Source organism: Bacillus cereus group sp. BfR-BA-01347 (assembly GCF_022663835.1).
Taxonomy (GTDB): Bacteria; Bacillota; Bacilli; order Bacillales; family Bacillaceae_G; genus Bacillus_A; species Bacillus_A thuringiensis_K.
Genome location: NZ_JAKUGG010000025.1, coordinates 1 through 85191 on the forward strand (window position 1 = coordinate 1; position 85191 = coordinate 85191).

An 85191-nucleotide genomic window follows, 5' to 3' on the forward strand; every position below is an offset into this window, starting at 1 on the left:
GTATCATGGTCGCAATTTCGATCCATGTTAGAATACAAAGCAAAATGGTATGGCAAACAAGTCATTGTCGTATCGAAAACATTTGCTTCCAGCCAATTATGTTCTTGTTGTAGGTATCAAAATAAAGACGTTAAAAACCTAAACCTACGTGGATGGGACTGTCCTTCTTGTCGTACACACCATGATAGGGATATTAACGCAAGTATCAATCTAAAGAATGAAGCAATAAGGCTTCTAACCGCAAGGACTGCGGAGATAGCCTAATCAATTAGAGTTCGATAGAACTCTTTACTTAGGAATCCTCCACTTCTAAACGAAGTGAAAGTGGGGGTAGTTCAATACTATAAGTGTATTGTAGAAACAGTTGATATCTTAACATGCTGGGGGATATAGTTGAAGTAACAGCACATGTTTTGCAGCATCTCAAATTCCTCCTCCTTCTAATTAGCAAATACAGTAATTCAAATTGCGGATGACACCTTAAGATGTCTATTCTTTTTTAAAGGGACCTGCTCAATTACTTTATAAAAACATAAGGTAAAATGAACCCGTTAAGACACATGAGTGAACCCCTGTTTTATTCTCTTACCAAAAGGAGGAAAAATTATGAGTTACGGTGGTAGTTATGGTGGCGGATTTGCTGGTGGCTTTGCTTTATTAGTTGTATTATTTATTTTATTAATCATAGTTGGAGCTGCTTGTTTCTGCTAAAAAACTATCTGAAAAGACACTCTTATATGAGTGTTTTTTCTTTATTTCTAAACAGACTTGCCCATTCATTCCATAAAACATACAGTACTATAAAACCATTAAAACAACAACCTATCCGATTGTTAGGTCTTCTAATTAAAGGGGGAAAAATTATGAGTTACGGTGGTTCTTGCGGTGGTTTTAGTAGCGACTTTTCTTTACTGATCATTCTCTTCAGCTTATTAATTATTATCAGATGTAGATGTTGTGGCGGCGGATTCGAGAATTAGGAAAAGGCACTATTATGAGAGTACATACTACTTAAATAATGCAATTATGTATAACCTCAATATATATATAGTTAATAATAAATATAATAAACCAATGAATGTGAATACCCTCTATAAAGCAGATTCTTTTGAAAAGTATAGTATATCGTTCGTTTTAAAAGATATGACTTCACTCTGATACTGATCTCAATTCTTTTGTATGTTGTGTACTAACACTCTAATATATAATTATTTCACCTCTACTTCTAATACATGTTAGTTAGCTTATTTGCAAACTTGCTTGCACTTTTTTTGTTTTTTTCTATTACATACTCTTGAAAAAAATTCAGCTGATTGATGGAAATATGATCATTTATGTAATCTGCACACGAACTTCCTGTTCTTGCAATAATTGGATAGTCAACTCCAATACGATATTTTGCATTAACTGGTAGTGTTTATCATGAGATTTACTTTGTTCTGATATAAGTTCTATACATTGAAATATATAGCCTTCTACACGTAAGCTTCCTTTTTCAATTATAGATGGATTATGTCCTTTTTTTATTATTTTTGGCAATAAGAATTCTTTTTTTGTCAAAATAATTTCCTGTGATACCTCTTTTATTCCTATAACTTTTTCTTTAAAAACCACCTTTTCTATTAAACTAATTTCACCTTTATACCTCCCTATTTCTATTGGTAGTTTCACCTTTATATAATTATTTACATCAGCTTCAACTTCCTTCTCTAATATTATGCCGTGGATAGGAATCCACGAAGATGTACCTAGCCAACTCTCTTCCATATCTCCTTTTACTTTTTGATTAAAAAGTTCTAAAAGTACTCTCTTCTCATGAAGGGTTGAAGAAACTAAATTACAATTAATTTCTCCATGATAATGTTGCATTGTAGTTAATAACTTAGAATCCAGTTCACGACCTGTTGCATCTTTTTCATTACGAAATACAAATGCTTCTTGATTTTTCACACTAATATTAGGAGATTTTATAAAACTAGTAACATCCGAAATAATAGAAAATGGAGTTTTCACTTCTATTGAACGTACTGAAGTCTCTATTTTCGATCCTGAATCTATACTTTTTTTCTTTGAATCTGTTTCTTCACTTTTTTTCTCTAATTCATTTGTTTTATTTTCTTTTTCTGATTCAATTTTCACCTCTACTCCCTCTAATCCATTCGCTTTCGCTTCTTTTTCTGACTCTGGTTTTTTACTTTCTTTCTCTGCTTGTATTGCTTTCGTTTCTTTTTTTGACTCTGGTTTTTTACTTTCTTTCTCTGCTTGTATTGCTTTCGTTTCTTTCTTTGGTTTTACTTCTTCACTTTTCTTATTTTTTCTTATTTTGCGTGAATCATCTTGATCATTTAATATTTCCCCTTTGTCAACTTTGTTCCATATTCCCTTACCAACCAATGGACTATCCATCACTATCCCCCCCTCACTTATGAAACTCATAAAAAATATGTTTTGACACGCGACCATTCATCATTATATATGTTTTATAATAATAAAAAAGACATTGTCTTTTCATATAAATTTCTTTACGATATTTGGGATCGCCAGCACTAAAAAGTATCTAGTTGTGCACTTCTCGAAAAAGAAACAAATCCATCGGTACCCATATGCTCCGTAAAACCTTCGGATGTTAATTCTATAAACAAACAAAAGATGTGACCATGGTAAAAGAAATACTTATTCATCGAACACCACAAATCAAACTGGAACATATTAAGTAGATTAAGAAAAAAATGATGTTATTATTAAACAATTTTCATATTTACATAAAAAATCCACACTTAACTAGACTCCTATACTCACACCATCTTTTCTAGACGAGCATAAGATGTACTAACGAACGAAAGGGGGTAATTTTATGGGTTTTGGTTTTGGTGGAGGTTGTGATTTTAATAGATGTGATGATCGGAGAGATCATCATAGAGATCATCACCGAAAAGACGAAAACAATAGACAGGTGAATAATAGTCCAGAGTTATTACAATTCTTAAGAACATTAACTCCTGGTACTTGTATTGTTCTTCAATATGATTGCCAACCACCTACAAGTGCAACATTCCAAGGTTTTCAAGGAAACAACGTAATCATTTTATCTGACTTCGATTGTTTCCCAGGATTGGCACGTATTGCAATTAATAAAATTAATGTAATCTCTATAAATTCACCTGATTGTAATCGTTTCTGTTGCAAGCGTAAGCATTGTAAAGAACATGATGAGCATGATCATAGAGATGATTATTAAAAATGAATGAATAGAAATACCTTTCCTTTAATTTTATAAGCCAATTTGCAGAAAAAACACCTATTACAAAAATAGGTGTTTTTTCTTTCCTAAATTTACTGAACTGAACGTAAATAACAAACCATTCCATATATCGGACATATACTATAGTAAGGTCGGCATCCAAATGACCCAAATAAATACCCACGCCAAGAAATAAAACTACAAAGTATTTCTTGGCACCTTTTACATAAAACAAATAAACTTATTAAAAGTGTACAAGTTAATTACCAAGTTTTTTATACTATATAATTAAGGATTAGAAGATCCTATACCACCAATCCATAAAGTTACCTATATATATTTAACTTTCTAAATGTGCAAACCTAATTGAAAATGCTTCGTTTTGAAACAACCAATTCATGTGCTAATCCTTCCACAGTAAATTTTTTCATTTGATTAACCATCATAATCATTTCATTTAATCTTTTAGCCCTAGGCATCGATTCTCCTACATAACTATGGCATAATCTAGAGCCGTTATAATATATATTCATGGATAGAAATTTATCTGTGTTTTTTTTGTTTTATCTAGATTTCTTTAAATTATTTCTAACCGTATTTCCCGAAAGAATTCACCTTACTCAAGCGTGCGCAAGGCGATATCCAATGGTAAGTGGATGATGAATTACAGTTAGCGTAAACCAACATATTTGCTACTATATACTTTTGTACAGATTGTTTTTATCATTTTTTAAAATGTGTTATAAACCTGTTCACAGGTTGCGGCTGTTGGTTGAAAAAACAATGTTTTTATAACGTCCGACAAAAGGTTGATTATACCATTGTTGAGGACAATCACCTGGTGGCCTAAAATACCATAAACTAAATTTTCCAGGCCAATACCTTTCTCCATTGATTACTCGACAAGCTAAGCGTTTTTCACTTTCTCTTGCTCTTTGATAGAAATAATCATGGGTGTAACAGCTTCAAATGCATGTTCTTGGAAAATCATTTGTCTAATGGTACGAAGATTTTTAAAATCGGAACAATGGCTCTTACTCGGTTAATTCCTACATTTCCGACTAGCAACATACCCTGAGTCCATTCAGCTTCTGCTCTCAGTAATCTTGCTAAAAGTGCAATATCTGCACCTGTAGCATTAACAACCCCCATGACTTCACCTCCATTATATTTTCTTCTTAATAGTATTGCTTATTAGTTGGGATAATGACTTTTCATATAATATAGACTGTTATGTCTACGAAGTATGAAAGATAATTACTCTTGAATTAAGAAGGATAATGGTGAATATAGATTTTTTTATGGGTATGGAACTTAAAGATGGAACGACAGGTAAAAAAATTGCTAAATAAACTCATGAATAGTGGTATTTATAAGGACTATGTAGTTTCTATAGTTGGGGTTACTTATTTACTTTTGAGAAATATGATTCAAATTATTGTTTTATCTTTTTCCAATATGCGTCTCCTCACAATAAATAGAGAGACACTTGTCTCTCTTCAAAAAGTACTTTTGGGAATTTTATATTATCCCTCTTAGTATCAAACCTAAAACGGCCATAATTATCGTACTGATAATTATCCGTAAAATCCAAGAGGTATTTATGCTTATTTTTTCTAATTGCTTATTAATTGTAGAAATGTCTTTTTCGTTAATTATTATTCGAGTTTCTAAATTACGAATATCACGTATGATCTCTTTTTGTTCGGATTTTAGAAGATCAATTTTCACATTTACGTCTTTCATATGCTCACGCCCTTATAATATCTTAATAGAACAGTCTTAACATATTATGAGACAACCTATTTCGATGTGAATGTATACGTGTTATTTCTATGTAGAATCTTAATTTAATACATTTTCCCCAATCGTATTTATCATTACTAAACTAGTACAAGCATTTGTTATTTGACTGATAGCTGTACTAATTAATCAAATTCGGATGTTTTGTTAAAACTCCAATCGAACCTCAACTATATTCGTCATATCTTAAGTATTATCATTAAAAATTTTAGAAAATTCATGAAAAAATGAGTGATGTGAAATAATGCTATTTTAAAGAATTTTATCAATTTCAATTGTTATTACTAACTCTATGTCCCCGTCTACAGAACATTAAACGCACATTTTATTCAATAAAAAGAGAGCATCCAGGACAATAGATGCTCTTAATGTATAAGGAGTTCTAACCAAAACTTAGAATGGAGGAAAAGCGGTCAAGCTCGTCCTATACTCTAATATATGCTTGTTCTCCTTGAAAGGTGAAAAATAAAAAGACACCTTAATTAGGTGTCTTTTCAGGTATAAGAGATAGATACCATGTGAAAAGCCTTTCTGTATCATTGTATGATTATCGATTCTCGTTATGCTTAAAAATAGCTTTTAAATACGTTTATTGTGTATTTTGATAGTTAATGATTTTATCACGAATAACGGTCACAATAAATTCCTCAATAGTGCTGTTTGTTTCTTCGACTATTTTATCAAGCACTTGATATTCTTTACTGAAAATCTTAACTGGTATTGTCACACTGCTGCTATCTAAATAGACGCTATTATTAAAACGTGTCACTAATTTCCCTTCAATTAAGTATAGTAAGAGGCTCCCAACCCACTCCATTTGCATATCCATAGGCAATTCAATAAGTGATTGTCTTACATCTAAATACCAAAAACCCCCCTCTTCTGAAATCTTTATATTTCTTGGTGAGTCATATTGGATTATTGTCAGTCCTTACTACTACAGGGGTACGTGTGGCCGAGGTGGCCCATACAAAGAGTGATAATAAACGAATTGTTTCTATTAATAAGGAAATTTTTAATCGTATTGTTGCGTTTCAAATCCGGAGACGATTACCTGTGAACATTGGAAATACAAATGGAAAGACTATATTTCAAACAAAGAATCATACTACTTATAGAGAAAATTACTTATCACAATATATTTCTAAAATCATTAAGGATACAAAGTTATCCTTTACGGAGAACATACGAATTACTCCCCTCTTCTTTAGACATTTTTATGTACAGTACTTATACGACTACAAGGGACTATCACCTCATATAATAGCAGCTGCAGTAGGTCATAAAAATTGACAGGACCACAAAAGAAAACTACCTAAAACAAAGATTAAAAACCTGTTATGGACACTTTTTTATATGAAAAGATATTAAATTTTTATTGGTGATGTATACGTTGATATAAATTCTGATGAAAAAATTATTAGTCGGCTTAATCATTGATACGAACTAGCTTGTTTTTTAATTAGTTCCCATATATTTAAACAAGGCTTATTTCAATCCACTCCTGTCTTGTTAATTTATTTGCACAATTCAATTCAAATTCACATATACTACTTGTGCACATGTATTTAGGTCACATGTGGGAGTGTGATCTGAAACCTACTTTTCAAAAAGCGCTATATAAGCGCTTTTTTTGATGTATAAAATGTTTTTTTACAAAAGACACACAATTAAACAAACATAACTACATATGATATATTCTATCCTCTCTTTTTAGAGTGAATAGTCGTTACAGAAGGGCACTCTCCGGAGTGCTCTTACATTTTCATACCAAATAGCGTTTTTATAAACAACTTGTCACCTTTAAATCAGACAGGCATATATTATTGTATGGGGCACTCCACTCCATACGTTCAACCCTTTTAGTCTAGATGCACACTTATATGTGTGCTCTTTTTTATTCACTTAAAAAACGATTTTGTTCAATAAAAAGAGAACATCCAGGGTAATAGATGCTCTTAATACGATTAGATTTTTAACTGAATAAATGGAATAGGAGCGTTTAAGCTCATCCTATACTTTAATATATACGAAAGATAAAAAGTAAAAAGACACCTTAATTAGGTGTCTTTTCAGAGTGCCAGAGGTAATCTATATGTCGGATAGACCTTTCTATATCATTGTATGATCATCAATTCTTGTTATGCCTAAAAAGGTTTTTAATACGTTAATTGTGTAGTTTTAACATAACAAGGAATAAGATTCTGTTATGGACACTTTTTTATACGAACAAGATATAAAATTAAATTTGATTGGTGATGTATGAGTTGATATAAATTCTAGTTAAGAAATATTAGTAGGCTTGATCATTACATCATTGATACGAACCAACTTAATTATTTAGGATGTATGTTAAATTTATACTCTTTCCCACTGTTCATAAACACTTTTCTCTACCCCTGTATCGTTAATTAATTCGCACACAATTCAATTCAAATTTACATATGCTACTGTATGCTACACATGCATCTAGATCACCTATGGGCAGGCATGATCTGAAAGTTCACTTTAAGCGCGCTATATAAGCGCTTTTTTTATGCGTAAATAATCTCTACAAAATGAAATTATCATGATTATATTTCCTTCCGAATAACATTTCCAATACGGTTTATACTATAACTGTAACTTTAAAGTTATACAACCTAACTTGTAGGGCCTAATTTTCTTTTGTACAACAAGTAGTTAGCCATTTAAGCTGGCTGCTTTGTTGTGTGAAATGAAATCTCTACTCGAATTTATGCTACACTTCTTCTATTAGCCAAGATAAGATATTACAATCATTAGCTTCAATTTATTTCATACCGAGCACACACCTTTTTAGAGTAATAATATCCGTATGTCCAAGTTTTATAGATTTTTTACACCAGAACCAAAAAAAATTTTATTACACCATTTCATATTTACATAAAAAATCCACACTTAACTAGACTCCTATACTCACACCATCCTTTCTAGACGAGCATAAGATGTACTAACGAACGAAAGGGGGTAATTTTGATGGGTTTTGGTTTTGGGGGAGGTTATGATTTCAATAGATGTGATGATCGGAGAGATCATCATAGAGATCATCACCGAAAAGACGAAAACAATAGACAGGTGAATAATAATCCAGAGTTATTACAATTCTTAAGAACATTAACTCCTGGTACTTGTATTGTTCTTCAATATGATTGTCAACCACCTACAAGTGCAACATTCCAAGGTTTTCAAGGAAACAACGTAATTATTTTATCTGACTTCGATTGTTTTCCAGGATTAGCACGTATTGCAATTAACAAAATTAACGTAATCTCTATAAATTCACCTGATTGTGATCGTTTCTGTTGTAAACGTCGCAGACATTGTAAAGAATGTGACGAACATAAACATGATAATGGAGAAGATTAATTAATTTTAATTAAAGGAAAAATCTTTCCCTTAATTTATAAGCCAATTTGCAAGAAAAACACCTATTAAAAAATAGGTGTTTTTCTTTTTTAAATTTTACTTAACTGAACATAAATAACAAACCATTCCATATATCGGACATATACTATGGTAAGGTCAGCATCCAAATGACCCAAATAAATACCCACGCCAAGAAATAAAACTACAAAGTATTTCTTGGCACCTTTTACATAAAACAAATAAATTTATTAAAAATGTACAAACCTAATTGAGAATCTGCACATATAATGTATTCTACCTTTCTATTATTTTATTGCAGGGATTTATCTTATATAAATCCCTTCTTTTTAAGTATTTAAACAATTCATTTAACATACATAATATAATAATCCCTAAAAACAAGATAAGATAAGAGTCTTCTCCCTCTTATCTTTTCCTAATATTTATTAAACTACTCGTCTAATACTAATAACATCTAATCTTATCATATTAAGATTCGCAGTAGCCACCCAAATAAGAAATCTATTCTCTATGCGAATAAAGACTCGTATTTCATCAATCTGATCTCCACCTGAAAAAACTCTAATTTTATCGCCTTCCCGTAAATCATTTAATCTTCTTCGTCCTTTAAAATTCCCTAATTCACTTACTTCCTCACAGCCTCTTTTTCTTCAATTTCTATTACATTCATCACATTCACATCTACGTTCAAAAGACATTTAACATAACCCCTTTTTCCTAAAAAACTTATTTGCACTATAAATTATGAAAGAAATTAATCGATTAGATGTTCTTTCTTTATCAATTTCCCAATTAGCTAATTTATTTAAAATAAAAATTACTAATTTCAACATTTGTACAAGCCATTTTGCATTACTTACATACATTAACAATGAGATGATGATCATCTTACACCCCAAAACCCTAAATTACCTGTTCGGTAACTATCTTTAAAAGATAGAAAAAAGGACAGTTTTTAACTGTCCTTTTTTATTTTTACTAAGATACATATTTCGGAATTTAAACACCTCTTACTAATAAATATATATATTATATGATGCTCCTATACACTGCTAGATACAACTTCTTTAACAAAGAAAGAACTTATTTTCTATCTGTCAAGAATTTAGGTTCTTTTTTCACTGCTTTATATCCGTTCATATTAATGCAATGATGTTACTTCCCTTCCATATAATCGATTCTATGCTTTTTATCCTACATTTATTAGTCATGAGAATTTCTCTCACCCTCAAAAAATATTTTTAGCGCTGTTAAAATTTTATTAACGTGAGTTTTGGATGTCTGTATCCATCTAAATAATAAGATTTCTGTATAGAGATAATAAAAAACTTTAATTTTATCTTCAGAGAGGCAATAACTTTTCATACAACAATCTAATAAGCAGTTATTGAAGCTATTTAAAATTTGTTTTTTGTTTTAATGTTTTCGATTTTAGCAAATAATAATGTTTTTTAATTTTGGCCATTTCACACCAGTTCCTTCTACTAATCCCAGCCCCATCAGAAGTGCTATTTGATTTAGGAATGTTATTTCAAACAATTTCTATTTCATACATTGCAACATTTCTATTTTATTTAGTACATAATTATTTTCTTGAGAGCATTTAATGTCCTCTTTTTTATCAGGAATCACCCCCTCTTAAACTTCACTGTTCGAACTACTTACTACAAAAATACTAGAAGCTTTATTAACCTTGTATTTTCATATTCCATTCATAATTCAAATTGATTAGTAAAGGATTGAAATATTAGAGGTAGATTATGTAAAATGAAAGTCCATTTAATTCGCATGAAAGCTTACATGGAGCTGCATTAGATCCAAGGTTAATTTGACCACTCTCCCACCGATTCCCCCTTTTACTTTTCCATCAGGACCGACTGACGTCAATAGGTCTACCGGCAATACCAGATCGACCGGACCACCTGCCCCACCACTAGTTTGTGATGTAGCTGGCAGTATTGGAGAATGCTCCTTTGAAGGAAGCCCTGTAGAGAATGGGAATTGTTCATTCGCTGAAGGATGTGGTACGACTGAAAATAGAGATTGCTCACACGCTGAAGGAAGTCAAACTGTAGCAAATGGCACAACGAATATATTTAGAGGTTTAGGAGCCAAGTGGCTGGCAAGTAATGGTGAAATGTATATTGACGGCGCCACTTATAAGCTGATGTTGCCGAGATATTCGAAACATTCGATGGAAATAGCATAGTTATCGATTACTTTGTCACCTTAGAAGAAGATAAAGTTAGAGTAGCTATGTCTGCAGATGAGTTCATCTTAGAAATCAGCAGCTAATGGATATAGAGTAATGAAGCGTACTGGGCCAAATCAGGTTTTAATTTTATTTCGCTAAAAATGTAAATTCTATTTCAATTATGTAAATACAATCACAACTTTTTCTCCTAAATGAATAAGCCCTACCATAAGGCAGAGCGAATATAAGAAATGTTACACGCATAATTCAACATCAATATCAACAATTCATTTTCATCAGAATAAAACTCCGTTTATATAATTCCTAAAGAAGTAGCTATTGTTTAACAATAATAAAATCGTTTAATTTTATCATCTAAAATGCAATAGCCTACTATCAACTTGAATGATAGTAGGCTATTAGAGTTATTTAAGACATAAGTAATATTGTAACAAATTGATATTTTTAGGTATATTATATCGAGTGGAGTTGAAAGTCCGTTTTTTGTTTCTCAACTTATTACACAGAATTTTCTGTCTTTTAACTTGTCATTTCCAATGGACCTTGATAAAATATGAATTACATATCGAAACACCCTTATTGGATACCTGCACCTCCCTGTGTAGGTATTTTTGATGTTAGTTTTTAAATAATGAATGCATTTTTCTCATTCCTTCCTGTTGCTTTCACGCATCGAAATATCCATTTCTCTTTCAAGAAAATCCAAATTATATTCACTATTTACAATTCTTTCCTAGGTAAAAAATAATGTTTTTTAGAATTTTTAACAGTTCCAATCCTATCTTTTCTAAGATTGGAAACTATAACATAAACGCTCTTTTTAATTGATAATCAGGATCTTTGATTTTTTGCTAAAAACTTTATTAATATTCAGCTAATCGTTACTCCTCCATAAGTTCAACATTTCGTTTGTTATTTATGTATGTTTGAATTTCGTTACAAAGATTAGAATATAGAACGATGTTGTGCAATTCGTTTAAAAGTATCCATTTAACATAGGTTTAATTTTCATCTGGGTTATCTGAAAGACAGGGTATTTCCCCTTCTTTTAACTCATATTCAAAAATCATTGTTAACGAATGCACTGTTCCATACTGCTCTTTATTCTTAAAAAGTGCATATTCATATAAAAATTTAACTTCCTAATGTATTTATAACTGTTTATTCAGGTGTAGGTGGATGCAGTCATACAACGGGAAGGAAATTTAGCATGAGTATGATCTTATTAAGTGGACAGTTCCTACATATTTATACAAATTCAGGTAAACAACATGATCCAACTTTATTTTAAATCTAGTATCTTTTCCTTCTTATATTCTTTTTAATGTATTCATAAATTTTATCCATAACAAACGTTTCATGTTCTATCCAAATGGCTTCAGCTTCTTCTAATGTAACTACTCTTACTAATTTCTCAATTGCTGTGTCTTTAACTAAAAATGTAGCTACAGCACCTGTAGCTGTTGAATACTTACTGATAACTAAATTCATAATGTTATCAATCTCTAATACTGTATCGTTATGAGAAACCTTCTCATTTTGACTACTTTTGTTTGTTATTTCTTTATCAGACAATTGTTTTAATCGGGAATTTAGAGTGAATTCTACATAACCTATTGGAGAGCTAATATCTGAACGAAATCTTATATCCTCAATTATTTCTAATACAATTTCTTTATGAGCTTCCCATTTTTTTAACACTTTAGGAAATACTTTTTCTTTACAGCGTTCTTCAAATCTTTTAATTTTTTGTTCAAATGTATTGGGCTGTTGAAATTTATCTAAATTCTTTTCAAAATGAATTAAATTGTTATCTTTCTTTTTTTGGCTATAGATAATAAATTTGATTTTTTGTACTTTCCTGCCTAATTTAATTTCTTCAAATTCAAAAGAAATATCTGTTTTTTGATTCAATTCTTTTTGAGAAGGTTTTAACACACGTTGCTTAAAATTTGCATAGTTAGGGTATATATCCATCGCATCTAAGTAATACCTTAAATTTTCAAGACTAATTGTACGTTCCTTTAAATCTTCATATTGTTTTAGTAGTTCATAAATACGTATAGCGTATGTACTTTTCAATTTAATAACATTAGCTAATCTATAGCTTGTAAACTTGTTGCTTAATTCTAATAGAAATGGCTTTAATAATGGATCGAAACGCATATCAATTGTTCCTTTATTTCTGTTGTAAATTGCTGAAGACAGCCAAGATACCTGTATCAGCTCTTCTCCAATACGAATTTCAATTACTTTTGATAATAATTCTTTAGTAATTTTACTTAACTCCGAATATTTAGTAGATCCATTTAAATCAAGTAGATCATGAAAATGTTTAATCGAGAATGTGTAGGTTTTAAAATCCCAATCATTAGGTTCAATATTACTAGCCAAACAAAGTAATATTTTTTGTTCTACTAAATTTAAACGTGAATTTGCTTCAATTAAAGTATTTGATTTTGAAACAATATTATTTTCTTTAATCTGCAAATCTTTACTATCAGACATACCTACATACGTCCCTTCTTTCTTACCTCTACTGTTCTACTAACTATAACAAATATATTCACTTTGCCACAATTTATTTTTGTTTATTCAGAAAATTACACTCTCACTATTACAGTTAAAAAGCCCTTTGTTCTATATAAAAGTATTCCGAAAGTCATTTGAATAGTAATATTTTTTTGGAAATATTTACATTTATAAATTGTATAACCAAATTTGTTATCTTTAGAACAGTTTTGTTATGCTTAAAATCAAATTTGTTATTTTCAGAACCATTTTTGTTATAGTTAAAACTATTATCTTTAGAAATATTTTTGCTAGAGTTAAGCAACCAAATTTGTTATCTTTAAAACCATCTCTGTTAGAGTTAAACAACCAAATTTGTTACCTTTAAAACTATCTTTGTTAGAGTTAAGCAACCAAATTTGTTACCTTTAAAACCATTTTTGTTATCTTTAGAACCATCTTTGTTAGAGTTAAGCAACCAAATTTGTTATTTTTAAAACCATTTTTGTTATAGTTAAAACCAAGTTTGTTATCTTTAGAACCATCTTTGTTAGAGTTAAGCAACCAAATTTGTTACCTTTAAAACCATTTTTGTTATAGTTAAAACCAAGTTTGTTATCTTTAGAACCACTTTTGTTATAATTAGGAGTCATAATCCCTTATATACCAAGACATTCCATGCTCTTAAAACATATAAACATATAAAATATGTAAAACAATTAATATATAAATCAAGCAAAAGATAAATTGTTGAATCCATATACTTATTATCATTTTTAAATGAAATTTCCACGTCATGAAACCAAATTTGTTATATTTAGTTTAAATAGACAAGTAAACGTCAATTAATCATATAATTCTTTTGAGAATATTTAACTAAAAATTAAGTTATATACTTGATTGAAGTTTCATAAAATAAAAAAGCCCCAAAAAGGGCCTTTTGAGTTTCGAAAGAAAGGAATATCTCCTATATAATATATGCTTATTGCAATAGAATGTGAAAAAATACATAATAGTTTTATTTGGTGGCGCAGTGAAGTAGTTTAATCAAGGTGGGGGATAGTTGAAGGTATCCATTGTGTGGAGATGCTTTTTTGTGAAGATTAAGACTCTGCATCACGAAATTTTTTAGAACAGTACCTGAATATTTTTAAAAATAAGAAACAATCCAGGTAGACACTCCCTTGACTAAAGTTGAGAGCTTTAATTCTAACGTATTAACGAAGCAGACTCTTGGATGACTGAGAGTTCGCAATCCATTTTTTGTCGTAAGGAAATATGTATAATAACGTTTTCTATCGATTATGGATATGCATATCTATTTGGTCAGCAATAATTTTGATAAGACACCGTTTCTTTATAAAACAATGCTCTGTTTCTTAATGTTATTTAGATATTGTACTTGTCTGATTGAGATGCCTACGGATATCTTTATTCTTTTTGCAAATTACATCGGTTAGGTTGAATTTTGTTCTCCTGAGATAACACGGGGCTTTTAAACATGAAAAGACCGCAAGGCTTTTTGAAAAAGCACTTTGCAGCCATCTGATTTCTTTTCTTGTTTAAATGAAAATCAATTGTATTCTCTTCTGATTCAAAGGTAGGATCTAAATATATTTAATTACCTTTAATTTATACATATGTTTCATCAAATCTTCCGGAATCGATTGTTGACTTCAATTGTATGTTTTTTGAATGCTTTTCCAGAAATTAATTTTTACCTGTTTTGCTTTGTCCATATATAAGATTAAGAAGCTGCATATATTCATCTTCTTGTCCGATATCAAATCTTTTCCCTTCAATCATTTTTCCATATACTTTTTTAGTCATAATTAAAGAATGAATCGCATCTGTTAATTGATATTCCCCCCCAACGCCAGGTTGAATGTTTTTTAATAAAGAAAAAATATCAGGCGTGAAAACATATCTACCAATTACTGCAAGATTAGATGGAGGATTTACTTTTGGCTTTTCTATAATATTTGTAATATCCATATAATTATCTTTTACAACATTCCCTTCGATAATACCATACTTCTCTATGCACTCGTCTAGTACCGTATGAATGCCTATTACACTATTTTTTGTCTCTTTATAAATACTAATCAACTGATTTAAAGCAGTTTCTTTATCCGAAACTACAATATCATCTGGCAAGAGTACAGCAAAAGGTTCATTACCAATAAATGTTTCACCTAATCTTATTGCCTCACCAAGTCCCCTCGCGTATGGCTGCCTTATATAATGGATTTGAACATTTGGAATAGCAAGATCTTTTAACAGGTGGGCTTTTTTTTCTTTTTCTAAAAAAGCCTCCAATTCTAATGAATAATCAAAGTAATCAACTATTAAATCCTTTCTGCTAGAAATTACAATTAATATTTGTTCAATACCTGACTTTACAGCCTCTTCCACAATATAATGAATCGCAGGTTTATTACCTATTGGAAACATTTCTTTTGGAATTACCTTTGTAATTGGAAGGCTCCTTGTGCCGTAACCAGCGGCTGGAATGATTGCTTTTTTTATCACTAATCTCTCGCTCCCTTGAGTGTTTAGAATATTAATATTCAGTAACCGCCTTACCTGCGCATGACGATTCCAAAAGAGGCTTTTACCTTCTGATTGCTTTTATTGCTTATATGAATAGGCCTTTCATTTGTCACCAATCCAACTTGTCCCTCAATATACTGTAACAACTAGTACTATAGTACTAAGTTCAGAGAGGTGATTATCATATGGATATATGTATTATAGGCTCTGGTTATGTGGGAATCACATCAGCAGCAGTATTAGCAGATTTAGGTCATGATGTTATATGTGTAGATAAGGATCAAGAAAAAATTCAAGCTCTTCAAAAGGGGGAGTGCCCCATTTATGAACCAGATTTAAAGGAGCTTATTCACAAAAATAGAAACCGATTACAATTCAGTTGTGATATCGATAATGCTATTCGACAATCACCTGTTATTTTTATCGCTGTAGGAACCCCTTCTACATTAAGTGGAAAGACGGATTTAAAATATATCTACTCCGTCATTGATCTACTGGTTCCAGCTATAACATCGTATAAAACTATTATTACGAAAAGTACAGTTCCACCAGGTACAAATCAACAATTATATGAAACACTTATTAAACGTGGGGTTTCATCAGCCTTATTCAATATTGTCTCCAATCCTGAATTTCTTCGCGAAGGCTCTGCTGTTCACGATATGTTCAATCCAGATAGAACTATTATAGGTATCCAAAAAGGTGACAAAACATCGTTAAAGATTATGCAGGATATATATAAAGGGATTAATGCTCCTTTCCTTTGTACAGGTTTAAATGAAGCAGAGATGATTAAATATACATCTAATGTATTTTTGGCTACCAAAATTTCTTTTATAAATGAAATTTCTCGAATTTGTGATGCATATAACATTGATATTGTTGAAGTGGCAAAAGGAATTGGCTATGACTTTCGAATTAATCCTCATTTTCTTCAGGCGGGGATGGGATATGGCGGATCATGCTTCCCAAAAGACTTACATTCACTCATTTATACAGCAACTGATAGACACGTAGCAGTTCCTATTTTACAAGCTGTACAATCCATTAACTCGACACAGATAGATCTCTATGTTGAAAAAATTAAAAAAGCTATAAAAGAACCCTCTTCAAAAAAAATAACAGTTTTAGGAATTGCCTTTAAGCCAAATACTGATGATATTCGTAGTTCCCTTGCCGTAATACTTCTTGAAAAGTTAATCCCTCATGGCTATGATTTACATGCCTATGACCCCAAAGCTTTTCTTCCTTCACATTTAAAAAGACAAGTTACCCAGCATGATAACCTAGAATCTTCAATTACAAATTCTGATTGTATTATTATCGCCACGGACTGGAATGAATTTAAAACACTTAATTGGAAACAAGTCAAACAAGTTATGAAGGGATGCACAATCGTGGATGGACGCAATTGCATTGAAAAAGGTGAAATAGAAAAATACGGATTACAATATATTGGAGTGGGTCGGTCATGAAAATACTTGTAACAGGAGCCGCTGGTTTCATTGGCTCACATCTGTGTCAAGCGTTACTTAAAAATAGTGCATATCATGTAGTTGGAATTGATCATTTCATCGGTCCTACCCCAGCTACTTTAAAGACAGGTAATATACAATCTCTCGAATTGAATTCACGTTTTCAATTCATACGAGAAGACATTCTAAATACAGATTTATCAATACTATTACAAGATATAGATGTTGTTTATCATCTAGCTGCTATTCCTGGTGTGAGATCAAGTTGGGGAAAAGATTTTCAGCCTTATGTTACAAATAATATAATGGTTACACAGCAGTTACTTGAAGCCTGTAAACACATAAAATTAGATAAATTCATTCATATATCCACATCTTCTGTTTATGGTGAAAAATCTGGCGCAGTTTCTGAGGATTTATTACCTACCCCTCTATCTCCATACGGTGTTACCAAATTAAGTGGTGAGCACTTATGTCATGTTTATCACAAAAATTTTCACATACCAATTGTTATTTTAAGATATTTCACAGTGTATGGGCCAAGGCAGCGTCCTGATATGGCATTTCATAGATTAATTAAACAACTGCTAGTAGATAAACCTCTCACAATATTTGGTGATGGAACACAAACACGTGATTTTACCTATATTGATGACTGTATACGAGGAACAGTGGCCGCTTTAGAGACAAAAAAAAATATAATAGGTGAAGTTATCAATATCGGTGGAAAAGAACAAGCATCCATTTTAGACATCATTTCTATGTTAGAAAAAATATCAGGGAAATCAGCAACCAAAAACTTTCTAAAATCAGTTCCTGGAGAACCGAAGCAGACATGGGCAGATATATCTAAGGCCAGTACATTACTGCAATATTCTCCAACAGTTTCTCTATCCGACGGACTGGAAGCAGAATATCATTATATAAAACAACTATACAAAGGGGATTAGTTTATGAAAATTGCATATATATGTACAGAAAAATTACCATCTCCCGCAATTAAAGGTGGAGCAATTCAAATGATGATTGATGGGGTGTCCCCCTATATAAGTCAAGATTATGAACTTACTATTTTCTCTATTTCAGATCCAAGTCTTCCAAATCAAAAAACACAAGACAATGTCAATTACGTGTATGTGCCTCAAAAAGATTATGAACAGCATGTTATAAGAACACTTCAAACCAATACCTTTGATATTATACATGTCTTTAATCGTCCTAAAAATATACCTCTATATAAACAAGCTTCTCCACACAGTAAATTTGTATTAGGCCTTCATAACGATATGTTTGCTGAACATAAACTATCTATTTGTGAAGGCAATCTTATTATTGAAATGGTTACCGCCATTGTGACTGTTAGTAACTATATTAAACAAACAGTGATTGAGAGGTTTCCACAAGCTGAAGAAAAGATTTCTATTGTCTACTCTGGTGTTAATTTAAAACAATCTCCCTCCATCTGGACACCAACAGGACAAAAGATAAGAAATGCATTTCGTACAAAATACGGTATCCAAGATAAAAAAGTGATTCTATTTGTTGGCCGATTATGTAAAAATAAAGGTCCAGACTTGCTCATTCAAGCTATGAAAAAGATTATTCAAACGCATAAAGATACGGTACTTGTAATTGTTGGTGGTAAATGGTTTAGTGATAACCGAGTAAATAAATATGTTAAAAAGCTATATAGAATGGCTAGGCCAATTAAAGAACACGTAATTTTCACCAAATTTATTCCTGCAGATCAAATTCATAATATATTTCTAATGGGGGATATATTTATATGTAGCTCACAATGGAACGAACCATTGGCACGTGTTCATTATGAAGCAATGGCTGCTGGAATCCCAATTATTACAACAAACCGTGGGGGAAATGCAGAAGTTATAACAGATGAATATAACGGCTGCCTAGTAAAACAATATGATAATCCAATGGAGTTTGCCAGACTTGTCCAGGCTTTGTTATCTCAACGAGAATTTGCACAATGGATTGCTGAAAACGGAAGAAAAATTGTGGAGGAAAACTTTACATTTAAGCATACAGCAAAAAAACTAGATCAGGTATATAAACAAGTAGCAGAATCTACTAATCAGCCTGCTAGAAATCTAATACGCCCTCTCAAAATTCTAATTGTTTAAACTGCCCAGTATTTAACGTTCTGATGGGCTATTTGAATTGAGGAATTCCTAAATACAGAAACTTAACGGTTTCTAACTAATTAAACTATTCCTGTAGTTCCTAGGGGTAGGAGGTGGAGCGCTCTGTTGCTAAGATTCTGTCCTACATTAACTTCTCAATCGTAATATGTGTGCTAAAAGAAGCAAGAGTCTACTCAAGAAGATTTGGATTTTTAACGTTTTTATTTTGATCAAAACAATTCGAACATAACTAACTAGAAATAAACATTATTGATACAACTACAATTTTCTTCCCGTACCATTTTGCTTTTTATTGAGGAAACTCGGCAGAGCAAGAATGGTACGTTAATATTTTCTAAATTTCTTTATAAGTATGATTCCGCATAGCAAGGAAACGATTAAATGCAAAAAGGCTATAAACAATGATTCTCGCAATTCAGACTTTGTTTTTCCGATTCTTATAAATGCGAAAACTCCAAATGTTATTGATTAACATGGATTGCACCTCATCTTTATGTATGGTTCCTGTATTGTACAAAATAAGATAGACTAATGCTTGCCGATATTCAACCCCTTCCTAAATTTGATATTTCACATCTTTATATTTTTGAGGAGAGAGCCTTCTATCGAAAAAATAAATACGTGTGTTTGATATAAAAGATATATAAAGGTTGCCTATTATGTATATGTTAAAGAACAAAAAACGCTTGGAGAACCAAGCGTATTTTAGTGCTGATTATTTTACGCGTCTTCTTCTTCACCATCGTCATCATCGTCTTCATCATCGTCGTCTTCGTCTTCTTCGTCTTCTTCGTTTTCGCCTTCCTCGTCTTCTTCTTCCTCTTCTACCTCGTTTTCTACCTCGGCTTCCTCGTCTTCCTCGTCTGTAAAGATAACTTCTGTTTCATCAGCATATTGAATTTCAACCTCTACACCATTATGTGTACCAGATTGAATTATTTCAGCTAGAGATTTTAGAACTTCCTGTAAATCACCATCTGAATTCACACTAAAGCCATTCTCAACATCTAGTTTTATTTTTGCTCTCTTCACATCAGCCATTTACCTAACTCCTTCAATATAGATTTATATATACTATGTTGAAAGAATATGAAAAGATTAATCTATTTGCGGAAATTTCATTATTCATTTTCCTTAGCGCTCTTTACTAAGTTTGCTATCCATGGGCTTTTTAATGGATGATCGGGAGTAATAATTTTGACTTTTACTTTCGGCTTTTCTATTTGAGTTGGAACGACCTCATTTTGTTCCGTTTTTTGTTCTTCTATTTCTATTGAATTTTGAGTCTCTTCATCTTTTACTTCATCAATTATTGTAGTTTTTTGTGAGGATTTTTCATCTAGTTCTATTTTATTTTTCTTTTTCTTCCTCTTCTTCTTCTTCGTCGTCTTTCTCGTCTTCTGAATCTCTTCATCTTGTACTTCATTTTTCACTTCATCTTTTACTTCATCAATTATTGTAGTTTTTTGTGGAGACTTCTCTTCTAAATCTAGCAATCCGATTTTGGGTAACTCCTCTAATTCTATTTCCTTAATAATCTCTAAATTCTCTAGCACCGACGATTCATTTAGTACAATATTTTTTTGCTGTTCATACTCTGACAATTCCCACCCCATTGGCCCTGGTGGAGAAAACACAAATTTCTCTAAATCTAAAATAGGGATTACTATCTCTTCTTGTTCGGAACTCATTTTATTTCCCCCCGCTACTGCTCTTGATTTCTTGATAAATATCAGAAAAATTTTGTAAAAATTCTTCTTTAGAGTCTTCAAGTGCAATGATATTTTGCAATGCCCAAATATACTTTTCATCAGACCAAGAGCGCTTTTGTCCTAAATAGTATTTATGTGCAATTGCACAGAATAAGTGAGGGAACGATAAATCAGTCCAAAGAACACGAAATTGTTTTTCTGATAAGGAATTTTCCGAATCATATGCACTCAACATATGAATTGCTAAATTAGTATCCCAAACTGACATTTTTTTCATCACTTTATTTAAAATGATACGTAGATCCCTCACGGGTAAATCACTTGTAATAGAATGTAGCTCTTTCATAAACACAGCATCATCTATTTCTGCAAACCTTGCTAAAGTAAAATCTTGCTGACAAAAACTATTAGATGCAATAACTTCTTTTGTCCATTGGTCATAATATGGATCATCTATTTCTTGTAATGCTCTCTTACCACGTGCTAACATCTTATCGACGTACTCTAAAAACATCGTTGAAAATACATCATCTGGAAAGGAGAGTGCAATTCTTTTATTTCCTTCTAATTCTTGTAATTTCCATCTGTATAATTTATGCCATTTTCCTAATCGACTCCGAATTTTACTTTCTTGCATAGGAATATAGCCTTCTGATGCTTGATGAAATTTCCCTGCATATATGAGTACCTTTTCTAACTGTTCTTTATTGTAATATATGACTTCTTTCCCTTGATGCTTATCATATAGTACATATGCATACCCATCAGATCCAATACAAAAGCCCCCTCTTTTTGTTTTATTAATGTTTGTAATTGGTAATCCATTTTGAAGGAGATGTAAATGTGCTCCAGCAATAAATAGCATCCTTTTTGGATGCATATGTGCTTGCTTTAATATTTTTAATCCTTCTTCTGTTTCAACTTCCCACATTGTTCTCCCACTTCTGCTTGATTGTAAAATGATATTACTTACTTCAAATGGATAAAAACTAAGGACCTTTTTTAAATGTTCACTCTCTAATCCAGTTGTTTCTTCCAACTTTCATCACCCTCCTCTTAAATTTTATAAAACTTCCCCATACACTTTCATTAAATCCATAGCGACTCGGTTCCAATTAAATTCTTTTTCGACCTTCGCACGTCCATATTTCCCTATCTGTTTTCTTTTATTTTCGTTATTTAATAGATCAATTATCTTTTCTGCATATGCATCAGGATTCTCAAAGTCATTGACAATATATCCATTTTTCCCTTCTTCAATAACTTCAGGGTTACCGCCTCGATTACTTGTGATAATTGGTAAACCCGCTGCCATTGCTTCGTAATGCACTCTAGCAAGAGGCTCTTGCCACTGTGAAGAGCAAACAAAAATATCTGACATAGCATAAAGTGTTGAAATATCCTTTGGCTTAACAAATTTAATAAAGACTACATGTTCTGGAAACATTGCACCTAAGGTATATAAATGTTTTACATAATTATTTACATTGTTATCTCCAAACCATTTTGAACCAATAAAAACCATTACGATGTCTGGGTTCTTCTCAATTATTTTAGGAAGAGCTTGTAGCAAAATATGAGGACCTTTTACTTTGCTCAAGCGTCCAACAAACAAGACTATTTTTTTATTTTGTAAATTCAACTGTTTTTGCACATGATTTTTAACTTTTGTACCATTCGCGGTCCACGAAGGATAATATTCATTTACATCTACACCAGAATATACTGTTCTTGTCTTTGCTTTTGCAGTTTGAAAGCGTGAGGTAATTGTTTTTCCTATATAATCACTAACTGTTACAATTTTGGAAACAGCGGCAATACATGCTTCGCCCTCTTTATCACTTATCTTTTCGTATGCAAACATTTCATTATGCACACTTAATACGAATTTAGTCTGTGGTGCCGCCTCACGTAAAATTGTAATCCAATTGGGACGATTACATAAATGAACCACATCATATTTTTCCTGTTTCAAATGTTTAATAACATCAGGCAGATACTCCTCTTCTGGAAAACGTATATACCTTACACCTTTGTTTTTTTCTTCTGATTTTAAATTAGGATCTGTTATAGAAATAACTGTCACATTTTTTCCATTAGAAGCAATAATGGAAGCAACAGAATCTATATAAATTTGAATAGCTCCCCCCCGTACAGCTGGTACAGGTAGCTTTTCAGTGGATATTATCGCAATTTTCATTAAATCGCCTCCCTGTTTCATAAAATACAACTTTCTTCATATGTTACGAAGGAACCCTTATATTTGTGAGTTATCAAGCATTATTTCATCTTTTATAATTGAAGATAAATAGTACTTTTTCTTCTTAAAGGCAAATGGCTAGAGCAAAAATGGTCATGTACCATACAGTAATAAGAGAGTATAAAAGGATGGTGGTATATGTGGAGAATCATAATGAAGAAGCGGTGTATACATTATCGCCCGAAGAGGAGCAAAAATTAGTAGCATTGGCAGAGACAATGATTCAACATTGGGACATTCAAGCGACTACAATTGAATTAATACAAGGTGGACAACTAGCCTTAGTATGGAAAATTCATACTGCAGATGGACCATTTTGCTTAAAGAGAATTCATCGCCCTGAAAAAAAGGCTTTATTTTCTATTCACGCTCAAGATTATCTTGCAAAGAAAGGCATGCGTGTACCGAGCATAATTCCAAGCAAAGTGAATCAGTTATATACAAAACACGGTCCATTTTTATTTGTTGTTTATGAATGGATTGAGGGAAGACCATTTGAGCTTACAATGCAAGAAGACCTTGAAATGATTATGAAAGGGTTAGCGGATTTTCATGTAGCTTCTATTGGCTACAAACCGCCACCAGGCATACCCATCTTTACAAAACTGGGACGTTGGCCCAATCATTACATTAAAAGATTTCAACAGATGGAGATTTGGAAAACTTTATCCGCAACTATGCCGGATGACCCATTTTCACAATTGTACTTGACTGAAATCGATGCTTTCATTTCAGAAGCAAAACACACACACCAAAGACTATTGGAATCTGAATATACAAAATGGACTGATGAATTACAAGAATTCCCTAATTTATGTCATCAAGATTATGGAACAGGAAATTCCTTATTAGATCCAAGTAATCAAATTTGGGTAATTGATTTAGATACAGTTTCTTACGATCTTCCTATTCGAGACTTGCGTAAAATGATTATTCCTCTCCTAGATACAACTGGTGTTTGGAATGCAGATCAATTTCAAATTATGATTAACGCATATGAGTCAGTTTCTCCTTTAACAACTGAGCAGAAGAAAATTATGTTTATTGATATGTTATTTCCTTACGAATTGTATGATGTGATTCGTGAAAAATACGTCAGAAAATCACCATTACTTGCTGAAGAACTAGCTGGAGCTATGGAATATGAAAGGATAAAGTCAAAAGCTTTAAATATGTTAATAGAGGAATTTTAATACGCAATACAAACCGTTTCGGTGCAAAGGTCACTGTTATCTTTTCCGACAGAAGGCCGCTTCCTCAAAAATGCGAAGGCGTGAAACACCAATTTTAAGTTGAAGATAAATGCCGGTAGGCATAAGTCTACGTTTTTTCATTTTTACTAGAAGTAAGAATAAGAAGCCTTAATTGCGAGAACCATTGTTTGAAGTTGTTTTGTATTTAATCGTTTTCTTGCTATATGGAAGCATACTTATAAAAAGCAAGGAAAAGATTAACGTATCATTTTTTCACTGACGAGCTTACTCAATAAAAAAAGAAAATGGTATGGGAAGCAAAGATGTAGTTATATCAAAAACGTTTATTTTTAGTCAGCTATGTTCGAATTACATTTACCAAAATAAAGACGTTAAAAATCTTAATCTTCGTGAGTATAATTACCCTTCTTGTAGTACACATAACGATAGATATGTTAGCGTAGGACTAAATCTTAAAAACGAAGCTATCCCTCTTTTAACTCCAGGGATAGCTTAATTGATTAGAAACATTAGGGGATTAAGTGAAGATTGTTTCAGCAAAGTTCTGTAATGAGGATCAATAAAACTGACACGGACTGTTCAATTCAAAATTATAATACACTTCCAAACAAAATATGTACAAGCCAACTTTATTTAATGCATGCTCCTCTAAAAGGAGTCTGTAGAATAGCCCTTTCAATATAGTATTTTTAACAACTCTTTGAATGCAAATGAAAAGAGCATCCACAAATGTTAGATGCCCCTATATAAAGTATCAAAACACCCTTTTGATTTAAATGGAGTGATAAGAGGAATTGGATTTATATCAAATAATCTAAATTCTCGTTTACCATTATCAGAATTAAAACAAAACTGATACATCTATCCCCCTCCTATAATAAGTATGTATTATATAGTAAAAAAATTTTCAATTTATTATGCTCCTCGATCATCACTTACCGCTAAAATGCTACTAATTGCAACACTAATTTGGTTTGGATTTTCAAGACCCCCACCATTTGCATTACTTTCTACTTCAAAGCCTTCCCCATTATCACGACAAAGGATAACAAAATTTTCTCCAATCTATGTAATAAGGCCTTCTACGTGAAATGATGGTAAAAATAATACAACTCTCGCCCCAACCAATTGAAATGCTTGCAACAGAGTTAGAATTTCATTATTATCCATTCTCTATCACTTACCTTTACTTCTAATTTTGACACCTAACAATACAATTCAATTCAATTAACTTATTATTAGTTGTCAAAATAGAGTATGTTTAAAAGTAATAATTGAAATAGACAGGTTGGTAAAAACTTTTTATTAATAAATTATTATAATACGGTGTTTTAAAAATAATTCATAAAAAAGATCCCTATTAAACACGTTTTATATTTAAATAAAAAATCCACACCTAACTAGACTCATATGCTCACACCATCCTTTCTAGACGAGCATAAGATGTACTAACGAACGAAAGGGGGTAATTTTGATGGGTTTTGGTTTTGATGGAGGTTGTGATTTCAATAGATGTGATGATCGGAGAGATCATCATAGAGATCATCACCGAAAAGACGAAAACAATAGACAGGTGAATAATAATCCAGAGTTATTACAATTCTTAAGAACATTAACTCCTGGTACTTGTATTGTTCTTCAATATGATTGCCAACCACCTACAAGTGCAACATTCCAAGGTTTTCAAGGAAACAACGTAATCATTTTATCTGACTTTGATTGTTTCCCAGGATTGGCACGTATTGCAATTAATAAAATTAATGTAATCTCTATAAATTCACCTGATTGTAATCGTTTCTGTTGCAAGCGTAAGCATTGTAAAGAACATGATGAGCATGATCATAGAGATGATTATTAAAAATGAATGAATAGAAATACCTTTCCTTTAATTTTATAAGCCAATTTGCAGAAAAAACACCTATTACAAAATGAAGTGAACCCTGAAAACGGGACACCTATCAAAACACCTAAACCACTTGTTCCCTAAATTCTTTAGGGGATAGGTGGTTTAATTTTTCTTGAATTCGCACACAATTGTAGTAATGAATGTATTCTAGCACAATCTTTCGCACAGTTGTGTTGGATACTTTTGTTATCTCTTGTGAATAGAAGGCTTCACTTTTTAAATGACCAAAGAAGCTTTCCATGACGGCATTATCATGGCAATTTCCTCTCCGGGACATGCTGGTGATCATGCCGTTTTCTTTGGCATATGCTTGAAATTCCTTCGCTGTATAAATACTTCCTTGATCTGAGTGAAGAAGGACATCTTTTACTTTTCGCCCTCTCATTGCTTGTTTTAATGTCTTCATTGCTAATGGCAGTGCTTGGGACTCGCTGATGACATAACTAATAATTTCACGATTAAAGGCATCCATAATCGTTGATAAATACAAGGTACGCTCTCCAAATAATAGATACGTCACATCCGTAAACCACTTTTCATTTGGTGTGGATGCATCGAATTGGCGTTCCAATCGATGAGGGGCTACTACTGGCTCCGCACCACTGATATATTTCTTTTTCTTTCGACGAACTTTTGAGAGAATCTGATTTTGTCTCATGATTCGTAATACTTTTTTATGATTCACACACAGTCCCATTTTCCGAAGAGTTGCGGTCACTCTTCGATATCCATATCGTAATTTATGCCGAAGACAAACATCCTTTATTTTCTCTTCTATCTCATCTCTTAGGTCCACTGTTCGTTGTAACCAACGATAAAATGTAGACCGGGGTAATTCTAATACATTACACAATTCTTTTACCGTTAGTTTTGTTTTTAAATCGGTCCATAAAGTAACTACAGTTTCCGGGTTCAACTCCTTTCGATTTCCAGATACTTTCCCCATATCAGTAATTTTGTTTTTAACTGTTTATTTTCTAACCGTAGCTGTTCCAATTCATTTAGCTCTTTTGGCCCTTTTCCATAAGAATATTGTTTTCCTACAGGTTGTTGAAAACGGTACGTTTGACCGGTACGATACCACTTCATCCACGTCTTAATTTGGGAAACATTTTTAATTCCAAACTTCTCCATAATGGTCCGATTGGAATATCCATCCTTTTTCATTTCAATCACTTTCCACTTTATTTCTTCTGGGTAATGAACTCTTGTCTTCAAACCAAAAACACCTCCATTGAATTTGCATACTTAGTATGCGAATTCAGGAGGTGTTTTTTTCATGTACCACTATTCGGGTTCACTTCAAAAATAGGTGTTTTTTCTTTCCTAAATTTACTGAACTGAACGTAAATAACAAACCATTCCATATATCGGACATATACTATGGTAAGGTCGGCATCCAAATGACCCAAATAAATACCCATGCCAAGAAATAAAACTACAAAGTATTTCTTGGCACCTTTTACATAAAACAAATAAATTATTAAAAATGTACAAACCTAATTAAAAATTTACAAATATAATATATCCTACCTCTCTTATCATCTTAAAAAGGGATTTATTTTATATAAATCCCTTTTTAAGTATTTAAATACCTAATATAATCTATATAACATAATAATTCCTAAAAACAAAATAAGATAAGAGCCCTCCCCTCTTATCTTTTATTTATATTTATTTAAGGTGTTATTAACCTACGCGTCGAACACTAATAACATCTAAGCTTGTCACATTAAGAGTCCCAGCAGCATCTACCCAAATAAGAAATCCATCCTCTACACGAATAAAGACGCCTGTTCCATCAATCGCAGTTCCGCCTGAAAAAACTGTAATTCTGTCGCCTTCTCGTAAACCATCTAATCTTCTATTACCCACTTCGCTCACCTCCTCATGGTCCCTATTTCTTCGGTTTCTATTACATTCAACACATTTACATTATTTAAAATGCTATTAAACTACGCGCCGAACACTAATAACATCTAGGCTTGTCACATTAAGAGTCGCAGCAGCATCTACCCAAATAAGAAACCCATCCTCTACACGAATAAAGACGCCTGTTCCATCGATCGGACCTCCGCCTGAAAAAACTGTAATTCTGTCGCCTTCTCGTAAACCATCTAGTCTTCTATTACCCACTTCGCCCACCTCCTCATGGTCCCTATTTCTTCAATTTCTATTGCATTCAACACATTTACATTATTTAAAATGCTATTAACTTACACGTCGGACACTAATAACATCTAGGCTTGTCACATTAAGAGTTCCAGCAGCATCTACCCAAACAAGAAATCCATCCTCTACACGAATAAAGACGCCTGTTCCATCAATCGCAGTTCCGCCTGAAAAAACTGTAATTCTGTCACCTTCTCGTAAACCATTTAATCTTCTTCGCCCTTCAAGATTTCTCTGTTCTCTTACTTCCTCACGTCTTCTTCTTCGATTTCTATTACATACATCACATTCACATCTACGTTCAAAAGACATTTAACATACCCCCTTTTCCCTAAAAAATTTATTTGCATTATATAATATGAAAGAAATAAATTAATTGATTAGACTTACTTCCTCTATCAAACATCCAATTTACTAATTTTCCAAAAAAATTCACTAATTTTAACAATTGTACAAGCCATTTTGTATTACCTGCATACATTAACAATGAGATGATTAACATCTTACTATACTCCAAATCCCAAATTACCTGTTCGTTAGCTATCTTTAAAAAATAGAAAAAAGGTCAGTTTTCAACTGACCTTTTTTCTATTTTTTAAAGATATATATTTTGGAAATTAAACACCCCTTACTTATAAATACATATATTATATAGTGCTCCAACACACTACTAAATAAAACTCCACTAACAAAGAAAGAACTTATTTTCTATCTGTCAAGAATTTAGGTTCTTTTTTTACCGTTTAACATCTATTTATATAAATAATAAATTTTTAATTCCCTCCCATAATTTATGTAAGACTATCATTCAAAAATCACCAGTCCAAAAAGCGGCAGGTGAAAGGCTATTTTTCTAATTTCTATCATTATTTATTGTTTTCATTTGCTAAAATCTACAAAGATGTCAGAGTGTTGGAAAATCCTAAAGGGTTTTCCGACACTCTGAGAAAAGGACGCTTGTGAGAACGTCCTTTTTTATTCCTTTAGAAGGTAAGTTACCTTGTTTAAAATAGCTTCAATTTGTTGTGCATTTTTACTATACATTTCACTTGCCGTTTTTGATTTCGTTTCTAAAGAAAATAGTTCAAGATCAGCATGGCATTTTTTTAAAGATACTAATAATAAAGGTTTATTTTGAGGAGAATGCATTTGGAGTTTATCATTATAAATGTCGATAGTAAGTTGTCCATATGAATCAACTTGACCGAGAAAGACATTTTCAATGACAACACCGAGTTTTTCTAGTTCTGAATGTAACCAAGCGCGGTTATGCCCACTAGCTGAAAGAGGTTCATCTAGTACATTTCCGTCCATAATAATAGTTTGTGGTTCCTTTTTATTTGGTACTTTCAAGCCAATATCTTTTGCTGTTAATGGTTGAGATTCTTTCTTTAATAATACATTTAATTCTCCGCTTGGTTCTAAGACGGCAAATTCTACTTCGGATATACTAAAAGCTCCGTTTCCTCTGAGAAGTTCAAGTAATTCATCACTGGTATACTTTTCTTTCTTTAAATTATCCTCAAGTATTTTGCCATCCTTTATTAAAACTATAGACTTACCTTCAAAGAAATCTCTCGCGGCTTTGTTTTTTAAGGAAAGAATTCCTACGAAAAAAGGTACCGAAGCGAAAATAAGTATGGCAAAGACGCCATGGAAAATTTTTTGGTCTAGCCCTGTAGATACTTGAGCGGCGATACCACCAATTGTCATTCCAGCTATGTACTCGAAAAAGGAAAGTTGAGAGATTTGCCTTTTTCCTAAACATTTTGTAATAGTAAATAAAACAATTAATATGAATAGAGAGCGGAAAATGACAAGCGTCCATTCGGGTAGGTGAGACATAGTAATTTCCTCCAGTCTATTTAAAACCCTTTATATTGAGGTTCTTCACGTTCTAATACGGAAACTCTAGCCTTTAAATCAGCAATGCCTGTTTTTATATTTTTACTGGTTCCGTTGGAGGTACATTGTTATCACTAATTTAAACAAGTCATTTATTTAGTAAATCCCACCATAATTTTGGTATTTTTTTGCTTTATTAAAGAGGAGTTTGACCCCATTCAAAAATATTTTTTATCCTTAGTAATCTGATTAGCTAGCAGAAAATAGAAAATAAGATTACTCAAACATACAAACACCATTGTAGGTGGTGCTTGTATGTTTGAGTAATTATTTATTGAAGTAACATGTAATTAATTAATGTTCTATTAAGTTGGATAAAGGAATTTCTTGTTCATTATTAGGTTCATTAAGAGGATATATTCTAGCTGTTTCATTATTTTCAGCTACATTTTGAATATAAATTGGAACTCCATTATACGTTACATTAGCCATGACTGGTGAAGCGGCAATCTCTTGTGCTCTTTGTTTGTTCATTATAATGACCTCCTTTTGATTTGTAACAGTTATAATATTTACTACAAACTACTTAAGTATTCTTATTACTCAATAATAAGTAAACAGGGAGCTAGTTTTAAAATCAAGATGCTTAGCATGAGTATTCCGAAAAGGTGAGTAGCATGGTTACAATGACTTTTGTTAGGCAATAAGAAGTAACTTTTTGAACTACCCCCACTTTCACTTCGTTTAGAAGAGGGGATTCCTAAGTAAAGAGTTCTATCTAACTCTAATTGATTAGGCTAACCCCGCAGTCCTTGCGGTTAGAAGCCTTATCGCTTCATTCTTTAGATTGATACTTGCGTTAATATTCCTATCATGGTATGTACGACAAGAAGGACAGTCCCATTCACGTAGGTTTAGATTTTTAACGTCTTTATTTTGATACCCACAACAAGAACATAATTGGCTGGAAGCAAATGTTTTCGATACGACAATGACTTGTTTGCCATACCATTTTGCTTTGTATTCTAGCATGGCTCGAAACTGTGACCATGATACTTCACTAATTGCTTTTGCTAACTTATGGTTCTTTAACATATTCGATACTTGCAAATCCTCTATACCGATAACATCGTGGTTTTTGATAATTTCAGTTGAGATTTTGTCTAAGTAATCTTTTCTAGCATTTGCCATGTATTCATGAATTCTAGCTACTTTTACTCGTTGTTTATTCCAACGAGAAGATCCTTTCATTCTTCTAGAAAGAACACGCTGTTCTTTTGTCAATTTCTCTTCTAATGATCGAAAAAATTTCGGATTTTTATAGGTTGTTCCATCTGACAAAATGGCGAAATCTTTTAGTCCCACATCCATTCCGATGTAAGATTGTGTTTTCAGAAATTCTTGTACTTCTGTTTCAACTAACAATGATACAAAGTATCTGCCAGAAGGGTTCCGTCTAACTGTAGCATTTACAATACGTCCTGTTATTTCACCACTTTTGGCAAATCGAACAAGACCTAGTTTTGGCAATTTTATTTTGTTTTCTACAACGGCAATGTTTTCATTTGTTTGCTTTGTGGTATAGGATTGTACGTTATTCTTCTTAGATTTGAAACGCGGGGCACTATTTTGTTTTTTGAAAAAGCGTGTATACGCATCCGTCAGGTTGCGAACAGACGACTGAATTGCAATACTATCCACTTCTTTTAGCCAAACAAACTCTTTCTTCATGGCAGGAAGTTTGGCAGAGCATGTACCATATGTTAAACCTTTCCCAGTTTCTTTGTATGCGTGATCCCATAGGGATAGGAAATAATTAAATACAAAGCGAGAACAACCTATCGTTTTGTTAATTAGAATTGCTTGTGCTTGATTTGGATAGATACGAAACTTATAGGCTTTATTAATTATCATTTGATTCACCTCCATTTCGGTATATGACTATTATATACCAAACGTACATTCGATTGATAGTGACGTAACACTTTATGTATGTCGAACAAGGGATGGCTCCTTGCCATCCCTTGTTCGACGCCAATTCATCTCCCACCTACTCTCACTTCACGTTCCTTGAGGAAGGAGTCTTCTTGACTAAAATGATAAATTTCTGAAATGTACCCATAAACAGAAAACACCTCTTGTACCATATCTAATAAAATAAGGTATAAGAGGTATTTTTTCTTGTTTTATTCTATTGGGTTACTCTATATCGTTCTCCTATATTTAAGAATTCGCTGTAAGCCAATAATAATCTTTACATTAACCTGTTATTGATTATTCTTTTCTTGAATTTCTTCAGAAGGTTCTTCAGTTGGATCTGGCTCATTCTCATCAACGCCATTGCAACCGCACAAGAAACCTACAGATAAAATAGTAGACATGATAGCAAGTAGATATTTTCTTTTCTTCAAGTGATTATTGCCCCTTTCAAATAAATATTTATGTGATTATCATCCGCCTAAAAAAAGAATATGCTATATCCTTCCCGACATTTTTTCCTTTATATCAAATTTAATAATTAAGGGATTAACTAAATGTCTGTAGTTTATTCCAAAACATATCTCAAGAAAAAGTTACTTTAGTAAAAAAAATGTGAAAGATTATGTACTGCGATTTATCAAAGATATCGTCAGGAATGTTTCAAATCTACAAAAAATATTTTTCTATATACATTTATAATCCAGGTAACAAAAGAATTAAATAAATATGAAGTACTGCCAATAACTATACTGGTTAAGATTCCTATGAAGGCACTTCCTATGATATCAAATGGATAATGATGCCCTAACCAGATACGTGAGAACCCTGTCAAAATTGCTAAAAGCCACATGATTGAGCCAAATAAACGTTCACGAAGTAAGACGGAGGTTGCTAAGGCAAATGCTATGGCTGTATGTTTACTAGGAAATGAAGAATTATTCTTTGATGGAATAAGTAAACGCACACGGTGTATAACAAACGGACGAGGTTTAAAATAAAAGAACTGGATAAAACGGTTTATACATAATGAAAATCCTACTGATACCCCTGCAAATAAAATAATTTTTTTGTAAGATTTGTTTCTAAACCACATTAGGGCTAACAAAAAAATGTACAGGAATCGAGTCTTTTGTGAAATAAATATCATAAATGTATCTATGGTTGAATTACGCCCAGCTAGACGATTGATAGCCTTAAACATTTTGTAATTCATGCAGATGCTCTCCCTTGTTTTTGAAATGTTTATATAAATATAATGCCCTCACGAAAGAGAAATATGTAATGTGCATGTCCTTTCTTATTATTCTGCTCGATATAAATAGATAAATAATATATAGTTGCAAATCGAACATGTTAACGTGATAATGCTCCTCCTACTGGTTATGTACATTTTTAGTTTAGACACAAAAATTTGTAGAAAGCATACTTCCCTATATTCCCTTGGCATTCTTAACTTGACATTGATATAGAGCTACACCTTTTAGAGCAGTTTACGAAGGCTGTAAATGTTATTTCTTACTAAAAAATAATAGTTAAGTTTAGGTACGGGAATCATGCTGTGAATATCTACTAGGCAAGATCACTTTCCTCATTAAAAAAGCTGTTCTTAAGTGTGAACTAAGGCAAACAGTTCTAAGTACTCTGTATACGAAACTGCGATTTTTCAAATACTTTAAGTAGAAAGCCTTTCAATAGGAGTGAAAAAGGTGATAAGAGACAAAAGTAAAATGATTCATCTATTTTTATTATTAATTGTTACAACAGTTTTTATATGGTCCGTTATTAAGCCTGCGAGATACTCGACATGGGCAGCGGAAGCTATTCCCGCCGTTCTCGGTCTAATCTTTATAATTGCAATATACAATAAGTTTCGCTTTACCACTCTCTCTTATATCATTATTGCAATACTAGCTATTATAATGTTCATCGGTGGTCATTACACATACTCAAAGGTTCCACTTTTTAATTGGATAAAAGATGCTTTTGATTTAAATCGAAATCACTACGATCGATTTGGACATTTGATAAAAGGTTTTTTTACAATTGCGATAAGAGAAATATTATTACGGAAAACTCAACTAACCGAAGGTCCTTGGTTGGTTACAATTAGTATAAGTGTTTCACTTGCTATTGCTGCATTATACGAAATCATCGAATGGTTAGCTTTTAGAATAGCAAAGGGAGGAAAAGCAGCAAAAGACTTTTTAGGTACGCAAGGCGATATATGGGATGCACAATGGGATATGTCACTTGCCTTAGTAGGTTCGATTCTTGCGTTACTCACCTTTTCGACATTACATAACCGATTATTAAAAAAGAAGTCATAAAGTTCCAATCTAATAATACATAACTTTTCATTTCCTTTTTGAATTTTTTATAAAACTATTTTGCGCATTTTAGTAAAAAACACTTAGGTAATATTAGGAGGTTCCGGTTTAAAAATCAAGAATTGTTAGTATAAGTTGGCATCATAAATTTCTATAAAATATCGCATTATAAATTATGTGAAATTGAACCTAGTGTTTCTTTTACGATTTTTTTACAGGGGGGACAAAAATGAATATTCTTAACTTCTTGATTTCATTATTCAATTCTAAAAAAATAACTCAACAAATGTTTGAGTTATTCGGAAATAAAAAGAAGAATAATAAAGGATGGATTTGGGCTTCTTTACTAGGATTAGGAACAATTTTGGGATTATTAGCAACACGTAATTCAAGTATGATGAGACCTACAAAACATACGTTCCAAGGTTTTCAAAATAAAACAAGAACATTTATTCCATCCAAAGTAAACTTGGCAAATATAGAGTTTGCTGATGAAATTAAGCCTAACACACAAAAGAAACAAAGTAATCCAAACTAGTAACTGTTACTACTAACAAACAACAACCCTATAAAAAAGCAAATAGCCGGTTTCTTGTTTTACAGGAAATCGGCTAATCTGTTTTAATACGTAAAATTTTCTTTTTTTGATATGGTGATCCGAATTAAATTTTCAACATCTCCACTTGTTAATTGTTATGTATCTTCCTTTAACTCATACCGTTATCCTTTTTGAAAATATAAATTTCAAATCACCTTTAGGATTTAAGATAATACTTTATGATTTAAGAACTTCTTTAGACACCTTAGACTGAGTACAAACAAACTGCTCAATCATTTGATTTAACTCTGTAGCCGCTTTTGTTGGTATTTGATGTTTTGCACCAGTAATAAATCTTAATTCATTACATGGCAATTCTTCATGTAGTAAGTTTGCATGACTATAAAAAGTTTTGTCATTTTCACCATAAACCAACAACATAGGTAGATGAATGTCTTTAAGTTGATTGGTACAATTATATTGCAAACTGTAGCGATAATATTGTTCGATATTTTTGGCATTACCTTTCCGAGCTTCTCGAAACATTTTTTTGAATAATTTATTTGTATTGGAATTCCCCCAAGAAATGGCAAATGCCAAAAATGAAATTGCTCTTGCCTTCGCCAATTGGACACCAAGAGAAATCTTATTTTTTAAATAGCCTTGACGCACTTCTGACATTCCACCTATTAGAATCCCACCTAAACTATTTTCGGAATATGTTAATAAAAATTCCAAGGCAACTGAGCTTCCTGTTGAATACCCACATACAAAAGACTTTTTTATTTCCAGATAATCCAGTAAACTCTTCATATCTTTAGCAATTAGTGAATACGTAATTGGCTGACTTGAACTCTGACTGTTGCCATGTCCTCTAACATCAAAAGCGATTACTTTGAAATTTCTAGATAATTCTTCTAGTTGATATTCAAAATTTTCACAGGTAAGTGTAGGTGGGTGGATAAAAATGATAGGCGTCCCTTCTCCCTTTACTATGTAGTAAAGGTTACACCCCTCTACATCTAACTTTGGCATGTATTGAATCACCTCAACAATTTATAATCTCTTAGTAAAAGCTACTGATTTCATAAGTATTTCCCCCTTAATAATTTGTATAAAAAGAAAGAAATATACTCCCTTTCTATTTTGTTAAAGGATTCAATATTCATTTCCCTCTTCACAAAAGATAAAATGTTAAAAAAAGTTCATTTTGATCTACGAAACATTCTAAACATTTAAGACAGATATATACATGTTTCACTAGTCACTTTTGGAATAAAGCTTTTAATACTTTTTATTCCTGCATAGCTCTCCTCAACTCGCTTATACTATAACTGTAACTTCAAGTTCCAAATTATTACTCAGTACGCGTGGGCTGTCTTTTTACTACACATAGTTAATTTACTTAGTTGCTCGAAATGAAGGTTATTAAACGTTCTACACCTCTAAAAATATCGAATAGTAGAATATTATGGTATTAAGTAATCTTAAAAAGGTGATTGATATGAAAAGATTTCTAATTTTGTATGCCTTATCTTTAATTTTAGCGGGATGTTCAGAAAAAACACCCTCTCTTAAAAAGAATGAATTACAAGTTAAACAAAAAGATAACAAATTGACTCAAAATACAACACATTCATTTCCAAAAAGTAAACCCTTACAACCATCCCCCACTTCATCCACTAAAAAAACATTTTAGATGTGCCGCTTATATCGCAAAAGCCAGAATTAAAATATGGATGCGAAGTTACAAGCTTAGCGATGGTATTACAGCATGCAGGCATTAAGGTTAATAAAATGGATTTAGCTAACGAGATAAAAAAAGATTCTACCCCACTGTCTACAAATAAAAGTGGAGACATCATTCAATGGGGAGATCCTAAAGAAGGCTTTGTTGGAGATATAACTGGGAAAAATAAGGGATACGCTGTCCACGTTCAACCGTTACAAGAATTAATGGAACGTTATCTTCCAAATCGTACAGTAAACTTAACAGGAAAAACTTTTAATACTGTGTTAGCTCAAATTAAGCTCGGTAAACCTGTGGTAGTATGGACTACAGGAGATTATCGCCTTCCAGATAGATGGGAGTCTTGGAAACATGATGACAAAAAAATTACAGCTCCTTTGGATCTACACGCTGTTGTTATTGTAGGTTTGGAGGACAAATACATTTATATAAATGACCCATTAACTGTGAAAAAAGGACATAAAGTGAGTCAAGATATCTTCATTCAATCCTGGGAAGCATTAGGGAAACAAGCATTATCATATCGCTAATCCAAATTTGCTAAATATCTAATATTTTTATTAGTTGCATTCTTTCTATATAACAAATAAAAAGGTCATTTAATGATAAACATAATTTGTATATAGAAGTACAAAAAATAAAATACTTTTTAAACCCGTTTTCATTTTGCATACTATTTCTAATGTGATTTATACTATGTATGTAACTGAAGGTTACAAATCATTGCTGTAAGCGTGGGCTTGTTATGTGTAACAAAGCAGTTAGTTCCATTTACTAATTGTTTTATTGCACAAAATTAAGGTTATTACAATTTAACTAAAAATCACTATTTTCAAGTAGGAGACCGCCACATCGCTATCAACCTAAGATTTCAAGTTACCCCCAAAACGACAAAGTTAGCTTCTTATTTGAAAAAAGATAAGAAGTGAGCTTTTTTCCACTACTGATAATGAGACGTTATGTTAACCTCACATGTATGAAATATACAGGGATTTATAACTTGATATAGAACATAAAAAGGAGGAGTTTATACGGTAAATAAGGGGACATACATGTGGAATTAGAATCCAAGGTTAAAGCAATCGTTTTAGACTTAGATGGTACTTTTTTAAATTCATAAAAGAAAGTGTCTGAAAGAAATAGAAAGGCTATACTGGAGTGTCTGAGAAAGGAATAATGGTTATTTTTGCTACAATAAGGGCACCACGATCAGTTAAAGTTTTTCTTCCTCACGAACTTCAAGACATTGCAACTGCGATTTACTACAATTGAGCTTTGGTAGTAGATAACACATTAGGTTACAGACAACATTACCCGATTGAATCAGCTATCACAAATAAAACTATAGAATTTGTTATTACTCACCAGGATGATGCATGCCTTTCAGTTGAATCGGAAGATATATGGTACAGTAATAAAACATTGGATTACAACAAAACCATGAATGCAGTTTTAAATCCAATTGTAGTTTCATTAAATGAATTAAAAAAGTTAGTGCTTCGAAATTCTTAATCTCACAATAGCCTCACTATGAAAAACTACAAAAACAGTTTATGCATAAAGTAAGTACGCTATGTATCGATGCAGAAACTTTAACTCAAATCATGGCACAAGGTGTTTCTAAAGAACGAGCTATAAGAGAAAAAAGAGCGGAATGAAGTATTCTCCTCGTAGTAAACGACTTAGTGGTATTGATGTATATATGACACTCCCCCTACAGATATTGTCCCGATGGGACGGGTACATGACTGGTATTCTTGGCGTTTGCAAATCGAAAGTTTATTTAAAACGTGGAAATCATTCTTTCAAATTCATCATTGTAAAAAGATAAAACCACAACGATTGAAGTGCCATTTATATGGTCAATTGATTGCCATTCTATTCTGTTCCTCTATTATGTTTCAAATGCACCAATTGCTTCTCACAAAGAAAAAACAAGAGCTTAGTGAGTATACAGCCATATATATGATTAAAGACTATTTTCTTCTTTTATTCCAAACTTTACAAAAAACACCCAAGAGCTATCAAAGATGTTACTTCGTCTGTTCAATCTCCTGCAGCAAAATGGGCGGAAATCTCATCGATATGAGAAAAAAAGATCTTTGATATATTAAGTGTCGTTTATAATTGTACCATGTCTGAAAATCAAGTCACTTAATTCAAAAAAGTGAAACCCGTTAGGGTTTCTTTCGTATGCAAATCTTTCATTCATCTACATTTTCCCTTTAGAAAAAAGAAATAATCTCGCTTAAAATTGATTTTGTATAAGCTTAGCTTGATAGTGATATGGTGCCACTCCTATTCCTCAAAAATCCTATTGATATATGACATATGCTCATTTTGGAAAATTCCTTACCAAAAAGAAGCATATATGATGAAGAGGACATATTTTAAACTATATTCCATTGGAAAGGTGCGGAAACGTAAATGGATTTACATTACAAAAAAAATTTCATTATAACAAGTACGCCTTATTTCCCACATATTAATTTATCAGGCCTTCCTGAAGTAACTAGAATATCTTTATGCTTTTCTAAAACTCCAAAAATGAAAAAAACACCAAAATCACCAAAATCAAAAACATTATACTTTAGGCAATTTATAGAGCATAAAATCCAGTTAGTTCCTCCTGCAAAAAAAGGAACCATCAAAGTTGATAGACAAATATTTACTACGATTGAAAAGGTGTGTTCAGAAGTAGTCACTATTTCGGGATTTATCCGTAAGACTATTACTTATACAGCTTTAGCTTATAACAAGGTAATTCCAAACTATAGGATCCAAGGTGATGTTCCCTTTCAAGGTCTTATAGAATCAAAAGACATTAAAGAGGAGCATCAATTTAGCATCATCGAAGAAAAAATACTCGGCAATGTTTTTACACGTGAAGCTAACTTTGAAAATCCAAAGAAATTTCAAGTATACAAATCACCCTTTGCTTTCAATTTTATAGAGAAAGATGCAGTCAAAGTTTCTATAAAAATGAGTACTTAGTAATTCATATTCTCTTATCTTGAATATGAAATTAGCTCATTACAAAGTCTAACTTTACAATTACTGTTCTTTCTAACATAACTTGTTATCTACTGAAAAAGCATTTTCAAATGAATTCAATACCTTATGTAGAATTTAAACTAATTATTTTATTTGAAAGAATAAGTAAAAAAGATGAATTTAACTCTGATAGTACAACACCTATTTACCTTGATAGAAAGTTAAATAGAACTAGGGGAAAAGTTTCAGAGTTAATGAACGGTTTAATAAAAAGGGATTATTAGCAGTTGCAGAAACTAGAACAAATACCGAAGATAATCGTATTGTTACAACTCATACATGGTTTGTAAACCCCAATATTATCTGCTGTTCTTCAAAAGAGCGAGTAAGTAGATAGAGTAACTCAAAAAATTTATAAAACCACTTAATAGTTTTGTATCTAAATATAATGAAAAATATATGCTACCAATTTAAAGGATTATATTCTTAGGGTTACACAACAAATCTTTACAAAAGCATTACATGATATTCAACTTGAAGGAAATAAGAAAAGGTATACATTACCTGTATATTTATTTAAAAAAGTGCAATAGATATTGCACTTTTTTAAAACTAAAAATCATGAACTTTTTTACCAATGGTTACGATGACAGCAAATAAAACATTTACAAAAATGGTTATGGTGTTTATGTTCACAACGATGATTACGATCTTTTTGCTCACAGCGATGATTATGATGCTTATGCTCACAACACTGGTTATGATGTTTATGCTCACAACGATGATTACGATGCTTATGCTCACAACACTGGTTATGATGTCTATGCTTACAGCAATCATTATTCCAATTCATTTTTATACCTCCTATCAAACAAGAGTTATATTATTCTATGTTTTAATAGGAAACATGCTTGTTTACTAACCTATATTAAATTCAAAAAAACTTCTATGATTATTTTTTTTAGAGAGTTAACATAACGCAATATTAATAAAAGGAGTTTTTTATTCTTTTTTTGGGAATACAATTATAAAACAGGCTTTTCTACTTGATTAATTTGTCTATATTCTGAGATTGAACTACACCCACTTTCACTTCGTTTAGAAGAGGGGGGATTCCTAAGTAAAGTGTTCTAACGAACTCTAATTGATTAGGCTAACCCCGCAGTCCTTGCGGTTAGAAGTCTTATCGCTTCATTCTTTAGATTGATACTTGCGTTAATATCCCTATCATGGTGTGCACGACAAGAAGGACAGTCCCATTTACGTAGGTTTAGATTTTTAACGTCTTTGTTTTGATATCCACAACAGGAACATAACTGGCTGGAAGCAAATGATTTCGATACGACAATGACTTGTTTGCCATACCATTTTGCTTTGTATTCTAGCATGTATCGAAATTGTAACCAAGATACTTCACTAATTGCTTTGGCTAACTTATGGTTCTTTAACACACGTTTAATTTCAACTGCTGGAGGATCTAATGGAACATCGGATTCTACAACAATTTGAATTGTTCTTTCAGCTAATACAACTGGGATTTTTACAATCGGTGTTCCTGGAGTAGTAATTGGTGTTGCAGGTGCATCACTGAATGGTGTTTGAGTTTGTCCTACTGCCTGACAAGGTACATGGATTGGACATTGTTCGCTCATATTATCTAATCTCCTTTTGAAATCACTTTAGATTTTTAAAACTGTTCAATGGCAATATATTCGTTTTTTTATTGATGTATAAACTTGTATAATAGGTTTTATTTTTTGTTTTTTCAGATATTTTATTGGCTTTCCCATTAAAATTTTTAAAGTAGCAGATTCCGGGTTGAAAAATGAGTAAGTGGATTTTAACTACGATCTGAACAGATGGATCTTAAGCTGTGCGTTAATTTAAACACAGCTCTTTATAATATCCCTTATAAAATTTAACATAATCATACATTTAGTTTGAACTTGAGTCACTTCACCCTTTGGATATTTAACAAAATAAGGAAATTAATCGTAGAAGTTAGGATTTAGTTAATATAAATCGATCCGCCTACTCTGACTATTAAAAGCATCACAAAAAACAGGGATTTCTTATCCAACCTCTTTATTTACAACTACAAATTTAGACCTCTTCCACTTCTTTACTATCTTCTTAGCCCCTTTGCTGACTTTAAAACGAAAAAGGAAACGATAATACCAGCTAAAAGGTCACCATAAGCTGCATATGGAATTGGATATATGTTATTTATTAAATCAATTTCAATTATCTTAGTTCTATATTTTCAGCCTATTAGAGTTACAATGCCAATTCAAAAGTTAAACTTTTCTAGTTTAAGATTGATTTAAAGATTATATTTTTTACAAATATAAATTCATTGAAAAAATAGTAAATTATATTTCGGTTTTAGCGCTGATTAATGAGTAATAAGTGCACCATTCCTCTCTATTTACCTATATTTAAATTTTCATAATTTATTATGATATAGATATTATCTAAAAGCGTTTTGTGCAAAATGAGCAATTGAAATCTTCCGGAATCCCCATCAAACTCTGTATATTCTCATCTCACTCAACTATTCTTTTTTACCTCATACCCTTCTTTTTCAAGAACATCCGAGTATTTTCTAAGGGTACTGCCACTTACTCCTAACCAACCATATACCTCATTTGCGGTTTACACTATCTCCATTTCTGCCATAGCGCTACTCCACCTCCTATAAGAGTAATTCAATACGCTTAGTTTATTTTCCATTTCTAATAAATTTGCTTGCTGTACCTTATTAATTTCTTATATTCTAGTCCAAAAATAAAATATAAAATACATGAGCCTTTTATCGCCATCTCTACAAATGCTAATGATGCAAGAGGAATGATAAAAACGGACGCTTTCGCCACAACTAGGGTAAGTCCAACAATTGTATCCATATAAAACAATGTTTGATTATAAAAAAGAAGCTATGTTGAATATTCTTTGACATAGCTTTACTATATTTCATTATTATCGACTAAATCTAAGGGCTGTTAGAGTATTTACTCCTTGTACAAATAAATTAGGATTTCCTACAGTTACTCGAACTTGGTATCTAACATCAAAAAGTAGCGTTGTTGGAACATCTACATGTGAAAAAGGAGTTTGGATTTGATCATCATCACCTTCATTATCAATTTCAAATACTTGTGTATAAATGACCTGAGGTGTTCCTGATAATGGAGATGTTCTTGTAATGGTTAATGTAACTGTTGAAAATACATTGTTATTGTTATTTAGACTGACGATACCACTCAGCCATACACGGTCGCCTGTATTTATTTTATCAAAATTTACTGTTAAAATTGCAAGTGGTGCCGCTGGAGCAGGAGGAACGAGTATGGGAGTAGTAATTAATCTTTCATCATATTGGAATTCGATAGATTCTTTATTATGGCTATGGCAAGATGAACCTTCATAGTACTTATCATAGCCTTCACCACAAGATGAGCTTTTATAATATTTGTATTTTCTATCATAAAAGTTTCCTATTGTAATCACCCTTTCTAGATTAGAATATATAATTCTATATAATTTATTCATGAAAAAAAAAAAGATTGTACTATATCCTATTGAATCTATAAAGGTTACAACATTTATAAAAAAGTTGCTATACTCTGTCATTTGCAATTAAAGACTTCGAAATGAGTTTTAATCAAACTTTATTTCAAACTAACATAAACAAGGAAACGTAGATTAAAGGAAAAAAAGAGATAGCTTAATTGGAGTGCCCTCTGGCAAGTAGACAGTATTTAAAAAGCGCAACTAAGCAACCTGAGTTCTATATTTATATGGACACAGGTTATTTAATTTCTTTTGAAATCTTTGATGATTATAAAAATGTATATATTTGCGTACGGCAAGTTTAACCTCATTCGCTTTACGGAATGGGGTTAAATAAAAACACTCTGCCTTAAAGTGACTGAAGAAGTTTTCCATGCAAGCATTATCCCAACAGTTGCCCCTTTGAGACATACTTGCCTTCATCTGATATTTTTTTAAGTAATTGGTTATATTGACGAGATGTGTACTGGGATCCTGGATCACTATGCAAGAGGATTCCCTTCACATGTCGTTTTTTCTTTGCCTTTTTAAGGGTATCTAAAACAAGCTTTAAGTCATTTCTACGACTGATTTCATAAGCAACAATCTCATTATTATATAAATCCTTAATGGCAGATAAGTACAAGCGCTGTCCATTGAAAATTAAGTAGGTAATATCTGTTACCCATTTCTCATTTGGTCTTGAAGCTTGAAAGTCTCTATTTAGATGGTTATCTGGAATCAAATACGCCTCTTTTTTTCCGTAATAAGGTCGTTTTTTCCTAATTATAGCTTTGATACCTAATTCACTCATTAATCTTTGGATACGCTTATGATTCAAATGAAAATTATATGTGGCTTTCAGCCACACTTGTATTCTTCTATATTCATAAATCCCTCTTAGTTTTGTATGACACTCCAATATTTTTTTCTTGAATGCAGTGTCCGCTAATTTTCTTTTAGAAGGCACTGCGTGTCGCTTTATCCATTTGTAATAGCCACTTCGGTTTACACCAGCAATGGCACATAATAGAGTAACTGTATATCCTGTTTCTAACATCTCATATATCACTTCAAACTTTCTCATTTTGGATATAGCTGGCATACCTCCTTTTACATTCCTAAGAGCTTTTTTAACATCTCATTCTCCGCTTCTAATCGCTTAATCTTAGCCTCTGAATCTTCAGGTTTCATTCTTGGTCTACCTAAACCGGGACCTTTTGCTTTCCCACGTTTTTCTTCTAGTCCTTTGTGTCTTTTTATATGCTTTGTTCCTTTAATCAATAGTAGTTCCCTAATATAGATAGGCTCCCGTAGATTTCATAAACGCCCTCCTCTATATATTAAGGGGCACTACCTCCTGGTAATTATATATAAAATTCGTAATATTCTGCATATTTTTTATAAACCCCCTAAATATTTACAATTATCAGAGGAGTGTTATATTGATAGTAGTCTATTAAACATTGAAAGTTTAATAGTAAAAAATAAAGGGGGATATAAATTATGATGAAATCTAAAATCAAGAAAGCTATAGGAGGGATTGCTTTAGCAACTGCTTTAGTTACATCCGCATTACCTGTCAGCGCAGCAACTGAATATGTATGGGTTAGAGATGCATATCCAGGATATGATAATTATGTTTTTGATAGCGCAAAGCAACGAGTTCAAATTTGGTCTGGAAATAATTATTTTTATGTAGATTGTGATTTTGTTGAATATGGTAAATGTTTTGTGAAAAGATAAATAGAAATCAAGAAAATGCCAAATTTTTTGGCATTTTCTTGATTTCTATTTGTATTATGGGGGTCACCATATAACGGCATTGTCATAACAGTTTCCTTTGCGAGACATACTTTGAGTTTAGAGATGCCCTATTTATTAAAAAATTCTAAAATACGATCATTTATATATTGAGGATTCTCCATGGACATCAAATGCCCTACATCTTTCACCAATTCTACAGTTAGATTGGGTGATGAATTTTCGGCACATTTGAAAGCTACTATTGGGTTATACATTACTTCATTCTCCCCTAACATTAGCAGCATAGGCGTTTGAATTTCGGCTAACTCTTGGTTCGTAAAAATATATGGAAATCCCTGTTCTGTTAGAGTTTCATTTTTCACTGAATTATTCAACATCATTCCTGCTATCAATTGTTCTTGAATATAAGGATGAACAGTGTATCGATTCTCAAAAATCCACCCTGAAAATTTCTCGACCCCTTCCCTACTATTCATCATTCCTAAAGCATAGGAAAAAAACAAAGGATGAAAAGGAATATACGTTGCTGCAGGACTCATTATTACAGCCTTATTTACCTTCTCTGGAAAAAATGTCAAGAAGTTAACAGTATGCAAAGCACCATATGACAATCCTACAATGTTCGTGCTATTAATTTCTAATGTATGTAATACTTCTTTTAACCATAGTGCATAACTTAAGCGATCTGTAAATCCTTTTTTTGGAAGGCTTTTATTTTTATCTCCTAAAATATCAATACACATTATTCTAAAATGTTTACTCCATTTTAAAATATTTGAATACCACATTGTCGAACTCATTTTTGCTCCATGAAATAATACGAGAGGTTGTGCTAATTTATTACCACTTTCAATAATATGAGTCTTCCCTTGAGATGTTTCTACAAAGTAAGATGAAAAACTAGTTGGCCATAATTTTAGACTTTTCTCATAAGATTGTAGATAGTTAGTTTCTTGATAGTTTTGTTCTAAAATCTTCATTTTAATTCCCTCCATATAACTCATTTTCATAATTCATTTTTAAAGTCACAGTAGTTTTGCTTTACTCAATACACATTTTAAATTTAAAGGTTTCAATTTCATCGACTGCCTTGTTATATCCTCCAGCATTTTTTAAAGATTTTCCAATTCTATGGCTATTTTTTGTATAAATATTATTTGATAACACATGAATTGCTGTATTACGTAATATTTCCGGAGTAAGCAAATTACGATCTAACTGGACTCCGGCTTCTAATTCTTCTATTCTTTGAGCAACTATAGGTTGATCTCCCATAACTGGAATAACTAGCATAGGAACACTAAAATATAAGCTTTCACTGGAACTATTCATTCCCCCATGTGTAATAAATAAATCAGTATGTTGTAGAATATCTAATTGAGGAACATAATTATATAGCTTAAAATTAGAAGGAATATTATCTAATTGACTAATATCATTTTGTTCCCCTATAGCTAATATGACAGTAACCGAGCTATCTCGAAATGCTTCAAAACATGTGTAATAAAAGTCGGGTTGCTGGTTAAATACTGTTCCCATAGAAATAAAAATAAGCTTATTTCCCTTTTCCTGTTCTAAGGAAAAAGAATCTACATCTTTACGCTGTGCAATAGAGGGCCCGACAAATATATAAGAATCATCAAATTCTTCGACATTTGGTTGATACAATTTTGATGTATATACAATTGTAATATCCCCTGGGCATGTCATCACATTCTGTTTTTCATTAAGAGTAATTCCATACATATCTTCCCATTTTTTAAAAATACAAATGACTTCCTGATATAAAGGGGATTTTTTATTTTCTTCTCCATGATTTTTCATAAGAGCTGAGGCTATCTTTTTAGTAATGGCAAATGTTGTACATGAAGAAATTTTAGGTAATTGTAGTACTTCTGCTATGATCCAGCCAACAGCAAAATTATTATCATATATAACATAATCGTATTCTTCTTCTTTTACTTCTTCTAAAATTACCTCTATTATTTTATCCATGGATTTTACCATGTGTAATAATAGTTCTTGAGAATCCATTTGCCTACTCATTCTTTTTACCATGTCTATTTGTGCTATGAAATTTTCATATGGTCGAAATAAAGCTCCTGTATTCTCTATTTTACTTCTATACTTTTCTACGCAATAGTAAATAACTTCCTCGCCTCTTTTTATTAGTTCTTCGACAAGTGCAATTGTCGGATTAATATGTCCTTCTCCTGGAAAATTAAACATTAGAACTTTTGCCATATTATTGTTCCTCCCCTAAAGTTTAATTAACTATTCTATTATTACTAATATCAATCACGTACTGATACTTGAAGTAAAGCTAAGGATTTTCCCCTTTCATTTTAATGAAATCACTTGTGCTATTAAATAGAAAAAACAATTAAGAAACAAAGTAGATATAAAAAATCACATAATTCCCTCTCTCTATTTCTCTCATGTATAATAAATAATAACTGAGAGTAGAAAGGGCTGAATTATGCGCAGATATCAATATTTTTAATCTACCCATCACTAATATAATGGAGGTAAAAGTATTGATTACAGAATTATACACACAAAGATTACATTTAAGAAAAACAAAAGAATCCGATTCATTAAGTTTATTTAAAATATGGTCTGATCCAGATGTTACGAAATTCATGAATATTATTAATTTCACTACTGAGGATCAAGCAAAAGACATGATTAGATTTCTAAACGAGCTGGCTCAAAGTAATAAAGCGCTCCGATTTACTATTATCGAAGCAAAATCTAATCAAATCATTGGTTCATGTGGTTATAATTTCTTAGATTTCGAAAACTCTAAAACTGAGATTGGTTATGATATTTCAAAAGCATTCTGGGGCAAAGGATATGCACCTGAAGCAATCTCCGCTTTATTAGACTATGCATTTACTAATTTAAAGCTAAACCGCATTGAAGCAAAAGTTGAACCTGAGAATCTAAATTCCATAAGTGTTTTAAAAAAATTAAAATTCACGTTAGAAGGAACGCTAAGAAAAAGTGAAAAATCAAATGGAAAATTCATTGATTTAAGTATCTATTCAAAATTAATAACTGATTGATTTCTGTCCCTCTCCCTATACTTCACTGAAGTATAGGCTCTTTTTATTCCTTAATAAAATTCAAAACTGTCTATAAAGGTACACCTTTATAGACACACAAAATACTTCCCACATCTTTAATCACATAATAATAAAAACCCATTAATCTCATGTACACATACTGGGATCAATGGGCTTTATAAATTTAACATTCTGTTTATTTTGTAAAACTCATTTATTAAATAAAAAAATCCCTTCACGATTTGTGAAAGGGTCAGTATACATTGAAAGGGTACTTCCATTTTAATATGTAAAAGAAAAAATTCGTATTGATAAAATTAACCTTTTGGTTTTTGCCGCTTTTAATTCACTATAAAGAAACTGTAAGGATTAAATTCATCCTATATAGAGTTTTTGTGTTCCTCATTAGACATGTATATTTTATAAATCATATTTTTTATGCAATATTGCATAAAAAATACCTGTTACTGTTGCTATAATTTTGAGTGTAAACTGTTGCATCCAACATTTTATAATCTTCTATATTTATTAATATAGAGACCCTAATTGCAGGAAAAAGGAAAGAATATTGGTGGTTCTTCCCTTTTTCCTTATTTTTTTAACTGTCTAATGATTCATTCTATAGTCTAAAATATTTTTATGAATGAAACCTGTTAAAATACAAAATTTTAGTTAGCAAACGAGAAATAAACACTTCATTATTATTTCTGCTATATTTAAGGGGCTTGTTTCTAATACAAATAAGAAAAACAAAAAGAACTTGTAGGAATCCCTACAAGTTCTTTTTTAGATAATGTACAAAGTTGAAACAAACTATCTCATAATTTGAATCAGAGCAAACACTGTAACTACGGGTTGATTTCATTATATATCAAATCTTTACATGTGAGGAGTTATAATTTGAAAATTATGTGAATTAATAAAAAAGTAATAAAATACCTATTCTTTATTCCTAAAAATTTCAATCAAACATTTTATACAAAATAGTTCGAATCAATGTCTATATTATAATGAATTATAAAAAATATAAGTATAGGTAAATAAAGAAGAATGTAGGATTCTTACAGAAAGACATATATTTAGACTACAATTCATCAAATATTATCTTAACTAAAACTTATCATAATGTGAATTTGCTTTTATTATTCCTTCATTCTCCAATATTATTTCTTTAAAAACTTGCTGTTTATCTTGAATTCGTTCTGAAACTTTCATAATTATAGGTATAATTTTTTCTATTACTTCTTCTCTTTTCTCATACCCTAAAGATACAAGCCATTGATTGAATTTATCTTGTTTCTTTTGAAATATCTCTTCTGATAATTTTAAGTCACCAAGTTCATAAATAGAATTTACAAACTCTTCATAGACTTTATCATCCATTTTTAATCTCTCCCTTACAACCAAAAACTTAATGCTAATCTAATTAAATATATAAATTTTTAAATTGGATGAATTCTCTTCTTTATCTAATCATCGATCTCATTATATTCATCTGATTATTAAGTAATAAAGATGCAACTTCCAACCTTTGATATTTATCTACATTGCCATCCTGTTTTTCTTTATTATAAAAATCAATATAGCTAATTCTATTTTCTAAATCATTTATGCGGGAATTGATATTTTTGATTCGATCACTAATAATACTATTATCACCAAAGATTTCCTCAAATGATTTCCCCATCATTTTTCCTAACCCTTCCGTGCTAAAAAAGAATTGCTTTACAGCCCCTGGATGCTCTTCCAAGGCTTTTGTTAGTTTTGCATCATTTACTTTCATTGCGCCTTCATCTGTAAGTTGAATACCAAATGTAGATAAGTAATTACCACCTTGTGAAAATCTAACTACATTATTCATCTCATGATAGATATCCGCCATTATCGCATGTCCTTGTAAACTTCCCATCGGACTAGCATACTCCTCATAGGACGAAGCAATATTATTATAATCTGCAACCATTTTTTTTATTAATTTAGTTGCATCTGACACACCAGAATTACTTACTGTAAATTTTAATTCTTTACTTTTTCCATTGGTGTTTTCTGTAGTTTCTTTTAGTAATTCAATCTCTACACCAGGAAGTGGTTTTAATGTGTTACTATCACTTGTTCCTTCGATACCATTAAGAATATATTTCGCATCTTTCGCTGTATTAATAGTATTAAGTACAAAGTTTTGTGTATTATTATCAGGTTCATCTATTTGACTTGTTTCCACCGGGGTATAAAACAACTTTTTAAATAAATCTAATGCACCATCTTTTAATTCAATTTTATTTGATTCACCAACTTTTTTAGCATGCATAAAAATCTTATCGCCTTGTGTGTAAGCAGTTACTCCATAATCCCCATTATTAATTAGGTGAATTAAATCCTTGTATGTCATATCACTAGTTATCTTTAATTCTTTATCGGCAATTTGCAATACATCATTTACATTCAACTTCTCATCGACATTAATAGCATTTGAAACAATTTGATGATGCTCTGCAAGTTGTGTAACTGTCATATGAAATGTTCCTTCAATAGCATCACGATTTGCTTTTACTTTAATGTGTCCCTCTTGTGATGTTGTTACTTTTTTCTCTTCCCCTTTAAAAGTAGCCATTTCATTAAGAGTTTGTGAAAAAGAATTAAATTCTGATTTTAAATTCATGTATACTTGTTTATCTTTTAAAAGTTCATCTTTTTCATTTGTATAAGCTTTATTTTTGATTTCAAACTCGCTTTTTTCTGTACTCCGCATTTTAGAGGTTCCCATTACATCACTTGATACATTCCAAACACGTGGTCTACCCATAAAACTTGTAAATTTTGTTCCTAACATTTTCAATTCATTCCTTTTCAATGTATTTTTAGGGAAACTTGTAATCAGCTATATCTCAACCTCCCCTAAAAATACACCTGCAATATTATATGAGGAATAATATTTTGTTTTTTATTAAAATGGACATTAAAATTCATTTTAACAACTTCCTCTCTGCTTCTTTTTATACGTTATTATTAAGCTAAAGCATTTATAACACTTAGCTCATCTTATAATTCTAACTTATTTATCAAAGTATAAAAATTTCATAACATGACATTAACATTACAGATTTGTAAGGAAATCAAACTGTTTAACCGTCATGTATCAACTAAAGTTAGTAAATTTCGTCAGTAATGCTTTCAAAATTCCTATTAATACATCCTAGTAACAAAATATAGTCTTTGAATCATCCTTAAAGTGGGGTTTTTATTTAAAACAAGTTTCTTCTATAAAAAACTAGCAATCCAAAAGAACTTGCAGTAATTACTACAAGTTCTTTTTTAAAATATAGAAATAAAGGAATATGTATATAAGGGGTCAATGTTATAAAATTCGCGTTTGTAAAGGTATACCTTTCGTGTAGCTTTAAAATATAATTTAATTAAATTAACTCTATAAACTTGATAAAAGAGCAGATAAAAAAAGCGTGTTTTGAAAAAAGATTAACCAGAACACGCTCTTAATATTGGTAAATGTTTAATTATTTTTGCGCTCCTTATTCCATTAAAGCATTTGTTAATCTAAGAGAATATTTTTTATGGTTAACTTTTTGAGTATTAAACAGTGTGATTCTGGATTGATAACCTTTGAATCTTACATATTTGTGAAAGAAATATTCATCGTGATTCCTAATTTAATGCTCCATCATCTCATGGGCAATATCATGTCCATCCATTTTTGATGGGTAGTAGGTAGGCCAGTGTATGACTTCATCCAATAAAGCTTTACGGTCGTCACCCCAATACAGGTGGTAATGACTAACTTTATTTGGATATATACTATGATCACTAAATTGAATATACTGAGGAACTCCTTCAGCTTTTTCTGCTAGTTTAAATATATATCTTACACCTCTATTTCCCGCATCATATGTCAGAATTTCGTAACCATCAAAGATATACTTACCAGAATATTCTTCTCCACTTTTGAAAAACATTACAATATTCCCTTGAATCACAATACGGTTAACATCTGTTTGATACCCTTCATTATAATACTCCTTATATTCTTTAGCTGTCATTTTACCTGTATGTTTCGCTTTATAAGCAAATACCTCATCAAACGTTCCATCTTGTAAATATGGATATACAGATTGCCAGTCTCCTTCCCAATCGGAGAGTGATCGTACTTTCACTTGGCTGTCTTCAAAATATCCTTCATAAATTTTTTTTGTTTCTTCATCATATGCATGACTATGATCGTGCTCATGGCCGTGATCGTGTTTGCTTTCATGTGTGTGACTTTCAGATGTTTTATTAGACTCGCCTTCAGATGAATTTGAAGTCTGACAGCCTACTAATACTAGTATTGAACTAATAGTTAAAATGCCTACCCTCTTTACAAATGAAATCTTCATTAATAACACTCCTTAATATAAATCGTAATCATTACGATTTATATTATACATATTTCTTTTGTAAACATCAAAGGAAAAATACCAATATCACTGAATGGATGACCCTATCCATAAATCTTCGTAGACTGTTACAAGTGGTTCTGGTACAAAAACTTCAGAACAATTGCAATGAATCTATAAAATTCCGATAATTTAAGACCATTACGAGACAAAGACTCCATCAAAAGGCAGTAAAATAAATAACCGGTTCCTTAACGTACAGGGAACCGGTTATTTTGTGTCTAAAACGTGTCTAAACGTACAGTTTTTTTGATATAGTGACCCCATCACTATCAAGCTAAGAAAGCAAATTCCCCATAACGAAATTTCTATTCATTATTGACTACTAATAGTGAAACGTTATGTTAAGAAACCCCTTTAATTTCGGACTGGAGGGGGTTTCTTAATATTTTTTAAAATGACGGACACAAAATTGTATATCTTATCGAATTATATATATGGATATCATTAATATTTATATAAAAGGGGTGAAAGAAATATGAAAGAAGAAATGAAAAAGTATGAAGAGGTCACTGAAGTATTAAAGGTATTAGCACATCCTGTCCGTTTATCCTTAGTAGAAATAATGCTTACAAAAGGCCCTACTAATGTAACAACAATGTATGAAAAATTACAAATGCCCCAAAGTACAATTAGTCAACATTTATCCAAACTAAAAGCTGCTAAAATCATTACAGGTACTCGGAAAGGGTTAGAAATTTATTATGAAGTAACGGCCAATCGTACAAAAGTTATATTATCAAGTTTTGTTTAAAAGCTGACTTTCTTGACTTCACAGTAACAAATCATAAATTAATGTAACGTCGAAAATTATATAACTATCCATAAAACTAAGTATACAAATGGTAAAGGCGTCCTGATGGACATTCTTTTTGTTTTTTCTTAGCGTGAAGCTGGCAAAAATGCTGGTGATAGCCTATCGCTAGCAACTAACAAAAACTTTAAATTTGTATTATATTCATTTTAGTTTTCTCTTAACTAAGTACAGATTTCATGACCAATAATTAATAATTTTTTACGCTATAAGCAAGTTTAGTTTTTATAGAACAAAATCTATTAAGTATATTTTCATTATTTTTAGGAGGTTTTTTTCGAATGAAGTTATGTAAGGTCCAAACATTAGTACCAGCATCTGTAGCAATGATCACCCTAATATCAAATCCTATAGGGGCATCTGCCTCGACAGGATATACTGTTCAAAAGAACGACACACTTGGTAAAATCAGTACTCAATACGGAATATCCGTTCAAGCATTAAAACAAGCTAACAACAAAATAACTGATCAAATTCGAATTGGAGAACGTTTAACAATTCCTGTCCCATCACCTTTAACTGGACATGTACAGCAAAATACACTAAATACGTCACCGCCTTCATATCAAATAATCTATCAAGTAAAAAGAGGGGATACACTGGGATCCATATCTAGACAATACAAGGTATCTATCCAATCTCTTACACAAAATAATAATATAAATGGGAATCAAATTTATGCTGGTCAACACTTGAAAATTAATACAGGTATTTCAATGCAAGAAGTAGACCTATTAGCTCGTTTAGTAAATGCAGAAGCAGGGGGAGAACCATATGTAGGTAAAGTGGCAGTAGCAAAAGTGGTTTTAAATCGTGTCGATTCGAATGGATTTCCTAATACAATTACGGATGTAATTTATGAACCAATAAAAAATGGTTATGCATTCACTCCAGTTACAGATGGGAGAATTAATCAACCTGCTACATACGAAGCAAAAATGGCAGTAGAAGAAGCACTTAACTCAAAAGGAAAAAATTCTGATTGGCTTTATTTCTATAACCCTAAAACATCTACTGACAAATGGATTACAACACGCCAAACCGTTGCACAAATTGGCAATCATTTGTTTGCTCAATAAAAATAAGAATGAGTTAACTAAAGTACCTTTTATGATATAAGTGGTAGTTCTCTTGAAGAACTACCACTAACTTATTATCTCGGTTATTTTGATTTAATTCCTATACCACAAAAAGGAATTATTATTTTTTTCGGTGCCCTCTTATATTTTAAGTAACCCGTATAATTGACCACTGTTGTGATGTCTTATTGGGGTACCGCCACACCACCATCTTTACTCTATTCTTAAGTTAATGGATGTGTGGCGGTACCCCATCACCATCAAGCTTAAGATCTTGAAGGTACCCCCAAACGAAAAATTTACTTATCTGCATCAGCTCAGTTTATACAACTAGCGGTTTATTCTTTGATAGTTGTTGTACTTCTGTTTGAATATAAATAAAATAAGTCCCACTTATCCAAAAACACCCCTGATTTCCATTATGTATAGGAAATTAAGGGCATTTTTCAGTATATAAAACTTCAACATTAATAATAAGTCTTCTTTTAAAGTATAGATGGTTAAACAGATGAAAAACTTCGATTGTTATATTTTCCCTTATTTCTTAAATAAAGGTGCTATTTTATCAATTTGATTTGTCCAAATTCCACCTGTATAATCGTCAGGAAGGCGTTTTATATCTTCAGATGAATCAAATCCACTTGAAAATCCAAACCCATTTCCTCCTACAACGATAACTCGAGTATCTGCTTTATCCATTCGATTAAGAAAACGATTTGGCCATCCCCAAAGCCAAGGTGCTACTTTGTCTGGTATATGTAACTCTCCATGCTTCAGGCTTGAAGGTATGTAGCCAGTCCACCCTAATACCATATAAGTAATAAGATCTTTTTTCATGGTCGCTTTTGACATTGTTCGTAAACTAGGGATGCGCTCTTTTATCGCAGCAATTGGTTTATCGCCACCATATACAGTTAGTTGATCAAGGCGCTTCGCTGGTAATTTCTTGAGGTGAGTAGCCAATTGAATTCCTTCATTTTCATCATCACTTTTAATATGAATAAGAAAAGAACGGTCTGGAAAATGGGTAAGTACTTCATCAAGTGTTGGCATAAGATTAATCCCTTTGCCACGAAACGGGAATGTTTTACCCCCATCAGCTGTATAACCGTAACCAATATCAAGTGCTTGTAATTCTTTTGTTGTAAAATCTCTTGTAACACCTTTACCATTAGTACGGCAATCAAGAGTCCAGTCATGAAAAATAACAAAATTATTATCTTTAGTTGGTTGAACATCAAACTCTACTAAATCAGCTCCAGCTTTAAATGCCGCTTCCATAGATGGAATTGTATTTTCTAAATAAGAATGTTCAGGTTTATTTATACGTTCTGCTGTACATGTATCACTCTCAATCTCTTCCATGCTAAATGTTTGCGAAAGTCCTCGGTGAGCAAGAAGAAGAGGAATTCCATCGTCCCTCTTAGCAAAAAAAGAACTGTTATTTACATAAACAAATACGAATAGGATAAGAATTATCCAAGTCGTTTTACGTTTCAATAACCTTTTTAGTTTGTTCATTGTATGCTCCTCTTAAATTTTGGTTGAAATGCCTTAAACAATTTTCAGCATTTAAATACTGGTAAATATTAAAGCCTATCTTATTTTTTCGCAATGGATATAATTGTTAATTAAAGGCTGGTACTATGATATAAAACGGGAACAATATAAATCAATTCAATAACCACTCACCCTTCAATAAGAGTAGTTTTGAAAGATTTCTATGAGAATTTAATATAAATGGGTATTTGTAATATCCTATTATTTAAGAATCAATTTACTATATGTATATAATTATCTGACAGCATCTTAATCACCTTATTGAAGGATTAGAGGCCGTCTAAATAAAACTGGATAATAAATTAACATCATACCTACAAATGAGCAAACCAAATAAAAAATAGCCTCGTATTTTATTACTAGAGAAATATTATTATCAATCTTTTTTTCATCTCTTTTATATAACATTTTGAATAATACTCTATATAATAAATACCCAATAATTGCTCCCAGGGTGTTCATAGATAAATCATCAATATCTGTAATTCTATTATCTAGCAATTGACCTAACTCAATAGCCAATGAAAAACCGAATCCAGCATAGGCAGTACTTTTCATTCTTCTAAACTGCGGCCAAATAGTCGGCAATAAAAAACCTAATGGCATAAACAGTAAAATGTTTAAGACATAAGTAGTCATACCTTTAGAAGCAAATGGAATCAAGTTAATTTGATTTGCACGAATTAATGTTTCGTATCTACCTATGTCCCATATAGTCCCTATCTGCGTCACCTTATACACTAGTGAAAGGTAGAATAGAAAAACATACACCCATAGAAAATGCTGAATAGATATATTTTTTTTCGTTTTAAAATAAGATCCAATTTGAAACATTATACAAAAAATAATAGTAAAGAAATACGTATATAAATAATTAATCAAAACTCCTGAATGCATTTAAAATCTCCTAACTTTACATTGTAATCTATAACTTTGTCATTTTAGAATATAATTCAAGAACGGGTCGTCACAATCACCCCATCTATATTATTTCCATATATTTCACAAAATTCATTTACTGGTATTTCAACGTCAATTGTCTTGTTTTGAAAAAAGGGATAATATGAAATTGTATATTTTCCCCATCAATACTTGCTGAAATGCTCTCTTCTTCTTTTAAATAATCTAGGTATTCTTCCAAGGCTAAATTCATTTCTTGCATAATCGCACTGTGAGGCAAACCGACATAGCGAATATGCCAAGGTTCATATTGAATTCCTGTAACATCCGTTTTATCCGAGGGATAGCGTAAGATAAATCTGTATTTCCAAGCATTTTTTTCTATCCACTTTCCTTCAGGTGCTCGGTCCATTTTCGTTAAGCCTGATCCTACATCAAGTGATAAACCTGAATTATGTTCACTATAGCCTGCTGGTAAGGCATAATCAGCCCCCATCTCATGGTAAAGTCCACTTTGCTCATCAAAGTCACGATAACCATTATTAATAAAAAATTGATTAACACCTTCCTTTACAGTATTATTAATCATCTCTGAAAATTTTTTTGCTATTTCTTTTGATAAATAAATATTCGTATTAAGCAATCCGCATCCGTTTATCAATTCATTATGTTTAGATAAATTTACGATATCTGATTTCACACTCCCTTGGCGAATAGGATATTTACTGTTAATTAAGAGCAGATTCCCTTGATAGATCTGTTCTTTTACAATCTCTTTCTTTTGAATAATTGAGGTAGTACCTGTGTTATCTATGTTATCTTTGTGATTTTGATCGTATTTTTAAATCTCTACTTTATTCTGAAAAAACAGTGCTTTATTCATGAAAGCAAAACCTAAGAAAAAAAATAACAATAAAAAACACCACTTCTTCATTTTCAGCTTCCTCCTTAAGTAAATGACTTGATGATAATGTCAGGCTGATTCAAACGATGAAGATTTCGGATATGAAACTCTTAACGATTACTTTCTGCAAAGCGATGCTATATCTATATGTGGATACTCTGTTCAGTGGTGTGCAGGAACATCCAAAACAGTAGACTGCTCATTTGGCGCAATTCGCTAAAAGGAAAAGAAATATTTGTGTCACTCTTTTTCTAAACATTTGAGCTATTTTAATTCACGCATAAGTTATCATATCTTTCTTTGACGAAATAAAAAAAGCTCGTTCTTTTAGTTTAAGTCTACCGCATAAGAACGAGCCATTTTTTAATATTAAATTGTTAATTTCCTAAGAAAAAGTAGAGATAACCTTAAGAATTTCTTAAGAAACAATGATTATTTTCTAAGAATCCCCTTTATCAACCGAGTCTTGGAAGACTGGAAGTTCTACCGTGAAAGTCGTAGAGTTATCATTACTTTCCGCGTAAATCTGCCCGCCATGCTGAACAATGATTTCTTTTGCAATCGCCAATCCAAGTCCCGCGCCGCCCGTATCAGAAGAACGGGCATCATCCAATCTGTAAAACTTTTCAAATATGGTAGCGAGTTTATCTTTCGGGATGTTTCCGGCGTTCTCGAAAACGATGGATACCACATCTTCGGATAGGCTCGCAGTAATGTCAATAACGCTTTCGTCCTTGCTGTATGCAGCGGCGTTTTTCAAAATATTGTTAAAGACCCTCGCTAGCTTATCAGGGTCACCAAATACGGTCAAATCTTCAGAAGCATGGAGTACCACCTGTTTGCCCTTCGCGGCAAGCTGGGGATAAAATTCATCAGTCATTTGCACCAGCATATAGTATAGGTCTATGTGCTTTTTCGTGAGCGTAATCGTTTGAAGGTTATATCGCGTAATCTCAAAAAACTCGTCGATTAGCTGTTCCAGACGATACGCTTTGTCTAACGTGATATGCACATATTTTGCCTTTTGCTCTCTCGGCATGTCTGGTGCCTCGTCAAGCAGGATTAGATAACCGATAACTGATGTAAGAGGCGTTTTAATATCGTGTGCCAAGTACATAACAACTTCATTTTTTCTTTGTTCAGCCAGCTTTGCATCATGCTCTCGCTTTTCAAGAGTCCGCTTTAATGTATTAAGCTTCTGTTCCATGAACTCCATTTCCTCAGAAAGCTCAATTTGTTTATCTTCGTTCTGAATAAGTATATCAATACCGGTATTTATCTCTTCAAAGTATTTTACAAATTTTAAAAGCATAACTCGGCATAGAATAAGAATACTAATAGCAACCGCCACATAAATAAAAATTTCTATATTGTTCCGTATAGTATACTGATATATTATCATTGCGTCCCAACGCTCTAAATGATAACTGTTTTCCAAAAAACGTACGATCCACTCCCCAAGTGTTCCTTGGATAAATAGACGCAAAAACAGCACAAATACAACTGCTGCCATGACAATCGTAAGGATATATTGGTAGAGTTTTCGTTTTAATTTTGAATAATCGATTTTTTTACTCTTATTTTTATTTTTCAATTTTATAGCCAATCCCCCATACCGTTTTTATATACTTCGGATTATCAGCCATGTCGTTCATCTTTTCTCGCAGATGTCGGATATGCACGGTGATAGTGTTATTACTCTTGCTGAAATATTCGTCACCCCATATCTCATGAAACAACTGCTCAGAGCTAACCACATTTCCCTTGTTTTCACAGAGGATACGCAGGATTGAAAACTCGGTGGGAGTGAGAGATAACGGCTTCTCGTTCAAAGAACACTCATGCGTGCTTATATTAATGACAAGACCAGCGTGGACGATAACATTCTCGTTCTGTGCCGTTACTCCATTGTATTTTTTATATCGGCGTAACTGTGCCTTAACTCGCGCAATTAACTCTAGTGGGCGAAAGGGCTTTGTAATATAATCGTCCGCGCCAATTGTTAGCCCTGTAATTTTATCTACTTCCGTATCTTTCGCCGTCAACATGATAATAGGATAAGTGTGCTTGTCCCTTATTTTTTGACAGATAGTGAGACCACTTGCGTCGGGAAGCATGATATCCAATATAGCAAGGTCAAGCGCATTCTTGTCTATACATTCCAACGCTTCTTTGGCGGTATAGTATTTGAAAACCGTATAATTCTCGTTTTTCAAGTATAGCTCAACCAAATCGGCAATTTCGCGTTCATCTTCCACAATAAGTACTTTATCACTCATGATTACCAATCCCCCTTTATGGATGTGCTTTTCTCAATCGGAATCTTTTCTGAATAACGAGCCTATCATACCTATTACACCAAGTAAAGTCCTATTGTTGTATACAGACACAGTCGGTAACACAGAATAGATTTTCGGATTTACCCATTTATTAGGATTTAATTTTACGCCAAGAATAAGAGATCCATCGGACTCAAAATTATTTACAATAGATAAAGCAAATGGGTAAAAAAATTACTTTCAGTAAAATAAAAAAGAACCTGCAAACATGCAGATTCTCCTGATAATGATTTATATAAGTAAGACCCGAAAATATAATACAATAATTCGAAAATGAGTTCAAGTAAATCAAAAGAACCCGCTGGAGTTCGGGTCCTTTCAGAAGTGATGATGTTTTCTCGGCTTCGGAAAGTGAGAAAATACTAAAATATAATACAACGTAAAATTTTCAAATGAAAATTTTGATGCTTCAATGGTGCCATATTTCTTAATTGCAGCGTTTTTTGGTAATGTTTAATTACAATAAACGTATAAGATTTTGGAAATGACAGAAGTGTCTCTAATAAGAAAAAACACAGCAATCGCTGTGGTTTTTCTTTTAACGACTAAGACTATGTTGTAATTGTTCATAGCATCATATATTGAATTTCAAAAAAGTGTTAAAATGTAAAAGTTTGAATAATTCTTCAATTCGGAGGGATTGTGTAGAATATAAACGGGTTGAACAAAAAGCCTAGTAGAAACTAGGCTTTTTGTATAAAAAAATACCATTTTCATATTAATACATTTTTAATTACACTCTATTGTATACAAACTTTAATAAGATGTTCCAATGTATATATTATTAATTTATATTCAAATTTTAAATTTATTGCAAATCGCGTACTTTCTACAAAATTATTATCAAAAATATACATTTAAATCATTGTAAACAAGAAGTTTAGAAGAGCTATAGCGATGTGACGGTACCTCATCGCTATTCAGCTAATAAAAAGAAATACCCTCAAAATGAAAAAAATACGTTATTCTTTCTGTAGAATCATAGTGGTCTGACCCCATTTGGTGAGACAAAGAAAAAACACCTAGATAACATGTTTCCTATAATCTATAGGTATCACTTTAGGAGTTATTTTGCACCTATTTTAAGCGTTATTTTGCACTATAAGTAAATATAAAAAGCCCAATTTCTCATTAAAATTGAGAAATTGGGCTTTTTTCGTTGCTCCATTAAAGCGCCCTATAATTGAGTAACTAAATTATTCGATAAGAAGGTCAACCATAATCATATATTTACTTTTTTCAGTCGGGAAATTGAAAGTTTCATTCTTTTCTTAAATCTAATTGTGTGTTTTCATTACCCTGCCAAAATGGAATAGTTAAGTCTTCAACTACAAAATCTAAAAGCTCTTCATCAACATTAACACTTACTTTTTTTGTTCTCTTGCTAATTCAGAAAATCCCCTTGTACTTCCAGCTGGAGCAATGGAAAAAGGACTGAACCAACGTCCATTATTTAAATTTTTATCCCACCAGGTACTTGCCACCTCTCCGTTTTTTCCTATCTAAAATACATCGAGGTGATCAGTAAATCGGGACACAGTTGCTATTTGAGACTCTGTCATCCGGCCATACATCATGTTAACAGTAGCCACGTCACCATCACTAAGCCCATTTCTCTGCCCAATGGTAACCCCAGGTGTTAAAGGCTCGATTGTTGGTAAGTTGTTTTTTGAAAAGAAATGTGTACCATAATGCATTATTGAACCATAGTCATATGGGCCATAGTCATCGGATACTGGTATTTCTTGATTAAAGTTACCCTCCTTTCCAGTCTCTATGTTAGCCCAGTTAATTCTAACGAAGTTATTTCGGTCCTCTCGACTTTGTTCGTGGAACAAGCCCACTGTATGGCCAATTTCATGAATAACATTTCCTGTACTGCAATCGTTGCCAAGGTTTATGAATTGTTCCCCTCCTTGCATCCCTATGCGAGATGAACAACTGTCGCTTGGTCTGAAGGTAACATAGTTGGTTTCCGTGGTTCGTCGCACAAATCTTATGAAAGTTCGATTTTCCCAATGAGAAATAGCATCAGTTACACGTTGCTGATTGGGAAGACTTGAATCAATATTAAAAGGTATAACTCCGTTTGGCCAGCGGAATTGGTCACCTGTGATGCCGACCCCCTTGGTTTTAGACCGGGTTTCCATTTCTGCGACAGTTCCAAGAACAATATCACCTTCAAAGATGGCAAGACCGTCAACGACCGAGTATTTTACTTCTCTGGGGGATGGTAAATGGATAAACCCTGTCCGTATTTCTTCACTATTTAGATTGGTTTCACATAAATCATTACTCTTTGCTTTCACCTTTAGTACCTCCGTATTGTATTTGGTATATAGATCAATCACAATCATAACTTCCCCGAAAGAGACGACTTTATTATGACAATCTTGATAAAATAGTAAGTGAGAGTAAAAGAATTGATAAAAGCACATATCTATAAAAACAATCAGCTTAAAACTGAACGGCTATGAAAAATTACAACTTAAGCGTTATGATTTATAAAATTCACTTTTAGCTGAATATCTTCAATAATAATGGATAAGATATCCGTATGGGATTTTCAAATAATTGGAGGTCGAATAAAGTGCCTAAAGGATTCTCGTTACATATTGGATTAAATTCAGTTGATCCACAACATTATTCAGGATGGAGTGGAGACTTAGTTGCCTGTGAATCAGATGCTGAAGATATGGGATTAATTGCAAAATCATTACGTTATGATAATACCTCTACGCTCTTAACAACCAATGCTACAATAGATAATTTTGTTAATGAAGTTAAAAAAGCAGCATCATCTTTAGAAAGTGGAGATATTTTTTTCCTTTCTTATTCTGGACACGGTGGGCGTGTTCCTGATCAACAAAATGATGAAGCCGACGGTTTTGACGAAACTTGGTGTTTATATGATGGTCAATTCCTAGACGATGAAATTCACGCACTTTGGCATCTTTTTAAGGAAGATGTAAGAATTGTTGTCTTATCAGATTCTTGTCATAGTGGATCAATAACTAAAGCTCAACATTACGCTTTATATAATTTCTCCAATATTGATCCAGTAAAACATGTAGCCTATCGATATATGCCGCTTGGTATTAGAACTAAAACCTTTGAAAAAAATAGAAGTATTTATCATGAAAGAAAGGCTCAAGTTAATGAAAGAAATGACAATGAATTAAAGTGCTCGGTTAAATTAATATCTGGTTGCCAAGACAATCAGCTTTCAGCAGATGGAGCTTTTAATGGATTATTCACTGCAACTTTATTATCAGTATGGAGAAGTGGGGCATTTGAAGGGAACTACCAAAAATTCCACAGAAAAATTTTAGAAGCCATGCCGCCAGATCAATCTCCAAACCTTCTTGATATTGGAAAGAGTAATCCAACTTTTGATAATCAAAAACCTTTTGTCATTTAATCAATTTTAAATATTATTATTTTTAATTACTAGAGTATCTGAATAAGGCTCTCAAAAAATGAGGCAAGAATAAGGTCACCCGTATAGTTCTATTATTTCAATGGAATATACGGGTAGATTAAGTGGAAAATTATCATACGATGAGATAATCTCTATTAAGGTAGACACTCATAATGTATTTGGTATCTTGATATAAGCGCAATCTTTCACAATCAGTAAGCATTTGCTTGAGATTTTTCCTCCATTGAGTCGTTTACTACGAGGAGAATACTTCATTCCTTTCTTTTTTTCTCTTACAGCTTGATCTTGTAATCGTTTTTGTTGCTGTTGTTTTGTTAATCGATGAACAATTACACGAGCTGGCACTTTATCAATCATTCCTACATAAGCATCAGCTATTTCACATGTTTGTCCTGGTTGAAGGGAGTTCATTAACGTCTCCATATCTATCTGTATATACTCTGTACCTTTCTAAATTCTTCCGTCTTGAAAATAATCAGGGTTAGGATTTTTTTGATAAATGCGTGTATTCGATTTGATACGTGAAATATAATAATCCTTTTTCTCTTGTATATGTTGAAGATCTTTCAAATGAAAATAACCTAAATCTCGGATACATAAATCATTCGCCGTCACAGTTGGAGCGCACAGAGAGCCATAAGTGCGATCATGTTGTTTACCTGGACCTGTATGAATATGTAGGAACTGTCCACTTAACAAATCATACTCAAGTTGAATTTTTATCCCAGCTGTATGGCTGCATCCTCCTGCACCTGGATAAACCGATGAAAATACATCCGGGAGTTGAAATGCAGTTGAATCTAAAATACGAATACGCTTGAAAACAGAAGTGTATGGAGAAGAAATTGGCATAGATGCGGCCAATTTTTTTCTTAATAGTTCGGCTAGTAGGTGTTGTAAAAGTAGGACAGCCGCCTTATTAAACCGTTGATTCAGTCCCTCTGGACTGATGAGTACTTCTGTTGATGCTTCTAAACAGCTAGATAACTGAGTTAAAGAAGTCATAGCTATATTTTGGCTCACCCATACACATAAAGCTACTAAATCTTTTGCTTGGTACTTACTGGTTCGTTGCACAAAGCCAACATTTCTGGCAAGATTTCGTAAGGTATTAGGGGATAAAAGGTTTTGAATTTCTTGAGCAAATAGTTGTAATTCATCAGATACAGAAATAGACATACAAAAACACCATCCTTTCCTATGATTCTATAGAAAGAATAACGTATTTTTTCATTTTGAAGATATTTCTTTTTATTAGTTTGATAGCGATGGGGTTCGTCCCCACAAGGCAAGCCGCATTCTAACCAAAACGCAATCTTTAGATCAAAAAATAAGAATAAAACCAATGAATAAATATTTAATTTATATTTTTTTAATCTCATTTTCGTAATCTTCAAGTTCCTTATCTGTCATTACATATGGAGAGGGGTCCTCTTTTATAAACCGTACCGCATTTAGTCCGATCATCTGAGCAGCGGCGGACGGCTGACCATCTGGAATAATAGGCGAAATGGACAAATCGGCAACCTTAAGATTTTTGGTACCAAACACATTGAGGAATCCATCGACAACCCCTCCTTGAATCGTCTGTCCCATCCGACACTGACCGCCTAAAGAGAAGTTCGTGTAAGAGGCTTTGACATAATTCTCAAGCTGCTGTTGTTTGTTGGGATCATTGTCAGGTAGCTGGAATATACTTTCGGGAGGATATACAACTTTCCCGATTCCGTTATTTGGGTATTTCAGTGGATCTCTAGCCTCTACAATAATATTATAAATTCTCTTATATTGATCGACCATATACGTTAGATCATTGGGATCTTCCAACGGATTGAAGTTAAGAGATGGATAAGCCTCTGGATCGCTATGTTCCACTAGCACTGTACCCCTGCTTTTTGTATTCACGTCTACAATACCAAAACTCATGATACTTGGAGTAGTTTGGAAAGTTAAATCTAAACTCCAACCATTGCTGATCACATCCGGAGCAGGGATAAAAAATGGGATAGGAGCCCCTATCAGTTGGAGACGACGACTTTCTAGTAGATTCATTGGATTCTCTGCTTGGAAAGCACTAAGATAAGTGGAAAGTTGGGATCAGCAAAAAATATCGGAAGAATTTGAGAGGTATCTATTTCAACTCCTAATCCAACATAACCATGAGTTTGAAGATTGTGACCCACATTTGGACTCTCTATAAATGTTGGTATACCTGCTTTAGCCAAATCATCCGATTTACCGATTCCTGAACGTTGTAGAATGACTGAGGAAAAAAATCCTGCAGAGACGATAATGCCTTTTCTTGCAAACCTTCTATGTGAAACACCATCCTTGACAAATTCAACACCAACCGCAATGTTCAGTCCATTTTTTTTCTTAAATAAAATTTTGTTAACGGTTGTTTTAGCTAAAATAACTAACTTTCTTCCATCAACTCCAAATTCATCTGGATGGAACTGGTTTCCTTGACTGACAATATGGTCATTTAAATAACCTGTTGCCGTTGAGGATCGGACAAATTGACCGGGGCTAATTTCTTTTTGAATAATTTGCGATTTATAAAATGTACAATCCCTTATGCCGGTATTATAGTCCACAGCAATCGGCGTTCCCAATACAGTGTTTGTTGCTTGAACTAACGTATTGATTAATCCATTAGGGGGAATACTCTGTTGCCTAATAAAGATTGGCCCTTGTGATCCTCGTTCATCAGGGTCTTGTGTCGATCCTGTATAGGTTTCATTTTTTACAAATAAGGAGCTAATCTTGTCGTAACTCCATTGATTACCAACAAGACTTGCCCACTGGTTATACAACTCTTTACTCCCACGTACGGCGTACATGTCACTAATTTCTGAACTTCCCCCTATGGCGCGACCATTTGTTGCAATAAGTGTACGTGCAATAGTCGATTCTAATTCAGAAGTAACATTAAAGCTAAACCTGTTACCTCGAGTTGTATTAATGGCCGCAATAACGCTAGGGTTACTTAGCTCATTCGTCATATTTGTTCCTGCTTCTAGCACTAGTACAGAAGTACTTTTGTCATCCGTTAATTCTTTGGCGATTACCCCTCCGGCAGTTCCGGCACCAATCACGATATAATCAAATTTAGTAGGGTCTATTGGTTTTATAGGCTCTGGAACTGCACAAGGAAATGCACAAGGAAATAATGAATAAGGAAATTCGCAAGGATTAAAACAATTTCTTTTTTTTGATGGCATAAATAATCAAGCTCCTTTTTTTGCATTTAGTATATTAAATGTAAGAAAGAATCTGTCTCCTGTACCAGTGTCTTTATTAATTAAAAAATGTATGTTCTATACATGTAAAGTTAACATAACGCATCATTATCAATAGACAATAACGGATAGATTTTTCGTTTTTGGGGTACTATAAAATATTAGCTTGATAGCGATGGGGTAGCACCAACAAAACGCGAATTTCGTACGTTAAGTAAAATTGGATAAAGTAAGAGCCGATTTCCTATATGATAAGGGGAATCGGCTCTTACTTGACTATTAGTCTTTTAAAATTAAATTGGTACTATCGGGCATTCAAAATGATAAAATACCATTCTGAAATTAATTTTACGGCCCTATACACACTTTATTTTAGTTTCTCTTTTATTTTTTCTGGTACATCTTCACTTTTAACTTCTTCATAACCGTTAATTAATGAAATTTTATCAGGTGTTTTTTATTAGCATCTTTATCTTCATCTGCCGTAATTTTTAAATAGGTTCCTTCTTTAATTGGCTTATCATCATTTGTAACAAATTGGATTGTTTTCTCTTCTCCATTTTCTTTAAATCCTTTTAAGGTGTATTTGAATGCGTCTCTTTCTTTTGTTCCTTGACCTTCAATTTTCACATAATAAGTTTCTGTGAAGAACTTTCCACCATATTAGAAGGATAAGGCAGATCATCACCTGTTACCCGTAAATCAACAGTACGCGGATACTGCTCCATGTTTTTTAATAAATCAAGCCCATATTTTCTGTCTCCTATATAAGCGTCAGCATTTTCAAGAGGATTTTTTCTTGCAATCCCAGCCACAGCTCAATATTTCCACCATTTCCCATTTCATCAGAAACAAAATAATCATTAAAACTAAGAACAGTCCCTGTATGACCAAACTCGCTGTGGAGAAATCCAGTAAACTGTTCTGGTAGGGTGAACCTACTGCCTAAGCCAAACGTATGGAACATAGCATTTCTACCAACAAGTCCGTTTCCATTACCAAGCCCTCCTGGTGGTCCCGACATAAGTAGAATTCTTGCGCTTTGAACAGCTCCGGCACATAACACCACATTATGAGCTTGTTGGAACATATCTTTTGGATTGTTGGGATCAGAAACATCAAGATAACGAACCCCTGTTGCTCTACGGAGACGTTGATCATAAAAAAATTCTTAAACTTTTGAATCCGGTCGAATTTCTGCAACTTCACGTAAATTTCGCAACTCATGAAGTGTTGTAGAAAGAGTTCCATATTTTGGCTGACGTGAACCCCAGCAAACATATTCTCCACAAAATCCACATATGTTACATGCATCACGAACAGTATCAGACCATATCTCTTTAGGAGATTGATTCCAGAATTCTGGTTTTGGATTATCCCCCCAATTTTTAATCATCTTGTCAATCATATCCTGGGTACAGTACTCCTTAATATCAGGATTGACCATAGCCGATGGTATCATTGTGGGATTCATCCCTATTGCATTCATTGCCTTAAAGAAAAAGGAGCCAATTGGCCTTTGAGGGTATTCTTTTGACGGAAATGGCGTCGAAGGTAGTGTATTTCTCCATGTGTTCATGCTAGTCTCTGCCGAAAAGGCTTTGAACCATGGAGATTCCTTGATGGACTTATTGATACCCTGATGGTCACCGCCGACTGATAAGATGGCTTCAGCTATATTTAGAACTGGCTCAAGTTCGTTGTAACTAATAGGCCAATCTGCTACAGAATAGCCCCATTCACTAATCTTGTCACTTTGACCAAGTTCTTTAAAAAGTGATTGTAATCTCAGATCTACTGGTAATGGTCGAATACCCCAACATCCCCAAAGGAGTGATCCTCCCCCCATATCAGTTGCCGTCCAGCCTCCTTCAAATGGTTTGGCCACCGATTTATCATCTTTACGGAATGTACTATAATCTCCTCTAGGCCGCCTTACCGGAAGAGGTTTCTCTAAACCAAAGCGATACTCATCATGAAATACCTGATCAAACTGCTTTTCACCTTCAGGAAGGGCCTCAGCCCAATCAGCACCTTGCTCAAGAACAACAACGCTATATCCAGCACGTGCAAGCATCCATGCAAGAGTACCTCCTCCACCTCCTGTGCCAATGACTACAAAATCAGCAACTTTTATTCATTTTCCTCCTGTAGGTTACTATATTTAGCCAATACATTCTCAAACAGTTTCACAGCTTCCTCTGTATCGTAACTTGTAAAATGATTTCCAACTCTACGAGTTTCATCAAGCTCAACCAGTAATGCTGTTGACCATGGTTCTTCAGCGGTATTACGCATTCCCATCATGCGATACAAAATATCACGCGTAAACTGAAATAAGAATGAAACAGATGTTGGAAATTCCAGAGGAGACCAAGAGGGATGAGAATTATTTACAAGCAATGCTACGAACTTTTCCCAGCCACCAGACGTCTCTGGGATACTAAATTGAGCGGCTTTAAGAAGCAAAGATGTCCCTTTTTGATAAAATTCAGAACGTATAATAGGGTTTTTATCTTTATCAAGAAGTACGCCTCTAGACTCTGTAATACCGAAGATTGCATCTTCTTCTAAACCACGGGCTTTTCTCCATGATTTAGGATGTTGAATTGGAGTTGCAGAGAAAGGAGCTTGTTGAAGCCTCTTCCAACGGTTCATCAGTGACAAGTCAAACGAGGTCTCACGTAGTAAACCCTCCAAAAATTGAATCAGATTAAATTTTTCTGAATTTAAGGGGCCTTTACCGTGTCTCCAAGGAAGGTATTCCTCTGTGTCCGGTACCTGATTAGGAGACGGTTTAGAGTTAATCCATTTTTGTAGGGGAATTAAGACATCTGCAACTTTAAGAAGTACAAATTTCATTTCTCCATTAAATTGGAATCCAGAAAGATTCATTCTATTATGTTCATCCTCTAAATTATCGTTCATTGACATCTAATCTATCCTCCTTTCCAAAAATACCAATATATGTGTTTTTTCTTTTTTTAATTAGTATTCAATTGAACTAGCTAGTACTTGTTTGTTACCTCATTGATTAGCTTAGATACAATTTTCAATCTTTATCATTGAAATGGTTCTATAACGACACTTCAGGTTATTTCAATTAACTTTTATGTTGTATCACATATAAATAAAATCTCACTGATTCTCTCCAAATTAAGAAAAAAGAGATTATCATTATTTCAAAATTAATATAGACATTTTAATGAAACAGTTCTCTTAAAATTATGGAGAAAAATAATTAGAATTGGTTACTCTTATGTATTCAGCTCCTTTTCTTAGCAATGGATTGCATAATACATTGCTAATTAGGAGATAATCTAATTTATAGTAAAATATCTCTTAAGATTTATTTCATTATGTGTAATAAACATATAAAGGTTATTGTTTGCCATTCATGACGAAACATCCGCTTATTTTAACTTAATTGGTATTCTGTATAATACATATAGAAAGAAGGAGAAACACTGTGCAGATTCGCTGTGGAACGTTTAACTTATACCAATTTGCTGAACCTCCTTTCAAATGGTATGAGCCTGGTAACAAATATTCAGATGCTGAATGGTTGATGAAGAAGGAATGGATTAAAGAACAAATATTAAAAATGAAATGCGATGTTATTGGTTTTCAAGAAGTATTTAGCTCAGCTATTTTGAAAAGCTTAGTTGAGGAATTAGGGTTTATTCATTTTGAAACAGTAGAAACCCCTGTTACAGATATAGATAATCCATTAGTATTTATAAAACCTGTAGTTGCAATAGCGTCAAAATATCCAATAATTTCAGTAAATCCTGTTAAAGTACCAGATTCCATTATGGAGGAAATACCTGTTAATGCAGATTTTAAATTCAGTCGTATTCCAATAAAGGCTACGATACATATTGATGGTTCTGGTGATATTATTTTTTATGTTTCGCATTTGAAATCCAAAAACCCAGCAGTTAGAGATTTACATTTAAATCCTGATGATGCATTGGATAATAAGATATTAGCTACTTTACGAGCAAGGTCGATAGGACATGTAATATCATTACTACAACGAGGAGCAGAAGCAGCGGTCTTATATCATGAGATATCTGAAACCCTACACACTCATAAAGAAGTTCCAGTTATCTTGCTTGGTGATTTAAACGATGATGAACACTCTATTCCCATAGAAGCATTAACTAATAGGGAAAGGCTTTTAAAAATCAACGGTAAACCAATTGATGATGACGAACAAAAGATTGTATATAATTATAAACTTTACGATGCTTTTGACTTAGCTCCAAATCAAAGTGGACAAAAAAGATTGCCCACACATTATTATAAAAAATTAGGAAACGTATTTGACTATATTTTTGTATCTAATGTACTTAATGGGAAAAACGAACAGCACCTTGGTCGAGTAAGCGCATATAAAGTACTCGACCATCATTTAAAATGTGATGATATTGAAAATAAAACACAATCTGATCATGCCCAAGTTGTTGCAACTATAGAATTCAAAGAAAATATAAAATAAAGAAAATGAGTCGAATGTTTCTTAAAGTAAGAATGAAAAGTAATACGTTTTATAGATGAGTTAAGGAATATGAATATACCTTAAAAAAAGTACCCATTCTTGAAATTGGGTACTTTTCTTATTCCCCCTTTTCGAGGGAGCAAAAACACCCAACAATTGGATACAACACAGAGAATCCCCTTATTACGGTGTTTATAATTTTTGTATACAATCTGGTACATGAAATTATACAAACTAAGTTATTCCTTTTCCTTTAAAATCCTTATAGCATTCTATATGAATTTTATGGTATTATATAGATAGAAAATTTGTTTTCATTGTTTATACACTATTGTACGTAGCGTGAAGGACAAACCTTACGCCCTGATAACTCGGGCGAGGTTTGTCCTTTTTTTATTTTAAGGAGGAATTTACTATGAAAAAAGTCTACAAAATTGGAGCAGTTATAACAACTTTATGTGTTATTGGTATCACGATCTTTACTTTAACTAAAAATGAATCAGTCAAAACAGAAATAGTAACACCTGAAAAAACAATTGTATCTGCTGCAGATGTAAAAGGATCACCTGAAAATATAAAAGATATTTCAAAAGAAGAATTAAAGCAAAAAATAAAATCCCATGAAGAGTTTATTGCGTATTACTATCAACCAACCTGTCATTATTGTAAAAAGGCTGCACCAGATATAAATAGTATGTCAAAAAAGCATGATAGAACCATCTATCGTATTGATATCTCTACCTCAGAAAATCAAAGTGCCTTTCAAGAGTTCGACATTCCAGGTACTCCAATTGTCGTAGCTTATAACAGAGGTGAAGAAGTTGAACGTTTAGAAGGAGCCGTGTCAGCTGCTACATATGATGGATTCTTTGCAAGACGTAATTCGAGTGCTAGCTAGTATAGTGCTCGTTTTTCTTTGTACGAAAGGAGAATTAATTTGCAACAAAACGCCCGTATTCAATCTTTAGACATAATAAGAGGTATCGCCATACTATGTATCCTTTTTGCGAATCTACCTACTATGACGGGACTAGATCCCTTTAATCAGGCAGGTTACTCCGGTACAGATAAAGCGATTCGTTTTTTAGTAGATTTGTTTATACAAGCAAAGTTCTATACTATTTTCGCATTCTTATTTGGCGTAGGGTTTTATATATTTATGAAAAATATATAAGCAAAAGGATAACCCCATGTATAAGTTGTTTATTCGCAGACTGTGTATTTTATTAGCCTTCGGTTTACTTCACTTCACCTTTCTATGGTATGGAGATATTCTACATGCGTATGCTATAGCTGGATTTATTCTATTGTTCTTTTATAAGCGATCTACTCAACTTATTTTTATAGCTGGTTGTAGTTTCCTAATGGTTAGTTATGTATTACATATTATTCTATTTTTGCGAGCAAGTGCTTCTATTCCTGAAATACCAAATTACTATCTATATATGTTTACAGGCAACACTAGCAACCACACAGTAAATCTATTTACACATTATTCACATCAAGTAAAAGCACGTCTTTTCTTTCTAATGACCCAGGAATTTCAGCAACTACTAATAGGAATTCCCGAATATATAGGTTTATTTTTAATCGGTTTATGGGCTGGTAAGAAAAACATTTTTAAAAGGGTACCGGAATTAATAAAGAAAATTAGATTTTTACAGTGGAGTTCGTTATGCATTTCATGTCTTCTCTCTTGTCCTATTATCTATTACTTTATAAAAACGGATATCTACTACTCGCAGAATATACAACTATGGATTCTATTTGGAGGGAAAATGCTAGCTATATTCTATATTTGTACTCTACTTCGAGTTTGTGAGAATAAAAAATATATAGAGTGGCTGCGCCCCTTTATGAACGTAGGCAAGTATGCTTTAACGAATTACATTAGCCAAAGTATACTAACTCTTGTCATTCTTTCCTTGTACTTTAAAGATGTCTCACACGTATATTACTGGCAACTATGTATCTTCGGGTTTTTAATTATATTTGTACAAATTATATTCAGCAAAATTTGGAGTAAATATTTCCGATATGGTCCTATTGAGTGGGTATGGAGAAAAGGCATTTACAAGACATAGCCTATTTTTCACCAGTTACATGCAATTAACTGAAAAAAATAATAAAATATCATATGAAAGATTAAAGATATATTTGCGGTTGTAAAATAATGTTATTAAAATTAAAGTGGTTCAAGTCGCAGGAAGGCACCTTTGGGTGTCTTTTCTTTATGCATAAAAAAGCCTCATCTTCCTATAGAAAAGATAAAGCCTTTATATATTATTTATTATCCGATTCATCAGTTTTATTATAAACACATTTAGCTTCTCCAAAAAGACCACCTGTGTCCCATTCCCACCATAATACGCATACTTCCCAGGTGAACCATTGTCTCTTATACTTGGATATGATTTTAGTTTATATTCATAAACCGAAACCATAAAAATATAAATAGATTACCACGATTGTAATTCCCATAAGAGTGATTAATAGGAGTCTTATGAAATTTTTAAAATATGTATTCTTTGTAGTTGGATGCACCAGTCTAATATCACTTTGGTATGCAATCTTTTTTCTGTAAAGATAAGCAAAAAGAAAAGTCGTTCCAGAAATTAGATAGTGTATTTCAATGAAATAATATAACTTGAAGAAACACAAAGTGTTTTTACTTTTGTTTTTCTTCAAGTTTTCGTTTGTTAATAGCTCAATAAAAAGAGGTTTGTTACATTCTAATTATTTCCGTTTTTTCTTTTTGATGGAATATTTGTTACTATCATATATACGTAGTGTAATTGAAAGTTTTTCTTTTTCTAGTTTTAGTCTCTTCTAATCCTTCTTTTATTCGTTCAGCTTCAATCATTCTGATTTACATCCAATGATTGAAGCTGAATATTCAATTCCATTTACAATTGCTTGTGTTCGATAGTGTACTACAACCTCTAAACCTTTTGAACGAAACTTTTTTACAACTTTATCTAAGTCCTTTTTTAAATTCTGACGACTCCTGGATCTAACTATTTCAATTTCTATAGTTTTCACAGTTACACCTCCTAAGCAAAATGGTATAAATTTATTGCGTTCACTATCACTTTGTTCTTCTTTACAATACATTTAATCTATTAAGAGTCAAAAATTATACAACAAAAGAGTGACTCCGTTTAGAACCACTCTTTTCACCAATTTCTTAATTTCATTCCAAGTATAATTGAATTCTTCACCAAAATCATTTGCAATACTCCCTTTGACCGATGAACGTTGTAAGTAAGAACGGCCCATTTGATAGAGCGATGCTGCAGCTCTACTTTGCAACAAGGGCACCACATAAAAAAAGAAAATTGTACTTTCAGGCACAAAATTGAAGTGTTTTGCTTATCTTCCTTTACGTTAAGGGATTAGTTTGTATATTTAGGGAGATGTGCGAGACAGGTGTATATTCAGGGTAATCTAATATTTTCCATTAAAATATGATAGGATAGAAGTATATCCAAAATGGAGGAATGGCAAATGAATTCAAACACAAAACAGTTTATTTATGATATCCAGCAAAGAAAGAACAATTATATAGAAAATGTATTAATAGCAATACAACATCCTAAAAAAGAGCAATCTGAACAAATCATTCAAAATATAGTAGAGAAGATGGATATGATGATTAGTTTAGTTACTACTTACATGGCTATTGAATCCGAATCTATAAAAGAATTAAAAGAGCTTCAGGAAGAACTTATTCATGCTCAAGCATATATTCAAAAACGGAAATTTGAAGAAACACAGAAATAAAACCCTGTGTTTTTACTTGGTGGACTATGACATTAATTTTTTATAAATTTGATTATTGCTTTGGCATAATCCATACAATTTGTTGAATGCGTACAATATATGGCGCCGTATCTTCAATGAGCAAATGATCTGGTTTCACATCTTTTAACTGTCCCCTTACATTACCTCTTACAGTTTCAATAACCACATATTTACCAATTACTGATTGTAATGTCTGGTATACGTAGGGATTAGATGTACTTACCGTATATTGTTCACTCAAGTCATTTCCTTCCGAATAACTCATTCTATAAGTCTCCTTTCTAATTTGTATTCTTTCTCCTAATATAGGATATAAATCTTATAAATATGCTAGAAGGATAATTCATTATAGGAACGGAAATAACATTTTAATAAGGTACTGTTTCTATTTCTGACTTGCTAAAAATTATTTAAATGAAGTTACTTTTACTAGTTAATAGGTGATGATATATGAATATTTTGATTGTACATCTAGGTTGTTCCTTTTAGATATGTATGAATTTAAATACGCCCTTTATTAGAATAGTGCTCATACTTTTTTTGAGATTCTTTCGTAATACGTGCATTAAGTAAAATTGCTAACAATAAAAACACTCCATATTTTCCTCCTGTAGCTCCTATGATTATCACACTACTACAAACAAGTATAATTAATAGGATAAACGAAACTGAATAAATACGATCATAATACTTTGACATTTTTTCGCATTTAATGCGTTCCTTCCTTGCATCCATCTAAATTCCTCCTTTAAATTATCCATATCACTTTCAAATAAGTCTTGCCCTTATAAAGGAAACAATATATCGTTATATGAATTAGTTTCTTTTTTTTTCAACTAACTTATATAACGTAAAAAGAAATCCTATCAATATTAAGCTTTCCACCATGATAATCCCGACCCTCTCCTTCCTTTTAAGCCCAACACATTAAATAAAATTTGCAGCAAACAAAAAGGACCCTCCTTCCTCTTAAAGGCAGATCCTTTCCTCTTGCATGCAACTATTTTTAGCTATTCTTGATTAATTAGAATCACAGCTGGTCCATCTACACGAATTCCACCAACTTCGATTTTTTCATAAGGCTCAACTTTAATAGAAATGATCCCTTCCCGCTTCTTTAATTCATTACTCAATTCTTTTGTTAACATTTTTTTCATGTGTGCACTCCTTCTTACTGCTTAATTTACTATTGTTATGTAAATGAAATTAAAAATGGTTTCCTGGTCTGGAAACCATTTTTGTAGTTGACCATATGGTGTTACCAGTTCGTTTATCAATTTTACGTAAAGAAGATAAATAATTACTATTCACTGTCTCAGTAGATGTAAGGAACTCTTAAAGATAGCAGTGAGATTGATTGTTTTTTCTTCTAGAAATAATGACTTAGATAGTATATTACCTAAAACAATGAAAGCCCTACCTCTCTTTCATCCTTACGGCTCCTTGTCCGTGCCAGTGTGAATCAGGATTGCAAAAATCAAGTGACTATTTAATCGAGTTATTTGATGAAACTTCGAACGTTCGTAAAAAAATTTTATAATAAAAATGGATTAGATTGAAGTAATAACAAAAGAGGTTCCTACTCTAAAAGTGAGTTGAAGAAATTGAATGTCTTTGAAATGATTTGCTTTTAATACTCATCATATTCCCGAAAGATTTAGAATGTTTTCAGAGGATATAATACATTATTTATAATGAACCTTAACAGAAACTTTTTATTTGATTTTCAGTGATTCCTTTAATTAATTCTAGTTCACTGACCAAAAATCTATATGCATCATCCAGCAATTTTTTTTCGCTTGTATTGAGTGCTTTTTCTTTCTTCATACGCATTAAATCCCGTACAACTTCAGCACCTTCTTGTATTTCACCCGTTTTTATTTTGTCCGTGTTCACTTTATGCCTTTGTTTCCACGGCAGTAATTTACAGGATTCTTCATGGTGAAAAATGTGTATAATGTGCTTTAATGCAAGTATATCAGTAACTGGGCGTATATTCGAATTCACTATTTTACCCGTAGGAATCATGACTTGCATCTTACTGATCGACATTTTTATGACAAAATACTGTTGTTTTTTTCCTGAGAATTCTTTTTCTTCTATGGCTTCAATTATACCTGCTCCGTGCATTGGATAAACAATGTTATCGCCAATTTGAAACATATAATCCACCTCCATATATGGTAACCTTCTTAAGGTTACCATATATGTGATTTTTTATCAAATATTTCATAATATCATAAAATTATTTTTGTTGTCAATTACTTTTTCTTTAAATATCAAATCGAATAAAAATAGCACAAAAAACATAGGGAGTGTGTCAGATTTCCCATAAAGGGAAAGGGAATTTCCCCTCGCATATTCTGAAACCTCTACTCATTAACGTAGATCATTTTCCCCCTTGAAAACGACCAAATCGATCCCTTATTTTTTTCAATCTTGTGTGGTACTCCAAAATCTCAATTCTTGCTTTTTCAGCTAGAGGTGCAATTGGTCGTAAGGCTTTTAACCGCCAATATTCAATCACTACATCAAGTACTTGATCAAAATATTGTAGTGGTCCATAGTTCGCTTCTTTTGCAATCACAGCCATTCTATTTTCAAAATCAGGCATGACGGCACCTGGCATTTTAAAATTCTTAATCACATTGGCAATATGATAGCAATAATTTGGTTCCAATTCTAAATGTATTCGAATAACGTCTCGATAAAACGCATAATGAAGAGTTTCATCTTTTGCAAGACGGCGTAATAATGTAGCAAGATCTGGATCATGCTTACTTGCAACCTTAGCAACATTATTGTAAAACACCATCGTTGCAAGTTCTTGTAGCGTCGTATACGTCATGGCTTCGATTGGTGTATGAAAATCAGGCTCAAATCCACCCTCAACGACTGACTTTCTTAATTCATGTATACGTTTAGGGTTCACACTTCGAGTGAGTAGTAAATATGTCTCCAATAAATTCGAATGTTGATCCTCTTCTGAGGTCCAAGTATGAATAAAGTCTGTAATAACAGAAAGGGACCCTTTAAAAGTCACAGATAAATACGTTGTAAACCATGGTAAATTCACTTCTGTTAATAAAGCTGTTTCAATGGCTGTAATTACACCAGAAGGAAGAGTAACTTGACTTTCATCCCAAGGAACTCTTTTAAAGTCCATTCCCTTATCCCATGGTAAAAACTCATGATAACCCCAGTCTATCTTCTGCGCTCTTATTTTATGTTGTTCATACAGTTCTTTTAAACGTGGTTCTAATCGGAAATCTAAATCATTTGTTAGCATAAAAGTCCCCCCATTTCTTATCACAGATAGTCATTCTATTTTTACTCTTAAAATTTTCTACAAATAAATATTACGTTCCTTTTTTAAGTCAAACATAATAAATTTGTAACAAAACTTTTTAAGAGCGCTATATTTTTATAGGATCTTTTTATTAAAAGGGGGACCGTTACATCTATTTTCTTTTTTATAAAATAGATACTGAGGCATACAATATGTTAGTTAGCCTAGATAAAGAAACTAACCTCAGTAAATACAGAATAACATTCATGGATGAAGATACTCGTCATGTTATAAATCTTCTTGAGTGTAAAAAGGTGCATGCTTATAAAGAATCGTTTTATAATAAAGATAGATAGTGTTTTATACACACTAACAACTTATTTAGATGTAAATCCAATATATTAGATTAAGCACTTGAAAACCAAATACAGTGGATGAGATAGCCTTAAACGACAAATCCCAACTAGAACAATGTACATTGTCTATGTATGGTGAGTTAGACCAAATTTTGTTATACAACAAAAAAGGGAAGAGGCGATAAACATGCAGTCAACGGAAGCGCATATGAAGGAAAAACAACGTAGAGAAAAAATAGAAATTATATTTAGTCACAGGGTAAAAGGAGAGAGTTATTTTCACGGCTCTTCCTATCAATGGAAAAACATTGTATATCAAAATTATAATAGAATACAACAAAAAGAGTTGGAAATTGAACAACTCATTTCAAAAATGGAAAACGAAGGGGTTCGTTTTACGCAGCACCGTTCACTCATACACTATCCCGTCATTGATTTTGTAAAATATATAGCTAAGATTTATAAGGAACCCCTCGAAATACAATAATCATATTTTAAGGAAACCTTTATAAAAGGTTTATTTTCGAGGCTTTTTTAACTAAAACCTTAAAAAATCATTACAACATTCTTTTTATTTTCAATACTCTTCGGTTTTGTTATAATATCAACCATAACGTATTATATTCGTTTGTATATTTTCATATTTTGGGGATTTTATTACACAAAAAGACAACTCTTAATTGGAGTTGTCTTTTATTTTTTTTGATATACACAATACTATTCTGATACAAAAACATCAAGATTCTTACAACCAAAGAAAAAGTAGGATTTCTAATAAGAGAGATCCTACTTTATTTCCTCATATTCCGTCATTATTTTATGAAACATGTTTTTCTTTAACTCTAACATTTGCATAAACATAGTAGCTGTTATTTCGCCACTTTTCCATTTAAAATAAGTCTCTTCTATCATATGCATTTGTTGTTTGCTTAGGGTTGAAAGGTTCACCTGAGGACGTCCTAAATTAGCTTCAGCAATCCCTTCTGCTCGTCGCTAATGGATTTTTTTACGCTCTTGATCTGCAACATAGGAAAGCAAAGATAAAAATTGATCTTCAATCAACCGACCCATGTCACACATTTCACGAAACTTACGGCTATCGAATAAAGTTTCATTTTCTAACAGGGGTATGTATAGCAATGGAACAGGATAAAGCAATAAGCATTAGTGGACATAAAATAGCTATTTTATGTCCACTAATATACGAAATAACCCTTAAAATGAATGTTCGCTAGTGTTTGTTGTGTGATTTTGTTCCATTGCTACACACACCATATACGTCAATGATTATCATAAAGAAATAGTGAGCTTAATGCCTTTTCTTCACCTTGACATTTATTACAAAAAATGTTATTATTAAAATGAATTATTTTTGTTCGGTGTAAAGGATTTGTAACTTTTCACCTTTATGATCACTGAGAGCAAGGATAGTATTACATTGTGTGTGTTTACACACTAGGAGGCAATACAAATGGAAAAAGGTAATGTAAAATGGTTTAATGGCGAAAAAGGCTTCGGATTCATCGAACGTGAAGGTGGAGACGATGTATTCGTTCATTTCTCAGCGATTCAAGGCGAAGGTTACAAAACTTTAGAAGAAGGTCAAGCAGTGACTTTTGATTTGGAGCAAGGTCAACGTGGACTTCAAGCTTCAAACGTACGTAAAGCTTCTTAATTTTACAAAGCAGGGAAGGCAGGCTCTTTTATGAGAGTCTGCTTTTCTTTTTTCCGTGAAACAAAGCCCCCCCACTCGTAAAGGACATGAAAACAGTAAATCAAATGGTAAACCAAGCCTAGCATATACTTACGGATTATCCTAATTTAATTTTTGAGCCCCTCAACTTTATAAGCCTTTTTTTAAGCATAAAAGTACCCCTAAATGAAAATTCTCTTTCTCTACAGTTAGTTATTTTGAGAAGTCAGCTCATTTTTTGTTTTGGGGGTTTTTACATTCCTTAAGTTGATGTACATGGGCTAACACCAATAAAACGCAAATTTCGTACGCTAAGTAGGAATCAGTTCTTTAATGTTAATTTATTTGTGGTAGTCGAAAGAATATTATAAGGGATACTGAAAATTTACATGCAATGGTTGAAACCGTTGTAAAGCATCTTGATACTTTCTCATGTTCAAATTGACACTACTAGATAAAAAAATCCTGCATGTTTGAAACATGCAGGATTTTTTCTATTCTTCATTTTTCATAAAGTAAGAAACAAAACGGAGAATTTCAAGGTATAACCATACTAATGTCATCATGAGCCCTATTGCGCTATACCACTCCATATGTTTTGCCGCCCCACTACGTGCACCATTTTCAATCGAATCAAAATCCAGTAATAGATTTAATGCAGCAACGACAATCACAACGGTACTAATAATGATACTGATTGTCCCACCTTGGTGAATGTAAGGAACAGTCAAAACAAAGGTGTTTAGTAAGAAGACAATCAAATACATAATTAAAATGCCAAGTGTTGCAGCTGTTAAAACAGTACGGAACTTTTCAGTTACTTTTATTATACGAGTAGCATATAATACTAACATTGCAAATAAAATCGAAATGGTTAATAATACAGCAGTTAAAAGAATAGAATTTCCAAAACGCATTGTATAATATGCAGAAATACTTCCTAATACAATCCCTTTTACCACAGCATAAATCGGTGCACAAATTGGTGATATACGAGGGATAAATATAGCTAAAAATGCAACTACTATATTAACTATTGCTACTCCAATTAATACTGATGTTTTCATTGAACCTTGCATCATTTGTAAGTATGAATAGACAGATGCTGCAAGAAGTAAGATAAGCATAATAAATGTTTTTCCTATTGTTCCACCTATAGTCATCGTGGAAGCGTTTGTCTTCTCTTCATGAAATTTGTCTTTTTTTAACATTGGATTAGATGTTCTCATGTTTTCCTCCTAAAATATTTTTTGCTTGTAATGTGAATTTTTTATATCTCTAATTTCTTATTGATAATGCGACCTGTAATCTCTACGAGTACAATTATTAACAAGCAAGTAAAACATAGACCAAAAATAGTGAAATCTTCAATAGGGTAAAATGATGTATCAAAAAAATTATTCTTATCCATGAACCCAGAACTATTAATAGTAACTGCATATTTCTCTAATTTACTTAACACATTCACTATCATTGTTTGTATTGTTGAAAAAATAGCAACGAAAATGATGAATAAAATTATTTTACTCATCCATGACTTCACTGGAAACAGCCGTATAATTGCCATGATAAAATAACAAGAAATAAGGATACTCATGAAATCGATTCCCCATAAAAGAAAAGCAAATATGTGTTGGAAGATTCCGTAACTATACAACTTGTGATATTCTTGTCGGAATTCTCCGGTTATTTCCCCACCATAAAGACTGGGATCATAACCAATTACTTTTCCATCATCAAGACTTTGTGAAAAATAATATGAAAAAATTAAGCCTATACCTAATAAAATAATAAACATTACTGTGAAAAATAATAAATTCGCATATATATATTTCTGGGTTGGGATGGCTGTATAACGAATCATAGAATTTTTTAATATTTTATTGAAAGAAGGCAGCGCTATTAAAAGAAGTAAAAATGCAGCTATACCAATTATCATCAGGAATATGAGTAAGACTAAATCCTTTATAAACGGAGGTAGTACCCTTGAGAGTCCTATCGTACTAAATAAAAGAAGTAAAGAAATAATAATAAAACCAGAATAAAAGACAGCTATTTTTTTTCTATTGCACTTATATAAATAGAGAAAAAGTGGATTCATTTCTCAAAAACCTCCCTAAACAACTCATGTACTGCTTTCCCTTGATGAAAACGAATTTCCTCCACGTTTTCATGTAATACAATATTTCCGTCTTTTAAAAAGATTACCTCATCAAATATACTTTCGATTTCTTCTATTAAATGAGTTGAAATGAGAATGGTACAATCTTCTCGGTAAAATTTAAGAATTAAATCTAGTACATGTTTTCTAGAAACAAGATCAATTCCACCCAATGGCTCATCTAATATATATAACTTTGCTTTCCTGGAGAAAGTTAAGATAAGTTGTAATTTTTCCACTTCACCTTTTGATAAAGCAACTATATGCTCTTCTAATGGCATTTTAAATTCAGTTATTAATTCCATTGCTTGGTTTAAATCAAAATCAGGATAAAAATTTCGATAGAAAGCTACAGCATCTTTTATCGTCATCCACTCGTCAAAAATAGGACTATCAGGCATAAATGAAACAATTTTCTTTGTTTCTATTCCTACCTTCTGACCTTCAATTGTGATAGTTCCTTTAGATGGATAACGCAAACCAGCAATCATTTTTAATAATGTCGTTTTTCCGCTACCATTATCACCAACAAGACCAATAATTTTCCCTTCAGAAATTGTTGCACTTAAATCTTGAAGCACTGTTTTTAAGTTATATCTTTTCCACAGATTTTCAATTTTTAATAACTCTGTCATTCGTTTTCCTTCCTTTTCTTTTCTAATGAAGAATGGAGGATTGTAAGAATTTCTTCTTTCGTAAAACCTAAATTGTCCATTCCATTTATAAAATTATCAAGCAACTCTGTTGCCATTTCTTTGCGTAGTTCAGTAATCTTTTCTCCTTCACTCGTTACAAATCTCCCTGTTCCTCTTCGTGTCACAGCAATACCTTCTCGTTCTAGCTCTTGAAATGTGCGTTGAATCGTATTTGGATTCACTTGTAATTCACTGGCTAGTTCACGTACAGCTGGGATTTTATCACCCGGTGCTAAACGACCTGTTACAATTTCCTTTTTTATGTATTCCATTACCTGAATATAAATCGGGATATTAGGAGAAAACTCATTTTCCATTTCTTCCCTCCTCAGTATTAGTGTACTAGACGAATAATACACTAATACTGATTTTGTGTAAATGGTAATTTTTTCGAAATATATATAATAAATAAAAGATGATATATTTAGTGAATTAGTGTAACCAACTAAGCACCATAAACGACCGTTTATGGTGCTTTATTTACTTCTATCCAAATAAAGAAAAATATTACGCAAACTCAGGTCCAAAACTCATTACAAAAAATAAAAAAGCCTAACATATTAGTCATATATAATATGTTAGGACTCTTATATTTTAGGTTTCTTTGAATTTAGGTCTTGATAAAGTAAGAAATCCGAGTTTTGTTGGCAGGATCCCATACACTACTCTATGGTATAATTGTATCTATATATAATATTTAAAGGATGATAATAATGTATTCATACACAAATAAGAAAAAAACAGTATCCCTTATAATAGCTTCATTTATCTTTTTTAGTTTTGTAGTAGCTGGTATATACAATTTTACAAAAACAAATTTCTTTTATATAAATTTAGGAGGTTTAGTTCTTAATAGCTTCATGTTATTTTTAGCAGCTAGAGCTTTAATGAAACAAATTAAAGTTTAAGTATACACAACGATACAATAATTTTAAGCTTACTTAAGGTATCGCCACATCACGATCTAATTAATAAAATTGAAATGGAAGATTCAGCATGAATAATCTAAAAGAATTCTTAAACAAAAATCTTTTTATCAAATATTCTCTATATATAATATTAGGAGCTGGATTAATAAGAACAGGTTATGAATTTGGCTATTTCATTACAAACTTCATGCTATAAAACTATAAGTGGTGTTAATGAAAATAACACCACTTACCAATATATTTTCCATCATAGAACTTGAAACATAACAACTATTAAATTCATAATTGCATGTACAACAAATGATACCAGTAACCTATTAGTACGCACATATACTACAGCAAGTACAAGTCCAATTAAAAAATATCCAAATATAAATGGAAAATCAAAATGCATAATAGAAAAGAACAATGAGCTTATTAATATTCTCCAAGTTTGTTTAAACTTTTGAGTTAAAATATTTATAGCCGCATAACGAAAAACAAACTCTTCTACTAACGGTGCAAGAAGAACAATTGAAACAAGTGCCACAGGAGATATTGCTGCTGCAGCGACTGTACTAGACGTATTTGCTGATT

General features: G+C 32.3%; 74 protein-coding genes and 22 pseudogenes. 35 read left to right on the forward strand and 61 right to left on the reverse strand.

Going from position 1 to position 85191, the window contains the following annotated elements:
• The 3 genes from MR143_RS26495 to yjcZ form a co-directional block, all read left to right on the forward strand.
• Window positions 1-264 (forward strand): transposase (locus MR143_RS26495; protein WP_242281083.1); only part of this gene is annotated, 264 nt, incomplete at its 5' end.
• A 342-nt stretch (window positions 265-606) separates the two neighbouring features.
• Entirely contained in the window at window positions 607-711 is a 105-nt protein-coding gene (locus MR143_RS26500) for a YjcZ family sporulation protein (RefSeq protein WP_000120184.1), read from the forward strand.
• A 152-nt stretch (window positions 712-863) separates the two neighbouring features.
• Entirely contained in the window at window positions 864-980 is a 117-nt protein-coding gene (yjcZ, locus tag MR143_RS26505; protein ID WP_088350044.1) for a sporulation protein YjcZ, read from the forward strand.
• Between the two features lie 352 nt (window positions 981-1332).
• Here yjcZ and MR143_RS26510 read toward each other — a convergent pair whose 3' ends face one another.
• Window positions 1333-2406 (reverse strand): BC_2427 family protein, encoded by a 1074-nt coding sequence (locus tag MR143_RS26510; protein ID WP_242281084.1) that lies wholly within the window; start codon window positions 2404-2406, stop codon window positions 1333-1335.
• Between the two features lie 179 nt (window positions 2407-2585).
• On the opposite strand from MR143_RS26510, the pseudogene MR143_RS33545 reads away from it, so the two are divergent.
• Both MR143_RS33545 and MR143_RS26515 read left to right on the forward strand, forming a co-directional pair.
• A pseudogene (locus MR143_RS33545) lies at window positions 2586-2717 on the forward strand (tyrosine-type recombinase/integrase); the annotation flags it as partial.
• Between the two features lie 137 nt (window positions 2718-2854).
• The gene (locus tag MR143_RS26515; RefSeq protein ID WP_242281085.1) at window positions 2855-3238 is read left to right on the forward strand and encodes a hypothetical protein; all 384 of its coding nucleotides are present in this window, start codon (window positions 2855-2857) and stop codon (window positions 3236-3238) included.
• A 733-nt stretch (window positions 3239-3971) separates the two neighbouring features.
• Here MR143_RS26515 and MR143_RS26520 read toward each other — a convergent pair.
• From MR143_RS26520 to MR143_RS26530, 3 genes and pseudogenes are all read right to left on the reverse strand, one after another.
• Window positions 3972-4393, reverse strand: a pseudogene (locus MR143_RS26520) (cell wall hydrolase).
• A gap of 369 nt (window positions 4394-4762) precedes the next feature.
• Window positions 4763-4987 (reverse strand): hypothetical protein, encoded by a 225-nt coding sequence (locus MR143_RS26525; protein ID WP_000655911.1) that lies wholly within the window; start codon window positions 4985-4987, stop codon window positions 4763-4765.
• A 646-nt stretch (window positions 4988-5633) separates the two neighbouring features.
• Window positions 5634-5966: pseudogene (locus tag MR143_RS26530) on the reverse strand (DNA-binding protein); the annotation flags it as partial.
• Between MR143_RS26530 and MR143_RS26535 the strand changes: the two are divergent.
• A pseudogene (locus MR143_RS26535) lies at window positions 5963-6404 on the forward strand (site-specific integrase); the annotation flags it as partial. The pseudogenes MR143_RS26530 and MR143_RS26535 overlap by 4 nt on opposite strands.
• Window positions 6405-8041: 1637 nt before the next feature.
• Window positions 8042-8431 (forward strand): hypothetical protein, encoded by a 390-nt coding sequence (locus tag MR143_RS26540; protein WP_000505646.1) that lies wholly within the window; start codon window positions 8042-8044, stop codon window positions 8429-8431.
• 446 nt (window positions 8432-8877) lie between these two features.
• Here MR143_RS26540 and MR143_RS26545 read toward each other — a convergent pair.
• Window positions 8878-9150 (reverse strand): annotated as a pseudogene (locus MR143_RS26545) (hypothetical protein).
• A gap of 1130 nt (window positions 9151-10280) precedes the next feature.
• Between MR143_RS26545 and MR143_RS33550 the strand changes: the two are divergent.
• Window positions 10281-10661 carry a hypothetical protein gene (locus MR143_RS33550; RefSeq protein ID WP_242281110.1) on the forward strand — a complete coding sequence of 127 codons (381 nt, stop codon included), beginning with the start codon at window positions 10281-10283 and terminating at the stop codon, window positions 10659-10661.
• A 2-nt stretch (window positions 10662-10663) separates the two neighbouring features.
• Window positions 10664-10747: a hypothetical protein gene (locus tag MR143_RS33555; protein ID WP_242281109.1), complete on the forward strand. Its 84-nt coding sequence runs from the start codon at window positions 10664-10666 to the stop codon at window positions 10745-10747.
• A 1213-nt stretch (window positions 10748-11960) separates the two neighbouring features.
• Here MR143_RS33555 and MR143_RS26565 read toward each other — a convergent pair.
• Together MR143_RS26565 and MR143_RS26570 are read right to left on the reverse strand one after the other, a co-directional pair.
• Window positions 11961-13175, reverse strand: a complete 1215-nt coding sequence (locus MR143_RS26565) for a replication initiation protein (protein ID WP_242281086.1) — start codon at window positions 13173-13175, stop codon at window positions 11961-11963.
• A gap of 1713 nt (window positions 13176-14888) precedes the next feature.
• A complete protein-coding gene (locus MR143_RS26570; protein ID WP_242281087.1) occupies window positions 14889-15710 on the reverse strand; it encodes a UTP--glucose-1-phosphate uridylyltransferase in 822 nt (273 codons plus the stop codon).
• A 206-nt stretch (window positions 15711-15916) separates the two neighbouring features.
• Here MR143_RS26570 and MR143_RS26575 point away from each other — a divergent pair, with 206 nt between their 5' ends.
• Genes MR143_RS26575 through MR143_RS26585 form a run of 3 tightly spaced genes read left to right on the forward strand, consistent with a single transcriptional unit; the run spans window position 15917 to window position 19350 of the window.
• Window positions 15917-17206, forward strand: coding sequence for a UDP-glucose dehydrogenase family protein (locus tag MR143_RS26575; RefSeq protein WP_242281088.1), 1290 nt, complete (start codon window positions 15917-15919; stop codon window positions 17204-17206).
• Window positions 17203-18156, forward strand: coding sequence for an NAD-dependent epimerase/dehydratase family protein (locus MR143_RS26580; protein WP_000699350.1), 954 nt, complete (start codon window positions 17203-17205; stop codon window positions 18154-18156). The genes MR143_RS26575 and MR143_RS26580 overlap by 4 nt, the downstream gene beginning before the upstream one ends.
• Window positions 18157-18159: 3 nt before the next feature.
• Window positions 18160-19350, forward strand: a complete 1191-nt coding sequence (locus MR143_RS26585) for a glycosyltransferase family 4 protein (protein WP_000686385.1) — start codon at window positions 18160-18162, stop codon at window positions 19348-19350.
• Between the two features lie 741 nt (window positions 19351-20091).
• Here MR143_RS26585 and MR143_RS26590 read toward each other — a convergent pair.
• From MR143_RS26590 to MR143_RS26605, 4 genes are all read right to left on the reverse strand, one after another.
• Window positions 20092-20412 carry a hypothetical protein gene (locus MR143_RS26590; RefSeq protein WP_242281089.1) on the reverse strand — a complete coding sequence of 107 codons (321 nt, stop codon included), beginning with the start codon at window positions 20410-20412 and terminating at the stop codon, window positions 20092-20094.
• Window positions 20413-20492: 80 nt separating this feature from the next.
• Window positions 20493-21062 carry a hypothetical protein gene (locus MR143_RS26595; RefSeq protein ID WP_242281090.1) on the reverse strand — a complete coding sequence of 190 codons (570 nt, stop codon included), beginning with the start codon at window positions 21060-21062 and terminating at the stop codon, window positions 20493-20495.
• A 1-nt stretch (window position 21063) separates the two neighbouring features.
• Window positions 21064-22122 (reverse strand): spore coat putative kinase CotS, encoded by a 1059-nt coding sequence (cotS, locus tag MR143_RS26600; RefSeq protein WP_242281091.1) that lies wholly within the window; start codon window positions 22120-22122, stop codon window positions 21064-21066.
• A gap of 24 nt (window positions 22123-22146) precedes the next feature.
• Window positions 22147-23283 carry a glycosyltransferase family 4 protein gene (locus tag MR143_RS26605; RefSeq protein ID WP_088349321.1) on the reverse strand — a complete coding sequence of 379 codons (1137 nt, stop codon included), beginning with the start codon at window positions 23281-23283 and terminating at the stop codon, window positions 22147-22149.
• A 149-nt stretch (window positions 23284-23432) separates the two neighbouring features.
• Here MR143_RS26605 and MR143_RS26610 point away from each other — a divergent pair, with 149 nt between their 5' ends.
• The 3 genes and pseudogenes from MR143_RS26610 to MR143_RS26615 all read left to right on the forward strand — a co-directional run.
• Window positions 23433-24536, forward strand: a complete 1104-nt coding sequence (locus tag MR143_RS26610; RefSeq protein ID WP_002182058.1) for a CotS family spore coat protein — start codon at window positions 23433-23435, stop codon at window positions 24534-24536.
• A 198-nt stretch (window positions 24537-24734) separates the two neighbouring features.
• Window positions 24735-24797, forward strand: a pseudogene (locus MR143_RS33560) (helix-turn-helix domain-containing protein); the annotation flags it as partial.
• Window positions 24798-24818: 21 nt separating this feature from the next.
• Window positions 24819-25053: pseudogene (locus tag MR143_RS26615) on the forward strand (IS200/IS605 family element RNA-guided endonuclease TnpB); the annotation flags it as partial.
• 236 nt (window positions 25054-25289) lie between these two features.
• Here the strand turns inward: MR143_RS26615 and MR143_RS33065 are convergent.
• Window positions 25290-25418, reverse strand: coding sequence for a hypothetical protein (locus MR143_RS33065; protein WP_000284194.1), 129 nt, complete (start codon window positions 25416-25418; stop codon window positions 25290-25292).
• A 54-nt stretch (window positions 25419-25472) separates the two neighbouring features.
• Window positions 25473-25727: pseudogene (locus tag MR143_RS26620) on the reverse strand (hypothetical protein).
• A gap of 304 nt (window positions 25728-26031) precedes the next feature.
• Here MR143_RS26620 and MR143_RS26625 point away from each other — a divergent pair.
• Window positions 26032-26415 (forward strand): hypothetical protein, encoded by a 384-nt coding sequence (locus MR143_RS26625; RefSeq protein ID WP_061884956.1) that lies wholly within the window; start codon window positions 26032-26034, stop codon window positions 26413-26415.
• Window positions 26416-26524: 109 nt separating this feature from the next.
• Here the strand turns inward: MR143_RS26625 and MR143_RS26630 are convergent.
• The 9 genes from MR143_RS26630 to MR143_RS26670 all read right to left on the reverse strand — a co-directional run bounded on the left by MR143_RS26630 (window position 26525) and on the right by MR143_RS26670 (window position 33673).
• Window positions 26525-27681 (reverse strand): IS3 family transposase gene (locus MR143_RS26630; protein WP_242281092.1). Its coding sequence is split into 2 segments (ribosomal slippage): window positions 26525-27432 and window positions 27432-27681, totalling 1158 coding nucleotides; the frame shifts between segments, so codons are not numbered across the junction.
• 471 nt (window positions 27682-28152) lie between these two features.
• Window positions 28153-28347, reverse strand: a complete 195-nt coding sequence (locus tag MR143_RS26635; RefSeq protein WP_374221663.1) for a hypothetical protein — start codon at window positions 28345-28347, stop codon at window positions 28153-28155.
• A 66-nt stretch (window positions 28348-28413) separates the two neighbouring features.
• Window positions 28414-28608, reverse strand: a complete 195-nt coding sequence (locus MR143_RS26640; RefSeq protein ID WP_003304047.1) for a hypothetical protein — start codon at window positions 28606-28608, stop codon at window positions 28414-28416.
• 66 nt (window positions 28609-28674) lie between these two features.
• Window positions 28675-28947, reverse strand: coding sequence for a hypothetical protein (locus MR143_RS26645; protein ID WP_000007381.1), 273 nt, complete (start codon window positions 28945-28947; stop codon window positions 28675-28677).
• Between the two features lie 663 nt (window positions 28948-29610).
• Window positions 29611-30480 (reverse strand): DUF421 domain-containing protein, encoded by an 870-nt coding sequence (locus MR143_RS26650; protein WP_088349122.1) that lies wholly within the window; start codon window positions 30478-30480, stop codon window positions 29611-29613.
• A gap of 354 nt (window positions 30481-30834) precedes the next feature.
• On the reverse strand, window positions 30835-31014 hold the full coding sequence (locus tag MR143_RS26655; RefSeq protein WP_001041681.1) for a small acid-soluble spore protein H: 180 nt from the start codon (window positions 31012-31014) through the stop codon (window positions 30835-30837).
• A 258-nt stretch (window positions 31015-31272) separates the two neighbouring features.
• Complete coding sequence (gene tnpB / locus MR143_RS26660) at window positions 31273-32394, reverse strand: IS200/IS605 family element RNA-guided endonuclease TnpB (RefSeq protein WP_242281093.1); 1122 nt, start codon at window positions 32392-32394, stop codon at window positions 31273-31275.
• Between the two features lie 353 nt (window positions 32395-32747).
• The gene (locus MR143_RS26665) at window positions 32748-32891 is read right to left on the reverse strand and encodes a hypothetical protein (protein ID WP_000746491.1); all 144 of its coding nucleotides are present in this window, start codon (window positions 32889-32891) and stop codon (window positions 32748-32750) included.
• A 218-nt stretch (window positions 32892-33109) separates the two neighbouring features.
• A complete protein-coding gene (locus MR143_RS26670; RefSeq protein WP_001107035.1) occupies window positions 33110-33673 on the reverse strand; it encodes an undecaprenyl-diphosphatase in 564 nt (187 codons plus the stop codon).
• A 493-nt stretch (window positions 33674-34166) separates the two neighbouring features.
• Between MR143_RS26670 and MR143_RS26675 the strand changes: the two genes are divergently transcribed.
• Window positions 34167-34787: a DUF2238 domain-containing protein gene (locus MR143_RS26675; RefSeq protein ID WP_242281094.1), complete on the forward strand. Its 621-nt coding sequence runs from the start codon at window positions 34167-34169 to the stop codon at window positions 34785-34787.
• Window positions 34788-35016: 229 nt separating this feature from the next.
• Window positions 35017-35325 carry a hypothetical protein gene (locus MR143_RS26680; RefSeq protein ID WP_088349125.1) on the forward strand — a complete coding sequence of 103 codons (309 nt, stop codon included), beginning with the start codon at window positions 35017-35019 and terminating at the stop codon, window positions 35323-35325.
• Window positions 35326-35562: 237 nt separating this feature from the next.
• Here the strand turns inward: MR143_RS26680 and MR143_RS26685 are convergent, their stop codons facing one another.
• On the reverse strand, window positions 35563-36360 hold the full coding sequence (locus MR143_RS26685; protein WP_242281095.1) for an alpha/beta fold hydrolase: 798 nt from the start codon (window positions 36358-36360) through the stop codon (window positions 35563-35565).
• 469 nt (window positions 36361-36829) lie between these two features.
• Here MR143_RS26685 and MR143_RS26690 point away from each other — a divergent pair.
• The 4 genes and pseudogenes from MR143_RS26690 (at window position 36830) to MR143_RS26705 (ending at window position 40991) form a co-directional block, all read left to right on the forward strand.
• Window positions 36830-37605, forward strand: a pseudogene (locus tag MR143_RS26690) (C39 family peptidase).
• Between the two features lie 1106 nt (window positions 37606-38711).
• A pseudogene (locus tag MR143_RS26695) lies at window positions 38712-39233 on the forward strand (transposase); the annotation flags it as partial.
• A 269-nt stretch (window positions 39234-39502) separates the two neighbouring features.
• Window positions 39503-40069 (forward strand): hypothetical protein, encoded by a 567-nt coding sequence (locus MR143_RS26700; protein ID WP_242281096.1) that lies wholly within the window; start codon window positions 39503-39505, stop codon window positions 40067-40069.
• A 637-nt stretch (window positions 40070-40706) separates the two neighbouring features.
• Window positions 40707-40991 (forward strand): hypothetical protein, encoded by a 285-nt coding sequence (locus tag MR143_RS26705; protein WP_242281097.1) that lies wholly within the window; start codon window positions 40707-40709, stop codon window positions 40989-40991.
• 226 nt (window positions 40992-41217) lie between these two features.
• Here MR143_RS26705 and MR143_RS26710 read toward each other — a convergent pair.
• The 7 genes and pseudogenes from MR143_RS26710 to MR143_RS26730 form a co-directional block, all read right to left on the reverse strand.
• Window positions 41218-41520: pseudogene (locus MR143_RS26710) on the reverse strand (RNA-guided endonuclease TnpB family protein); the annotation flags it as partial.
• Between the two features lie 692 nt (window positions 41521-42212).
• Window positions 42213-42314: pseudogene (locus tag MR143_RS26715) on the reverse strand (cation-efflux pump); the annotation flags it as partial.
• 308 nt (window positions 42315-42622) lie between these two features.
• Window positions 42623-42748 (reverse strand): annotated as a pseudogene (locus tag MR143_RS33740) (DUF3967 domain-containing protein); the annotation flags it as partial.
• 300 nt (window positions 42749-43048) lie between these two features.
• Window positions 43049-43579: a hypothetical protein gene (locus MR143_RS26720; RefSeq protein ID WP_242281098.1), complete on the reverse strand. Its 531-nt coding sequence runs from the start codon at window positions 43577-43579 to the stop codon at window positions 43049-43051.
• Window positions 43580-43843: 264 nt separating this feature from the next.
• Window positions 43844-44065 (reverse strand): IS3 family transposase, encoded by a 222-nt coding sequence (locus MR143_RS33565; protein WP_374267399.1) that lies wholly within the window; start codon window positions 44063-44065, stop codon window positions 43844-43846.
• The gene (locus tag MR143_RS26725; RefSeq protein WP_002164298.1) at window positions 44025-44726 is read right to left on the reverse strand and encodes an IS3 family transposase; all 702 of its coding nucleotides are present in this window, start codon (window positions 44724-44726) and stop codon (window positions 44025-44027) included. The genes MR143_RS33565 and MR143_RS26725 overlap by 41 nt, the downstream gene beginning before the upstream one ends.
• Before the next feature lie 8 nt (window positions 44727-44734).
• Window positions 44735-44872: pseudogene (locus MR143_RS26730) on the reverse strand (helix-turn-helix domain-containing protein); the annotation flags it as partial.
• A 255-nt stretch (window positions 44873-45127) separates the two neighbouring features.
• Here MR143_RS26730 and MR143_RS26735 point away from each other — a divergent pair.
• Window positions 45128-45367 carry a hypothetical protein gene (locus MR143_RS26735; protein ID WP_000978065.1) on the forward strand — a complete coding sequence of 80 codons (240 nt, stop codon included), beginning with the start codon at window positions 45128-45130 and terminating at the stop codon, window positions 45365-45367.
• Between the two features lie 128 nt (window positions 45368-45495).
• On the opposite strand, the gene MR143_RS26740 is transcribed toward MR143_RS26735, so the two are convergent.
• The gene (locus MR143_RS26740) at window positions 45496-46368 is read right to left on the reverse strand and encodes an alpha/beta fold hydrolase (protein WP_242281099.1); all 873 of its coding nucleotides are present in this window, start codon (window positions 46366-46368) and stop codon (window positions 45496-45498) included.
• A gap of 61 nt (window positions 46369-46429) precedes the next feature.
• Complete coding sequence (locus MR143_RS26745; protein WP_001151403.1) at window positions 46430-47632, reverse strand: macrolide family glycosyltransferase; 1203 nt, start codon at window positions 47630-47632, stop codon at window positions 46430-46432.
• Window positions 47633-47925: 293 nt separating this feature from the next.
• Here MR143_RS26745 and MR143_RS26750 point away from each other — a divergent pair, with 293 nt between their 5' ends.
• A complete protein-coding gene (locus MR143_RS26750; protein ID WP_000627286.1) occupies window positions 47926-48456 on the forward strand; it encodes a GNAT family N-acetyltransferase in 531 nt (176 codons plus the stop codon).
• Between the two features lie 1110 nt (window positions 48457-49566).
• Here MR143_RS26750 and MR143_RS26755 read toward each other — a convergent pair.
• The 3 genes from MR143_RS26755 to MR143_RS26765 form a co-directional block, all read right to left on the reverse strand.
• The gene (locus MR143_RS26755) at window positions 49567-49839 is read right to left on the reverse strand and encodes a flagellar biosynthesis protein FlgG (RefSeq protein WP_242281100.1); all 273 of its coding nucleotides are present in this window, start codon (window positions 49837-49839) and stop codon (window positions 49567-49569) included.
• Window positions 49840-49921: 82 nt separating this feature from the next.
• Window positions 49922-51286 carry a flagellar hook-associated protein 2 gene (locus tag MR143_RS26760; protein ID WP_046946175.1) on the reverse strand — a complete coding sequence of 455 codons (1365 nt, stop codon included), beginning with the start codon at window positions 51284-51286 and terminating at the stop codon, window positions 49922-49924.
• A gap of 835 nt (window positions 51287-52121) precedes the next feature.
• Complete coding sequence (locus MR143_RS26765) at window positions 52122-52844, reverse strand: ZinT family metal-binding protein (protein ID WP_242281101.1); 723 nt, start codon at window positions 52842-52844, stop codon at window positions 52122-52124.
• Window positions 52845-53382: 538 nt separating this feature from the next.
• On the opposite strand from MR143_RS26765, the gene MR143_RS26770 reads away from it, so the two are divergent.
• Both MR143_RS26770 and MR143_RS26775 read left to right on the forward strand, forming a co-directional pair.
• The gene (locus MR143_RS26770) at window positions 53383-53658 is read left to right on the forward strand and encodes an ArsR/SmtB family transcription factor (RefSeq protein WP_242281102.1); all 276 of its coding nucleotides are present in this window, start codon (window positions 53383-53385) and stop codon (window positions 53656-53658) included.
• Between the two features lie 341 nt (window positions 53659-53999).
• Window positions 54000-54797, forward strand: a complete 798-nt coding sequence (locus MR143_RS26775; RefSeq protein ID WP_046946178.1) for a cell wall hydrolase — start codon at window positions 54000-54002, stop codon at window positions 54795-54797.
• 537 nt (window positions 54798-55334) lie between these two features.
• On the opposite strand, the gene MR143_RS26780 is transcribed toward MR143_RS26775, so the two are convergent.
• The 5 genes and pseudogenes from MR143_RS26780 to vanR-A all read right to left on the reverse strand — a co-directional run bounded on the left by MR143_RS26780 (window position 55335) and on the right by vanR-A (window position 60440).
• A complete protein-coding gene (locus MR143_RS26780; protein WP_046945652.1) occupies window positions 55335-56318 on the reverse strand; it encodes a glycerophosphodiester phosphodiesterase family protein in 984 nt (327 codons plus the stop codon).
• Window positions 56319-56615: 297 nt separating this feature from the next.
• Window positions 56616-57254 carry a VanZ family protein gene (locus tag MR143_RS26785; RefSeq protein WP_242281103.1) on the reverse strand — a complete coding sequence of 213 codons (639 nt, stop codon included), beginning with the start codon at window positions 57252-57254 and terminating at the stop codon, window positions 56616-56618.
• A gap of 56 nt (window positions 57255-57310) precedes the next feature.
• A pseudogene (gene vanY, locus MR143_RS26790) lies at window positions 57311-58191 on the reverse strand (VanY-A/VanY-F/VanY-M family D-Ala-D-Ala carboxypeptidase).
• 409 nt (window positions 58192-58600) lie between these two features.
• Window positions 58601-59767 carry a vancomycin resistance histidine kinase VanS gene (gene vanS / locus MR143_RS26795; RefSeq protein WP_033703270.1) on the reverse strand — a complete coding sequence of 389 codons (1167 nt, stop codon included), beginning with the start codon at window positions 59765-59767 and terminating at the stop codon, window positions 58601-58603.
• Window positions 59745-60440, reverse strand: coding sequence for a vancomycin resistance response regulator transcription factor VanR-A (gene vanR-A / locus MR143_RS26800; RefSeq protein ID WP_001281105.1), 696 nt, complete (start codon window positions 60438-60440; stop codon window positions 59745-59747). The genes vanS and vanR-A overlap by 23 nt, the downstream gene beginning before the upstream one ends.
• 100 nt (window positions 60441-60540) lie before the next feature.
• Between vanR-A and MR143_RS33570 the strand changes: the two are divergent.
• A pseudogene (locus MR143_RS33570) lies at window positions 60541-60645 on the forward strand (Tn3 family transposase); the annotation flags it as partial.
• A gap of 1357 nt (window positions 60646-62002) precedes the next feature.
• Here MR143_RS33570 and MR143_RS26805 read toward each other — a convergent pair.
• The gene (locus tag MR143_RS26805) at window positions 62003-62809 is read right to left on the reverse strand and encodes a M12 family metallopeptidase (RefSeq protein ID WP_000645007.1); all 807 of its coding nucleotides are present in this window, start codon (window positions 62807-62809) and stop codon (window positions 62003-62005) included.
• 281 nt (window positions 62810-63090) lie between these two features.
• On the opposite strand from MR143_RS26805, the gene MR143_RS26810 reads away from it, so the two are divergent.
• A complete protein-coding gene (locus tag MR143_RS26810) occupies window positions 63091-63921 on the forward strand; it encodes a caspase family protein (RefSeq protein WP_001123886.1) in 831 nt (276 codons plus the stop codon).
• A 240-nt stretch (window positions 63922-64161) separates the two neighbouring features.
• Here the strand turns inward: MR143_RS26810 and MR143_RS26815 are convergent.
• From MR143_RS26815 to MR143_RS26850, 7 genes and pseudogenes are all read right to left on the reverse strand, one after another.
• Window positions 64162-65121 (reverse strand): annotated as a pseudogene (locus MR143_RS26815) (IS4 family transposase); the annotation flags it as partial.
• A gap of 183 nt (window positions 65122-65304) precedes the next feature.
• Window positions 65305-67166 (reverse strand): annotated as a pseudogene (locus tag MR143_RS33745) (GMC family oxidoreductase).
• A 450-nt stretch (window positions 67167-67616) separates the two neighbouring features.
• Window positions 67617-67814, reverse strand: coding sequence for a DUF1093 domain-containing protein (locus MR143_RS26830; protein WP_000687528.1), 198 nt, complete (start codon window positions 67812-67814; stop codon window positions 67617-67619).
• The gene (locus MR143_RS26835; RefSeq protein ID WP_002164300.1) at window positions 67811-67999 is read right to left on the reverse strand and encodes a hypothetical protein; all 189 of its coding nucleotides are present in this window, start codon (window positions 67997-67999) and stop codon (window positions 67811-67813) included. Before MR143_RS26835 ends, MR143_RS26830 begins: the two co-directional genes overlap by 4 nt.
• Window positions 67948-68334, reverse strand: a pseudogene (locus MR143_RS26840) (GMC family oxidoreductase N-terminal domain-containing protein); the annotation flags it as partial. The gene MR143_RS26835 and the pseudogene MR143_RS26840, both read right to left, overlap by 52 nt.
• Before the next feature lie 21 nt (window positions 68335-68355).
• Entirely contained in the window at window positions 68356-69261 is a 906-nt protein-coding gene (locus tag MR143_RS26845) for a hypothetical protein (protein ID WP_000881002.1), read from the reverse strand.
• A gap of 56 nt (window positions 69262-69317) precedes the next feature.
• Window positions 69318-70118: a hypothetical protein gene (locus tag MR143_RS26850; protein ID WP_000062301.1), complete on the reverse strand. Its 801-nt coding sequence runs from the start codon at window positions 70116-70118 to the stop codon at window positions 69318-69320.
• 535 nt (window positions 70119-70653) lie between these two features.
• On the opposite strand from MR143_RS26850, the gene MR143_RS26855 reads away from it, so the two are divergent.
• From MR143_RS26855 to MR143_RS26865, 3 genes and pseudogenes are all read left to right on the forward strand, one after another.
• The gene (locus MR143_RS26855; RefSeq protein ID WP_001167025.1) at window positions 70654-71688 is read left to right on the forward strand and encodes an endonuclease/exonuclease/phosphatase family protein; all 1035 of its coding nucleotides are present in this window, start codon (window positions 70654-70656) and stop codon (window positions 71686-71688) included.
• A gap of 415 nt (window positions 71689-72103) precedes the next feature.
• Complete coding sequence (locus MR143_RS26860; RefSeq protein WP_242281106.1) at window positions 72104-72586, forward strand: thioredoxin family protein; 483 nt, start codon at window positions 72104-72106, stop codon at window positions 72584-72586.
• A gap of 39 nt (window positions 72587-72625) precedes the next feature.
• Window positions 72626-73772, forward strand: a pseudogene (locus MR143_RS26865) (DUF418 domain-containing protein).
• A 775-nt stretch (window positions 73773-74547) separates the two neighbouring features.
• Here the strand turns inward: MR143_RS26865 and MR143_RS26870 are convergent.
• Together MR143_RS26870 and MR143_RS26875 are read right to left on the reverse strand one after the other, a co-directional pair.
• Window positions 74548-74730, reverse strand: a complete 183-nt coding sequence (locus tag MR143_RS26870; RefSeq protein ID WP_000848330.1) for a hypothetical protein — start codon at window positions 74728-74730, stop codon at window positions 74548-74550.
• An 87-nt stretch (window positions 74731-74817) separates the two neighbouring features.
• Window positions 74818-75003, reverse strand: a pseudogene (locus MR143_RS26875) (hypothetical protein); the annotation flags it as partial.
• Between the two features lie 192 nt (window positions 75004-75195).
• Between MR143_RS26875 and MR143_RS26880 the strand changes: the two are divergent.
• Window positions 75196-75471, forward strand: a complete 276-nt coding sequence (locus tag MR143_RS26880; protein WP_001087718.1) for a hypothetical protein — start codon at window positions 75196-75198, stop codon at window positions 75469-75471.
• Between the two features lie 52 nt (window positions 75472-75523).
• Here MR143_RS26880 and MR143_RS26885 read toward each other — a convergent pair whose 3' ends face one another.
• From MR143_RS26885 to MR143_RS26905, 5 genes are all read right to left on the reverse strand, one after another.
• Window positions 75524-75757 (reverse strand): YuzF family protein, encoded by a 234-nt coding sequence (locus MR143_RS26885; protein WP_000122228.1) that lies wholly within the window; start codon window positions 75755-75757, stop codon window positions 75524-75526.
• A 236-nt stretch (window positions 75758-75993) separates the two neighbouring features.
• Window positions 75994-76227, reverse strand: coding sequence for a hypothetical protein (locus MR143_RS26890; RefSeq protein WP_000340025.1), 234 nt, complete (start codon window positions 76225-76227; stop codon window positions 75994-75996).
• A gap of 275 nt (window positions 76228-76502) precedes the next feature.
• The gene (locus MR143_RS26895) at window positions 76503-76649 is read right to left on the reverse strand and encodes a BC1881 family protein (protein ID WP_000738545.1); all 147 of its coding nucleotides are present in this window, start codon (window positions 76647-76649) and stop codon (window positions 76503-76505) included.
• A gap of 544 nt (window positions 76650-77193) precedes the next feature.
• A complete protein-coding gene (locus MR143_RS26900; protein ID WP_000486303.1) occupies window positions 77194-77655 on the reverse strand; it encodes a CarD family transcriptional regulator in 462 nt (153 codons plus the stop codon).
• Window positions 77656-77881: 226 nt separating this feature from the next.
• The gene (locus tag MR143_RS26905; RefSeq protein WP_000957107.1) at window positions 77882-78781 is read right to left on the reverse strand and encodes an acyl-ACP desaturase; all 900 of its coding nucleotides are present in this window, start codon (window positions 78779-78781) and stop codon (window positions 77882-77884) included.
• A gap of 543 nt (window positions 78782-79324) precedes the next feature.
• Here MR143_RS26905 and MR143_RS26910 point away from each other — a divergent pair.
• Window positions 79325-79624 (forward strand): hypothetical protein, encoded by a 300-nt coding sequence (locus MR143_RS26910; protein WP_001191998.1) that lies wholly within the window; start codon window positions 79325-79327, stop codon window positions 79622-79624.
• A gap of 299 nt (window positions 79625-79923) precedes the next feature.
• Here MR143_RS26910 and MR143_RS26915 read toward each other — a convergent pair.
• Window positions 79924-80268: pseudogene (locus MR143_RS26915) on the reverse strand (recombinase family protein); the annotation flags it as partial.
• Between the two features lie 340 nt (window positions 80269-80608).
• On the opposite strand from MR143_RS26915, the gene MR143_RS26920 reads away from it, so the two are divergent.
• Window positions 80609-80812 (forward strand): cold-shock protein, encoded by a 204-nt coding sequence (locus MR143_RS26920; RefSeq protein WP_000410774.1) that lies wholly within the window; start codon window positions 80609-80611, stop codon window positions 80810-80812.
• Window positions 80813-81324: 512 nt separating this feature from the next.
• On the opposite strand, the gene MR143_RS26925 is transcribed toward MR143_RS26920, so the two are convergent.
• The 4 genes from MR143_RS26925 to MR143_RS26940 are packed head-to-tail and all read right to left on the reverse strand — an operon-like array spanning window position 81325 to window position 84003.
• Window positions 81325-82059, reverse strand: a complete 735-nt coding sequence (locus MR143_RS26925; RefSeq protein WP_242281107.1) for a Bax inhibitor-1/YccA family protein — start codon at window positions 82057-82059, stop codon at window positions 81325-81327.
• Window positions 82060-82100: 41 nt separating this feature from the next.
• A complete protein-coding gene (locus MR143_RS26930; protein ID WP_001068581.1) occupies window positions 82101-82931 on the reverse strand; it encodes a hypothetical protein in 831 nt (276 codons plus the stop codon).
• A complete protein-coding gene (locus MR143_RS26935; protein ID WP_000137757.1) occupies window positions 82928-83626 on the reverse strand; it encodes an ABC transporter ATP-binding protein in 699 nt (232 codons plus the stop codon). Before MR143_RS26935 ends, MR143_RS26930 begins: the two co-directional genes overlap by 4 nt.
• Window positions 83623-84003: a GntR family transcriptional regulator gene (locus MR143_RS26940; protein ID WP_000426666.1), complete on the reverse strand. Its 381-nt coding sequence runs from the start codon at window positions 84001-84003 to the stop codon at window positions 83623-83625. The genes MR143_RS26935 and MR143_RS26940 overlap by 4 nt, the downstream gene beginning before the upstream one ends.
• Before the next feature lie 396 nt (window positions 84004-84399).
• Between MR143_RS26940 and MR143_RS26945 the strand changes: the two genes are divergently transcribed.
• Window positions 84400-84594: a hypothetical protein gene (locus MR143_RS26945; RefSeq protein WP_000287694.1), complete on the forward strand. Its 195-nt coding sequence runs from the start codon at window positions 84400-84402 to the stop codon at window positions 84592-84594.
• Between the two features lie 268 nt (window positions 84595-84862).
• Here the strand turns inward: MR143_RS26945 and MR143_RS26950 are convergent.
• On the reverse strand, window positions 84863-85191 hold a 329-nt coding region (locus MR143_RS26950), incomplete at its 5' end, for a CPBP family intramembrane glutamic endopeptidase (protein WP_242281108.1).

Excerpts from the sequence above, each read along its gene's own strand:
- MR143_RS26890 (WP_000340025.1), bottom strand. The coding sequence starts at position 76,227 with ATGGATGCAAGGAAGGAACGCATTAAATGCGAAAAAATGTCAAAGTAT.
- MR143_RS26945 (WP_000287694.1), top strand. The coding sequence starts at position 84,400 with ATGTATTCATACACAAATAAGAAAAAAACAGTATCCCTTATAATAGCT.
- MR143_RS26515 (WP_242281085.1), top strand. The coding sequence starts at position 2,855 with ATGGGTTTTGGTTTTGGTGGAGGTTGTGATTTTAATAGATGTGATGAT.
- MR143_RS26740 (WP_242281099.1), bottom strand. The coding sequence starts at position 46,368 with ATGAAGATTTTAGAACAAAACTATCAAGAAACTAACTATCTACAATCT.
- tnpB (WP_242281093.1), bottom strand. The coding sequence starts at position 32,394 with ATGATAATTAATAAAGCCTATAAGTTTCGTATCTATCCAAATCAAGCA.
- MR143_RS26770 (WP_242281102.1), top strand. The coding sequence starts at position 53,383 with ATGAAAGAAGAAATGAAAAAGTATGAAGAGGTCACTGAAGTATTAAAG.
- MR143_RS26590 (WP_242281089.1), bottom strand. The coding sequence starts at position 20,412 with ATGGCTGATGTGAAGAGAGCAAAAATAAAACTAGATGTTGAGAATGGC.
- MR143_RS26655 (WP_001041681.1), bottom strand. The coding sequence starts at position 31,014 with ATGAACAAACAAAGAGCACAAGAGATTGCCGCTTCACCAGTCATGGCT.
- MR143_RS26700 (WP_242281096.1), top strand. The coding sequence starts at position 39,503 with ATGGATTTACATTACAAAAAAAATTTCATTATAACAAGTACGCCTTAT.
- MR143_RS26760 (WP_046946175.1), bottom strand. The coding sequence starts at position 51,286 with ATGTTAGGAACAAAATTTACAAGTTTTATGGGTAGACCACGTGTTTGG.
- vanR-A (WP_001281105.1), bottom strand. The coding sequence starts at position 60,440 with ATGAGTGATAAAGTACTTATTGTGGAAGATGAACGCGAAATTGCCGAT.
- MR143_RS26580 (WP_000699350.1), top strand. The coding sequence starts at position 17,203 with ATGAAAATACTTGTAACAGGAGCCGCTGGTTTCATTGGCTCACATCTG.
- MR143_RS26605 (WP_088349321.1), bottom strand. The coding sequence starts at position 23,283 with ATGAAAATTGCGATAATATCCACTGAAAAGCTACCTGTACCAGCTGTA.
- MR143_RS26735 (WP_000978065.1), top strand. The coding sequence starts at position 45,128 with ATGATGAAATCTAAAATCAAGAAAGCTATAGGAGGGATTGCTTTAGCA.
- MR143_RS26510 (WP_242281084.1), bottom strand. The coding sequence starts at position 2,406 with ATGGATAGTCCATTGGTTGGTAAGGGAATATGGAACAAAGTTGACAAA.
- MR143_RS26885 (WP_000122228.1), bottom strand. The coding sequence starts at position 75,757 with ATGAGTTATTCGGAAGGAAATGACTTGAGTGAACAATATACGGTAAGT.
- MR143_RS26685 (WP_242281095.1), bottom strand. The coding sequence starts at position 36,360 with ATGCCAAAGTTAGATGTAGAGGGGTGTAACCTTTACTACATAGTAAAG.
- MR143_RS26910 (WP_001191998.1), top strand. The coding sequence starts at position 79,325 with ATGCAGTCAACGGAAGCGCATATGAAGGAAAAACAACGTAGAGAAAAA.
- MR143_RS26500 (WP_000120184.1), top strand. The coding sequence starts at position 607 with ATGAGTTACGGTGGTAGTTATGGTGGCGGATTTGCTGGTGGCTTTGCT.
- MR143_RS26680 (WP_088349125.1), top strand. The coding sequence starts at position 35,017 with ATGAATATTCTTAACTTCTTGATTTCATTATTCAATTCTAAAAAAATA.
- MR143_RS26540 (WP_000505646.1), top strand. The coding sequence starts at position 8,042 with ATGGGTTTTGGTTTTGGGGGAGGTTATGATTTCAATAGATGTGATGAT.
- MR143_RS26565 (WP_242281086.1), bottom strand. The coding sequence starts at position 13,175 with ATGTCTGATAGTAAAGATTTGCAGATTAAAGAAAATAATATTGTTTCA.
- MR143_RS26785 (WP_242281103.1), bottom strand. The coding sequence starts at position 57,254 with ATGCATTCAGGAGTTTTGATTAATTATTTATATACGTATTTCTTTACT.
- MR143_RS26705 (WP_242281097.1), top strand. The coding sequence starts at position 40,707 with ATGGTTACGATGACAGCAAATAAAACATTTACAAAAATGGTTATGGTG.
- MR143_RS26755 (WP_242281100.1), bottom strand. The coding sequence starts at position 49,839 with ATGGATGATAAAGTCTATGAAGAGTTTGTAAATTCTATTTATGAACTT.
- MR143_RS26905 (WP_000957107.1), bottom strand. The coding sequence starts at position 78,781 with ATGCTAACAAATGATTTAGATTTCCGATTAGAACCACGTTTAAAAGAA.
- MR143_RS26585 (WP_000686385.1), top strand. The coding sequence starts at position 18,160 with ATGAAAATTGCATATATATGTACAGAAAAATTACCATCTCCCGCAATT.
- MR143_RS26880 (WP_001087718.1), top strand. The coding sequence starts at position 75,196 with ATGAATTCAAACACAAAACAGTTTATTTATGATATCCAGCAAAGAAAG.
- MR143_RS26525 (WP_000655911.1), bottom strand. The coding sequence starts at position 4,987 with ATGAAAGACGTAAATGTGAAAATTGATCTTCTAAAATCCGAACAAAAA.
- MR143_RS26725 (WP_002164298.1), bottom strand. The coding sequence starts at position 44,726 with ATGCCAGCTATATCCAAAATGAGAAAGTTTGAAGTGATATATGAGATG.
- MR143_RS33065 (WP_000284194.1), bottom strand. The coding sequence starts at position 25,418 with ATGTATCAGTTTTGTTTTAATTCTGATAATGGTAAACGAGAATTTAGA.
- MR143_RS26900 (WP_000486303.1), bottom strand. The coding sequence starts at position 77,655 with ATGTTTCAAATTGGCGATAACATTGTTTATCCAATGCACGGAGCAGGT.
- MR143_RS26625 (WP_061884956.1), top strand. The coding sequence starts at position 26,032 with ATGGGTTTTGGTTTTGATGGAGGTTGTGATTTCAATAGATGTGATGAT.
- MR143_RS26610 (WP_002182058.1), top strand. The coding sequence starts at position 23,433 with ATGGTCATGTACCATACAGTAATAAGAGAGTATAAAAGGATGGTGGTA.
- MR143_RS26920 (WP_000410774.1), top strand. The coding sequence starts at position 80,609 with ATGGAAAAAGGTAATGTAAAATGGTTTAATGGCGAAAAAGGCTTCGGA.
- MR143_RS26650 (WP_088349122.1), bottom strand. The coding sequence starts at position 30,480 with ATGTCTCACCTACCCGAATGGACGCTTGTCATTTTCCGCTCTCTATTC.
- MR143_RS26845 (WP_000881002.1), bottom strand. The coding sequence starts at position 69,261 with ATGCTTGCACGTGCTGGATATAGCGTTGTTGTTCTTGAGCAAGGTGCT.
- MR143_RS26645 (WP_000007381.1), bottom strand. The coding sequence starts at position 28,947 with ATGTCTTTTGAACGTAGATGTGAATGTGATGTATGTAATAGAAATCGA.
- MR143_RS26595 (WP_242281090.1), bottom strand. The coding sequence starts at position 21,062 with ATGAGTTCCGAACAAGAAGAGATAGTAATCCCTATTTTAGATTTAGAG.
- MR143_RS26775 (WP_046946178.1), top strand. The coding sequence starts at position 54,000 with ATGAAGTTATGTAAGGTCCAAACATTAGTACCAGCATCTGTAGCAATG.
- MR143_RS26860 (WP_242281106.1), top strand. The coding sequence starts at position 72,104 with ATGAAAAAAGTCTACAAAATTGGAGCAGTTATAACAACTTTATGTGTT.
- MR143_RS26850 (WP_000062301.1), bottom strand. The coding sequence starts at position 70,118 with ATGTCAATGAACGATAATTTAGAGGATGAACATAATAGAATGAATCTT.
- MR143_RS26935 (WP_000137757.1), bottom strand. The coding sequence starts at position 83,626 with ATGACAGAGTTATTAAAAATTGAAAATCTGTGGAAAAGATATAACTTA.
- MR143_RS26765 (WP_242281101.1), bottom strand. The coding sequence starts at position 52,844 with ATGAAGATTTCATTTGTAAAGAGGGTAGGCATTTTAACTATTAGTTCA.
- MR143_RS26925 (WP_242281107.1), bottom strand. The coding sequence starts at position 82,059 with ATGAGAACATCTAATCCAATGTTAAAAAAAGACAAATTTCATGAAGAG.
- MR143_RS26670 (WP_001107035.1), bottom strand. The coding sequence starts at position 33,673 with ATGAATTACAAAATGTTTAAGGCTATCAATCGTCTAGCTGGGCGTAAT.
- MR143_RS26940 (WP_000426666.1), bottom strand. The coding sequence starts at position 84,003 with ATGGAAAATGAGTTTTCTCCTAATATCCCGATTTATATTCAGGTAATG.
- MR143_RS26895 (WP_000738545.1), bottom strand. The coding sequence starts at position 76,649 with ATGAAAAAAATGTTAACAAAAGAATTGAGTAATGAATTAAAGAAGCGG.
- MR143_RS26930 (WP_001068581.1), bottom strand. The coding sequence starts at position 82,931 with ATGAATCCACTTTTTCTCTATTTATATAAGTGCAATAGAAAAAAAATA.
- yjcZ (WP_088350044.1), top strand. The coding sequence starts at position 864 with ATGAGTTACGGTGGTTCTTGCGGTGGTTTTAGTAGCGACTTTTCTTTA.
- MR143_RS33565 (WP_374267399.1), bottom strand. The coding sequence starts at position 44,065 with ATGAAGGCAAGTATGTCTCAAAGGGGCAACTGTTGGGATAATGCTTGC.
- MR143_RS26745 (WP_001151403.1), bottom strand. The coding sequence starts at position 47,632 with ATGGCAAAAGTTCTAATGTTTAATTTTCCAGGAGAAGGACATATTAAT.
- MR143_RS26780 (WP_046945652.1), bottom strand. The coding sequence starts at position 56,318 with ATGAACAAACTAAAAAGGTTATTGAAACGTAAAACGACTTGGATAATT.
- MR143_RS26575 (WP_242281088.1), top strand. The coding sequence starts at position 15,917 with ATGGATATATGTATTATAGGCTCTGGTTATGTGGGAATCACATCAGCA.